Source organism: Duganella kummerowiae, from assembly GCF_053572355.1.
Genome location: NZ_JBKFEH010000004.1, coordinates 113,936 through 227,590, shown reverse-complemented (window position 1 = coordinate 227,590; position 113,655 = coordinate 113,936). Strand labels below are relative to the sequence as shown.

The following is a 113,655-nucleotide window of genomic DNA, read 5'->3' as shown; positions in this document are numbered from 1 at the left end:
TGCCGCCATGGTTCCAGGGGCCTATCGCCAGGTGCACCAGCCCCGCCTTGTCGGCAGGCTTGACCGCCTTGTACACCGCCAGCGGGCCGTAGATATCCTCGGCGTCCCACAGGCTGTGCACCAGCAGGGTGGGCACGGTGACCGGCGCGCGCGCCAGCAGTTTATCGACCGCCTGCTGCTGCCAGAAGCTGTCGTAGGCCGGATGGGCCGACAGCTTGGTCCAGAAGCCGGTCTGCTCCAGGCCGCGCTCGCGGGCCAGGGCGCCGGCGGAACCGGCGCGCAGGTAGACCTCGTAGTCGTCGTAATGGCTGGTGTACCACTTGGCCTCGTTGGCGCGCGTGGCCACCTGCTCCAGCAGGTAGGGCAGGTTGGCCTGTCGGAAGGCGCCGTTGTGGAACCAGTCGTCGCCGCGCCAGCCGTCCACCATGGGGTTGAGCGGCACCACGGCCTTGAGCGCCGGATGCGGGTCCAATAGCGCCATCAGCGGCAGGAAGCCGTCGTAGGAACCGCCGATCAGGCCGACCTTGCCGTTCGACTCCGGCAGGTTGTTCAGCAGCCAGGCTATGGTGTCCCAGGTGTCGGTGGCATGGTCCACCGGGGTCGGGTTGAGCGGGCCGCGCGGCGGGCGTGTCATCACGTAGTCGCCCTCGGAGCCGTACTTGCCGCGCACGTCCTGCAGCACCCGGATGTAGCCGCCTTCCACCACCAGGTCGGCCGGGTTGTCGTAGCCCTGCAGCGTGGTTTCCAGGTCCGAGCTGGCCGACATGGCCGCCATTTCGGCGGCGTTGTAGGGCGTGCGGGTCAGCAGCACCGGCGCGTTGCGGGCGCCCTTGGGCAGCAGGACCACGGTATTGAGCTTGACGCCGTCGCGCATGGGGATGGCCACCGTGCGCCGCTGGTAGCCCAGGCCTGCGGTGGGCGCCTGGAAGCTGGCCGGGGTCTCGCTGGGCAGTTGCGGATACCTGGCGGCGGCTTCCTGAGCGCCTGCACCCGGCGCCTGCAGCAGGGCCGCAGCCAGGACGATGCTGGGGAGGGGCGATAGCATGGTCTCTCCTGTGTGGAAATATTGACCATAGCATAACGCAACGTCAGCCGATGAAGCGCGAATGGATGCGGTGTGCTCAGCGCAGGACGGAATCCTGTCCCTGGCTGCGGCGCGCCGGCTGCATCGCGGCGATGCTGGCCAGCTTGTGCTGGCCGGCGTGGTTGACCGTGTAGCCGTTGCGGCCGGCCGCCTTCACGCTGTACAAGGCGTTGTCGGCCAGGACGATCAGGTCGGCCGGGGTGGTGTCCTGGGCCGCCACGGCGATGCCGATGCTGGCGGTGACGGCCAGCGTGCGGCCGGCAACGCTGAACGGCGCTCCCATGGCGGCCAGGATCTTGCCGCCCAGCGTGTGCACTTCCCCGGCGTCGCCCAAGTGTTCGAACACGATGACGAATTCGTCCCCGGCCAGGCGGGCCACGGTGTCGGTGGTGCGCACCGCCTCGCGCAGGCGGCGGCCGAACTCCACCAGTACGGCGTCGCCGGCGGCGTGGCCGTGGGTGTCGTTGATGGACTTGAACTTGTCGATGTCCAGGTAGGCCAGCGCCAGCCTGTCCCGGGTGCGTCCGGCCCGCGCCAGCGCCAGCGGAAGAAATTCCTCGAACATGCGGCGGTTGTGCAGGCCGGTCAGTACGTCGGTGGTGACTTGCCGCTGCAGGTCGCGCTCGGCCTGCTGGCGGTGCATGGCCAGCTGGAACAAGGCCTGGCTCAGGACCCCGAATTCGTCGCGGTTGCCGGTATCGAAGGCCTCGATGTCGGCCGTGCCGGAATGGATGGCTTCCACGTTGCGCCGCAATTGGCTCAGGGGCGCCAGCAGGGCTTTGACCAGCAGCCAGCCGAACACCCCGGCCAGCGCGGTGAACACGGTGGCCGCCGCCAGGGAGCGCAGGCGTACCGAGGCCATGGGCGCGAACGCGCTTTGCAGCGGATACACCACGCCCACCACCCAGTCCACATGGTGCAGGCGGCGCCAGGCCACCAGGCTGGGCACGCCATTGTCCGCCACGTCGCCGCGCCAGCCTTCGCGTCCGGCCTGCACGGCGCCGAGCACGGCCTCCAGTTCCGGGTCGGGACGGGTCAGCAGCAGTTCCTGGCGCGGGTGCAGCAGCACGTCGCCATCGCCGGTGGCGATGAACATATAGCCTTGCCCGCCTGGGCGCAGCGACGCCATGCGCGCGCCGAAGCCGGGCCGGGTCAGGTCGATGCCGGCCACCAGCATGGCCATGATCTCGCCGCGCGCATCGATCAAGGGCTGGGTGATGGCAATCACCGGTTTGCCGGACAGCGCGCTGCGGAACGGCGCCGAAATCACGCCTTCCCGGGCCGCCAGCGTGTCGCGGTAATAGGCGCGCTGGCTGACATTGATTTTGGCGGCCTGCGGGTTGTTCTGGTTCGCGATCAGGTCGCCCTTGGGATCGTAGGCCGTCACGTTGTAGAAATCGTCGCGCAGGCCGGGGTGGCTTTCCAGCAGGCGCTGCACGTCGTCCGCGCCCAGGCCGCGCTCCAGCGCTTCCTCGGCCAGCGTGCGCAGCACTTGCTGCTTGTTTTGCAGGTCGCCTTCGAGGTAGGCCGCCGCGCCGCCCAGCACGGACAATTCCTGTTGCGCGATCACGCGGCCCATCTCGCGCTCCGTGATCAGGAGCGAAATCCCGCCCACGCCCACTGCGGCGAGCAGGACCATGGCGGAGACGAGCATCGTCACCTTGAACTTGAAACTGGCAAAGGCAGTGAACTGGCGCATGGCATCCTGTGGCCGCGTGGGCGGCAGACTGACGGCGGATGCGGGGCCTGGGGGAAAACCGGAGGGCGCGGGTTGGGGCGCACAGCGGCATTATACCCCTATGTTCCCCGTTTTTCCGTTTGGCGGTAACGCCGGCCATGGCCAGGGTATCCCGCGCAGGGCATCTTGCGTTTTGAAATGGTCGTGCTATAATTTTGCCTCCTGCAAAGCAATGAGCAAGCAGTGAGCAAAGCAGTGAGTAAAATAATGCGGGAGTAGCTCAGTTGGTAGAGCGCAACCTTGCCAAGGTTGAGGTCGAGAGTTCGAGACTCTTCTCCCGCTCCAGGATACGAAAAAAGGGAAGCTGTTCGCAGCTTCCCTTTTTTATGCGCAGCGGATTCAGTCTTTTGGCAATTCCCATCGATAACTCAGCATGACCCAGGGTAGTTGCGGCTGTCCGCGAAACAGCGTGGCATGAAAGGTGCAGCGCCGGAAAGCGTCCAGCGTGGCCTGGTCCAGTTCCTGCAGGCCGCTGGACCTAGTCAGCCTGGCGTCCTGCACTTCGCCGTTTGCGCCAACCAGGAGGGCCAGGCTCACGGTCTTGGCCTTGGTTTGCACCTCATCAGCCGCGGATGCGGCCAGCATAGCATTTTGCCAAACCGAAATCTTCACACATTGTCACCATGCGGGCTGTCACGCCTCCAGCTCGGCCTGGCGCTGGCGGATCACGGCGCCCAGCTGGCCGAGGTCCAGACGAGCCTTGCGGGCCAGCGGGAACAGCAGGCTTTCTTCTTCGTTGACGTGGTGGTCCAGCTGCTCGGCCAGGGCATGCACGGTGGCGTCGTAGCCGGGATCGGAAGGCGACATCTCCAGCAATCGGCTGATCAGCCGGCGCGCCGGCGTGTGCAGCACGTGCACCTGGTCCGGGCCGCCCAGGGTGGACTGGCGGGCGGCGCGCAGGGCAGGGTAGAAGACTTCTTCCTCCACGCTGGCGTGGCTCACCAGCGCCAGGCAGATTGCCTGCGCCAGTTCGCGCTTCTCGTCCAGCGCTTGGGGACCCAGCGTGTCGTAGCGGTCGAACAGGGATTTGACGCGGTTGTGGTCCTGGGTCAGCAGGGTGATGGCGTCGGCATGCATGGTGCACCTCTCATGGTCGGGATAACGTTATGGTTCAGTGTAGAACCTGGCCCGGCACGGTGCTGTAGGCGTACAGCCTGTCTGGCTGTGGGAACACGGCCGGGCATGGTGTCGCCCGGCCGATGACGATGACTGCGTTAGCGCAGGCGGCCGCGGAACAGCAGGTTGACGATCGCCAGCAGCACGATGGCGCCCACCAGCGACACGCCCAGCGAGGCCAGGCTGAAATCGTTGGCGTTGATGGTGCCCGCGCCCACCATGGGGCTGAGCAGCCAGCCGCCCAGGAAGGCGCCGACGATGCCGACGATGACGTTCAGGAACAGTCCCTGCTGCGCGTCGGTGCGCATGATGAGACTGGCAACCCAGCCGATCAGGCCGCCGATAATGATCCATGCGATGAAGCTCATAGTACCTCCCCTGGTTGAGTAAAGCAGCCGGCGTGGCCGCCACCGGTATAGAATCCCATCGAACTAGTTACCCGGTCTGTTATAGGCCTCACATACGCCATGCCACCTGCCACATCCTGCGGTACGCTGATCGTCAACTCGGCCGGGCAGTTGCTGCTGTGCCACGTTACCGGCACCGCCAAATGGGACATCCCGAAAGGCATGCGCGACCCCGGCGAAACCGCCCTGCAGGCCGCCTGCCGCGAGCTGCGCGAGGAAACAGGCTTGATCTTCGACCCGGCGCGCTTCGAAGACCTGGGCGAATTCAGCTACCGTCCCGACAAGCATTTGCACCTGTTCCGCCTGCGCGTGGGCGACAGCCTGCCCAGCCTGGAGCACCTGGTGTGCACCAGCATGTTCGAGCATGAGGTCACCGGCCAGCCCACGCCCGAATGCGACGGCTTCCGCTGGGCCGAACGCGGCGAGATCGCCGCGCTGTGCTGGCCGCGCATGGGGCGCCGCCTGCTGGCGCTGGACTGGTAGACGAGCCGGCCAGGAAGCGTTACGCAAGGGCGGTCAACCGCGCCACCGGGGCCGCCCGCCGGCCGCGGCGCCATGCTGCCCAACTCGGCGGGGCGCGGCCCTGCTGCTGGTCAGGCGCCGCGCACGAAGTGCACGCGCTGCTGCGACGGGCTGGGATGGGCGATGTGCTCCAGCGGCAGCACGGTGGAATGCTTGACCTTCTTCAGCGAGATGCTGGACTTGACGTTGGAGACGCCCGGCAGGCGCAGGATGTGCTTCATCATCAGTTCCGAAAGCGAGGCCAGGTCGTGCGACACGATGCGCGCCACGTAGTCGGCCTCGCCCGTCACCGAGAAGCACTCCAGCACTTCCGGCAGGTCGGCGATGGCCTGTTCGAAGGCGTCGCCGCGCGTGTCGCCGTGGCGGCCCAGGGTGATCTGGACGAAGGCCATCACGCCCAGGCCCACGGCCAGCGGGTCCAGCACCGCCGCGTAATGGGCGATGATGCCGGCCTCCCTGAGGCGCTGCACGCGGCGCCCGACCTGCGACACCGACAGGTGCAGCCGTTCGGCCAGTGCCGCGTTGGTGGCCTCGCCGTCGCGCTGCAGGGCGTCCAGCAGGGCCAGGTCCAGCCGGTCCACGCTGATGGATACGGTCATATGCACTCCTTTTGCGCAAAATGCGCATGATACCTGTGTTTCAACCATCATAATGCGCGAATTGTTCGCCTGTGGTGCGTACCATGTTCATATCGACACCCGAGGAGACATCATGAGCACGCAAATGAGCACGCCATTGTGGGACAACCCCATGGGCACGGACGGCTTTGAATTCATCGAATACGCGGCCCCCGATCCGGCCGCCATGGGCAAGGTATTCGAGTCGCTGGGCTTTACCGCCGTGGCGCGCCACCGCCGCAAGAACGTCACCCTGTACCGCCAGGGCGAGATCAACTTCATCCTGAACGCCGAGCCGGATTCGTTCGCGCAGCGCTTCGCCCAGCTGCACGGCCCCTCCGTGTGCGCGATCGCCTTCCGCGTCAAGGATGCCGCCTATGCCTACCGGCGTGCGCTGGAACTGGGGGCGTGGGGCTTCGAAGGGCAGAGCGGCCCGATGGAGCTGAACCTGCCGGCCATCAAGGGCATCGGCGATTCGCTGATCTACCTGGTGGACCGCTGGCAGGGCAAGGATAGCGCCCAGCCCGGCGCCATCGGCAACATCAGCATCTACGATGTGGACTTCGAGCCCATTCCCGGCGCCGATCCGCAGCCGGTGGGCCACGGCCTGACCTATATCGACCACCTGACCCATAACGTGCACCGTGGCCGCATGGGAGAGTGGGCCGAGTTCTACGAGCGACTGTTCAACTTCCGCGAAGTGCGCTACTTCGACATCGAAGGCCAGGTCACGGGCGTGAAGTCCAAGGCCATGACCAGCCCGTGCGGCAAGCTGCGCATCCCCATCAATGAAGAGGGAACGGACCGCGCCGGCCAGATCCAGGAATACCTGGACGCCTACCGTGGCGAAGGCATACAGCACATCGCCATGGGCAGCGACAACCTGTACGCCAGCGTGGACGCGCTGCGCGGCGCCGGCGTCAAGCTGCTCGACACCATAGCCACCTACTACGAGCTGGTGGACAAGCGCATCCCCGGCCACGGCGAGGCGCTGGCCGAACTGAAGGCGCGCAAGATCCTCATCGACGGCAAGCCGGGCGACTTGCTGCTGCAGATCTTCTCCGAAAACCAGCTGGGGCCCGTGTTCTTCGAATTCATCCAGCGCAAGGGCAACCAGGGCTTCGGCGAGGGCAACTTCAAGGCGCTGTTCGAATCCATCGAGCTCGATCAGATGCGCCGGGGTGTGCTGACGGCCTGACGAGGCGCCATCCGCCGGGGCATTTGTCCACTATCCGGGTGTCATATCCGGGTGTCACATATCCGGGTGTCAGGTCTGCCATTGGTACATGAGCTCGCTTGAAGAAAGCGAACTCATGTACCAATGGCAGACCTGACACCGCAGTGATGGCATGACACCGCAGTGATGGCAGACCTGACACCGCAGTGGACACCGCAGTGGTGGACACCGCAGGGTGTGACATCGCAGTTGCAGTACCGCTGTTGTTAGCTGGTGTAGAGCACGCGCTTGCGGTTCCTGACCGGCTGGGTGACGTGGGCCAGCGGCAGGGCGTGGGTGTGCTTGACGCGGCGTAGCGTGATGGTCGAGCGTACGTTCGCCACCCCGGGTATGCGCAGGATGTGGCCGGTCATGAATTCGGACAGCGTCGCCAGGTCCGCCGCGACGATGCGCAGCAGGTAGTCGGCCTGGCCCGCCAGCGTGTAGCATTCCAGCACCGGCTCCAGCTGCTGCACCTCACGCTCGAAACGCTCGGCGGCCGAGCTGCTGTTGTGGTCCAGCGTGACTTCGGTGAACGCGGTCACGTCCAGCCCCAGCGCGCCCGCGTCCAGCACCACGCAGTAATGGTCGATCAGCCCCGCCTCCTGCATGCGCTGGATGCGGCGGCTGACCTGTGAGCTGGACAGGTGGATTTTCTCGCCCAGGGCGCTGTTGGTGGCCAGGCCGTCGCGCTGCAGCTGCGCCAGCAGTTCCAGGTCGAATTTGTCGATGGTGATGGCGTGGCTGTTCATGTCTCTGTTGATGGAATCATGCAAAAATTGTGCATATCTTACACAGGAAACTGCGGAATCGGGTGCATCGTGCATGGTTTGCCCGTTATGCTGTCACCACGTACAACAATCAGGAGACCAGCATGCAAGCTTACGATCCCGCCACCCTGCAAGCCGAGGCCGCGCGCCTGCCGGCATGGAGCATCGATCCCGCCCGTCCCGCCATCCGCCGCGATTTCATGTTTGCCAACTTTGTCCAGGCCTTTGCCTTCATGACGGAAGTGGCCCTGCAGGCCGAGGCCCGCAACCACCACCCGGAGTGGAGCAATGTGTACAACAAGGTGTCCATCGTGCTGACCACCCACGATGCCGGCGGCGTCACCGCCAGGGACATGGAACTGGCCGCCCTGATCGACCAAGCCGCACAGCGGCACCTGTGACCATGCGCGCCGACTGGACCATAGACCAGCAGTGGGAGCGCTACACTCCCGCACACCACCAGGTCTGGAAAACGCTGTATGAGCGCCAGGGCCGCTTGCTGCCGGGCCGCGCCTGTGATGAATTCCTGGCCGGGATGCGCAGCCTGCCGATCGCCCCCGACCGCATCCCTGACTTCCGCCGCCTGAGCGAGGTGCTGATGAAGCATACCGGCTGGGAAGTGGTGGCCGTGCCCGGGCTGGTGCCGGACGAGGTATTCTTCGACCACCTGGCCCACCGCCGCTTCCCGGCCGGCCAGTTCATCCGCGGCGCGGACCAGCTGGACTACCTGCAGGAGCCGGACATATTCCACGACGTGTTCGGCCACGTGCCGCTGCTGATGAACCCTGTCATCGCGGACTTTATCCAGGCCTATGGCGTGGGCGCCCAGCGGGCGAGGGAAAAGGGGGTGCTGGACCTGCTGGCGCGGGTGTACTGGTACACGGTGGAATTCGGCCTGGTGCAGCAGCGCGACGGCTTGCGCATCTATGGCGCCGGCATCGTCTCGTCGTATGCGGAGTCGGTGTTCGCGCTGGAGTCAGGCTCGCCCAACCGGGTGCGCTTCGACCTGGCGCGCGTGATGCAGACCGCTTACCGCATCGATGACTTCCAGGAGACGTACTTCGTCATCCGCAGCCTGGACCAGTTGCTGGAGTTCGCGCACACCGACTTCGGTCCCGTGTACGAGGCGGTCAAGCCGAAACCGGCCCTGCATCCCGGCGACATCCGCCCCGGCGACGAGCTGCTGCAGCGGGGCAGCGGCAGCCATCACCGCGCCGCCGCCTAGCGCTGGCACTTGCAACCCCCTATACCGCCAGCTCCACCCACACCGGCGCGTGGTCGCTGGGCTTCTCGCGCCCGCGCACCTCGCGGTGCACGCCGGCCGCCTTCAGCTTGCCGTGCAGGGCGGGGCTGAGCAGCACGTGGTCGATGCGGATGCCGGCGTCGCGTCCGTAGGCGTTGCGGAAGTAGTCCCAGAAGGTGTAGATCACTTGGTCCGGATGGGTGTGGCGCAGCGAGTCCAGCCAGCCCTGCGCCATCAGGCGCTCGAAGGCGGCGCGCGTTTCGGGGCGGTACAGGGCGTCGTCCACCCAGCGCTCGGCCTTGTAGGCGTCCAGCGCGTTGGGAATCACGTTGAAGTCGCCCAGCATCACCACCGGCTGGCCGCTGGCTATCAGCTCCTGGCCGCGCAGGATGAGGCGTTCCATCCATTTCAGCTTGTAGTCGAACTTGGGGCCGGGCGCCGGATTGCCGTTGGGGAGGTACAGGGCGGCGATCACGATGCCGTTCACGGCCGCTTCGAGGTAGCGGCTTTGCTCGTCCTCGGGATCGCCGGCCAGTCCGCGCCCGACCTCCACCGGCTGCTGCCCGCGCGCCAGGATGGCCACGCCGTTCCAGCTTTTCTGACCGTGCCAGATGGCGTGGTAGCCGGCTTCCTTGATCGCTTCCTCGGGAAACTTCTCCTGCGGCGTCTTGAGCTCCTGCAGGCAGGCGACGTCCGGCTGCTCTTCCTCCAGCCACTGCAGCAGGGCCGGCAGGCGGGCGTTCATGCCGTTGATGTTGAAGGTGGCGATGCGCATGGTGTCTCCGGAAAGCTGAAAACGCCATTGTGCCGCAAGATCGCTGCCGCCGCCGCGCATAGCGTGCGCCAGCGCACTGTGGCGCCGGCGGCAATATGGGAAGGTGAGGCTGGAACCCGCGCACCGCCGTGCACGGTGAGCCGCGCCTTGGCGTCGCCCCCACGATGCCGGGGCGCCCGTCAGCATCGGCAGCCGCAAAAACAGGCAGGATAACTTTTTTCTTTCAAAACAGCCACTTGGGTGGCAGGGGTAGGCATTGTTAACAAGCTTATCCACAGAAAGTGTTAACAACTCAAGCCCACTTACCGTAACCGACAGGGAGTATCCATGGACAGCATCAACCGCAACCAGCCGGAACACAATCGCCAGGACCTGACCGGTCCCACCGCCGTCAAGCGCATCAAGGACATGGTGGACGACGCCAAGAGCGGTTTCTTCACCACCAGCGGCGGCAATACCCGTCCCATGAGTCCCCTGCAGGTCGACGACGCCGGCAACCTGTGGTTCATGACGGCCAGCGACAGCCACACCATCCAGGAGCTGGTTGCCAGCCCCGCAGTGCGCCTGAACTTCCAGGCATCCGGCCATTCCGGCTTCCTGTACCTGGACGGCAGCGCCACCATCTCGCGCGATCCGACCAAGATCAAGGAGCTGTGGAACTTCACCCTCAAGACCTGGTTCACCGAGGGCGAGGACGACCCGCGCATCACCCTGGTCAAGGTGACCCCGGCCGCCGGCTACTACTGGGACAACAAGCACGGCAATATCGTGGCCGGCGCCAAGATGATGGTGGGCGCCGTGCTGGGCGCTACCCTCGATGATTCCATCGAGGGCGCCCTGCACGTGTGAGGTGCGCGCCCCAGCGTGCTGCGTGCTGCGTGCTGCGTGTCAGGGCGCGGCGCTGCAGCCCTGCGGCGCCGGGCGGGCGTAGCCGGCTTGCGGCTCCAGCAGCCGGCGCAGGGTTGCCACCGGCACCTCGCAGCGCTCGTGGATGCGCAGCAGCAGGTCGGCGTTGACCGGCAGGTGGCCGTTGCGGATCTTGGACAGGCGCGGCGCCGTGATGGACAGTTCGCGCGCCAGCGCGGCGTCGTTCTTCAGGTTCAATTGGGTCATGGCGGCGTCCAGCAGCGCATGTGGACGGCGGGTGGTGGCGGTGGTCATCTTATCTCCTTGGTTTGGTCGCTATCGTCATCCCGCAGCCTGCTGCGGATCTCTTCCAGCGCGGCGGGGTCGCGGAACAGCGCTTCCACGCAGGCCGGGTCGAAGTGCCCGCCGCTTTGCTGTTCGATGGCCTCGCGCGCCTGTTCATGGGTCCACGCCTGCTTGTAGGGCCGCTGGCTGGTCAGGGCGTCATACACGTCCGCCACGGCCACGATGCGGCCGGGCAGGGGGATGGCGGTGCCGGCCAGGCCGTCCGGATAGCCTTGTCCGTCGTAGCGTTCGTGGTGGGTCAGCGCGATCACGGCGCCCAGCTGCAGCAGCGGCGATTCGCTGTCGGCCAGGATGGAGGCGCCCAGGCGCGGGTGGCTGCGCATGGTTTCCATTTCGGCCACGCTGAGGCGGCCCGGCTTGAGCAGGATGGCGTCCGGGATGCCCAGCTTGCCGATGTCGTGCATGGGCGCGGCGTCGTGGATGGCCACGCACTGCTCCTCCGGCAGGCCCAGGTGCAGCGCGATCAGGGCCGAGTAGGCGGCCATGCGCAGCAGGTGGCTGCCGGTGTCGGGATCGCGGAATTCGGCCGCGCGCGACAAGCGGTAGATGGCTTCCCGTTCACGCGCCGCGATGGCTTCGGTGGCCTTGCGCACGGCTTCGGCCAGGGTCTCGGCGCGCTCGGCCAGCTGCAGCTGGGCGCGGCGCAGGGCCAGCAGGTTGCCGACCCGGGCATTGAGTTCGACGAAGTTGAGCGGCTTGGTGAGAAAGTCGTTGGCGCCCCGGCGCAGCGCCTCGTGGCGCACGGCGTGCTGCACGTCGGCGGTCACCATCACCACCGGCACGGCGGCGCGCACCGGCAGTTCGCGGAAGGCGCGCAGGAAATCCAGGCCGTCCATGCCGGGCATCATGTAGTCGACCAGTATCAGGTCGGGCTCGTTGTCGCGGCACCATAGCAGCGCCTCCTGCGCGCTGTGCATGGCATGCGGAGTGACGCCGTCCAGCATTTCCAGCATGTGGCTGAACAGGGCGGTGTTGGAGCGGTCGTCGTCGATGATCAGGATGTGCATGGCGTGTTCCTGTGGGCGTTATGAAGCCAGCGCCAGCCGGGCACCGGTGGCGATGAACTGGGCCTGCCTGGCCCGCGGAGGACCGAGGCGGAAGATGGCGGCGGCCTGCTTGAGGTCGCTGGCTTGCTCGTGCAGGGCGTTGGCGGCTGCCGCCGCCTCTTCCACCAGGGCCGCGTTGTGCTGGGTGATCTGGTCCATGCTGCTGATGGTGTCTGCAATCTGCTCTATGCTGGCGCGCTGCTCCTGGCCAGCCAGCAGGATCTGGTCCACGGCCCCGGCCAGCTGTTCGACCCGTTCCAGGATGGCGTGCATGCCGCCGCCTGCTTCGCGCGCCAGGGCGCCACCGGCGTCCACCTCGGCGGCCGAGAGGCCGATCAGGGAGCGGATTTCCTTTGCCGCCGCCGCCGCGCGCTGCGCCAGCACCCGTACCTCGCTGGCGACTACGCCGAAGCCGCGTCCCTGCTCACCGGCACGGGCTGCTTCCACGGCGGCGTTCAGCGCCAGCAGGTTGGTCTGGAACGCGATACTGTCTATCATGCCGGTGATGTCGCCGATGCGCTGCGATACGCTGCCGATGGCGCCCATGCGTTCGACCAGTCTGTGCATCACCTGCGCGCCGTCGCGGGCCGCGTGATGGGCGGTGCCGGCCAGGCCCTGCGCGGCGGTAGCGTGGCCAGTGTTGTCGCGCACGGTGGCGGTCAGCTCCTCCATGGCGACGGCAGTTTCCTCCAGCGCCGCGGCCTGCTGTTCGGTGCGCCGCGACAGGTCCAGGTTGCCGGCGGCGATCTGGCCCGCCGCGCCCGCGATGCTGATGCTGCCCTCCTGGATGCGGCCCACCATCTGGCGCAGGGTGGCGGACATCTGGTCGAGCGCTACCAGCAGCTGGCGGATTTCCACGCTGCCGCTGCCGTGCGCCCGCGTGCTCAAGTCCCCGGCAGCCACCTGTGTGGCGACATGAACCGCCTGCTCCAGCGGCCTGGTGATGCCCCGCGTGATGTAGCGGGCCGCTGCGGCGCCGGCCAGCAGCGCGGCCAGGGCGCCGGCCTCGATCATCATCATGGTCTGGTCGCCCAGGACGTCGGCCTGTTCGGCGGTTTCATGCATCAACTGGCCTTGCAGCGCGATCATCTGCTGCATCCCGTCGAGGTAGGCCAGCAGGGCGGCGTTCAATGGTCCCAGCAACAGGCGCAAGGCGTCCTGGTCGCGGTCTTCCGACAGCAGCGAGAGATAATGCTGGCGCAGTTCCAGGTAGGAGGCGCGGTGCTGGCGCACCTGCTCCAGCAGGGCGCGCGAGCGCGGCAGATGCAAGCTGCGGTCCAGCTGCTGCAGGCGCTCGACCACCAGCGCCGAATAGTGCTCCAGCCGCTGCCTGGCCTGGGCCTGCTCGGCCGGGTCATGGTGCATGCCCAGGGAGGTGAGCGCGATGGAGCTGTTCTGGACCGCGTCCTTGATTTCATGCATGACAGCGATCTTGGCGGCGCGGTTGTTGACCAGCGTATCGATGCTCTGGTCCAGCGTGCGCACCTGGTGCGAGGCCAGCGCCGCCAGCGCCAGCAGCAGTGCGAGGACGACGCCAAAGCCCAGCGCCAGCTGGTGCGATATCCTCATCTGTCGGATATTCATGATAATTCCTTCACGGTTGGTGATGGCGCTTGGCGGCCAACAGGCTGGGGCGGCATAATAAGGCCAGGCGATCTTGTTTCTTTGGCGCAATTATAGCGCCCATTTGTTTAAATTGGTAAAATCAATTTAATCGTTAATTACGTTGTGGGGGAAAAGTGACAGGCAAGCAAGCGGCGACAGCGCAGGACGAGGTATGCACCACCCAGCGGGCGGCCGAGCTGCTCGGCATCTCGGTGTCGTCAGTTCAGCAGCTGGTGGAGAGCGGCGAACTCCCGGCCTGGAAGACGCGCGGCGGGCACCGCCGCATTCCGCTGCAGGCGGTGCTGGCCTATCGCGCCTCGCCTGCCGCGCCGGCGGCCGCCCATGCGATGCCAGCCCCGCCGCCGGCGCAGGCCCCAGCGCGCGGCGATGAGCTCCCGCGCGTGCTGGTGGTGGAGGATAATCCCCTGCAGCGCGCCGTCCACCAGCGCCAGTTCGCATCCTGGAACCTGCCGCTGCAGCTGGCTTTTTGCGATAACGGCTACCAGGCCCTGATGGAAATCGCGCGCCGCCCGCCCGACCTGCTGCTGGCCGACATCATGATGGAGGGCATAGACGGCTATGAAGTGGTGCGCACCATTTTGGCCGATCCGCAGCTGCGCGCCACCCACGTGGCCATCGTGTCCGGCATGGAGCAGCACGAGCTGGACCAGCGCGGCGGGGTGCCGGACGGGGTGGTGTATTTTTCCAAGCCCGTCAATTTCGATGAATTGCGCGGGTATGTGCGGGCCTGCTGCGCCCAAGTGGTCAGGGCACAACGAACCAAATAAAACAAATCCGTTAAATTTGACTGCTGCCGTAAAGTGATGCAATATGGCGACTTAGCGGCGTCAGGCCATTCCGGCCCAGCAGCAGCCGCCCCCGGGAGGATGCGATGGCCTTACATGGACGGATCGATGTGCGCTGGTTGCTGGGCGGTTTTGCCGTGCTGCTGGTGGTCGGCGTCTGGACCCTGACCCTGGCCCAGCTGGGCGGGGCCGAGCGTTTGCGCCGCGCCGACGCCGAGCGCGACGCCCGTACCCTGGTGCGCCTGTTCAGCGAACATGCCAGCCGCACGCTGGAGGCCTCCGACCAGGCCGTGATCTTCCTGCGCCACCGCTACACCCAGGTCGGCAAGCAGCTACAGATCGTCGACGAGCTGCGCGCCGGACTGGGGCCCAGCGATATCTACAATCTGTTCACCATCGTCGACCAGGATGGCGACGTGGTGCTGTCCACGCAGCCGTTCAAGCCCATCAACCTGAGTGACCGCGAACACGTGCGGGTGCACCGCGAGGGCCGCGCCGAGGGACTTTACATCAGCCAGCCGGTGCTGGGCCGGGTGTCGGGACGCTGGTCGCTGCAGCTCACGCGCCGCATCACGGCGCCCGGCGGCGGCTACGGCGGGGTGGTGGTGGCTTCGCTGGACCCGCAGTATTTCACCCGGCTCTACCATGACATCGACGTCGGCCAGCAGGGCACCATCGCCCTGGTCGGGGCCGACGGCGTGATGCGCGTGCGCCGCCGCGGCAGCGAGGACAGCATGGGGCAGCACATCGAAAGCAGCGCGCTGTTCCAGGCGATGCTCAAGGATGGCGAGGGCCTGATGAGCGAACCCGGTCCGGTTGACGGCCGTCCACGCCTGTATGCCTTCCAGAAGCTGGAAGGCTATCCGCTGTACGCCCTGGTCGGCATCGACCTGGAGGAACGCGCGGCGGCCCAGGACGGCACCCGCCGCACTGCGCTGGCGCTGGCGCTGGGCGCCACCCTCGTGATCCTGCTGTTCAGCACCGGCCTGATCGTCGGGGTGGGCTGGCTGATGCGCAGCCGTGAGCAGGCGGTGACGGCCAACGTGGCCAAGTCGCGCTTCCTGGCCAATATGTCGCACGAACTGCGCACCCCGCTCAACGGCATCCTGGGCTACGCCGAGCTGCTGCAGATGGACGGCAGCGCGCGCGTGCGGGAATTCGCCGGCTCCATCCACGGCAGCGGCTTGCGGCTGCTGCGCCTGGTGGAGGCGGTGCTGGAACTGAGCGCCCTGGAGGCCGGCCGGGAGCGGTTGGAGCCGGCCCCGCTGCCGCTGCGCGACCTGGTCACGCAGGCGCTGGGCGCCTACCGCGCCGAGGCGGCGGCGCGCGGGGTGGTATTGGAGCAGCTGGTCCAGGAAGGGCTGCCGGACCTGGTTGTGGGCGACCAGCGCCGCCTGCAGCGCCTGCTCGACATCCTGCTGCGCAATGCGCTGCAGGCCACCGGCAGTGGCGCCGTGCGCCTGTCGGTGGCGCGCGGCTTCGGCCCCAACCTGCGCTTCCAGGTCAGCGACACAGGCAGCGGCGTGCCCCCTGAGCTGCGGGCGCGCCTGTTCCAGCGCTTCGAGCAGGCCGACGATACCCCAACCCGGGCGCGCGATGGCGCCGGGCTGGGTCTGGCGATCGCCACGCACCTGGTGGCGCTCATGCGTGGCCGTCTGTGGCTGGAGGAGGATGGCCAGCCGGGCGCCAGTTTCGTGGCCGAGCTGCCCTTGCCGGCGGCCGGTCCCACCCCCGATCAATTCCACCAGGAGGCAGCATGAATTATGGCGCCATCGATCCCGCCGTCCTGTGGCAGGCCGCCGCTGCCGACCGCGACGCGTTCCAGATGCTGGCCGTGACCTTTCTAGAAACGGCGCCGCCGCTGATGGAGCGCCTGTGCGCGGGCCTCGAGCGTCGCCGCCTGATGGAGGTGGCGGCCGCCAGCCACTCGCTCAAGGGCATGACGGTGCTGGTCGGCGCGGCCAGCCTGAGCGCGCTGCTGCTGCAGATCGAGCGCGCCGCGCGCGCCGGCCAGCCGCCGGCGCCGGCGCCGGCCCTGCAGCCACTGTTTGCGCAGGTGATGCAGGAAGTGGCGCGCAGCCGCCTGGATTACCACGGGGAGCCTGCGTGAGCCCGGCCTGTCCGTACTGGAGCCGCCTGAACACCCGTCAGGCCCTCGCCATCCTGGGCGGGGCCCTGGTGGTGCTGCTGGCGCTGACCACGGCGGTGGCGGCCTGGGTCCTGCGCCAGCACGAGATCGAGGATTGGCGCCAGGACCTCGGCAACCTGTCGCTGGTGCTGGCCGAGAGCACGGCACAGACCATGGCCTCCAGCGTGCAGGGACTGGACGCCATTGCCGTGGCAGTGGCCGGGGTGGACTCCCCGCGCGAACTGGAGTCGGAAGCCTTCAACCGGGTCCTGCGCGACACCATCAGCGGGCTGCCGCAGATCGAGGTGGCGACCGTGGTGGCGGCCGATGGCCGGGTGCTCAACTTCACGCGGTCCTGGCCGGCGCCGCCCATCAACCTGGCCGAGCGCGATTATTTCCAGTACCACCGCGACCATCCCGGCCGCGCGCCCTACCTGAGCAAGCCCGTGCGCAACAAGGGCAACGGCAAGTGGACCTTCTACCTGAGCCGGCGCCTGGACCATGCGGATGGCGGCTTTGCCGGCGTGCTGCTGGTGGGCGTGTCGTGCGACTTCTTCTCGCGCTTCTTCGAGAGCGTCAGCCTGGGGCAGCACGCCGCCATCTCGCTGTACCGTGACGACTACACCCTGCTGGCGCGCTATCCGGCCGCCGATGCCCTGATGGGTACCCAGGTCACCAATGGCACCACCTTTGCCGTCATCAGCTCCGGCAAGCAGGACGGCGTGCTGATGGCTGACGGCATGCGCGCCGCCGAGGGCAAGCCGGTGGTGCGCATGGGCGCCGTGCGCCGGGTGCGCGACTACCCCCTCATCATCAACGCGACCATCAACGAGCAATTGCTGATGGCCGGCTGGTGGCGCAACCTGGGCCTGCTGGGTTCGGTGGCGGCGGTCAGCCTGTGCGCGCTGCTGCTGGCGTTCTGGGTGGTGCACCGTCTGCTGCTGCGGCGTGAACAGGATGCCGAGCGGGCCCTGGCGCTGCAGCGCCAGGCCGACGCCGCCAATGCGGCCAAGTCGCAGTTCCTGGCCATGATGAGCCACGAGATCCGCACGCCCATGGGCGCCATCGCCGGCATGTCCGAGCTGATGCTGGACACCCCGCTGGACCCGGTGCAGCGCGGCTACGCCCAGAATGTCCAGCGCGGCATCGGCGAGCTGATGATCATCATTAACGATGTGCTGGATTTTTCCAAGATCGAGTCCGGCCACATGGCGCTGGAGTCGGTTGCCTTCGATCCGGCCGAACAGCTGGAGCAGGTTGCCGCGCTGCACCGCGCGGCGGCCGGACGCAAGGGACTGGAACTGGCGCTGGAAGCCCAGGCCGGCCCGGGCGCCGTGCTGGGCGACCCGGCGCGCATCCGCCAGGTGCTGGGCAACCTGCTCAGCAATGCGATCAAGTTCACCGCCAGCGGCAGGGTGGTGCTGCGCTTCCGGGCCAGCGCGGAAGGCAGCCGGGCCGGCGCCTGGCGCCTGCATTACGAAGTGAGCGACAACGGCATCGGCATCGCGCCCGAGGCCCAGCAGCTGCTGTTCGAACCGTTTACCCAGGCCAGTGGCAAGATAGGCATGGAGTACGGCGGCACCGGACTGGGACTGGCGATCTGCCGCCGCCTGCTGCAGCTCATGGGCGGCGAGATCGGCGTGGAGAGCGCGCCCGGCGCCGGTTCGCGCTTCCACTTCTCGCTGCCGGCGCAGCTGGCTCCGGCCATGCCTGTGCCCGCCAGCGACCACGCCAGTGCCGCCACCAGCACCAGCACGGGTGCCAGCGCCAGGGCGGCGCAAATGACGGCGCACGCGCCGGCGGCCGGCGGCCGGCGCGTGCTGCTGGTGGAGGATACCGACATGAACCGCCAGCTGGCGCGCCTGCTGCTGCAGCGCCTGGGCTGCGTGGTGGAGGAGGCCGTCAATGGCGCCGCCGCGCTGGAGGCGCTGCAGCAGGGCGAGTACGACCTGGTGCTGATGGATTGCATGATGCCGGTCATGAACGGCTACGACGCCTGCCGCCGCTGGCGCGAACTGGAGCTCGAACGCGGCCGGGCGCGGGTGCCGGTGATCGCACTGACGGCCAGCGCCATCGAGGGTGACCGCCAGCGCTGCCTGGAGGCCGGCATGGACGACTACCTGAGCAAGCCGTTCACGGCGGCCCAGTTCACGGCCATGGTGCAGCGCTGGTGCTGGCAGCCGGCGCCGCAGGCCTGAGCTTACTTGGGTAACTTATTTGCCCGGATTATTTGCCCGGATCCTTTTGCTCGGCGAACTGGTCGAACTCCACGTTGTAGGGTTCATTGCCGACCTTTTCCACCTTGCGTACATAGACCGTCTGCACGATGTCGCGCGTGGCCGGGTCGATGCTGATCGGGCCGCGCGGGCTGTTCAGCTTCAGGCCCTTGAGCACCGCCATGGCCTGGTCGCCGTCGATCTTGCCATTGAGCTTGCGCGCCACTTCATAGATGGCGGCCATGCCGTCATAGGCGCCCACCGCCATGAAGTTGGGGCGGCCGCCGTTCGGGTTGGCCGCCGCAAAGCTCTTCAGGAAGGCCGCGTTCTCGGGTGACTTGTGCGCCGCCGAATAGTGGAAGGTGGTGATCACGCCCAGGGTGGCGTCGCCCATGGCCGGCAGCACGTGGTCGTCGGTCAGGTCGCCGGTGGCGATCACCTTGATGCCGGCTTCGGCCAGGCCGCGCTCGCGGTAGCCCTTCATGAAGGCGATGCTTTGTTCGCCGGCCGGCACGAAGATGAACACGGCGTCCGGCCTGGCGTCCTTGATGCGCTGGATGAAGGGCGCGAACTCCGGATTGCGCAGCGGGACGCGGATCGCTTCCGTCACCGTGCCGCCGCCCTTGACCAGCTCCGCCTTGAAGGCGTTTTCCGCATCGATGCCCGGGCCGTAGTCGGCCACCAGGGTCACCACTTTCCTGATCTTGTTCTTGACCGCCCAGGTGGCCATGGGCGCCGAAATCTGCGGCAGCGTCATGGAGAAGCGCGCAATGTAGTTGGACTTGGTGGTGATCACCGAGGTGGCCGCGTTCATGATGATCATGGGCTTCTTGGCCTGCTCGGCGATGGGCGCCACCGCCAGCGCTTCCGGCGTCAGGCCGAAGCCGGCCAGGAAGTCGACCTTGTCGCGCACCACCAGTTCCTGCGCCAGGCGCTTGGCGATTTCCGGCGAGGGGCCGGTGGTGTCCTTGATGATGATTTCCACCTTCTTGCCGGCCACGCTGGCGCCGTGCTGCGCCATGTACGCCTTGATGCCCCCCTCCATCTGCTTGCCGTAGTCGGCGAAGGGGCCGGAGAAGGCGGCGATCACGCCGACCTTGATGGTGTCCTGGGCCTGGGCCAGCGGCATGGCGCCCCAGCCGGCGGCGGCCAGTGTGGCAAACGCCACAAATTTTTTCATTTGCATGGTTGTCTCCCGGTTTTATCTGTCGTGAACAAGCGCCTCGGTTGACAAGGCTGCCTGATACTCATAGTATCGAATTTATGTGCGATTAACAACCCATTGTTCGATTATCGCACATACTATAAAACTACTAGGAGACAGCAATGAAGAATACGATCCGCTGCGCGGCTGCGCTGGTGGCTGGCATGGGTGCATCGGCGGCAATGGCGCAGAGCTCGGTGACGGTGTACGGCCTGGTCGACACCGGTGTCGCGTATGTCACCAACGTGAACGCCAACGGCGATTCCGTCACCAAGATGCCTTCCCTGACCAGTTCCTTCCCCTCGCGTGTGGGCTTCCGCGGCGTGGAAGACCTGGGTGGCGGCCTGCAGGCCCTGTTCAACCTGGAAGCTGGCCTGACCCTGGACGGCGGCGGCATGGGGCAGGGCAACCGCCTGTTCGGCCGCCAGGCCACCGTGGGCCTGAAAGGTTCGTTCGGCACCCTGACCCTGGGCCGCCAGGTCAACATGACCTATATCTCGACCCTGAAGTCGGACGTGATGGGCCCGCACCTGTTCGCCATCGGCAGCATCGACGCCTACCTGCCCAACGCGCGCAGCGACAACGCCATCGGCTACCTGGGCAACTTCAATGACGTGGTGGTGGGCGCCACCTACAGCTTCGGCCGCGACACCTCGTCGGCCGGCGGCCCGGCCGCCACCGGCTGCCCGGGCGAGGTGCCCGGCAACTCCAAGGCCTGCCGCCAGTACACCGGTATGCTGGGCTACGAGACCAAGCCCTGGGGCGTGAACGTGGCCTACGATATGATGTACGGGAATACCGGAGCCGCCTTCGGCCTGACCAGCAGCAACAACAGCGACAAGCGCGTGGTGTTCAACGGCTATTTCATGGTCAACGACGTCAAGCTGGCCGGCGGCGTGATCGACCGCACCACCCGCGCTTCCACCGGCCTGACCGAATCGGACCTGTACTTCTTCGGCACCAGCTATCCGATCAATCCCTTCCTGACCCTGGATGCGCAGGTGTCCAAGCGCGACGTGAAGAACAGCGACGCCGACGCCACCCTGGTGGTGGGCCGCCTGACCTACTACCTGTCCAAGCGCACCGCCGTCTATGGCAGCGTGGCGCGCATGAAGAACGCCGGCCTGTCGGCCATCGCCCTCGACGCCGGCGGCACCGTGGGTGTGGGCAAATCGCAGAATGGCATCATGGCCGGCCTGCGCCACACCTTCTAAGCAGACGAGCTGCCCCAGGTGCGGCGCCTAGGGGAGCAAGACTGACAGCTCCTGGGCGCCGCGCAGCAGCACCGGCAGGAATTCCTTTTCCAGCTGTTCCACGCTGACGCGCGCCGCCTGGGCGCCCACGTTCAGCCCGGCCAGCACGGCGCCCGAGGCGCCGCGCACCGGCACCGCGATCGAGCGCAGGCCCAGCTCCAGTTCCTCGTCGTTGACGGCGTAGCCGGCCTGGCGCACCCCGGCCAGGATCTCGCGCAGGCGCTTGGCGGAGGTGACGGTGTGCTCGGTCATGGGACGCAGCCTGGTGCGCTCCAGGTACAGCTCCAGCTGGTCCGGCGGCAAGTGCGCCAGCAGCACCCGGCCCATGGAAGTGCAGTAGGCCGGCAAACGGCTGCCGGTGTTGAGCGCCACCGACATCACGCGCGCGGTCGCCGAGCGCGCCACATACAGGATCTCGCCCTCGTCCAGCACCGCCATCGAGCTCGATTCGTTGAGTTCGCGGCTGATGCTGTTCAGGTAGGGCTGGGCCGACACCGTCAGCGGCGTCGAGGACAGGTAGGAGTAGCCCAGGGTCAGCACCTTGGGCCGCAGCGAGAAGTTGTTCAGCTCCGCGTCCACGTAGCCCAGCATGCGCAGGGTGTGCAGGCAGCGCCGCACGGCCGCGCGCGGGATGCCGGTCTTCTGGCTGATCTGGGCGATGGTCTGCGGCTTGCGCGAATCGCTGAAGGCGCGCACCACGGCCAGGCCGCGCGCCAGCGAGGTCATGAAACTGGGATCGGTCAGCGCATCGATCTGTTCGGCGATGGTCGGTTCGCGTTCTTCGGCCGCTGCGGCCGGCTGCTTGGGGGAGGCGGGATTCTTGGGCATGGCGAGATTTTAATTCAAGGGACTGTTCCGATAGCTGTTTTTTTCTTGACCGCGCCAGCTCTGCGTGGCTACACTGTGTGTGCGGTAATCAATCATTAGTTCGATTATCGCACAGAACAACGACAAGGCACACATCATGATTGATAAAACCATAGAAACCATGGAGCAGGCCGTGGCCGACATCCATGACGGCGCGACCGTCATGATTGGCGGCTTCGGCAACGCGGGCATGCCCTCGGCGCTGATCGACGCGCTGATCGACCACGGCGCGCGCGAGCTCACCATCGTCAACAACAACGCCGGCAATGGGGAGGCCGGACTGGCCGCGCTGCTCAAGGCCAAGCGCGTGCGCAAGATTATCTGCTCCTTTCCGCGCCAGGCCGATTCGCACCACTTCGACGCCCTGTACCGCGCCGGCGAGATCGAGCTGGAACTGACCCCGCAGGGCAACCTGGCCGAGCGCATCCGCGCGGCCGGCGCCGGCATCGGCGGCTTCTTCACCCCCACCGGCTACGGCACCCTGCTGGCCGAGGGCAAGGAGACCCGCCTCATCAACGGCCGCCACTATGTGCTGGAGTCGCCCATCCACGCCGACTTCGCATTGATCAAGGCGCTGCACGGCGACCGCTGGGGCAACCTGGTGTACCGCAAGACCGCGCGCAACTTCGGCCCCGTCATGGCAATGGCGGCCAAGGTCACCATTGCCCAGGTCAACAAGGTGGTGGCGCTGGGCGAGCTCGATCCGGAAGCGATCATCACCCCCGGCATCTTTGTGCAACGCGTGGTGCAGGAGGCAGCATGAGCATGACACGATATACCCGCGACCAGATCGCTGCGCGCGTGGCGCAGGATATCCACGAAGGCGCCTACGTCAATCTCGGCATCGGCCTGCCGACCAAGGTGGCCAACTACCTGCCGGCCGACCGCGAGATATTCCTGCACAGCGAGAACGGCCTGCTGGGCATGGGTCCGGCCCCGGCGCCCGGCGAGGAGGATGACGACCTGATCAACGCCGGCAAGCAGCCGGTCACCCTGCTGGTGGGCGGCGCCTACTTCCACCACGGCGACTCGTTTGCCATGATGCGCGGCGGCCACCTGGACGTGTGCGTGCTGGGCGCCTTCCAGGTGTCGGAAAAGGGCGACCTGGCCAACTGGCACACCGGCGCGCCGGACGCCATCCCCGCCGTGGGCGGCGCCATGGACCTGGCCCTGGGCGCCAAGCAGGTGTACGTGATGATGGACCACCAGACCAAGACAGGAGAAAGCAAGGTGGTGCGCCAGTGCAGCTACCCGCTGACCGGCGTGGCCTGCGTCAACCGCATCTACACCGACCTGGCGGTGCTGGATGTGACCAGGGATGGTTTGGCCGTCCGTGAAATGGCCCCCGGCCTGACCTTCGAAGAGCTGCAGGCCGTGACCGGCGCGCCGCTGCTGCCCTTGAAATGAATACGGAGAACAGCATGAACGAAGCCTTTATCTGCGACGCCATCCGCACCCCCATAGGCCGCTACGGCGGCGCCCTGAAGGATGTGCGCGCCGACGACCTGGGCGCGCTGCCGCTGCGCGAACTGATGCGCCGCAATCCCGGCGTCGACTGGAAGGAAGTGGACGACGTGATCTACGGCTGCGCCAACCAGGCCGGCGAGGATAACCGCAACGTGGCGCGCATGTCGGCGCTGCTGGCCGGCCTGCCGCAGGAAGTGCCCGGCTCCACCGTCAACCGCCTGTGCGGTTCGGGCATGGACGCCGTCGGCACGGCGGCGCGCGCCATCCAGTCCGGTGACGCCAGCCTGATGATCGCCGGCGGCGTGGAATCCATGACCCGCGCGCCTTTCGTGATGGGCAAGGCCGACAGCGCCTTCTCGCGCAGCGCCAACATCTACGACACCACCATAGGCTGGCGTTTCCCGAACAAGGTGATGAAGGAACTGTACGGCACCGACGCCATGCCGGAAACGGCCGAGAACGTGGCGGTCGATTTCAAGGTGAGCCGCGAGGACCAGGACAAGTTCGCCCTGGCCAGCCAGCAGAAGACCGCACGCGCCCAGCGCGACGGCCTGTTTGCCGACGAGATCATGCCGGTATCGATTCCGCAGAAAAAGGGCGAGCCCATCGTGTTTGCCCAGGACGAGCATCCGCGCGAGACCTCGCTGGAAGCGCTGGCCAAGCTGAAAGGCGTGGTGCGTGCCGACGGCAGCGTCACGGCCGGTAACGCTTCCGGCGTGAACGACGGCGCCTGCGCGCTCTTGATCGCCAGCGCCGACGCCGCCGCCAAACACGGCCTGACGCCGCGTGCCCGCATCGTCGGCATGGCCACCGCCGGCGTGGCGCCGCGCGTGATGGGGATAGGTCCGGCGCCGGCCACGCAAAAGCTGCTGCGCCAGCTGGGCATGACGCTGGACCAGATCGACATCATCGAGCTGAACGAAGCCTTCGCCTCGCAGGGCCTGGCCGTGCTGCGCGAACTGGGCCTGCGCGACGACGACCCGCGCGTCAACCAGCTGGGCGGCGCCATCGCCCTGGGCCACCCGCTGGGCATGAGCGGGGCGCGCCTGGTGACCACCGCCATGTACCAGCTGCACCGCACCGGCGGCCGCTATGCGCTGTGCACCATGTGCATAGGCGTCGGGCAGGGTATTGCCATCGTGATCGAACGCGTGTGATGATCTAGTAACACACCAAGAATGGTTGGAGACAGAAACATGTATAACGAGAAGACAGGCGCAGCCCAGCGGGCGCGCCGCACCCCGGGAGACCGCCATGGGTAATTTCGCCGGCGTCCTGTTTGACGGCATCGCCTACGGCAGCCTGCTGTTCCTCATCAGTGTCGGCCTGTCCGTCACCATGGGGATGATGAACTTCATTAACCTGGCCCACGGCGCCTTCGCCATGCTGGGCGGCTATGTCAGCGTGATGGTGCTGTCGCGCTGGGGCGTGCCTTTCCTGGCCTCGCTGCCGCTGGCCTTCCTGGCCTCGGCCGTGGTCGGGCTGGTGCTGGAGCGCACCCTGTACCGCCGCCTGTACAAGGCCAGCCACCTGGACCAGGTCTTGTTTTCCATCGGCCTGACCTTCATGGCAGTGGCCGGCGCCACCTACTTCTTCGGTCCGACCCAGCAGCCGGTGGTGCTGCCGGACTGGCTGCGCGGCCAGGTGCCATTGCTGGGGCTGGAAGTGGGCGCCTACCGTTTGTTCCTGATCGGCGTGGTGGTGCTGATCACCATCGCGCTGGGCCTGTTGATCGAACGCACCCGCTTCGGCGCCATGATACGGGCCTCGGTGGACAACCAGACCGCCGCCGCGGGCCTGGGCATCAACGTCAGCATGGTGTTCAGCCTGACCTTCGCGCTTGGTTCCGGCCTGGCCGGACTGGGCGGCGGCCTCGGTATCGACGTGCTGGGCCTGGACCCCTCGTTCCCGGTCAAGTACATGGTCTACTTCCTGCTGGTGGTGGCCGTGGGCGGCGCCGGCACCATCAAGGGGCCGCTGCTGGCGGCCCTGATCCTGGGCGTGTTCGACGTGGCCGGCAAATATTATGTGCCTGAAATCGGCGCCTTCGTGATCTACGCCCTGATGGTGCTGCTGCTGATACTGTTCCCCGCCGGCCTGATACGGAGGAAAGCATGAACGCCTTCACCGAAGCCGCCGTCAAGGCGCCATCCACCACGATCCAGACCCCCATGAAGACACCCGCACTGCGCCTGCCCAACGACCGCTGGAAGCCGCTGGAAATCGCCTTCTGGCTGCTGCCGGTGGCGTCCTATTTCGCTTTCCCGAACTACCTGGTGCTGATCTCGCAAATCATGATCGTCGGCCTGTTTGCACTGTCGCTGGACCTGATACTCGGCTATGCCGGCATCGTCTCGCTGGGCCACGCCGCCTTCTTCGGCTTGGGCGCCTATACGGCCGGGCTGCTGGCGGCGCACGGCTGGGGCGAGCCCATCACCGGGCTGCTGGCCGGCGCCATGGTGGCCGGCGTGTCCGGCTTCATCGTCAGCTTCCTGGTGGTGCGCGGCCAGGACCTCACGCGCCTGATGGTCACCCTGGGCATAGGCCTGATGCTGTTCGAGGCCGCCAACAAGGCCGCCTTCATCACGGGCGGCGTGGATGGCTTGTCCGGCATGATGGTCGGCAAGCTGTTCGGCGTGTTCGAGTTCGACCTGAATGGCAACGTGGCCTTCTGCTACAGCCTGGGCGTGCTGTTCCTCGTGTTCCTGGTGCTGCGCCGCCTGGTCAATTCGCCGTTCGGCCTGAGCCTGGTCGGCATCCGCGAAGGCGGACGCCGCATGCCCTCCCTGGGCGTGGACGTGAACCGCCGCCTGACCGCCATCTTCACCGTGGGCGCCACCGTGGCCGGCATCGCCGGTGCGCTGCTGGCGCAGACCACCCAGTTCGTCGGCCTGGACGTGCTGAGCTTCCCGCGTTCGGCCGAACTGGTGATCATGCTGGTGCTGGGCGGGACCGGCCGCCTGTACGGCGCGCTGGTGGGCGCCGCCATCTTCATGCTGGCGCAGGACTACATCGCCGGCTTGGATCCCACCTACTGGCAGTTCTACATCGGCCTGCTGCTGGTGCTGATCGTGCTGTTCGCGCGCGGCGGCGTGCTGGGCGGCCTGGAAAAAATCGTGGCCCGTGTCAAACCGGCGCGCAAGGAGTAACGATGAACCAAGACATGACACTGCGTACCGAAGGCCTGTCCAAGCAGTGGGGCAGTTTCAAGGCCAACAGCGACGTCAGCCTGACCTTCGCGCCGGGCGCGCGCCACGCGCTGATCGGGCCCAATGGCGCCGGCAAGACCACCTTCATCAACCTGCTGACCGGCGCCTTCCAGCCCAGCAGCGGCAAGGTCTACCTGGGCGGCGAGGACATCACCCACCTGCAGCAGCACAAGCGGGTGGCGCGCGGCATGACGCGCACCTTCCAGATCAACACCCTGTTCGCCGGCCTGACGGTGCTCGAATCGGTGGCCCTGGCCATCTGCGAGCGGCGCGGCCTGCAGTCGGTGTGGTACAGGACGGTGGCCAATCATACCGACGTGATCGACGAGGCCATGGCCCTGCTCACCACCCTGAAGCTGGCCAACGAAGCCAATTCGGTCACGCGCAGCCTGGCCTACGGCAAGCAGCGCCTGGTGGAGATCGCGCTGGCGCTGGCCACCAGGCCGCGCATCCTGCTGCTCGATGAACCGGCGGCCGGCATTCCGCAGGCCGAGAGCAAGGAGCTGTTCGAAGTCATCGCCCAGCTGCCGCGCGACGTCACGGTGCTGTTCATCGAGCACGACATGGGGCTGGTGTTCCGCTTCGCCGACCGCATCACCGTGCTGGTGGGCGGCAAGGTGCTGACGGAGGGCACGCCGGCTGACATCGCGGCCGATCCGCGTGTGAAAGAAGTGTATCTGGGGGAGGCTGAACATGGCTGAATTGCTGGCATTGGACAAGGTCACGGCCGGCTATGGCGAATCCATCGTGCTGGAGGACGTGTCCTTCACCATGAACGAGGGCGACAGCCTGGCGCTGCTGGGCCGCAACGGCGTCGGCAAGACCAGCCTGCTGGTGACGCTGATGGGATTGACGCGCCTGCACAAGGGCCGGATCCGCTGGGCCGGGGCCGACATCGCGCGCGTGTCCACCTACAGGCGCTCGCGCTCGGGGCTGGGCTGGGTGCCGCAGGAACGCCATATGTTTCCCTCGCTGACGGTGGAGGAGCACCTGACCGTGGTGGCGCGCCCCGGACGCTGGACGCTGGAGAAAATCTACGAGCTGTTCCCGCGCCTGCAGGAGCGCCGCCTCAACATGGGCAACCAGCTGTCCGGCGGCGAGCAGCAGATGGTGGCCATCGCGCGCGCGCTGATGACCAATCCGCGCATCCTGCTGCTCGATGAACCGATGGAGGGCCTGGCGCCCATCATCGTGCAGGACCTGGTGCGCGTGATACGGCGTTTGGTGCAGGAGGAGGGCATGTCGGTGATCGTGGTCGAGCAGCATGCGCGGCTGGCGCTGTCGCTGACCACGCGCGCCATCGTGCTGGACCGCGGCCGCATCGTGCACGATTCCGACAGCGCCAGCCTGCTGGCCGACGGCGACAAACTCGACCGCCTGGTGGCCGTGGCCTGAGGCGGCTTGTCCCCCTGTCACGCTTGTTGTAGATTGGGGGCATGACGACTTCAGACCATGTTCACCAGGGACCCGGCGTCCGATATGACTACGACTACATTGTCATAGGCTCCGGCTTTGGCGGCAGCGTGTCCGCCCTGCGGCTGGCGGAGAAGGGCTACAGTGTCGCCGTCATCGAGCAGGGGCGGCGCTGGACGCCGGCTAACCTGCCCAGGTCGAACTGGTCGCTGGCCAGCTGGCTGTGGCGGCCCGCGCTGGGCATGCGCGGATTTTTCAGCATGCAGTTCTTCCGCCATGTCGTGGTCCTGCACGGGAACGCGGTGGGCGGCGGCTCCATCACGTATGGGAACACGCTGCTGGTTCCGCCGGACCACGTGTGGCAGCAGGGCAGCTGGGCCGGGCTGCAGGACTGGCAGGCCATCATGCCGGCGCATTACGCCACCGCCAAACGCATGCTGGGCGTGACCACCAACCGCATCCTCGGTCCGGCCGACCTGCGGCTCAAGGAAATGGCGCGGCTGGTTGGCGCCGAACACACTTTTTATCCCACCGAGGTCGGCGTCTTCTTCGGCCAGCCGGGCCAGACCTGTGCCGATCCGTATTTCGGTGGCGAGGGGCCGGAGCGCACCGGCTGCGATGGCTGCGGCGGCTGCATGGTCGGCTGCGGCAAGAACGCCAAGAATACGCTGGACAAGAACTACCTCTACTTCGCCGAGAAGAAGGGCGCCGCGCTGCATGCGGAAACCAGGGTGGTGGACGTGCGGCCGCTGGCCGGGCAGGCCGACGGCGGCGCCGGCTACGAGGTCGAGGTGGTGGCTGTCTCCGGGCCGGAGCGGGGACGGCGCCGGCGCTTCCAGTGCCGGGGCGTGGTGTTCGCGGCCTCCTCGCTGGGCACGCAGGAACTGCTGCTACGTCTCAGGGAAAAGGGATCGCTGCCGCATCTCTCCGCTGCGCTGGGCCGCCATGTGCGCACCAATGCCGAATCGCTGATCGGGGTGCGCTTTCCGGGTTCGCAGGTGGACCTGTCGCGCGGGGTCGCCATCGGCTCCGGCATCCATATCGACCAATACACCCATATCGAAGCGGTGCGCTATCCGGCGGGCTCCGACGCCATGGGCCTGATGACCACCGTGATGACGCTGGGCCGCCCCGGCTGGATCCGCATCCTCACCTGGGCCGCGACCCTGGGCAAGCTGCTGCTGACCCGTCCCGTGACGACGTTGCGCTCGCTGCGTCCCAGGAACTTCGCGCGCGAGACCATGATTTTCCTGTGCATGCAGACGGTGGAAGCGCAGCTGACCATGAAGCTCAAGCGGCGCTGGTTCTGGCCCTTCGCAAAGCAGCTGGCCAGCCACGGCGAGCGCATCCCGACCTTCATCCCGGCCGCCAACGACTTCGCCATCAAGGCCGCCCGGGCCAGCGGCGGCGTGGCGCAGACCTCGATGACGGAGATCCTGTTCAACGTGCCCACCACCGCCCACTGCATGGGCGGCGCGGTGATGGGACGCACGCGCGAGGAGGGCGTGTGCGATGGCCAGAACCGCGTGTTCGGCTACCAGAACATGTACATCTGCGACGGCTCGGTGCTGGGGGCGAATCTCGGCGTCAATCCCAGCCTGACCATCACCGCGCTCACCGAGCACGCCATGAGCCACATCCCGCCGCGCGACCCGGCCAGCGGCGCTTAGAGGAGGTTTGCAAAAAGAGCGGTGTCGGGACGATTTCGCCACATTTATTGTTCAACGAACTTCCAATTCAGGGCGCTAGCTGACGAGCATCAAACCGCGGCGGCGATCCAGATCCCGCAATGTTCAGCGGCGCGACTGCGGAGGTAGACTGTTTTCGATACACATTCCGAAAACCTGACAAGGATGTACTATGGAGTCCGGGCCTGTTGGTCCCATCGTGTATCCGGACAATCCCGATACCGCACCTCGGCGGTTCAAGCCGATAAAAGGTGAGTTCGGCAAGCTCTGCGATGATGGCTCGGTATGGGAGCGGCATACCAGCAGCCACGGCGGTGACCAGTGGAAGCGCTGGATGGATAAGCGATCTTATGAGAGCAGGACTAAGCCCCAGAGTATTTGGCCGGATGGTCGTATAAGGAAATCATGATGGACACGGTACTTTCCTTTGAAAGCCTGTATGAACTATCGATACGCCACTGGCCTGCGTCTATCGATACCAGCAAATTGCTGCCGGGCGGCGAAGGGCGCTATGCAATAGCCGGTTTGGGTGTGATTACGAACGGCATCGAGGCGCGCTACCTGGGTCATCCCCTCGAGGTGCTGCTGCGCGAAATGCATATGGCGATTTACGAGCTGCTCCACAAACTCGCGCGTGACCTCACCGAAGTCAGGCCGTCGGCGATACGCGGCACAGCCGTCAAGGCAATTTTTGACAAGAGGCTGCGCGATGCGTTGCAAACGCCTGAGTTGGGCTGGAACCATGTGGACGTCCGCTTGGTAGAAGAATACCTGTCACCGCCAGCCTTCGTTGCCGCAGACGCCGGTTAAGCTTTCACTCCGGCACGCGGTCGATGAACTCCGACACCGGCAGCATATAGCCGGGATAACGCTCGCGCAGGCTGTTCAGCTCGTTCAGCGTGCCGGACAAATGCTTGCGCAGCCATTCCTGTGCGCCGGCCGGGTCGCCCTTGGCGATGGCCTCGGCGATGCCGGTGTGCTCCTCCAGCACGGTCTGCGCCTTGCCGCTGAGCGGCACGTGCAAACGCCGCAGCCGGTCCAGGTTGCCGCTGGCGCCGCGTATCATGTGCCACACCGTCATCAGCTGCGCCGCCTCGTACATGGTGCGGTGGAATTCCTGGTCGAACCGGATGAAGCCGCCGATATCCTCCACCTCCAGGCAGGCGCGCTGCCTGGCCACGGCTGAACGCAGCGCCTTCACGATATCGGGATTGGCCGCCTTGGCCAGGCCGTGCACGATTTCCAGCTCCACCGACAGGCGCAGCACGTGCATCTGGCGCGCCGAATCCAGGTCGATGGCGCGCACCCGGGTCAGGTGCTGGGGAAAAATCTCCACCAGCCCCTCTTTTTCCAGGCGCGACAAGGCGTCGCGCACCGGCATGGGTGACAGGTCCAGCGCTTCCGCCACCTGGGTGCGCGACAGCGCCGTGCCCGGCTTGAGCGCCAGGGTGACGATCTGCTCGCGCAAGTGTTCATAGACCTGCGACGCCGCGCTGCGGCTGCGGTCCAGGCGGAACGTGGCGGACAAATTCTCCATATTCATGTCGTTGGGAAACTGTGGCATAGGCGGGAGCCGATTCTATCACGCTGCCAGAGCGGCCAGAAAAGCGGTGGCGCCAGCCGCAAAGTTCCGCTACACTAACTGGGATCGCAGTAACCTAGGATCCCAGCAACCGGGATCCCCATGCAACCCAACAACAGGCGCGAGACATGAAGCACACCCCAACCATTACAGAGATGCAAGTCATCCCCGTCGCCGGCCGCGACAGCATGCTGCTCAACCTGTGCGGCGCCCACGCGCCGTACTTCACGCGCATCCTGGTACTGCTCAAGGACAGCGCCGGCAACACCGGCATGGGCGAAGTGCCCGGTTCGGCCGGCATCCTGCTGACGCTGGAAAAAGCCATTCCGCTGGTGATGGGCACCGAGATCGCGCGCTACAACCGCACCCTGAACGCCATGCGCGACGCCATCGCCGGCAAGGCCAGCCACCAGGTCAGCAACGCCGCCGAGGAAGCGGTGCTCAAGCAGCCGCACGAAATCAACCTGCGGCTGGAAAACGTGGTCACCGCCGTCGAGGCGGCGCTGCTGGACCTGCTGGGCCAGCACCTGGGCGTGCCGGTGTGCGAACTGCTGGGCGGCGGACAGCAGCGCAGCCACGTGCCCATGCTGGCCTATCTGTTCTACATCGGCGACCGCCAGCGCACCGACTTGCCCTACCAGACCGGCGAGGGCCAAAGCGGCTGGTACCAGCGGCGCCACCAGGAAGCGCTGACGCCCGAGGCCATCGCCGACCTGGCCGCCGCCAGCGTCGACAAATATGGCTTCCGCGACTTCAAGCTCAAGGGCGGCGTGATGCGCCCCGAGGAGGAAATCGAAGCGGTGGCCGCCATCAAGCGCCGCTTCCCCGAATCGCGCGCCACGCTGGACCCGAACGGCGCCTGGACCCTGGAACAGGCCATCGCCGCCTGCCGTGGCCAGGGCCACATCCTGGCCTATGCCGAAGATCCCTGCGGCCCCGAGAACGGCTATTCCGGGCGCGAGATCATGGCCGAATTCAAACGCGCCACCGGCATCCCGACCGCCACCAACATGGTGGCCACCGACTGGCGCCAAATGGCCCATTCGCACTTGCTGGGCGCGGTCGACATCCCGCTGGCCGATCCCCACTTCTGGACCATGCAGGGTTCGGTGCGCCTGGCGCAGCTGTGCCACGACTGGGGCCTGACCTGGGGTTCGCACTCCAACAACCACTTCGACGTGTCGCTGGCCATGTTCACCCACGCCGCCGCCGCCGCCCCGGGCAAGATCACCGCCATCGACACCCACTGGATCTGGCAGGAAGGCGAAGAGCGCCTGACCCGCGAGCCGCTGCAAATCGTTGGCGGCCAGGTGGCGGTGCCCGAGCGTCCGGGGTTGGGCGTGGAACCGGACATGGAGCGCATCCAGCAGGCCCACGCGTTGTACAAGAAGGTGGCCGGCGGCGCGCGCGACGATGCGATGGCGATGCGTTACCTGATTCCCGGCTGGAGCTATGACCCCAAGCAGCCCAGCATGGGCCGCTGAGCACCCCCACATAAAAACTATATCAACACCAGGAGACCCCCTTTGAAAAAGAAAGTACTCACCAAGGCAGCGCTGGCGCTGCTGGCCCACGGCGCCTGGGCGCAATCGAACGTCACCATGTACGGCGTGGTCGACGCCGGCCTGGCGCTGGAAAACGGCAACAAGGACGGCGCGGTGCGCAAGCTCACCGGTGGCATCGCTTCCGGCTCCCGGCTCGGCTTCAAGGGCACGGAAGACCTGGGCAACGGCGGCTATGCCCTGTTCCAGCTGGAAGCAGGGATACAGGCCGACACCGGCGCCTCGGCCCAGGGCGGCGTGCTGCTCGGGCGGCAGGCCTTTGTCGGCGTCGGCAGCCGCGAGCTGGGCGCCATCACGCTGGGACGCCAGTACGCGCCGCACTACCTGGCGGCGGTGTTTGCCGACCCCTTCGTCAGCGGCACCTCGGCCGACGAAAAGAACCTGATCAACGCCGTCTCCAACGGCGGCCGCATGGACAACAGCATCAAGTACGCCAGCCCGGTATCGCTCGGCTTCAGCGGTGAACTGGTGTACGCGGCGGGCGAGGTGGCCGGCAATGCCGCTGCCGGGCGCTCCCTGGGCGGCGTGCTGGCCTATGCGGCCGGTCCGCTGGCGGTGCGCCTGGCCTACCACGACAAGAGCAACGAGACGGCCACGGTGCAGCTGGCCAGCGCGCGCAACACCCTGCTGGCCGCCACCTACGACTGGAGCGTGGCCAAGCTGTACCTGGCGTATGGCGTCAACAAGGGACCGCTCAGCTCCACCCTGCGCAACGCGAACAATCCCTATGGCTACGCGGTGGCGCCGGTGGCCACTTCGGTCACGCGCGACAGCACCGACACCCTGGTGGGCGTCAGCGTGCCGATCGAGCGCCACACCCTGCTGGCCTCGTGGATACACAAGAACGATAAAGAACGGGGCAACCAGGACGCCGACCAGTTCGGCCTGGGCTACCGCTACAACCTGTCGCGCCGCACCGACCTGTACGCGATCTACGCGCGCATGCTGAACAAGAACGGCGCCAGCTACACGCTGGGCAACGCCGCCGATGGCGGCACCGGCAACCGCGCCATCGACCTCGGCATACGGCATACCTTCTGAGACTGGAGACTATCGTGCATCACACCGACGCAACCCAAGGCCAGGCGGAGAACCCGCTGCTGGAGCAAGCGATCAGCAAGGTGAAGTGGCGCATCCTGCCGCTGTTCGTCATCATGTTCATCGCCAATTACATCGACCGCGTGAATATCGGCTTCGTGCGGCCGCACCTGAGCGCGGACCTGGGCATAGACGCCGCCGCCTTCGGCTTCGGCGCCGGCCTGTTCTTCGTCGGCTACGCGCTGTTCGAAGTGCCGTCGAATATCATGATGCAGCGCTTCGGCGCCAAGGCCTGGCTGACCCGCATCATGTTCACCTGGGGCCTGGCCGCCACCGCCATGGCTTTCGTGCAGGGCGCGCACTCGTTCTATGCGCTGCGCTTCCTGCTGGGCGTGGCCGAGGCGGGCTTCTTCCCTGGCGTGGTGTTCTACTTCACCCGCTGGCTGCCGCGCGCGGAACGCGGCAAGGCCATGGCGATCTTCCTGAGCGGCTCGGCTGCGGCGTCCATCCTGTCCGGCCCTGTCAGCGGCGGACTGCTGCAGATCGAGGGTGGCGGACTGCATGGCTGGCAGTGGATGTTCATCATCGAGGGCATGTTCTCGGTGCTGCTGTGCGGCGTGGTGTGGAAGCTGCTGGATTCCGATCCGCAGGACGCGAGGTGGCTGAGCAAGACCGAGCGCGAGGTGCTGATCGCGGAAATCGCGGCCGAACAGAAGGAGCGCGAGGCCGCCAATGTGCAGCCGCACGGCAGCAGCCTGCGCCTGCTGCGCGATCCGCAGATCGCCTTGTTCTGCCTGATCTACTTCCTGATTTCGCTGACCATCTATGGCTCCACCTTCTGGCTGCCGACCATCATCAAGAAGATGGGCCATTACAGCGAATTCCAGGTGGGCTTGTTCAACTCGGTGCCGTGGATCATCTCCATCGTCGCGATGTACATCTTTGCCGCGCTGGCGCAGCGTTACAAGAACCAGCAGGCCTGGGCGGCATCGGCCTTCGCGGTGGCCGGCTGCGGCATGTTCGCCTCGGCGTCCACGGGCGACCCGGTGTACAGCTTCGTGGCGATCTGCTTTGCCGCGATCGGCTTCAAGGCGGCGTCTTCGCTGTTCTGGCCGATTCCGCAATCCTACCTGGACGTGCGCATCGCGGCGGCCGTGATCGCGCTGATCAATTCGCTGGGTAACCTGGGCGGCTTCGTCGCCCCGACCGCCTTCGGCATGCTGGAACAGCGCACCGGTTCCATCCAGGGCGGCCTGTACGGCCTGGCCACCGCCTCGCTGCTGGGCGCGGTGCTGGTGTTCTTCGCCCGCAACCGGCCACGCAAGGATGGACCGGGGCAGCTGGCCCACGCCGCCAGCTGAGGCGTGCCGGAGCCGGGCCAGTTGCTGTACACTGGCTTGGTGATTTCTTGGGAGAGCGTCGTGAACAGGTTGCCATCAAGCCCACGCCCATCGGCGGCCTTGAACTTGATGCGCAGTGCCGTGCGTGAAGTGGCCAGTAAGTTTCCTGTAACGAATTTACGCATCTTTGGATCGGTACTGCACGGGACGGACAAGGTGGGAAGTGATCTCGACCTGTTGGTGGATGCCTTGCCCGGCGCGACCTTGTTTGATCTTGGTGGATTGCAGGATGAGCTGGAGTCCTTGCTTGGGGTTCGCGTGGACGTGCGTACTCCTGGCGACTTGCCGCTCCGGATACGTGCCAGGGTGGTAGGGGAGGCGCAGCCACTATGACCGACCAGCGCCTGTCCGACTATCTCGCGCACATCCGGGGTGCCATAGCCGATGCGTACAGCTTCGTTGACGGGATGAGTCACGAAGATTTCCTGGATGACAAGCGTACCCAGCAGGCAGTTATCATGAGCATACTTATTGTCGGTGAGGCTGCGACCAAACTGATGTCTGTCTATCCCGGCTTTATCGAGCAACATCCGGAAATACCGTGGCGTAGCATGCGTAGTACGCGCAATCGCATTGCACATGGTTATTTCGATGTCGACCTGGATGTGCTCTGGGAAACTGTGCAGAATAGCCTTCCCGAATTGTTGCAAAATCTAGACGCTGTTACTGATGACGACGATGAGTGAGGGCGGCTACCTATCTGTCCGGCGCCATTGCCACCACGATGGCGCCGTTTTTAGTTCAAATGTCTAGCACCATCACTGGCGTACGGGCGCGTGAGACGCACGGCAGGAAGCAGTTGTTGGCGGCGCGCTCCGGGGCGGTAAGCACGCTGTCCTGGTGGTCCGGGACGCCTTGCAGCACCGTGGTGCGGCAGGTGCCGCAGACGCCCACTTCGCATGAGCTGTCGATGGCGATGCCGGCGTCCTGCAGGCAGACCAGGGCGGTGCTGCCGGCCGGCACCGTGATGTCGCGGCCGGAGCGGGCCAGGCGCAGGATGAAGGTTTGCGCGCCGGCGTCCGGTGCCGGAGCGGTGAACGATTCCTGGTGTACCGCGTCCGGTCCCAGTCGGGCCCTGGCCGCCTGCGTGACGGCCTCCATGAACGGCCCGGGACCGCAGACATAGGCATGCGCACCCGTCGGCGCGGCGTTAAGCAGCTGCGCGATGCGGGCTGCCCTGTCGGATGGCGTGTGGCCGCAGTGGATATCCGTGTGCTGCGCCAGGGCGCCGTCGCCGCGCAGTTCATCGGCAAAAGCGATGCTGGCCTCGTCGCGCGTGAAGTAGGCCAGGCGGAAGCGCTCGCCACGGCGCAGCAGGGCATACGCCATGGACAACACCGGCGTGATGCCGATGCCGCCCGCGAACAGCAGATGCATGGGCGCCGCTGGCGCCAGCGCGAAGGCGTTGCGCGGCGTACCGATACCGAGCGTGCCGCCCACACGCGCTGTGTCGTGCAGCCACGCCGAGCCGCCGCGCGACTGCGGTTCGCGCTTGACGGCGATGCGGTAGCTCTCGCCCGACGGCGCCCGGCAGCACAACGAATACTGCCGCACCAGTCCATTGCCCAGCGTGACATCGATATGCGCACCGGCCTCGTACAGAGGCAGCGGCGCGCCATCGGGCGAACGCAGTTCCAGCACGCGGATGCCGCCCGCATCGTGGATGGCAGTGATGACGGCATCCATGGCCTAGTTCTCCACCGTGTGCAGCGTCACGATGCGGCGTGCGCGGTTGGCGCCGGCGTCGACGTGGATATCGACCTGCGGCGCGCCGCCGAACTGGCGCATGTTGCGGTACTGCGCTTCGATGATGACGCGGTCTTCCTCGAAAGTCTGCTCGGTCTGGCGGTACACCAGCTCCAGATTGTCCGGCTGGTCCGGATGCGCGGACGCCGCCATGGTCCAGAAATAATGCGAAGTGCTTTCCGTCTCCGGCGTGATGCCGTGGAAGCCGCGCATGTGGAAGCCGCCCCGTTCCGGATTTTCCAGCGGCTCGGCGCCGGCATCCACCGCGCCGGTGAAAATGTTCAGGTGGGTCAGGTGGAAGTCGATCTCCTGCCAGCGGTCGATCAAGCCCTTGAAGGGCCAGGCCGCCGCATAGGTGGCGGGCGGCTGCGAGGACTTCATCCAGCGCACCACGCGCACATGGTCGCCTTCCGAATTGACCGTGGTGGGCGCCTCCATGTGCACCTTGGCGTTGCCGCCGATGGTCTTGCCGTGCACATAGCCGACGTGGCTCAGGTCCAGCAGGTTATCGTGGATCAGCTGGTAGGGCGCCTGGTAGTGGAAGGCGCCGCCCTTGTAGCGGTAGCGCGGATTCTCGTGCGCGGCCACTTCCGGCGGCGGGCCGGGCGGCGCCGCATCCGGCTCGGCGCCGAACCAGACCCAGATCACCTGGTTGCGTTCCGCTGCGTGGTAGGCCTTGACCCTGGCCTTGCCGGGGATGCGCACCTGGCCGGGAATCTCGACACACTGGCCGGCGCCGTCGTACAGCAGGCCGTGGTAGCCGCAGCGTATGCCGCCGTTTTCCAGCATGCCGCAGGACAGCGGCACGCTGCGGTGGCAGCAGCGGTCCTCCAGCGCGGCGACGCCGCCACCGGGCTTGCGGAACAGGACGATGGGCTGGTTCAGCAGGGTGCGCGCCACGGGCTGGTCCTGCAGCTCCCAGGCGAAACCTGCGACATACCATTGATTGAGCGGGAACATGGTGATCTCCTCCTGTGCTGGTTATTTGGCGGGATCGCGCACGCCGTCGTAGCGGTCGATCTCGGTGGCGGCATATTGGCCGCTGGCTTGCTTGTCGATGCGGCGGATGTAGATGGTCTGGACGATGTCGTTGCGCGCGTCCAGGGCCACTGTGCCGCGCGGGCTGCTGGCGCTGTAGCCCTTGAGCGCCGCCATGAAGCCGGCGCCGCCGGCGTCGCCCCTGGTCTTGTTCAGCGCGGCGGCGATCAGCGCCATGCCGTCGTACGCGGCCACGGCCTGGAAGTTGGGCTGGAAGCGGCCACCTACGGTCTTGGAGAAAGCTTCCAGGAAGGCGGCGTTTTCCGCGCCGGGACGGGAAAAGGCGTAGAAGCCGGCCGTGTAGATGCCGGCCATGGAAGGACCGGCCGCATCCAGCACGTCGCCGTCGGCCCAGCCTTCGCCGCCCAGGAAGCGGATGCCGGCCTTGTCCAGGCCCTTTTCGCGGTAGCCCTTCATGAAGGCCACCATGGGCTGGCCGTTGGGCAGGAACACGTGGATGGCGTCCGGTTTGGCGTCCTTGATGCGCTGCAGGTAGGCGCTGAAATCCACCGTGGACAGCGGTACCTTGACCGATTCCACCCTGGTGCCGCCCAGCGCCGTGAAGCTGGTGCTGAACCAGCTGTCGGCATCCTGGCCCGGCGCGTAGTCCGCCACGATGGAGAACACACGGCGCGAGCCGGTCTTGTAGGCCCATTCCGCCAGCGGCTTGACCGACTGCGCAATGGTGTAGGAAGTGCGCGTCACGTAGGGCGAGCGGCTGGTGATGGCCGAGGCGGCGGCGTTCATGATGACCATGGGCTTGCGGGCGCGGTCGGCAATGCTGGCCGCCGCCATGGCGTTGGGCGTGAACACGAAGCCGGCCAGGATGTCGGCCTTGTCGCGGCTCAGCAGTTCGGTGGCCAGGCGTTTGGCCACTTCCGGCTGCGGGCCGGTGTCGTCCTTGTAGATCACGGCCAGCTTCTTGCCGGCCACAGTGTCGCCATGCATGCGCAGCCAGGTGGCTATGCCGGCCTTCATTTGCTCGCCGCTCTGGGCGGCGGAGCCGCTGAGCGAGGTGATCACGCCGATGCGCACGGTGGCATCGTCGGCGGCGGTGGCGGGCAGGGCCAGCGACAGCAGTGCGCAGCATAGCGCGCGGGCGATATGTTTCATGCTTGGTCTCCGTTATGGTTATGGTGGTCTTTAACTTCAGTTTGAGCGATCATCAGGTATCGCAAACTATTTGAAAATAGAATTTTCCGCATAATGTTTATGCGAAAATCAAATTCGGCATGAACCAGTTCGATCTCAACCTGCTGCCGGTGGCGCTGGCCATCTATGAGGAACGCAGCGTCAGCGGCGCGGCGCGCAAGCTGGGCATGAGCCAGCCTGCCGTCAGCGTGGCGCTCAACAAGCTGCGCACGGCGCTGGCCGACCCCCTGTTCGTGCGCACGGCGCGCGGCATGGAGCCGACTCCGCGCGCCGCCACCCTGATCAGCCCCACCCGCGACATCCTGCAGCGGCTGCAGAACGACGTGCTGGCCAGCGAGCAGTTCAACCCGGCCAGCACCGACCGCCGCTTCACGCTGGCGCTGTCCGATATCGGGGAAATGACGTTTCTACCGCGCCTGCTGGAGCGGCTGCGGCGCGATGCGCCGCATGCGTCCATCTGTTCGGTGTCCATGGACCCGGCCGAATTGCAGCTGGCGCTGGAGCAGGGCGAGGTGGACCTGGCGGTGGGCTATTTTCCGGACCTGAAGAACCGCAATTTCTTCCAGCAGCGGCTGTTCTCGCACTCCTTCGTGTGCCTGCTGGGCGCCAGCCATCCTTACCGGCACAAGCGCATGAGCATGGAGCAGTTTTTGAAGATGGGCCATGCAGTGATACGCGCCGGGGGCCGCAGCCAGGAGCTGTTCGAGCAATTCCTCGTGCGGCAGAGGATAGAGCGCAGGGTGGTGCTGCTGACGCCGCACTTCATGTCCATTCCCTTCCTGATCGCGGGCAGTGATTTGATGGCGACCGTGCCGCGCGCGGTGGGGGAAAGTTTTGCGCAGTTCGCCGATATCAAGCTGGTCGAACCGCCGCTGGAGATACCGCGCTTCGACCTCAAGCAGCACTGGCACCGCAAGTACGCCAAGGATGGCGCCAATGCCTGGCTGCGGTCCGTGATCCTTGAATTATTCAGCGACCCGTGACCTTGTGGCGAGGGGCGCGCGGCTTTGCTCGTTGTTCCCGTCCACCAGCTTGGTGAGCAGTTCCATGAACTGCAGCTGCTCCTCGCCGGACAGGGGCGCCAGCAGCCGCTTGCGCAGGCGCTGCGAGCCTGGGATCAGGCTGTCGAGCAGCTGCTCGCCGGCCGCCGTGATGGTCAGCGCGCGCTGGCGGCGGTTGTGCGGGATCACCTTGCGTTCCAATAGCCCCTTTTCCTCCAGCCGCGCGCACACGGTGGCGCCGGTGGAAGTGTCGATGCCGGTCAGCGCGGACAGGGTGACCTGGTCGGTGCCCGGATGCTGGGTGAGGTTGCGCAGTATCGCGTACTGCACCGGGGTCAGCTCCGTGCCCATTTCATCGATGAAGATGGAGACGGAAATCTGCTGCGCGCGCCGCAGCAGGTGGCCGGGATGTTCGTACAGGTTGATCAATTTGCTTTCGGGTTCGGACATGGAGGTCTCTGTTGTGCGGCGCCGCATCGAATTCAGTTTACAACGCGGTGCGAGTGTCTATACTTTACTATATTCAGTGCGCTGAATATATAAAGAATAATCAGATAAAAGCAAGCAAAGGAGACCTCATGTACCCCAAAAACACCTGGTACGTGGCCTGCACCCCCGACGAGATCGAGGGCAAGCCGCTGGGACGCCAGATCTGCGGCGAGAAAATCGTGTTCTATCGCGGCGCGGGAGGCAAAGTGGCGGCGGTGGAGGACTTCTGTCCGCATCGCGGCGCGCCCCTGTCGCTGGGCTTTGTGCGCGACGGCCAGCTGGTGTGCGGCTACCACGGGCTGGAAATGGGCTGTGACGGCAAGGCCATCAGCATGCCGGGCCAGCGCGTGCGCGGCTTCCCGTGCATCCGCAGCTATGCGGTGGAGGAGCGCTACGGCTTCATCTGGGTCTGGCCGGGCGAAAAAGAGAAGGCCGATCCGGCCCTGATTCATCACCTGGAATGGGCCGACAATCCGGAATGGGCCTACGGCGGCGGCCTGTATCACATCAACTGCGACTACCGCCTGATGGTGGACAACCTGATGGACCTGACCCACGAGACCTACGTCCACGCCTCCAGCATAGGCCAGAAGGAAATCGACGAGGCCCCGGTCACCACAAAGATCGAAGGCGAGCAAGTGGTCACCAGCCGGTTCATGGAAAACATCATGGCGCCGCCGTTCTGGCGCGCGGCCCTGCGCGGCAACGGCCTGGCCGACGACGTGCCGGTCGACCGCTGGCAAATCTGCCGCTTCACCAAGCCCAGTCACGTGCTGATCGAAGTCGGCGTGGCGCATGCGGGAAAAGGCGGCTACCACGCCGACCCGGCGCACAAGGCCTCCAGCATCGTGGTCGACTTCATCACGCCCGAAACCGAGACCTCGCACTGGTATTTCTGGGGCATGGCGCGCAACTTCCGCCCGGACGACAAGGAACTGACCGCCACCATACGCGAAGGACAAGGTAAGATCTTCGGGGAAGACCGGGACATGCTGGAACTGCAGCAGCAGAACATCCTGCGCCATCCCGAACGCAAGCTGCTGATGTTGAACATCGACGCGGGCGGGGTGCAGTCGCGCCGCATGATAGACCAGATGCTCGAGCAGGAGCGGGCCGCATGAATACCATGAAGGTGAGCGTGGCCCGCAAGCAGGAGGAGGCGGAGGGCATCAGCAGCTTCGAACTGGTCAGCCTGGACGGCCAGCCGCTGCCGCCATTCACGGCCGGCGCGCATATCGACGTGCACGTGAAGCCGGGACTGGTGCGCCAGTACTCGCTGTGCAATCCGCCCCATGAGCGCCACCGCTATGTGATCGGCGTGCTGCGCGATCCCTCCTCGCGCGGCGGCTCGCAGGGCATGCACGACGATATCCACGCCGGCGCCCAGCTGGAGATCAGCGAGCCGAAAAACCATTTTCCGCTGGTTCCGCTGGCGGACGGCAAGCGCAGCCTGCTGCTGGCGGGCGGCATAGGCGTGACGCCCATCCTGGCCATGGCGGAGGAACTGGCAGCGCAGGGCGCTGACTTCGAGCTGCACTACTGCACCCGCTCGCCCGAGCGCACCGCCTTCCGCGAGCGCATCGCGCAGGCGCCGTATGCGGCGCGTGTCCATTATCACCACGACAGCGGCCCGGCGGAGCAGAAGTTCGACCTGGCCGCGCTGCTGGCGTCCGCCGATCGCGGCGCCCATCTCTATTTGTGCGGCCCGGGCGGCTTCATCGACCATGTGCTGGCCGTGGCCAAGGAACACGGCTGGCCCAGGGAGCAGGTGCACCTGGAATACTTCGGCGCGGCCGCTACGCCTGCGCAGGGAGGCGACCAGCCCTTTGACGTGAAGATTGCCTCCACCGGCAAGGTATACACGATACCGGCCGACCGCAGCGTGCTGCAGGTGCTGGGCGAGCAGGGCGTGTTCATTCCTGCGTCCTGCGAGCAGGGCGTGTGCGGCACCTGTTTGACCAAGGTCCTGGAAGGCGTGCCCGATCACCGCGACCTGTACCTGACCGAGGAGGAGCAGGCCGCCAACGATATTTTCACCCCCTGCTGCTCGCGCGCGCGCAGCGCCACTTTAGTGCTGGACTTATAAGCTGCAACAACGACCATAAAACAGGAGACAAGCATGCCAGAACAAATCAACAGCCAGCGTCGTCACCTCGTGCTGGGCGCCGCCGCCTTGTCGGCCGGCGTCCTGCCGTCCATCGGCCGGGCGGCCGAGCCGCTCAAGGTCGGGCTGATCGTGCCCATGTCCGGGCCCTTCGCTTCGACCGGACGCCAGATCGAGGCCGCCGTGAAGCTGTACATGCAGCAGAACGGCGCCAGCGTGGCCGGGCGCCCGGTGGAAATCATCCTCAAGGACGACGGCGGCGTGGCGCCGGACGTGACCAAGCGCCTGGCCCAGGAACTGATCTCGCGCGACAAGGTGCAGGTGCTGGCCGGCTTCGGTCTGACCCCGCTGGCCTTTGCCGCCGCCCCGGTGGCCACCCAGGCCAAGGTTCCCATGATCGTGATGGCGGCCGCCACCTCGGTGATACCGCAGCGCTCGCCCTACATCGTGCGCACCGGCTTCACGCTGGCGCAGGTGACGGCCCCCATGGCGCAATGGGCCGCCAGGAACAAGATCCGCAGCGTGGTGACCTTCGTCAGCGACTACGGTCCTGGACTGGATGCGGAGAAGGTGTTCGTCAAGGACTTCGGCGCCAATGGCGGCAAGGTGCTCGACAGCCTGCGCGCGCCGCTGCGCAATCCGGACTACGCGCCCTTCCTGGCCAAGGTCAAGGACTTGAAACCCGATGCGCTGTTCGTGTTCGTGCCGTCCGGCGAGGGCGCTGCGGTGCTCAAGCAGTTCACCGACCGTGGCCTGGCGCAGGCCGGCATCCGCCTGATCTGCACCGGCGACGTGCTGGACGACGACCTCATGCCCAGCATAGGCGCGGCCGCCAACGGCGTGGTGAGCAGCCATCACTATTCGGCGGCCCATCCGTCGCCGGAGAACAAGGCCTACGTGGAAGCCTTCGGCAAGGCCAACAAGGGCATGCGTCCCAACTTCCATTCGGTGGGCGCGTATGATGGCATGCATTTGCTGTACCAGGCGCTCAAGCAGACCAATGGCGATAGCAGCGGGGACAAGCTGCTGGCCGCGATGAAGGGCATGAGCTGGACCAGCGTGCGCGGCCCGGTGAGCATCGATGCCGAGACGCGCGACATCGTGCAGAACGTCTACATCCGCAAGGCGGAAGCCGGCAATGGCGGCTACTTCAACGTGGAGTTCGACAAGATCGAGAAGGTGCGCGATCCTGGTGTCTAAGCCGTTCCCGCTTTGAAGACGGCCGGCGCGTGCGCCGGCCGTTGGCGTTTACAGCCCAGCGATAAAGCCGGTGACGGCCTGCGTGAAGGCTAGCGGCTGCTCGGCGTAGCTGATGTGCGAGGCTTCCTTCAGCACTTCCAGGCGGGCGCCTGGGATGGCGGAGGCCAGCGTCTGCGCCATCTCGACCGGCGTGCCCTGGTCCAGCTCACCGGCGATCACCAGCGTCGGCACGGCGATGCCGCCCAGGCGCGCCGTGGTGTCCACCGTGCCGACCGCGTTGCAGCAGCCCACGTAGCCGACCGCATCGGTGCTGGTCAGGCGGCGGCGGTAGCGCGCCACGGTGGATGCGTGCTGCGCGCGGAAGCCTTCGTGGAAGTAGCGGCCCATGACGGCGTCCGCGATCACGTCGATGCCTTGCGCACGCACGGTGGCTATGCGCTGCTGCCACACGGCGCGCGCCGCCTCGGGATAGCCGGAAGTGGTATTGGCCAGCACCAGCGCCCTTACCAGCGCGGGATGGCGCAGGGCCAGCTCCTGGCCCACCATGCCGCCCATCGACAGGCCTATCCACACCACCGGACCGGTATCGAGTTCGCGCAGCAGGCGCGCGGCGTCGTCGGCCAGGTCGGCCATGGCGTACAGGCCGTCCGGCGAGTCCGAGCCGCCGTGGCCGCGATGGTCGTAGACGATCACACGGTTATCCTCGGCCAGCAGGTTGGCCAGCGCATCCCACATGGCCAGGTCGCAGCCCAGTGCATGGCTCAGCACCACGGTGTGGCGCGGCGCCTTGCCGTTGCGCGGCGCACGCACGCTGTAGTGCAGGGCGGGTGTGCTGGCGGTGCGGCCTTCGCGGCCGGCGCCGGGGTGGCTGGTGGCGGCCGGCGCCAGCGGTTCGACCTCATAGCCGATTTGCGGACCGACTTCGCGCAGGATGGCCAGCGCGTGGGTGAAAGCGGTATTGGCGGCCGGGACGCCGGCGTAGATGGCGGACTGTATCAGCACTTCCTTGAGCTGGTCGGGGGTCAGCTTGCTGGCCTCGTCGCCCAGCAGTGCGGCGCGCACGTGCAGGTCGAATTCCTCCCAGCGCCCCAGGGCGATGGTGATGGACAGGACGATGCAGCGGCGCGTCTTGTGTTCCAGGCCGGGACGGCCCCAGATTTCATGCCAGGCAAAGCGCGTGATGAGGTTCTGGAATTCGGCGTTGAAACTGTTCGCATTGTTCAGCGAACGGTCCACCCAGGCGTCACCCAGGATGCCGCGGCGGTTGGTCAGGCCACGCTCGAAGTCGTGGTCGAAGGGATCGTAGCTCATTTGCTGGCCTTGTGATAGGAATGGGCCGCATTCAGCGCGGCGATCTCGTCCCGCAGCGTGTGCAGCTGGGCGCGCGCCAGGCGCTGCCCCGGCCCGGTGGCGGCCACGGGATCGAACAGGGTGTTCAGATGCTCCAGGTCGACGTGGGCCTGGAGCTGGGCATCGGCTTGCACCGCGTCAGCCAGCACGTCGGCCAGGTTGCGCTGGCTGGACAGGGCCTCGCCCGTCATTTTCTCCAGCAGGCTGTGGGCCTGGGGGCGGCCGATGGCGCCCGCCAGGTAAGCCGATGCGGCTTCGGCGAACACCAAGCCTTGCAGCGCGTCGATGTTGCGGCGCATGCGATCTTTATCCACCGTCAGCCCGGCAAAGGCATCGTTGAGCGCCTGCAGCGAGCCGTGCGCGCTCAGGAACAGCTGCGGCCATTCGGCCAGCTCGGCCTGCCAGTTGCCCAGGCCGCGCTCATGCTGCTGGCCCATGGCCGCCAGCAGGGCGGCAGCATGCTGCGGCGTGCGGGTGGCGGCGGCCAGCGCGATCATGGACGATACCGGATTGCGCTTGTGCGGCATGGCCGAGGAACCGCCACGGCCATTGCCGGACGGTTCCGCCAGTTCGGCGATCTCGCCCTGCGCCATCAGGCTCAAGTCGGTGGCCAGCTTGCCCAGGCTGCCCGTCAGCACGGCCACTTCCAGGCCCAGGCGCACCCACTCGTCGCGCTGGGTGTGCCAGGCAGCGTCGGCGGCCTTCAAGCCCAGGGCGGCGGCCACGCGGCGCGCCACGGCGGGGCCTTGCTCGCCCATCACCGCCAGGGTGCCGACGGCGCCGCCCAGCTGCAGCTGCAGCGCGCGCGCGGCTTGCTCGCGCAGGCGCGCGCGGGCCCGCACCAGCGGCGCCAGCCAGCCGGCGGCCTTGAAGCCGAAGCTGGTCACTTGCGCAGGCTGCATCAGGGTGCGCGCCAGCACCGGGGTCTCCAGGTGCTGTTCCGCCAGCAGCAGCAAACGGCCGGTCAGGTCGTGCAGGCCGTCGTCCAGCAGCTGCAGGGCGTCGCGCGTGGCCAGCACCATGGCCGTGTCCAGCACGTCCTGGCTGGTGCTGCCCCAGTGGACCTTGGTGGAGGCTTCCTGGTCGTACAAGGCCACCGCCTTGGTCAGTTCCTTCACCAGCGGAATGGCCAGTGCGCCGGCACGGCGGCCGGCCGTGATCAGGGCCGGGATGTCGTACAGCTGGGCGTTGCACACGCCGGCGATGGCGCGCGCGGCCTGCTGGGTCAGCAGGCCCTCGTCGGCCTGCGCCTGCGACAGCGCCTGCTCGAAACGGAACATGGCTTGTACGATGGCCGCGTCGTCAAACACGGCGATCATGTCGGTGGTGGTCAGGAAGCTGTCGAATATCGATACGCTCACCGGATCTCCCTGGAATCAAGAATAGTCGAAGAACACCGTTTCGCGCGGGCCCTGCATGTTGATCTCCCATTCATATTGGCCGGGGCCGGTCCTGGTGGCGACCAGGGTGGCGCGTCGCGCTTGCGGCACTTGCGACAGTATCGCCGATTCGGCCAGGCCCGGGTCGTCTTCCAGGAACAGGGCGGTGAACTGGTGCTTGACCAGGCCGCGCGCGAACACGGTGATGTAGGCGACAGGCTCGCCGGGCGCCTGCGCCACCTGCGACAGGCGCAGCAGCACACGGCCGGAGTCGTCGCTGGGCACGCGGCGAAAGCCCGGAATGGCTTGCGCGGCTTCCGCGTCGGCCACGTGCGGCTGCCAGGCTTCGATCTGGGCGTCGTTGATGGCGGCGCCGTCGCCGTCGCGGATGATGGCGTTGACGGTGATGGTGGGCGCGCTGGTTTCCAGGCGCTCGGGCGCGGTCATTTCCACCGCCCAGCCCCAGCCCTCGTGCGAGAACGGGCCTATGGTTTGCGAAGTCGTGATTGGCTTGCTCATGTCTGTTCTCCCTTAGATGCCCATGGGCGTGGCGTCGCGGCCGCGCAGTACGATGTCGAATTCATAGCCCAGCATTTCGTCGCCGACGGTGTGTTCGAGGCTGAAGCGCGAGATGAGGCGCTGGCGTGCGGCCAAGTCGGGGATGCTCTGGAAGATGGGATCGTAGTCGAACAGCGGATCGTTGGGGAAGTACATCTGGGTCACCAGTCGCTGTGCGTACACATTGCCGAACAGCGAGAAGTGGATGTGGGCCGGGCGCCAGGCCTTGTCGTGGTTGGCCCAGGGGTAGGGACCGGGCTTGATGGAGACGAAGCGGTAGCGGCCGTCGTCGTCGGTCATCATCTTGCCCCAGCCATTGAAGTTGGGGTCCAGCGGCGCGTTGTGCTGGTCCTTCTTGTGGCGGTAGCGGCCGGCCGCGTTGCATTGCCAGACTTCGACCAGCGAGTTGCGCACCGGTTTGCCGTCTTCATCGACCACGCGGCCGGTGACGACGATTTTCTCGCCCAAGGGCTGGCCCTCGCCGTACGCGGTCAGGTCGGCGTCGTGCGGCAGCAGGATGCGCGGCGAAGGAGCGATATTCTGCACCACCGGCGTGCGCGCATCGAGGCGCAGCAGCGGCTGGGTGGGGCCACGCTTGACGGTGGACTTATACGGGGGATAGACCAGTTCGGGATAAACGCCTGGCGCGATAGCATCGAATTTCAAAGCAGTCTCCTTTGTTGTTAAAAACGGCTTCCGAAACCGCTGTCCTAAACCCGGAAACCCGGTGTCAGGTCTGCCATTGGTACATGAGCCTGCTTATCAAAGGCGAGCCCATGTACTAATGGCAGATCTGACACCAGCGGGTGACACCAGCGGGTGCTAATGGCAGATCTGACACCAGGGGGTGGACACCAGGTGGAGGCCGGGGCTGGGTGTGAGGGAGATAGTAGGGAATGGGCCGCCGAGTGAAAAGATGGGAATTGCATGCTATATTCGCTATGCGCACAAATCGTGCGATATGCGCACAAATACGGACTTTTCTGCATCATGGATACTGACAACGGAGCGCCATCGCCGCGCGACCTGGTCGCTGGACTGGAAAAAGGCTTGCAAGTGATCGAAGCCTTCGACCAGGAACGCAGCCGCTTGACCATCGCAGAGGTGGCCGAACGCACCGGCCTGACGCGCGCGGCGGCGCGCCGCTATCTGATCACGCTTACCCACCTGGGCTATATGCGGCACGAGAACAAGCTGTTTTCGCTGACGCCCATGGTGCTGCGCCTGGGCCAGTCCTACCTGCACTCGGCGCGGCTGCCGCGCGTGGTGCAGCCCTTGCTGTACCGGCTCGCGTACTCGCTGGGCGAGGCCGCGTCGGCTGGTGTGCTGGACCACGACCAGCTGGTGTGCGTGGCGGCCGTCAGCGCCGGACAGCTGGTGTCGGCCACGCTGCAGCCGGGCACGCGGGTGCCGGCCTATTGCACGGCCAACGGCCGCATGCTGCTGGCCTACCTGCCGCAGGACGAGATTACGCGGTTCCTGGAACGCGCCCAGCCCGAGCAGATCACCGAACACACCATCGTCAACAAGGAACGTCTGGCGCTGGAAATCACGTGCGCCCGCGCCCAGGGCTATGTGCTGGTGGACCAGGAACTGGAACTGGGCCTGCGCACCATCGCCGTCCCGCTCAAGAACTTCCGCGGCGAGGTGGTAGCGGCCATGAACATCAGCGTGCACGCGGGCCGCATGCCGCTGGAGCAGATGGTGGAGCGCTGCCTGCCGGCCCTGATCAAGATACAGGTCGAACTGAGCGCGCTGCTGTAATCATTGTTCGGCGGGATGCTTGCGGAACTCCTTGGGCGTGACGCCCATGTGCTTCTTGAACAGCCGGCTGAAATACGCCGGGTCCTGGAACCCCAGCTCATAGGCGATGCTGGCGATGCTGGCCGGGACGTAGGTCAGCTTGCGGCAGGCTTCCAGCATCAGCCGGTCCTGGGCGATGCCGAAGGCGGATTTGCCGGACAGCTTGAGGCACAGGCGGTTCAGCCGCGTGGGCGTCACCCGCAGCGCCTCGGCGTAGCGGCCCACCAGCCATTGCTCCTTGTAGCGCTGCTCGACCTCGGCGCGGAAGCGGCTGAACAGCTCGAAGTCGCTGCGGCCCGACTGGTCGGCCAGGCGGTGCTGGTCCAGCACCCGCACCAGCAGCAGCAAAGCGCTGCGCGCCAGCCATTCCAGCATCAGCGTGTGGCCATGGTGCGGCCACAGCGATTCCTCGATCAGGTTCTGCAGCAGCGGTTCGATGCGCGCCGCCACCTGCGGCATCGGGGACAGGTCGATGGCCAGCGGCTGCACGAACAGCGGCGCGAACAGGTCGACCGAAAACACCACGTTCTGGTCCACCGTCAGCACATAGCCGTGCGCCTCGGGCGAGAAGGCGAAACCATGCACCACCGAGGGATTGAGGGTGATCACCACCGGACCGCCGTGCTCCCATAGCGCGCCGTCGACCTCGGCCCGGACCTCGCCGCCGAATAAAAAAAGTACCTGAAACAGGCCCGGGTGCGTGTGGCTGTCTATATGCCAGTCGTACAGGCGGCTGCGCGTCTCTATCAGTTCGATATGGACGAATTCCGCGCCGTCCGCCCTTGTCTGCTCGCCGTACAGGGCGAAGCGGGGGATCTCTGCGGTGCTGGTCTTGTCGCGCTGCGGCATGAAGATGGTCCAGGAGTGTAAAACGTCGTCTGTCAAAATAGTACAAGCTTTTTCCGGTTTCATCCATTTTATTCCGGCCGCGCGGCGACTACGATGCAGTCATACGAACAACAACCCGCATACGGAGACCATCATGCGTACCCAAGTCGCCATCATCGGCGCCGGCCCGGCCGGCCTGCTGCTGTCCCACCTGCTGCACCTGCAAGGCATCGAATCCGTGGTCGTCGAGACCCGCTCGCGCGCCGACATCGAAGCCACCATCCGCGCCGGCGTGCTGGAGCAGGGCACCATGGACATTCTCAACGAGACCGGCGTCGGTGAGCGCATGCGGGCCGAAGGTGCACTGCACCACGGCTTCGAACTGGCCTTCGACGGCAAGCGCCACCGCATCGATCTTTCCGGCCTGACCGGCAAGGCCATCACCGTCTACGCCCAGCACGAAGTGATCAAGGACCTGGTGGCGGCGCGCATCGCGGCCCAGGGCCAGCTGCTGTTCGAAGTGAGCGGCACCGCCGTGCACGACGCCGACACCAGCCGCCCGTCCATCACCTTCCTGCATCGCGGCGAGCAATGCAAAATCGAAGCGGACTTCGTGGTGGGCTGCGACGGTTTTCATGGCGTGGCCCGTCCGGCCATGCCCAACCAGGCCGGCCGCACCGACTTCCAGCGCATCTATCCGTTTGGCTGGTTCGGCATCCTGGTGGAGTCGGCCCCCTCGTCCGAGGAATTGATCTACGCCCGCCACGAGCGCGGCTTCGCCCTGGTCAGCACCCGTTCGCCCACCGTGCAGCGGCTGTACTTCCAATGCGATCCGAGCGACCACGTGGACAACTGGTCGGACGACCGCATCTGGGCAGAACTGCACGCGCGCCTGGAGAACAACGACGGCTGGAAGCTCAAGGAAGGCCGTATCTTCCAGAAGGGGATCATCGGCATGCGCAGCTTCGTGTCCACGCCCATGCAGGCGGGACGCCTGTTCCTGGCCGGCGACGCGGCCCATATCGTGCCGCCCACCGGCGCCAAGGGCTTGAACCTGGCGGTCGGCGATGTGAAGGTGCTGGCGCGCGGCCTGGAGCACTACTACCGCCACAACAGCGAGGACAAGCTGCGGGGCTACAGCGAGGAAGCGCTCAAGCGCATCTGGCGCGCCGAGTACTTCTCGTGGTGGATGACGCGCATGCTGCACAGCTTTGCCGACGCCTCGCCGTTCGAGCGCGAGATGCAGCGCGCCGAGCTGCGTAACGTGGTCAGTTCGCGGGCGCTGGCGACCGCCGTGGCCGAGAATTACGTCGGCGCGTTCTGACTCCATGGCACGCCGCGTTGGCGGGCCGTGATACCGGGCCGCCGGCCGCGGTAGCGTTGCTGTACTGCGTGGTTATTCCTCGATCTCGTCACGGCGCCAGGCCGGGAAGGGATCGGGCAGGCTGCGCCAGGCAAGCATGCCTTGCGCCAGTTCGGCCGGCGTCAGCACGCAGTGGCGGAACGCGGCTTCGATGGCGGCGCGGTCCATGCGGCGGCCGATGAAGACGATTTCGTTGATGCGGTCGCCGTAGGGCTCCTGCCATTGTTCCTCGATCTCGCGCCGGTAGGGATCGTCCGGCTGCGGCCAGCGTGCGGCGTCGGCGGCGGCCCACCACTGGCCGACCGGTTCCACCGAGGCGATGCGGCCGGCGCGCGAGTAAGCCACCGCCCATTCGTGGCGGCTGGCGAACCAGAGATAGCCCTTGGCCCGCAGCAGGCCGTCCAGCGGCAGGTCGAGGAAGGCGCTGAAGCGCTGCGCGTGCAGCGGCTGGCGGGTGCGCAGGACGAAACTGGTGATCCCGTATTCCTCGGTTTCCGGCGCGTGCAGCCCGGCCAGCTCGCGCGCCCAGCCGGCCATGGCGCTGGCCCGTTCCAGGTCGAACTTGCCGGTCCCCAGCAGGCGGTGCAGGGGCGCCCGTCCGCGTTCTGCGGCGACGATCTCGGCCTGCGGGTTGAGCGCCTTGACCACGGCCTTGACCTCGGCCAGTTGTGCCGGGCCGGCCAGGTCGGCCTTGCTGATGACCACCACGTCGGCAAATTCGATTTGCTCGGCCAGCAGTGCGGCCAGGGTACGCTCGTCGCCTTCGCCTGCAGACAGGCCGCGCTGGGCCAGAAAGTCGGCGCCGTTATAGTCGGCCAGCAGGTTGGCGGCATCCACCACGGTCACCATGGTGTCGATGCGGGCCACGTCGTTGAGCGACTGGCCTTGCTCGTCGGCGAAGTCGAAGGTGGCGGCCACCGGCATCGGCTCGCCTATGCCGGTCGATTCGATCAGCAGGTAGTCGAAGCGGCCTTCGGTGGCCAGCTTGCGCACCTCCAGCAGCAGGTCTTCGCGCAGGGTGCAGCAGATGCAGCCGTTGCTCATCTCGACCAGGCGCTCCTCGGTGCGCGACAGCGCCGCGCCGGCGTTGCGGGCGCCATCGGACAGCAGGGCGGCGTCGATGTTCACGTCGCTCATGTCGTTGACGATGACGGCCACGCGCAGGCCGTCGCGGTTGGCCAGGATGTGGTTCAGCAGGGTGGTTTTGCCGGCGCCCAGGAATCCGGAAAGGACGGTGACGGGCAGGCGGCGGTCGTGTTCAGCCATGAGATACTCGCAGTCGTTAATGCAACAGAATTGCATTCTATGGCGGCCTGGTCATTAACGCAATAGAGTTGCATTAATAAATCGCTGGACGTACAAATGCCTGCCGCGTTTGGCATGCCTTCATTCCATGCGAAGAATCAGAGGCTGGCCCAAAATGCGCGTAGCTAGGCGCGGCGCCGAAGACAGTGCGCCTGCACGGCGAGGTGCTGCAACGACGCCACGCTCATTTTGAGCCAGCCTCTCAGCGCAGCTTGGCACAGTGGGGGCAAGTGCCCTTGATGAGGAAGTCGACTTCCTCGGACTGGAAGCCGTCCGGCAGTTTCATCTTGCGCGGCAGCGGCACTTCGGTGAAGCAGGTCACTTCCTCGCAGCGGGTGCATTGGAAGTGCGCGTGCTCGTGGCCATGGTGGCCGGCGCCGGCGCGGAAGCGCCACACCTGGTCGGCGGCGGCGATGCGGTGTATCAGCTCGTTTTCTGTCAGCCATTCCAGCACGCGGTACAGGGTCACCGGGTCCAGCGCCTCCTCGGACAGGGCGTCCTGGATGTCGTGGTGGGTCAGCGATTTGTCCTGCTTGAGCAGGAACTCCAGCACCACGGCGCGCGGGCGCGTCAGACGGGCGCCGGTGGCGCGTATCAGCGATTCAGCCTGGTGGGCGATGGAGGTGTGCATGGTCGGTGGCGTGTAGAACGGTTGCGAGCAGCATCTTATCACGCGCGCCGCAAGGGCACAGGCGGCGCCGTAAAAACATAGTTTTACATTTCCGCCCGGCGCTGCACAAAGACAGTGCCGTGGTGCGCCCCCGCACCTTTACGGGGCTGGCAGGCGCCGCAAAACTCTCCAAATCTCTCTCTGTTATAGCGACGTGGGCTGGCACAGGGCTTGCTCATATGCCGGTGTAGTCGGGCCGTCCTTGTAGTAGAACTGCTTTCTTCTTTCAGGTGATCATGTCTAACAATTTCGTACTTCCCGGCGCCTCGCGGCGCGATTTTCTCGCAAAAGCATTGGCCGTTGGCGGCACTGGGTTCCTGCTCGCCAGCATGAAGGCCTGGGGCATGGACATGGCCTCGACCATGGGAGCGCCGCCGCAGCTGCAGGGCAGCGGCAAGGGCAAGACCGTGCTGATACTGGGCGCCGGTGTCGGCGGCCTGGCGGCGGCCTATGAACTGGGCAAGCTAGGCTACACCGTCAAGGTGATCGAGGCCCGCTCCTTTGCCGGCGGCCGCGCGCAGACGGCGCGCAAGGGCAAGGTGCTGGAGGAGCTCGGCGGCGAGAAGCAGCTGTGCACCTTCGACGACAAGCAGTACATCAACTTCGGCCCGTGGCGCATCCCGTTCAACCACTATTCGACCCTGCATTACACCAAGGAATTCAACGTCCCGCTGGAGCTGTTCAACAACGACAACGACGCGGCGTATGTGTATAGCGCCAACGCCAAGGGTCCGCTGGCCAAGAAGCGCCTGCGCATGTTCGAGGTCAAGGCCGACATGCGCGGCTATGTCGACGAACTGCTGGCCAAGTCCATCAAGAGCGGCGCCATGGACCAGCAGGTCAAGGCCGAGGACAAGCAGCTGCTGCTCGACTACCTGGTCAACGAGGGCTACCTGGACAAGAAGGACCTCAGCTACAAGGGCACGGAAGGGCGCGGCTACAAGGTCAACCCCGGCGCCGGCGTGTCGCCCGGGCCCGGTGTGCCGTCTGATCCGCTGGCCTTCTCCGACCTGCTGCAATCCAAGCTGGGCCTGATCTACCATTCGGTACACGAGTTCACCCAGCAGTCCACCATGCTGCAACCGGTGGGCGGGATGGACCAGCTGGCCAAGGCCATCGAGAAGCGCGTGGCGAAGAACATCAGCTACAACACCGAGGTCACCAAACTGGTGAACAGCGACACCAAGGTCCAGGCCTATGTGAAGAATACCCAGACCGGCAAGGAATCGGTGGTGACCGGCGACTTCTGCCTGTGCACCATCCCGCTCTCGGTGCTGCGCCAGATCGACACCAACTTCTCCGACAAGTTCAAGACCGCCATGCAGGGCGCAGCCTATATGCCGGTCGGGAAGATCGGCCTGCAGATGAAGAGCCGCTTCTGGGAGACCGAACACGGCATCTACGGCGGCCATGTGTACACCGACGCCAAGGGCGTCAACCTGATCTCGCTGCCGTCGACCAACTGGCAGGGCGGCAAGGGCACGCTGCTGGGCTACTACAACTTCGGCGCCGACGCCGCCATGGTCAGCGCGCTGGACCTGAAGGGCCGCATCGACCATGCGCTGGCGGCGGGCGAGGCCATCTTCCCCGGCCAGTACCGCGACAACTTCGAGAGCGGCTTCTCGGTGGCCTGGCACCGCGTCAAGTACAACCTGGGCGGCTGGGCCATGTGGAACGACGAATCGCGCTCGCGCGACTATCCGGTGCTGTGGGATGGCGAGGGCCGCACCTTGCTGGCCGGCGAGCACATGAGCTACCTGGGCGGCTGGCAGGCCGGCGCCATCGAATCGGCCTGGCAGCAGATAGCGCGCATCCACCAGCGCCTGGTGCAGGCGTAATACGAAAACCGGCGTGGCGGCATGCGCCGCCGGCACAACAGGAGATTGAATGAAGAAGGTTTTAGCGTTGGCAGTAATGGGCATGATGCCGGCCGTGGCGCTGGCGCAGCCGGAAGGCAAGGACACTTTCGCGCAGAATTGCGCAGCCTGCCACCAGGCCACCGGCGCCGGCATCCCGGGCGCGTTTCCGGCCCTGAAGGCAAACAAGTTCGTGCAGGGCGATGCGGATGCGGTGATCACCACGGTGCTCAAGGGACGCGGCGGCATGCCGACCTTTGCGGAATCGCTGGACGACGCCCAACTGGCGGCGGCCATCAGCTATATCCGCACCTCCTGGGGCAATACGGCAGGCGCCGTGAGCCAGGAGCAGGTCAAGACAGTGCGCGCCAGGAGCAATGCTGGCGACACGGTGGTCAAGGAGCAGCCGACCAACGTGCACTGAGTGTTTTGTTTTGCATCATAGGGACCCGCCTCGGTTCCTGTGATGAGTAGTGGGGTGGTAGTACGTGTTGCTGTTTAGTCTCAGCGGTTTTTGCGGCGTGCCGGTTTCCGGTACGCCGTTTTTTTGTAAATCATAATAATCTATACCAAGGCACCAAATTCGGGGTATCCGTCGCTATGTATTACGTGGCCACCCAAGTCAAAAATGATATAAGGTACTGTATTCTTATTATTGCTTGGTGCCGGGCTTTATCCTCCGCGTAACCGATTCAGGTACATTTTTTGAAAAGTCGACTCATAAGTAATAGATTCCAGAATTTTCTATAGCGATTTCTTTGGTTGGTTCGAGTGGCGGGGTAACTTGAGTGCAAGACTCGTAAAGTTATTTTTTGGATGTAACCCCATCTCTAAATTGAAATTAACTATAATCCATTTTTAATCGATATATTCTGCGGCATGGGCTTGCTTTCCCGTTTCGAATCGGGCATTGCTGTGGTCGATTTTAGTGATTTATACCAAGGCCTGACTGGTTCATATGAATTATCTGCCAACGTAATACTGCTCTGATCCAATAGCTTAGCTGGCTCTTCTTTCCCTACTATTATATTATGAGATGCTATGACTCCAGTACTTTGGTTTGCTAGATATATGTTGTGACGTGTATCGGATTTTCCCTCCACTTCGATCCTGTTTCCTTGAATCAGCGTATTAGTTGCGCGATAAAGCAAAATGGCTGAACGCGGAAAATGAATTACGTCGCTTCTTTGAATTATTTTTTCAACAATCTGTCTTCGCATAAGTCTGGTTGGGAAAAACGGGTCTAACAATAAGATCTTGTTGTTCAGGATTTTTCCGTTTGGCCCGACCATTCCAATTGCGAAATCGCCGCTGCTTTCAATTATGCAGTTCCGAATAATATTTCCATCTCCTTCTAGTTGGATAGCGTTACCATCAGTTTTGATGGTTAAATTTTCCAGAATTATTCTTGTTTTTTTGAACGGAACCAGTTTTTCCTTTGGTTGGCCTTCTATCTTCCAAAATGGCCATGTTTCCGAAACGTCAATGCCATCCCCTATGCCTCTCAAGTCGACAATGCCATTGCGGATTGTAAGATTGACCACAGCTGCACTGGAGGAGGAATCCACTGCAACGATTCCACTGGAATCCCCGTCTGTATGTAACGTATTTCCATTTAGGTCAAGAATAACGTCGTTGGAACGAATTTCTATCAAGCGGCGGTACGGCGCCGGCCCAGTGTGGCCTGCGAAGTCAGAAAGGCGTTGTTGCCAGAAATTCTCCTTGACGCAATGCACGCCGGGCTCCCAAATTACAGCCTCCTTATATGGACCAGTTTCGGGAGTGACAGGAATGCAATTGGTTTCAATGTTTGATTTGGTTTTTGGAATGATATGAGTATTCCTATCTTTAACAAAAAAATAGGAAAGGACAATGATGCCAATCATAATAATTATTTTTTTGTCGATATTGTGAAATTATGTAATTTCATGCTATTTTCCTTTTGGTAGCGGGTCATAACCACTCGGGAGTATGGTTCCGACATAATCTGATGTTTTTAGCATTCCCAGGGATTCCTCTCGGTTGGTTTGCGCCCTTTTTTTGTCGTATTGATTATCGCCTTTCTGGTAATATATTTCGGTGTCATATCCCAGGTATCTAAGTGTGGAGTTAAGTATTTCTATCTTCGGTCCCAAGTTCCCTGCGCTGAAATCCGCATGCATGCCATTAAAAGTCTTAAGGGTATACAAGATGGACTCGATACTTTCACTTTTGCCGTTGGGATTGCTGAATTCTTTGAGTTTCTCGAACACGGCTTTTTCCATTGCCAATGTCCTGTCCTCGTTGGTGTCCCATTGTCCAAACCCTACTGGCGAGAGGACGTTATGGTTGTACGTGAAGTCAGGGTTTTCTCCGCCTGTCAGGTGGCCTGTGCCCAGCCCGAAGGAAAGGGCTGAATAGGGCGCATTGTTTTGGTCGCGATGCGCGAAGGTGTCCTCGAATGCATGAAGGTATTCACCAAATAGCTGGGCGCTGGAGCGGCATGTTGCATTTGCATCGGTCCTGGCGAATTTGGATGCGTTGTACAGGCGTTCCAGCTGAGGATTGCTTGGGTTGAGGACACGACGTTCAACGTAGCTCTGCATGTCTCCGCCAAACGCAAACAGATAGGCGCTTTCCAGTGCAGTGCGGGGTGGGTCGTAGCCATATTGAATGAAGTGATTATCGTTCCAGTGCCGCTTGGTTTACGAGGAGGCTGTCTGGATGCAAGCCATTCGGTAGCATGGGTTCGGTGACCGGATTGTCATCGACGTACTGAGTGGCTAAGGCAATCTGCCGCGCAGTCTCCTTGTCCACACCGGCCGTGATCGCTAGAAAGAAGGTCATGTAGTAGTGCACGTCGATCTGGTATAACCCCAGCGGATCCATGCTGGTCAACGGATTGTTGGACACGTACACATAGGGATTGGTTCCTCCCGCCAGTCCCATGGGATCGGGGGCGAGATAGCGGCCCAGGGTGGGATCGTAGTCGCGCAGGTAGTTATAGTGCAGTCCGGTTTCGGCGTCGTAGACCTGGCCCGGCAGGCGCAGGTTGAGTTCAAAAGGCTGGGCTTTCTTGTTGGCGCCGGAGTGCAGTAGGCGGGTCTCGCCAAAGGGGCCGGTGGCCGCTTGCCAGATGATTTTTTGCTGCGCATTCAGGACCACTTGCGGCGTACCCAGGTGATCTGTGACGATGTCATAAATGCTGGCCAAGCTGTCGCTGGAGTCCACCGTATCGCGGAACGTCACGGTTTTCCATAAGCGGTGCAGGCGGCCAGCGTTTTCCGCCATTTCGATTTTGGCCACCGGCCGGCCAAACAGATAGATGTAGTGTGCGGTAACGCGGCCCTGGCCATCCGTTTCGGCAGCGAGGCGTTGATGCTGGTAGAGAAAGTAGTGGGTGCCGCCTCGGGCTCCGGATGCCGGGTACACCGTCTTGGAGATGCGTTCTCCCTGACTGTTGTAATGGTAGCGCGCCACCAGCAGGTCATGCTCGTACACCGCCACAGGACGCTTGGCGCTGTTGTGCACGATGCGGCGTAGCTGCGCGGGGCGCTGGTCAGGCCATTGTAGTAGTGCGAGCGGCAAGCCGGCCTCGTGATAAAACCAGGCGCTGCGCAAGTAGCGTATGCCTCCGCCTGCGGGCGCTGACTCCGAGCTGGTCAGCAGCCAGTTGCCATTGCGCGCGTAATGATACTGCAGCTGCCCTGATGCTGGCGGCAGCTTCGGCGAAGCCGGGAGGGACGCGTGGATTGTGGCGATACGGTTCCCGCCATTGTCGTAGCGGTATTCCGTATTGCCGCCTTGGCTGGTCCGGATGCTGGTAAGGCGGTCCAACGCATCGTAGCCGAAGGACTCGCGCCATGCCAAAGGCACCGCTTTGCTATCGTAGGAGGAACTGCGGTCGATCTGGTCCAGCCGTCCTGCGCGGTCATAGCGGTTGTGCTGGCGATACAGATCGTAACTTGGTTTGCCTGCTTCGCGATGGACTGTGCGCATCAGCACCATGCGCCGCCTGGCGTCGGGCTGGAGTTGCTGTCGGGCTCCGCTGCTCATGGTATACCCAGTAAGACCGCCCATGATGGACGACTCGATGCTGCTCACTACCGGAGTTTCGTCAAACAGTATGGCCAACAATTGTCCGGTGGCATTGTAGCGGTATTGCAGCGTGTGCCCATCGGGCAGGATATGCCGCACAAGGCGGCCGGCGTGATCGTAGGCATAGCGGTTGAGGAAACGCAGGCCCTTGGTCACGGAGCCAGGCTGGTTGACATCCGCCAGCCAGCGGTCTTCGCTGATCAATTGGCCAAGTGCGTCGTAACGATAGTCCAGCCGCTCCCGGATGTGCACGGGATTGCCATCGCTGGTACTTGCCATCTCTGCCAACAGGCTGCCGCGATAACGGTATCGCAGCAAATCGCGAAACCGGTCCTTGCCGACGGCCAGCAGGCGGCCGGCGTGATCGTAGCGGAATTGCGTGGCCATGCCGGTCGCATCCATGCTGGCCAGCACCCGTCCGGCGGCGTCGTGTCGGAATAGCGAGATCCCACGGTCCGGATCTGCCTCCATCACCTTGCGCCCAAAATCGTCATAACGGCGCGTGGTCCGCGCATTGTTGGGGGCGGTAATCAGTGTTGTGTTTCCAGCTTCGTCCTGGCGGAAGCGCCAGGTGGCGGCCTCGGCGCTTCCTGCGGCATCGACGCGGGCCACGAACCTGCCTTCGCCGTCATACTCGATGCCGCGCACAGTGCCCAGTGCGTTGACGATGGCCGTGACCTGACCCGCGTCATCGTACCGGTAGCGGTACAGCAGCCCCAAGTTATCGCGGACGGCTGCCAGCCTGCCGGGCGAGGCGGTCTCGTCTTCATAGGAAAATCTGGTTTGGGACAGCATGCCGCCAGGCAGGCCTGGCATCGTTGCGTTGCGGCTGAGGCTCTGGATGCGCTGCTCGGTATCCTGCTCGATGGCCAGCCCGCTGCCATCCGGCAGTATTACCCGCGACAGGCGCCCGGCCGGGTTGTATTCCAGTGTGCTGCGCGCGCCGCCTGGCAGGCTAAAGGCGCGCAGGCGTCCGCGTACATCGTACTCGTAGGCCAGCTTGCGCCGTAAATTTCCTGCCGCCAGTTCGATTTCCAAGGGCTGGCCGCGCCAATTACTGCGCACAGTGATATCACGCACCAGGTCGCCATCGTTGCTGCGCAGCCTGACCGGACGCAGTGCCGCATCGCGCTCCATGATTTGCGTGACACGCTCGCCAGGCATGACGATGCGCGTCAGCAGACCGGCGAGCTGCTCTCCTGCCTGATATTCCGGCAGCCTGCCGGGGGCAGGCCGGGACGACGGGCCCTGTGCCGTACGGTTGTCATACTCCAGCACGGTAATGTCGGAGTCGCCGGGATTGCCGGATTTGCCATTCGGTAGTGGACCATCGATGGCGGTCAGCAGGCTGCGGCCATTAATTTGGGCGTAGCGGTAGGAGCGGGTGAGTTCTATTTGCGCAGCGGCCTGTTTGCCATCGTAAGCCGGGATCCACCCGGTCTCGCTTATCGTTAGCGGCTGGCTCGCGCTGTTGTAGGCGATACGGGTCTGGTGTTCCTTGCCTGGTACGACGCTGGGCTGGGCGATGAGGCGCGGCTGGAGGGTGGCCTCGTCATATTCGATACGCAGCAGCTGCCGTCGGCTGGTACGGCTGCCAAACGTAATTTTGTCGACCTGCAGGATGTGGCCCAGCGCGTTGCGCTGGTAGCGGAGGGAGGACAGTGGTCTGCCTGTTGCGTCCAGTTCCGTGCTCTCGAGGAGTTGAGCGGTGTCATTGTAAGCATAGCGTATGTTGCCAGGGCCGCAGGTGGCGCATCCCGGGCCGCGTACTTCCTGCAGGCGGTGCTCGCCGCCGATGATGGCATGCCGGTAGGTGGTTCGCTGGCCCAGGCTGTTGGTCAGCACGGTGATGCCGGGTGACTTGAAATCGAGCGTGACTCGGTCCGCGCCGCCGGCATGTGTGCTCAGGTTGGCCCGGCCGCCGCTGTCGTAGCCGTAGGTCGAGAAGCGCGTCGCCGCTTCCTTGCCGCCGCTGCCTGAAGAGGTAATGCTGATGCCGGTAAGCAGCCAAGGCATGCGTGTATCCTCGTGATGGTACCGGCGGCCGCTTGCCACAAGCGGCATGTTGGCGGCGAGGGCGGTGGGAGGGTAGTCGACCCGCACCAGGCTGGACAGCCAGAAGCGCGTTTCGGCGAGGGCACCGTCTGCAGGCTTTTCGCCCCCGAACTGGTAGGAAAAACGGCCCACGGGACTATCGATATGGCTTACGCCGAGGAAGCGCTGGGGCTGTCCCTGCGATGGTTGGCCCCGGTAAGTGAGGTGCAGGCTCCTGCCGAGTGGATCGATGACTTTCACCAACCCTTGCCCGCTATCGTACTGCAGCACCAGGACCTCACCGCTAGGGGCGGTGATGCTGGTGAGCTTGCCCCAACGATTGAATTGCAGGCGCCTGCCGTTGGGCCAGATCCAGAGATATTCCAATGTGCGGTCCGGCTGCGGCTTGAGCGTGACGCTGCCATTGCCGGGCAGGCGGCTGCTGCACAGGTTGGGATGGCTACGGTCACGGTCGAAGATGATACGTCTGCCGTCGGCTTGCAGTATTTGTATTTTTCCATATTTGTCGAAGAGTGTGGTCTCATACGACAATCGCCATTCCCTGCCCAGCGGGCCATTGGGCGAGTTGGGCCGGACATAAGCGCTGTTGTAATGCCGGACGATTTCCAGTCCTAAGATGCCCGGCAGGGCAGGCATGTCTACCTCGCGCTGATATTTATTCCCGGTCATGACATTGATGGGGTTGCCGGCTGCGGCATCCGGACTAGCGTCGCTGGATAGGCTGGCCGGCGCATCTTCGCATGTGGCAGGAGGTCCTCCGGGTGCAGGGCCGCACTCAGCGGCCTGCGATAACGCCCACACTGTCAGCAGGAACGTGGCGAGCAGATAGCGTAAGCTGGGGTTCATGGCATACCTCCGGTTGGGATACAGCACATCATTGAACAAGGGGCGGGCTGGCAGTTGCTTGGATCGGTAGCCGGATTGCATGGCGGCGTGGCCGGTGGGGCGGGGTAACTGCAACCGTAATTGCCACAGTTCGGTGGCGGGTCGTTGCTCAAAGGGGGATCGCCTGGGTTGGCTGGCGTCCCGCTGTTGCCGGGACCTGGCGATGACATGGGGGCCTCAGACTCGACGGCGTCTGACTGCATGTGCAGCGTCACGCTGGTGACGACGGGAATGCGGCCGTCTGCGACCAATTTGGTGTGGAAGGCGTCGGTGTGCGGGTCCAGCCAGGTGAGATAGGTGGTATACAGGTTTTTGACCAGAGGTATCTTGGGCAGGTATCCATGGGTGATGCGCAGCTTGAGCAGGTTGGCATCCTGTATCGTCTGGCCCGAGGCCGCGCCCACTTTCAGTTCTTTGTAGGCTAGCCCGCTGTTGGGAATGACGCGCCGGTTGCCCGTTTTGAGCAAGGCCTGTAACGCTGGTTCGTTCCAGTCATCGAAGCTTTGCCTGGTCGGATTGAGCAATTCGATCTGCGCATTGCCGCTACCATTTTCGCCGATATCCCCGGCTGCGCGGGTCAATGCGGCAGCCAGCTCCTCCGTGGTTTTGCCACCGCCATACAGCGGTATCAATCCGCGCAGATAAGCGGCGTAGATGTTGTTCAGCTTGGCATTGGCGGTGACGCCTTCACGCGCCGCCAGGAATGACGCGTGGTTGATCTGGCTGCGTGCAAAAAACAGCATTCCATATTGGACCAGGCCCAGGCCGATCAAGGTGATGAGCGGGGCGACCACCGTGAACTCGATCATGGCCGAGCCGCGTTCAGTACGGGTTCGACATGGCCGAGCGCCGGCGCCGATAAGACTGCCATACTGCAGCCTGTCGCCTGCGGCGATCGACCAGGCTTCGATGGCGCCGGCGGCCAGTTCCAGGGTATGCGCGGCGCCGCATGGCCGCTGTCCATTGGCCAGGCTCAGCGACCATGGCGCGAGCCTGGTGCACCGTGTCACAATGCCGTGCCGGTCCAGGTAGATCACATCGATGGGACAGCGAAGGAAGGAGCCGTGCACGCTGGTGCATCGGGGGATGAACAGGCCCTTGCCGGCAGGCAGAGGCGGCGCCAGCATCAGGCCGCGCAGGCGCGTCCAGAAGGTGTTCGCGACGCGCAGAGCCAGCGGGTGAGGACCGGTGGCGGTGTGAAGTATGGCGGAGGCCTGCATGTTTTCTCCTCACAGGCCAGAATGCATGAACTGAATTACGATGGGGAAGAACAGCACGATGAAGGTGCAAGGGAAGATGAATGCGATGAGCGGAAAAAGCAGCTTGACCGGCGCTTCCATCGCCAGCTTCTCTGCACGCAGGAAGCGCTCCACCCTACGCTGGTCGGCCTGCGCCCGCAGCATCGGTCCCAGATTCATCCCCATGCGTTCAGCCTGTATCAGGGAGGTGAGGAAGCTGCTGACTGCCGGCTCCTGCAGCCGCTCGCTCATTGCCCGCAGCGCCTCTGCGCGCGCCTTGCCGCTGCGGATGTCACGCATGACGCGTTTGAATTCCTCGGCCAGCGGTCCCGGCGGGCCCTTGGTCACAGCCTGGCGCAGCGCACCTTGCAAATTCAGGCCGGCTTCCACGCACAAGGTGATCAAGTCGAGGTAAAAGGGCAGGCTCTTCTGTAGCTCCCTGCGCCTCGCTGCGATACGGTCGCGCAGCCACAGGCCGACATAGCTCCAGCCGGCAACGGCGCCGGCCAGGCCGGCTTGCCAGTAGCGGACGGCTGCGGCACCTGGCACGGCCGCGCCTTGTACCAGGGAGTCGAGCACCCAGCAGCAGAAAACGGCAGCAATGACGGCGCAGCATACCCGGCTGGAGACGAACTGTGCCGGACTGATGGCGTAATCCAGTCCCGCCTTGCGTAGCCTGGTTGGCAGGCTGACTCCGGGAGATCGGGCGATGAAAGGCCGCAGCATGTGGCTTATCCAATGGATGGGCCACCATAGGAGCCGGAAGCCCAATGGTGGCCGGTCCTTGAAGCTGCGGTCTTCGGAGGGGATGCCGGACAGCGCATAGGCGACCACACTGGATGCCAGGGCGGCGGCCAGTCCGGCCGCCAGGGCAAGCAGGGTGATGGGTATATCGGTGCCGATGTGGCTCATGGCTTGTCCTCCTAGACGTCGATGGCGACAATGCGCCGGATAACGTAGATGCCCAGCGTTTCCAGGGTAGCGATGATGGCCAGCGCGCCCCAGCCCATCCTTGTGTGCCAGAGCTGGTCCATCGCTTGCGGCTCCATATGGTTCAGAATCAGCATCAGCGCCAGCGGCATGAGGCCGACTATCCACGCTTGCAGCTTGCCTTGGGCTGTCAGGGCGCCGATCTTGCCTTCGATTTGCAGGCGGCTGCGCACCGTGACTGCAGTACGTTCCAGCATGTCGGCGAGACCGCCGCCGGTATCGTTGGCAATGCGCATGGCTGACACCACGAGGACGGTGGTGGGTGTGGGAACGCGTCTGAGCAAGCCGCTGAGGCTGTCGTCCAGCGAAACGCCCATGCGCTGTTCACGCAGCATCAGACCGAATTCCTGCCCGAGCGGGGCCGGTGCTTCCATCACCAGCTGATCAATGGCGGAATGGGCTCCGAGGCCGGCGCGCAGGCCTCCCGCCAGCGTCATCAGGGCGTCTGGTAATTGCTCCTCGAACTGGCGCAGGCGGCGCAGGCGCAGCCGGGCGTAAGCCAGGCGCGGCAGGAAGGCAAGGACAGCCACGGACAGCGCCGCCAGCAGGGCGCTGCCGGAGGCCAGTCCGATCACCGCAGCCCCCAGCGCCATCAGGGCCGCGTGCATCACGAACAGGCGGCCAGGGTCCAGGAAAAGGAAGAATTCGCGGGCCTGGAATGCTGTCCGCCGCGAAAATGCGGTACGGTAGCGCGCCAGTGCCAGCAGACCCATGTCGATGAGAAGCCAGGCCAGGATAGCGGCGGCAGCGGCCGTGATAGCGCTTGCCGTCAGCAGCAGGGCAGACGCGTTCATGCACTTTCCTCCTGCGTGAACAGGCCGAGATTCAGCTCCAGTCCGGCTTGCCTGCGTTCTTCAAAAAAGCGCGGCACCAGCCCGCAGGGGATAAAGTCGCCCTGGATCTTGATACGCTCTCCGCTCTGCCGGTAACCACGCTGCTGGAAGCGGAACAGTTCCTGGATCTGGATACGGCCGCTCTCGATGCCGGCGATTTCGGTGATGCTGGTAATGACACGGGTGCCGCATGCGTAGCGGGTTTGCTGCACGATGATTTGGACTGCGGATGCGATTTGCTCCCGGATGGCCGCCAGCGGCAGCTCCATCCCCGCCATGAGCACCATGGTTTCCAGCCGCGAAAGGGCGTCGCGCGGGCTGTTGGCATGCAAGGTGGTCAGCGATCCGTCATGGCCGGTATTCATGGCCTGCAGCATGTCGAGTGCTTCGCCGCCGCGGCATTCGCCGACCACTATCCGGTCCGGGCGCATACGCAGGCTGTTGCGCACAAGATCGCGGATCGAGACGCTGCCCTTGCCTTCCACATTCGCGGGCCGTCCTTCCAGGCTGATCCAGTGGTCGTGGTGCAGCTGCAGTTCGGCCGCATCCTCCACAGTGATGATCCGCTCGCCATCGGGAATGCAATTGGACAGGATGTTGAGCAGGGTGGTCTTGCCCGAGCCTGTGCCACCCGAGACCACGATATTCTGGCGCGCCGTTACACACACTTCCAGGAACGCCGCCATGGCCGCGTTTAGCGAGCCCAGCATAACAAGGTCTTCCGAGCCCATGCGCCTGCGCGCGAATTTGCGTATGGTCAAAGAGGGTCCCTTGAGCGCCAGTGGCGGGATGATGGCATTGACGCGCGAACCGTCCGGCAGGCGGGCGTCGACCATGGGCGAGGACTCGTCGATGCGGCGTCCCAGCGGCGCCACAATGCGCTCGATCACACCCAGTACCGCCCGGTCGCTGGTGAACGTCATGTCATGGCGCTCCAGGCGGCCGTCCTTTTCCACGTAGATGCGGTCGTATTGGTTGACCATGATTTCGGTGACGCTGGCGTCGCCCAGCAGTTCCTCAAGCGGGCCGAAGCCGACCGCCTCGTCCAATACCTGCCGGGCCAGAATTTCGCGGTCCAGTTCTGGGGGAATCTCAGCATGTTGCTCGCGCATGATGCCCTGCACGTGTTTGCTGGTTTCAGCGCGCAGTTCTTCGTCACTCATGCGCGACACATCGTGGCGGCGCAAATCCATGCTTTCGAGGAGCAGGCTATGCAGGCGCTGGCGCCATTCGAAGGCCAGCCGCTGCACCGCAGCCTGGCTGGAGACCGGATTGCTGGACGCGGCCGAGGCATGCACTGTCGCTGGCGCCAGCGCGAGTATCGGCAGCGTCAGCTTGTAGGGGCCGATGGCGATCACGTCGCCTGGCGCCATCGGGCCGTATTGGCTATTGATGCGGCGTCCATTGACCGAGGTGCCGAAATAGCTGCCCAGGTCCTCCAGTAGTATCCCGGATGGCGTGCGCAACATGCGCGCGTGTTCCTTGCCCACCCGCCAGCTATCCAGCCAAATGTCGGCGGATTGCCGGCTCCCCAGGAGACAGTCGTCGGGCGCGCCCTGAGCGCGGGTGACGCCGTCGGGGGAAACGATATCGACATGGATCATGGCTGCACCTCATTCGTGTCCGGAGCCGGCTGCAGCGGATTGCTCAGGTGCGGCGGCGCACCCAACTGCCGCCGCAGGCGCTCGGAAGTCCGCTCGACCCGTTGCGCCAGGCTGGCAGTGCGGCTGTCCACGATGCTGGGCGTCACGAACACCACCAGCTCGGTTTCCTTGTTCTGATAGCGGCGCGAACGGAACAATGGCCCCAGGACCGGTAGGTCGCCCAGCAGCGGCACCTTGTCCACATCGCTGCTTTGTGTGCGCTGCAGCAAGCCCGCGAGGACGATGGTTTCTCCCTTGCGGACATTGAATTCGGTCTTGGTCCGCCGCGTCAGCAGGGCGGGTCCGTTTGCGGTCGTCAATGACGAGTCGATGGTGCTGACCTCGGAATCGATCACGGCACGGATGATGCCGTTATTACCTACCCTGGGTTCGATGTCCAGCCTGATGCCATAGGGTTTGAACTGTACCGTGACACCGTTGACCGAGGCGACGGAATAGGGGATTTCGCCGCCGGCCAGGAAGGTGGCCTTGTAGCCGCTGCGGGTCGACAGCTGGGGTTCGGCCAGTACGCTGGCGCTGCCCTGCTGCTCCAGCGCCAGCAATTGCGCGTTAAGCCCCAGGTTGAGCGCGCTGAGCAGAGCCAGTCCGGATGGCGGCGCGACGCTGCCAGCCGCCTGCGGCGTGGTCACCGGCGGACGCGCGCTTCCGCCCTCCTGTATGTCGATGCCGTAGGCGCCGGCCGTACCACGGCGCAGGGGAGCCCAGACCCCGCCTATGGCCGCGCCGCCGGTGGCGCTCCATTTTAAGCCAAGTTCTCGCAGCTCGGTTTTCGGGAATTCGACCACCCGCACATCCATCATCACCATCTGCTCCCAGCCGACCGGACTGGTAAAGTTGATGATCTGGGGATAGCGCTTGGCCAGTTCCGCCACCTTGTCACGATCGGCATCGGACAGCTCATCTCCTTCCACCACTACCTTGTCGCCCACCACACTTGCCTTGGCGTTGGGTATGCCGGCGAGGAACGCCGCGATGTCGCGCGCATAGCGGCCTATGTCCAGTTGTAGCACGGAAACCTTGGTGCGCTTCAGGTGGCCGTCGTGGTCCCAGATGAACAAACTGGTGCTGCCACCGCCATGGGCGAAAATGAGCACCTCCTTGTCATCGATCGCGTTGGCCGTGATGACTTGGCCGTTGCCTACTGCGATGCGGGCCAGGCCCGGTGCGGAAATCAGGCGGGACTCTCCCGCGTACAGTTCGATTTCCTGGATGGGATCGGCTTCAGCGGGGACGCCCGCTGGGGCCGTTGCTGTTACGCGTGCACCTGCGAACCCGGCAGACAGCATCAGCATCAGCATGAGCATTAGCGGCAACGCGAGCCAGCGGCCACGTTTACTCTCGGCAGGAAAAATGGATGACGATGTATGGTATGGACGGTTCATGGACGGTGATCCCGACAGTGAGACACGGAAGGGCGCACGAAGCGGCGCGTGAGGAGAACAGGTGGTGCAGCGAACATGCCGCTCAGGGCGGACTTCGTGTGTCCCCCCCAGGCATCGCTGTTGCAAGCGCGGCGGTGGACGGCGAGCTGCCGTACAGCACCAGGATAGGCGGCCGGGCTGGCGCGGCGACGCGGTGGGAGGCACCTGCTTGTGGTTTGCGCTCGTCAAGCTCGGCCACCGTCCGGCTATCGTCGGGATTGCGCAGCAGTGCTGTCAGTCTGCCGGTGTCGCGCGCCAGGATGATGCTCCTGGCTTGGGATGGCGTGGCGTTGAAGGTGACGGTCGCGAATGGCGTGCTGGCACCGGTCTTGGGATCATCGACCGAACGCTGTCCTGTGGCCATCACTTGCAGTCCCTGAAGCAAGGGGATCACCTGCTTTCGGCCGCCCTGGTCTGAGCTGAACATCAGATCCACCAGGTCGCCGGGTTCCAGCATGCCCGAGATGGAATTAATTTCGTCCACCATCACCGTGATGGCGCGCTGGCCGCTGGCCAGCCTGGCGCAGAAAGTGGGGGCGCGCTTGGATGACATCTGGCTCCACAGTATCATTTCTCCGGCTTTGACCTGGTAGGCGATGCTGCGTCCGTCGATGCGATTGAAATCCGCCGGCGCCACCGCCCCCGAGTGCGCATAGGCGGCTGGTATCTTGCGCAGGGCGACATTCTGATTGCTCAGGACGGACTGCGGCTGTAGCTCGGTCTTGGCCACCACCACTTCGACCGTCGCCTGGCGGTTACGCGCCTCCAGCTCCGCGACGCGGGTGTTGAGGTAGCCGCGCGTGGCTGCCGCCGCCAGCAGTCCTATCACGGTGGCGATGCCCAGCACGGTCCAGGTCCGGTTCAGCTTTTTCGGCAAGCGCAAGTGTGCGTCCATGATCAACCCGGTAAGGAGATGGCGTGGCAAAAGTTTTGATATGCGGTCCGGAAAGCCGCCAGTAGTATGGTGAGCGGGCTGCTACCACCACTGGCGGCGACTCCCAGGGCTACTGCAAGCACTGCGCATACCACTGCAAATTCGAGGCTGCTTTGACCTGTAGCCCGCGGCAAGTTCATGTGTCTCATGGCTTGCGCTCCACTTGGCTAGCGATATGTATCACCATGGAGGCGGAACCGTCCGGCATGGGCATGATGATCGCGTTGAGCTCGGTACCCGCGAGCTCGAAAGCCTGTATCGTTGCAGGTGCCGGACCGCTGCCCGGCCGGGTGTTTGCGTTCACCGCATAGCCGTCGGCCAGCATCAGGCTGCGCAACTGGCCGGCGATAAATGCTGGCGTGGAGGACGTCGCCGCCACCAGCATTTCCGTGCGGCGCCCTGCATCGCTGATGCTGGTGTGGCGAAGCTCACGGCAGCCGGCGGGAAGCTTGGACCATATTCGTCGCAGCGCCTGGCCATGCGCACCCCCGGCAGGGCGTGAAATTCCCATGATACCGCGCGTGCCCGTGCCCGCTTGCTCAAGTTGTACGGTCAGATAGGCATTCCCCCAGCTGCGCCCAAGTATCAGGCGCGTGCCTTGCCGGCTCTCGGTCAATGGCCGCCCCAGGCTGGCGCGGAACAATGCCGCGACCTCGGCGGGAGCGCGTGCTGACAGCAGGCCTTGCAGCCGGATGGAAAGCCCGTCGGTGGAAACTTCGCCTCCCGTGTCAAAGCTGGTTACCGCTGCTGGGATGCTGGGCCAATCCGGGGCCGTGCCTGCCGTCGATGGACCAGGTGCGAACGCGATGCCGAGCAGGGCGGTCCGGCTGAACGAGGCACATACCTTTGTCAGGTGCAGTGGCATGAATGGTCTCCTGGAATATGGTTCATTGAAGCCGGTCGGGCGGGAGGACGTCACGCCAGGCATCGAGTTGTCCTATGCGCGGGCCGCTGATATGTCCTCCCTCCGCCGCCGTTACGCCTGGTCCGAGGACTGGTGCGAGCGCGCCCAACACCCTGGATGGAATCAATACCGAGCCACCCAGCCTGTCTTCAAGCTGGGCCGGACCGTTGGCGGCCCAGTGATCGACCAGGATACTGGTGTGGCGCCGCATGAGCAGGTCCATCGTGTCGAAGGGGCGATAAAAGTTGAGCGTGTCCGGCAGATGAGCCAGCCGAACCGCCACGTTCGCGGTGTAGATGCCGTTGCTCTTCAGTCCGAATCCCTGGGCGGGTGCGGTGGTCGTGCTTCCCGCCGGTTTCAGGTTGAAGGGCAAGCCGTCATTCGCCGCGCTGTAGCCATCGGCTTGGGTCGGGCGCTGCGCGGAACCGAAGCTCACCGTTACGTCGCGGCTGAATTTTTCTATCAGGGCGCTGCCGTCAGGGGCGCGCCAAAAAAGATTCTGATGGGCGAGGTAGTCGCCGGCCACATCCCCGGTCTTGATGGGGCATCGGCAGCGCCGGCCAGACGTCGCCTGACTTCGGCCGCAAGCTGTTCCGGTGGTTTCCAGCTGCTTTGTCCGTCATTGCGGGTCATGGCGTCGAATGCCACGTATCTGCTGGCGACCAGCGTTTGATATGCAATGTCTTGATACTTGGCGATCAGCGGCAGGAGCAGGAATAGCGGCAGCAGGGCCACGGCCAGGACCAGGAATTCAGCCAGTGCCTGGCCGCTGGAGGCCGGGCACCCGCCCTTCCCCTGGCGTGCAGAGATCTTCATTTGGGGCCTCCCAAGGCCATGGCTTTCGCGATCTCTTCGGCGGAGGTGGATACCATGTGCACTTCCCAGTACGGGTTGAACAGGCTGGCCAGTTCGGTTTTGCCGTCGCTGCGTGCGCTAGGCCGGTGAAAATAGACTTCGGAAGCCGACACCGCCGCCAGCACGCCGCTGGCGGCGGCGCTGTCTATGATGGCGAGCTTGCCGGACGGTTTAATTCCAGATTGGGCGTCCGAGGTTTTCAACTGGCCGCGCGCGCGGGTGAGCCGGATGGTGAAGCGCGCACGCGGTCCAGGATGAGCTTGTGCCATGACCAGCGCGGAGGGATTCAAATCGTAATAACCGGGCAGGCCGCCGTACTGCCATGCGCCGCCGCTGGCCGCCGCGCTGGCAAGCGGATTGTCGCTGCGTGAATTGCCGTAACTGGCGTCCGTATCATCCACCGCTCCGGTGGCGGCCGCTTGAGTCCCATATCCCAATGGCGTTTCGCTATCGTCGCAGGTGGGGGGGGCGCAAGATCCCGTGGGTATGCCATTCCCAACGGTGCAACGACGCGGTGTCCATGGCTTTCCATTCGTCGTAGTCCACCAGTTCGGTCCCGCCCCGGCGCCGGAACGCGGCCTTGTTTGCGAGTATGCAGGGCACATTGTTGGCCGAGGTCCACGACCGCTGGCGAACAAAATCGTCGCGATGCGCCGCCGTGACCACCGCTGCTTTCAGCCGTGCCCGGTCAGCGCCGCCATATTGCCGGATAAACGGGGATCCATTGAATGAAGAAAATGTGTCCGTAAGGGGGAGCGGGTCCACATGAACCGCCCCGTCGCCGGCATAGTTTGCATCTGCCACCTGCTGCATGAGCATCTGGCGCGCAGGAATTAGCGCGGCAGCCATGCTCGCCTGGGCCCCTTGCAGTATGGTCTTGGCCAATTCGGACGCCGCAACTGTGGCCTTGGCCGCGGCTTTTACGGACTCTTCAAGGCCAGTGGCGCCGGCCTTTGCTGCAGGCAGGCTCAACAGATAGCAGACAGGGATGTATTCGAACAGCAGCAGTGAGGCGGGAACCGAATACCCGCCGTTGCAATTCATGGGTGGCACGTTGTCGGTATGGCGCACCACGTGCGCCGACCAGGAAGCGGCACTTACTGCCTGAGCGATCAGGACTTCGTTGGCCATCAAGGCCCTGTTCGTGTACGCATCAAAATTGAGGGCCCGGGCATGCATCACCGCGGCGCTATAGGCGACAGCGTCGGCGGTGTTTACCAGTTTCGTTTTTTCCTCGGTGATCTGTCCGGTATTGAAGATAAATATGAGGACGGCGAGTCCGGCGACCATCATGAACAGGCCGTAAACAAGGGATTGCCCGCGCTGCCAGTGGCGGCGCATGGCGTTCTCTATCAGGCGCATTGGTTTCATGGCCGCCGCTCAGGATGTTAAGTGCGCCTGTTTACTGAGTGCCACTGGTGGCTTGATCGCCGTAGGTCGACAGCGAGTTTTTCGTCGTGTCTTTCGCCGTCGTCTCGGCTTTGCCTGCGGCTGTGCCGGCCTGCGTGATCGCATTGCTGCCATTCTTACCCGATACTTCCATGGCGATACCTGCGGTCTGGTTGCGGATGGTGGCTCCGAACAACTGGTAAACGGCAATCGCCGCTACTGCGATCAGAGCAACGATGACAATGTATTCCGTCATGCCCTGCCCCCGTTGAATTTGTCCTCTGTCGCTGGTTAAATATTTCATTTCACTCTCCTTTCTTTTGAAAAATATCAATGGCGCAACCGACAACCTTAGATAAAGATCATGGTAAAAGGAGAGAAAGCGGCCGGTTTAATCCAGATCAAATGCTGAGTGAATTCATCAGCAGATGCGGATCAATAGGAGCGGAAACGCAGGCCGATGGTGATGCGCCGCCCCGCGTAATAGTACTTCTGCAAACTGGGCGTGCCGTCCGCATAGGCCGAGGAACCCAGGCTGGCGGTCTGGGTCTGGTTGGTCAGGTTGCGGCCTTCGAGGAAGAAGTCCAGGTTCTTGTTGATGCGCCAGGCGATCTTGCCGTCCACGTAGCTGGTGCGGTCGGTGAAGTTGGGCGGCCCCGGGTTGTAGGCCGGATTCTTCCACCCCAGGCTGGCGTTGGGATAGGCGTTCAGGCTGTAGCCGCTCAGTGTATCGCCGCACGGGGCGATGCAGTTGAATTTGGTGCCCACGGTTTGCACCGCCACCCGCGCGCTGAAGTCGCCATCGTCATACCACAGCGCCCAGTTGAACGAATATTTGGGTTCACCCACGGCCGGCAGCGCCTCCCCGCTCAGCAAATCCCACGCGACCCGCGCCTGGTTGGAGTGCTGGCGCGTGACGTTGGCGTCGAAGCCGGTATGGCGCAGCTTCCACGGCAGGAAGGTGAACGCGGTCTTGGCGCTGAACTCCACCCCGGTGCGGGTGGCCGGCGGTCCGTTCAGGTAGGTCTTGAGGTCGAACGGGATGTCGGCCAGGGTGCGCCCTGTGGCCGGATCGACCACCTCGGTGCCGGCAAACACCTTGCGGCCAAAGATGCTGTCCACGATGGCCGGGCCTATCCTGCCTATCTGCTTGTAGGCCGAGGCCGAGAACATGCTGTCGCGGTTGGGATACCACTCCACGCTCAGGTTCTGGTTGGTGTTGCTTTGCGCCCGCAGCGCCGGATTGCCCATGGTGGAGCAAGCCATGTCGCCGACCGGGTTGCCGTTGGTGTCCACCAGGGTTTCATCGTAGGTGCAGGAGCCGGATGGCACCAGCCTGGACGCGCCCGGCCGCGCCACTGTCCTGGCGTGGCTGTAGCGCAGCACCAGCTGGTCCGGCGCCAGCCATAGCGCCAGATTGTAGATCGGCAGGAAGTCGTGCGTGGTGGCCCTGATGGTGGTGTTCTGCGTTACCTGCGACAGGGTGTAGCCGGCCGCGGCGCCCGGATTGGCGGCATCGAAGGCGGCCGTCTTGAGCTTGGAAATGAAGGTCATGTTGCCGCTCCCTTCGACCCGGGTGCGCACGTAGCGGTAGCCCAGGTTGCCTTCCAGTTCCCAGCCGAAGGGCAGGGCGCGGTTGGTAAGCGGGATGTGGTCCAGGCCGAATTCCGCCATCAGGTAGGCGGCGTCGGTGCGCTCGCGTATGCTGGTCCTGGGCTGCTGGTACAGCTTGCCGTCACTGCCCATGCACACCTTCATGCAATCGAAGTTGAGATTCGGCGCACCGATGCCGGCGAACAGCTGGTCGACGTCGATCTGGGTCCAGTTGCCGATCAGCGCATCGGGACGGCCGGAGGCGCCGTCGAACAGCCGGGTGGCGGTGGCCGGCCGGCTCATGGCCGCCATCACGGCGTTGAGGAACTGCTGCGGCGTGAGCACGATCTGGTAGTTGCGCGAGTTGGCGGTAGGGATCAGGCCATACGTGCAGGGCGTGCCGCCCGGCGCCAGCGAGCCCGCCGTATCCTGGCAGCCGACGAAGCTGCTGCGCACATTGTTGCCTGGGACGGTGACGGCCGGCACATAGCCGGCCGTGCCGGCCGTGCCCACGGCCGGGCTGACGGTGTAGCCGCCGTTGCCCCAGGCGTCGCTGCTGCTGTCGCGCAGGTTGTAGCCACCCTTGACGCGCCGGAACCAGGGCACGGTATCGGGCAGGGCGTACGCCAGGTCCAGCCTGGAGCTGCGTTCGCCCGTTTCGCGCAGCTGCGGCGTGTACGTGATCTGCGGCGAGGACGCAGTGTATTGCGGCGCCGTGGTGCTGGTGGGCGACTGCAGCGCGGCCACCTTGCCCCAGTCCTCCAGGTTGACGCCGGATGGCAGCGCATAGGCCCAGATGCCGTTCGGCTGCAGCGACACGGTGGCGCTGCCGTAGGCATAGCCCCAGGAAGTGCGCATGTCGCCGCGCCAGAAGCGGGAGTGGCTGTCGCCGGCCATGAACTCGGCGCTGAACGGCCCGTCGTGGTAGGCGCCGCCCAGCTGCAGGTAACGGGTGGCGGTGCCCATGCGGTTGCGGATCTGGTCGTTGAACACGCCAGCGTTGGACAGGGTGTACTGGGTGACGCGGTGGTTGGCGTCCACCAGCGCCGAGCCGGGCACGATGTTGGCCACGCCATTGGTGACCGCCACGTTGCCCAGCGAATAGGTGAGGAAGTTGTCGTCCACCTCGCGCCTGCTGTAGCTGCCCTTGGCGTACATGGTCAGATGGTCGTCGACCTTGAAGTCGGTACGCAGGTCGATGTTCTTGCGATCATCGACCTGGCGCTTGACGAAGTAGCGCAGCAGGGCGGGGTTGGTGTCGTTCCACTGGTTCAGGCAGCTGGCCAGCTCCTGGTTGCGGGCCGCGATGGCGTAGGCCTTGTTGGTCGCACTCAGGCCTTTGAGTTCGGCCGAGCCGGTGGCCAGGACCGGAAAGGCGGCGGCACAATCGTCCTTGGACTGGGCCGCCGCCGATTTGGTGACGATGTCCAGCGGGGTGGCGGCGTCCCAGCCGCCGTAGCTGGCCCAGGGCCTGGTCGAAGCGGCGTCGCCCAGGTCCACCGTCTCCGGGTGGTAGCTGAAGGTTTTCTGCGGGGAGTTGTCGAAGTCGATGGCGCGCATGTAGCCATCCTGGCCGTTGCTGGACACCTGGAACTGGTGCGACTCGTTGGTCAGGCGCAGCGCCGAGGCGTTCACCAGCACGCCCAGGCGGCCGTCCAGGAACTTGCGCGTCATGATCAGGTTGAGGTCCGGGTCCCACCGCTTGTTCAGGCTGTTCTGGGTGCCGGCCGTGCGCAGCGACACGTAGGGCTGGTCGAAATCCAGCGAGCTGCGGGTCTTGATGATGATGCTGCCGCCCAGCGAACCCTCGGTCATGTCGGCGGTGGAACCCTTGACCACGTCGACGCTCTTGATCAGGTCGGCGGACAGCTGGCGGAATTCGGTGGCGCGGCCGTCGCCGCCGCCATTCATGTCGGCGCCCCCGGCCGAGCGCACGGCCTGGCCGTCCAGCTCGACGCGGGTCAGTTCCGGGCCGTTGCCGCGTATGCTGACGCTGCTGCCCTCGTCGAAGTCGCCGCGGTTGACGGCCACGCCGGCCACGCGCGAGATGGCCTCGCCCACGTTGCGGTCGGGCAGGGCGCCGACATCGTCGGCCACGATGGAATCCATGGCGGTGGCGGCGTGCTTCTTGCGCCCTATGGCCGAGCGCTGCGAACGGCGCATGCTGACCACCACCTTGGGCAGATCGCTGATCAGCTCCTCCAGTTCCTCCTCGCTGTGGTCCAGTTCGAACAGGGTGCCGGGCTTGAAGCGCAGCACGCTGCCTTCGCCATGGTCTAGCGCCCGCCCTGCCTCGGCCTCGCTGTCGGGCGGCGCCAGCGTGAACAGCACCGTGCCGTTGTCGCGGATGCGCGAACGCAAGCGGGTGCCGGCCAGCAGCCGCGCCAGCGCCTCGGCCGGTGCGTAGCTGCCGCGCACTTCATTGGTGGCGATGCCGGCCAGGTCCTCGGTGGTGGCCAGCACCGTCAGCCCGGCCTGCCGCGCGAATTCCGGTATCGTTTTCACTGCGGGACCCGCCGCCACGTGGAAGCTCGCAGGAGCTTCCTGGGCCCTGGCTGCCGGCGTGCAGACAGCCAGGATGCTGATGCCGGCCGCGATCAGAGCCGGGCTGATGCCTGGGTACTTCGCCATCCACTGCTTCCTGGTTATATGCCGGGGGCGGCACGGCCGGATCTCTAGCGTATCCGTTGGCCTATCTCTATGGTATTCGCGCCCACCACGACCGGTACCCCCAGCAGCGAGTGCATGTCGTCGGCGAAGCGCTCGGGCTGGTCGATGCGGTACTGGCCCACGAATTTCCTGTCGCGCAGGCGCGGGTCGTTGATCACGATGGCGCGCGCGTTGTAGCGGTTGAATTCCGCAGCCGCGTCGGCCAGGGCCTGGTCGCGGAACACCAGCATGCCTTCGCGCCAGGCCAGCTTGCGCTCGATTTCCTCGGGTTCGCGGCTGACCGCGATGCTGGCCGCCAGGTCCGGCACGTAGGCATGTTCGCCGGCCGTCATGCGGCGCTTTTGCGCCGTGCCCTGGGCGGTCCAGACTTCAACCGTGCCCTCGGTCACCACCACGTCGGCGCCATCGCCGTAACGGCGCACGGCAAAGGCGGTGCCGACCGCGCGCACCATGACGCCGCCGGCCTGCACCACGAAGGGCTTGCTCTTGTCCTTGGCCACCTCGAACCAGGCTTCCCCCCGGGTCAGGGCGATGCGGCGCTCCTCGCGCGTCAGGCGCACCTCGACCCGGCTGGCGCCGTTGATGCTGACGGTGGAATTGTCGGCCAGCGGCACCTTGCGGAATTCTCCCTTGGCGGTGTTGAGCACGGTCGGGCCTGCGAATCTGGGCAGGAGCGCGGAACTGGCCACGGCCGCCACCCCGGCGGCCGCCGCGCCCGCCACGATGAAGCGGCGCCGCCCGTGCTGGCGCAGGGCGTGCGCGCCGTCCTGCACCGCTGCCGGGCTGGGGCGCTGGTTTTCCTCCAGGGTGATCTTGTCCAGGGAGCGCTCGATGGCCCGCGCGCGCAGGTAGGCGCCCGCGTGCGAGGGATGGGCGTCGAACCAGGCCTCGAATGCAGCCTCGTCCTGTGGGGTCATGGCGCCATGCGACTGGCGCACCACCCATTCCAGCGCTTCCGTTTCTGTTTTAGACATGTCGTTTTCTAACCGTGGGCTTGCCTGCGCGCGATTTTACCGCGTCGCCGCCCCATTGCATGCCGGTCCTGGCAATACTCTCGGAAATGAGCGCCATGCCGCGCATGGTTTCCTTTTCGACCACGTTTTCGCTCAGGCCCAGCGACTTGGCGGTGGCGTCCTGCGACATGCCGTAGATGCGGCGCGCGCGGAACACCTGCTGGCAGCGGTCCGGCAGGTTGGAAATCAGGCCCAGCACCCATTTCAGCTCGGCCCGTCCGGCCGCCACCCGTTCCGGCGAGGGCGACGGGTCCTCGACATTGAATTCATCGAGGTTGGCCACCGCCTCGATTTCCACCACGGTGTTGTGGCGGAACTGGTCGATCACGATGTTCCTGGCCATGCGCAGCACGTATTCGCGCGGTTCGCGGATTTGCTCCACTGATTCCAGCTTGAGGATGCGGCAGTACACCTCCTGCATCACGTCGTCGATCTCGGCGGCGTCCTTGCAGACACCGGCCAGCTTCATGCGCAGCTCGGCCTCGTAGGGCAGCAAATGCGTGCTCACCCAATCCACGATGGCGGGGGCCAGGAATTGTCTCATCGTCTCCTCCGTGTTGTATCGCCCGGTAGCCGGGCTGGCGCTTGTCTCTGCGGACAGCGTTTTTATGTTTTTTCCAATTATTACATGGCAAGTCCAAGCGGCGGCCGTAGCGTCGGATCACAACGTTGATCAAGCATGATGCGTGGTTTTTTTGCAACGGTGAGGGTGCTGCGGGTTTGCCACACCGGCGGCGCGGCTGGCGGCGCCGTTGCCGGCCTGCCCATTAATAAAGACGGACGGGTGAAAAATTTCCGCCGCCATGCGCTCAAATATTGTTGGCGGAAATTTTTTCCTGGTCCGTCAGTCGCGCCGTTTTTGGCTTTCCGCCGCCTTGCGCTAAAAAAATCAACTATCGGAGTCCTTTGATCGGATCGCTAACTTTGCGCGATTTTGCGGGCATCATCGCTTCGTCCACCAAAGGATCAACCCCCGGCAGCGCCCGCAGTGGCGTGATTACTTCCTATAAGAATTGGAGATGCAACAATGCGTTCTTTCCGTGCGGCCCCTTTGCGGCCGAACCGTTTGAGTTATGCCGTGTCCCTGGCCCTGGTCTCGCTGATGGCGGGCCAGGCCGCCGGCGCCCAGGAAACCCCGGCCGCCACGCCGGCCGCCCAGGCCGGGAGCGAAGCCCAGGGCGACATGGCCAAGGTGGTGGTCAGCACCCGCCGCTCCCAGCAGTCCTCCATCGAGCGCAAGAAAAACTCGGCCACGGCCCAGGATTCCATCGTGGCCGAGGATGTCGGCTCGCTGCCCGACCGTAACATCGGCGAAGCCATTTCGCGCATTGCCGGCGTGGCCATCGACCGCGGCGACTTCGGCGAGGGCGTCAACGTCAGCATCCGCGGCAACGGCCCGGAACTGACCCGCGTCGAGCTGGACGGGCAGGGCGTGCGCTCGGCCGGCGGCTCCGACATGAATGGCGGCGGCGACGGCCGCGCCACCGAATTCCGCCAGCTGTCCGCCGACCTGATCAAGAGTGTCGACATCGTCAAGGGCTCCACCGCCGACATGACCGAGGGCTCGCTGGGCGGCGGCATCATCATCAAGACCCGCACCTCGCTGGAGTTCGACAAGCCCTTCGTGTCGTTGCGCCTGGCCGGCAGCAAGAACAGCCTGAACAAGGAATGGGACCCGGACGCCAACCTGATCATGAGCAAGAAGTTCCTGGACAACCGCCTGGGCGTGCTGATGAACGCCTCGCTCCAGAAGCTGACCAATGAATCGCACCAGTTCCAGGTCTCGGCCAACGGCCGCGACGGCTACATGCGCCAGGCCGACTTCGACCAGTCGCCGGAAAAAACCTTCAGCTATCACCCGGAAACAGTGAACCGAGCCGACGTGGCCTCGACCACGCCATGGGCCACTTACGGCACCTGGAACGCCGCCACACCGCTGGAAATCGTCACCAAGTCGGCCGCCGCCCAGTCGCAGGCGGATTGCCGTACTTCGTTCCCGGCGCTGACCACCAGTTCGGCCGAACTGAACGGCCTGAGCTCCACCAACAAGACCAATGCCATCAACGCCCGTAACTACGAGCTGCTGAGCTGCCTGAACCAGTGGAACGACACCAATCCAGCCCTGCTGCGCTACTTCGTCAAGCGCCAGATCGACGAGCGCAAGAACCTGGACCTGCGCACCGACTTCAAGGTCAACAACAAGCTGTCGGTGTACGCCAAGGGCAGCTACAACAAGCGCGAGGTGGATGACAACTTCCTCACTTATTCTCTGGGCAACGTCGCCATGAACACGGCCGGCACCTTTGTCGATGCCGCCGGCAAGCGCAGCGCCGTGGCCGGTACTGGCTACGCCGTGTTCCCCGGCTACAGCTTCCTGTCCGGCCAGCCGCTGCAGCAGGGCGTGACGGCCAACATCGTGCCCGGCTCGGTGGTGGTGGACGCCAACCACCACGTGACCTCCTACACGCTGACCAACGCCGGCGTGTCGGTGGACCAGATCCGCAACAAGATGGGCACCACCACCAAGTCGCTGCAGCTGGGCGGCACCTATCGCGACGGCGGCCTGACCACGGAATTCTTCGTGGCCGACAACGAGTCCGACTTCTGGCGCGGCGACAAGCGCACCTCGTGGGGCTATACCTATGGCAACGCCACGGTGGCGCTGCAGCCCAACGGCATCTGGTCGTACAGCACCCCGCCCGGCGTCAGCCTGACCGACTTCACCAAGGTCGGCGCCCTGGCGCCTGCCACCAGCGCCACCGTGCCGCAATACACCGTCTCCTCGCCCCAGGTCACTTATAGCCCGCAGCTGCGCGAGACCGGCGAAAAAGCGGCCAAGGTCGACGTCAGCTGGGCGGTGCCGGACACCGTGCCCTTCTTCAAGCGCCTGAAGACCGGCTACAACTACCGCGACACCACCAGCGACGCCTGGGGCAACGGCGGCTACACGGTCAGCCCGGCCGTGGGCACCGCCGGCACCGCCGGCTACGTGGCGGCTGTCACCGTGCCCGGCAATAATGTGCGCGGTTCCTTCGTCGGTTGCCAGGATACGGCCACCGCCAAGTGCACCTATGGCATCATCCCCACCGCCGGCAGCCGCAGCTATCAGGTGGTGCTGACTCCGCAGGCCTTCCTGGACGCCGTCACCAGCTCCATGTACCAGAACGCCACCGCGACCCAGCTGTTCAACGGCGCCAAGGACCGTCCGGACGCCCTGATCAACAACTGGACCCAGATCGACGTGGAGAAGGTGTTCGCCCAGATCGGCGCGCCCAACCTGAACTTCGACTGCATGAAGACCTGCGTCGGCAGCAATGGCAAGACCTACGAGCAGCCGATGACCAGCATCAAGGAGCGCACCGACGCCGGCTACCTGATGGCCGACTTCGGCATCGACCATGTCCCCTTCACCAACAAGGCGCTGCCCTTCGGCTGGGAACTGGAAGGCAACATGGGCTACCGCTACGTGCGCACCAAGGTCGAAGGCCGGGGCAACATGACCTTCGTCTCCAAGCTCAAGACGGCGGCCTACGATCCGGCCAACCCCGGCAACGCTGCCGGCTTCACCACCTCGCAGATCACGCAGAACACCACGCTGACCGCCAACAGCACCGACTTCCTGCCGATCTACAATCTGGCGCTGTGGGTGGTGCCGGACCAGGTGGTGGTGCGCTACAACCATGCCAAGACGGTGGCCCGCCCGCCGGCCTCGCGCCTGGTGGCGGCCGGCTCCTGCACCTATGACCAGACCCTGGTCAACGCCAATGGCGACGCCGACACCGACATGACCTGCACCACCCTGGGCAATCCGGCCCTGAAGGCGCAGACCAACATCAACCAGAACCTGAGCGTCGAGTGGTACCCCAACCGCGACACCATGTTCACCGCTTCGGCCTACAAGCAGGAAGGCCGCATCGGCGCCGCCATCGTGGACAGCGTCAACGGCAAGAAAGTGTTCGAAGGCTCGAGCGCGGTCGATCCGGCCACCGGCATCTCGCTGGCCGACATCCCGTTCGATTTCCGCACCTACCTGAACGGCGCCCCGGCCACCCGTACCGGTGTGGAATTCAGCACCAAGACCGCCTTCACCTTCCTGCCCTGGAAGCTGCGCTACACCGGTTTCGACGCCAACGTCACCCGCCAGCACTCGAACTCGTCGGCCCTGGCCTACGACCTGCTGACCGGCGGCGTGCTGAGCCCGGTCGGGATACCGAAGTACTCGTTCAACTGGGCCCTGTGGTATGACGATGGCGCCCTCAGCGCCCGCGTCGCCGTGCAAACCGTGGGCACCCGCTTCGCCTGCATCGCACCTTGCGGCGACTCGATCAGCGGCTATGGCCTGAACGCCTATCCCAACGTGGCCCTGGCATGGAAAAACCCTGCCTACAATCCGGGTCCCAGCAACTGGACCGACCGCACCAGCTATGTGGACGGCCGCATCGCCTACCGCGTCAACAAGAGCCTGGAGTTCTACGTGGAAGGCAAGAACCTGACCAACCAGACCCAGACCACCAGCCTGGGCGGCACCGGCTACGCGAATGGCGCGCCCAACCTGCAGAACTACTACTACGCAGGCCGCCGCATCAGCCTGGGCCTGACCTGGAAGAACCTGTAATTCTGCCTGGGTGTGAAGTATTCACCTTTTGGGGACAGCTCTGCTGTCCCTTTTTTTTAAAACCACAAAGAGAAAGAGGAGAACCATGCAACACTTGACGACGAAAGCGGCCAGGCTGGGCGCGGCCGGACTGGCTGCGGCCGCCATCCTGGCCGGATGCGGCGGCGCCGCGCAGGATGGCGGCGCCAGCCAGGCCACGCTGCTCAAGGCGGGCGCCACTACCCAGGCCACCTCCACCTTCGGCTTGACCGCCGACAGCAATTTCTACACCATCGACACCGGCGCCGACCTGGTGTTCAAGATACGCCGGGTGGACGCCAGCTCCACCACCTCGCCGGGCGACATCGCCTCCCTGGTGTACAAAGGCGTGCAGTACCAGGACCAGCAGCGCGGCAGCCAGGTCAACTCCGGCTTCGACTGGCTGTACAACAATATCTCGGCGGTGACCGTCAACGCCGAGCAGATCGGCAGCGACTATATCAAGGTCACCGTAGTGGGCGGCAGCCTGACCCACTACTATATCGCCAAGCGCGGCGAGAACCGGATCTACATGGGAACGTACTTCACCAAGGAGCCCGAGGTGCAGGCGCTGGCGCGCTACATCGTGCGCGTGCCCAAGGCGGTGCTGCCCAACGGTCCCACACCATCCGACCTGACCGGCACCACCACCACGGTGGAGTCAGGCGACGTGTTCGGCCTGCCCAACGGCGAAACCCGTTCCAAGCACTATTCCAACATGCGCCTGAAGGATTGGCAGTACATAGGCGCCACCGGCAACAACGTCGGCCTGTGGATAGTGCGCGACAATAACGAGGGCAATTCCGGCGGCCCCTTCTACCGCAGCCTGCTGAACCAGGGCGGCTCCGACCAGGAACTGACCTACATCATCAACTATGGCGAATCGCAGACCGAGGCTTTCCGCCTCGGCATCCTGAACAGCTACACCCTGGTGTTCACGGACGGCGGCGCGCCGGGCGCGGTCGACACCTCCTTCTTCAGCGGCATGGGCATGGTGGGCTATGTGGGGCCGTCCGGACGCGGCCAGGTGTCGGGCGCCAGCATCACCGGGCGCGACAGCCGCTTCGAGTACACGGTGGGCTTTGCCAACGCCACCGCCCAGTATTGGGCCCCGGTCGATCCGGTGGACGGCCACTTCGACAGCAAGGGCATGCTGCCCGGCACCTACACCATGAAGGTGTACAAGAACGAGCTGGAGGTCGATACCCGCACCGTCACGGTCACGGCCGGCGGCGTGACCTCGGTGGCGCCGATTGCCATCACGGGCGACCCATCGGCGGTGACGCCGATCTGGCGCATCGGCGACTGGGATGGCAGCCCGGCCGAATTCCTCAACGGCGACAAGGTCACCACCATGCACCCGTCCGACGTGCGCATGGGCAGCTGGAAGCCGGGCGACTACACGGTGGGCGTCTCGACCGCCGCCACCGGCTTCCCGGCCTACCAGTGGAAAGACAGCGCGGTGAGCGGCGCGCGCGTGATCAAGTTCAACCTGAAACGCAGCCAGCTGGCGCCGCTGACCCTGCGGGTGGGCCTGACCATCGCCTACGCCGGCGGGCGGCCGACGGTGCAGGTCAATGGCTGGTCCTCGGCCCTGCCGGCGGCCCCGAACGCACCCAAGACCCGCAGCCTGACGGTAGGCACCTACCGCGGCAACAACACCATGTACACCTTCAACATCCCGGCCAGCCAGCTGGTGGTGGGCACCAACGTGCTGACCCTGACCCCGATCAGCGGCTCGGCAGGTTCCGGCTTCCTCAGCCCCGGCTTTGCGTGGGACGCGGTCGACCTGATCCCCACGCCTTGAGGCGGCTCGGCCTGCAGTAACAACACCGGGGTCAGGTCGGGCAATGTGCCAACAACACCGGGGTCAGGTCGGGCAATGTGCCAACAACACCGGGGTCAGGTCGGGCAATGTGCCAAAGTTTCCTCCTTAAATGATGCGCTGGGAAATTCTGTCCACTTGCCCGACCTGACCCCGACCCCGCTTAGAAGCTGTAGGTCAACCGGCCGTAGTAGTAGGCGCCGTTGATGCCCAGGGGCGAGAACGAGGGGTACTGGTTGGCGGCCGCGCTGTTGCCGGCCGCCACCTGGGCTGCGATCAGGTCGGCGCTGTTCTTGTTCGGATAGGTGTTGAACAGGTTGTTCGCACCCACCGAGAAGGTCAGCTGCTTGCTGAAGGCCTTGCTGATCTCCAGGTCGGTGGTGGCCTTGGTCTTGATCTCGGTGCGGAAATACTTGGCGCCATCCACCGTGGTGTAGCCGGCCGAGGGACCGTAGATGGATTCGCGCAGGTTGACCGTCCAGCTGCCACGCTTCCACAGCGCGCCCAGGTTCACGCGCGTCTTGGGCGACGATTCCTCCAGGGTGGCGATGGCGCCCAGGTTGAGCAGCACCTGCGGCAGCAGCTGCGACGGCGCCTGGTTGATGCGGCGTACTTCCACCTTGTTGTAGTTGGCGGCGGCCGACCAGTCGACCCGGCCCATGTCGCCGAAGTTGCTGCCGTAGTTCATCACCACTTCCAGGCCGGTGTTGCGGGTGTTGGCGGCGTTGGTGAAGATGTTGATGCCGGTCTGGGTCACGGTCGGGTCCAGGATGTTGCCGTTGGCCTTGATGGCGGCCACCACGGCGGCCGAGTTGACGGCCGCGCCGGAACCGTACAGCGAGCTGGAGCCGACGATGCGGTCGCGGATGTTGATCACGTAGGCGTCCGCCGTGATCTGCATCTTCGGCATGGGCTTCAATACCATGCCGACGCTGAAGTTGGTCGATTTCTCCGGCTTCAGGCCGTTGATGCCGACCAGCGCCGCGCCGGGCGAATTGGGCGCCAGCTGCACGAAGGCCGACGTCGGCGACACGTTGGTGGCCGAGTAGTACTGCTCGGCCATGGTCGGTGCGCGGAAGCCGTTGCTGATGGTGCCGCGCAGCGCCACGGTCGGGCTGAAGTCGTAGCGGTTGGTGATCTTGCCCACGCGGGTGCTGCCGAAGTCGCTGTAGTTCTCGTAGCGCGCGGCCAGGTCGACCTTCCAGTTGGCGATGGGCGAACCGGCCACGTCGATGTAGGCCGACTTGTCGTTGCGGCTGTGGCTGCTGGCGTCGGTCAGGCTGAAGCCGGGATAGGATTGCGAACCTTCCTTGTAGCGCGAGGCGGCCTCGCCGGCGCCGATGGCGTAGGTGTCGCGCCGGTATTCGGCGCCCAGCGCCAGGCTCAGCGGGCTGGCCCAGCCGACCGCGAATTCGCGCGTCAAGTCCAGGTTGGTGGTCCACTGGCTGGCCTCGAACGAGCCGGCGTAGAAGTCGTAGGGCGTGGCGCCGGTGTCGTTGTACAGCGAGATATTGGCCGAGTTGGTCACGCCCATCTTGACCTTGTCGCGGCCGTAGGTGGTGCTGACATCCCAGTTCCAGTCGCCGGCCGTGCCTTTCACGCCGGTCGAGACGCCGAAGTCGGTCTCGTCCAGGGTCTCGCGCGGGCTGAAGCCGTAGGGGTAGACCTTGGGCAGGCGGTTGGGCAGGCGGTAGTTCTCGAACGCGTCGGCCATCTTCTGGCCGTAGGTGACGTTGGCGTAGAACTCGGTGCCGCCGCCGAAGTCGATGCCGCCGTTCAGGCTCAGCAGCGAGATATGGTAGGCGGCGTCGCCGGCGATGTGGTTCAGGTAGGGGTAGCCTGGCGCCAGCGCCAGGTTGGGCATGCTGGCCATGTTGGCGGCCGACACCACGCGCGGGTCGATCGAGCTGCGGTCGCTGTGGCCGTGGTACTTGTGCTCGGCGGTCAGGTTCAGGTAGCTGTTGTCGCTGGGCGCCATGCCCAGGTTGAAAGAGCCGTCGGCGGTCTTGCCGCCCTGGTCGTAATAGCGGCCGCCGTTGACGTTCAGGGTGCCGCCCTCGCTATCCTTTTTCAGGATGATGTTGATGACGCCGGCAATGGCGTCGGTGCCGTACTGGGCGGCGGCGCCGTCCTGCAGGATCTCGACGTGGTCGATGGCCGACACCGGGATGAAGTTGAGGTCGGTCGCGGCGCCGCCCTGGTAGGGGCCGCCCAGCACGGCCAGGTTGGAGGTGGTGTGGCGGCGCTTGCCGTTGATCAGCACCAGGGTGTTGTTCGGGCTCAGGCCGCGCAAGCGGGCCGACAGGGTCAGGTTGGCGGCGTCGCTGCCGAAGGCCTGGGCGGTGAAGGAGGGCATGTTCTGCGCCAGCGCCTGGATCAGGTCGGGCTGGCCGGTGCGTTCCAGCGAACCGGAATCGAGCACCTGGATGGGCGAAGCGCTGTCGCTGGCTTTCAGGCCGCTGCGGCGGGTACCGGTCACGATCACGGCCTCGATGGGCGCGGCCGGTGCGGCGGCGTCGGCAGCCACGTCAGCGGCCGCATCGGCGGCCGGCTCGGGCGCGGCCAGGGCGGCGCCGTGCAGGCCGGCGCACAGGGCGGCGATGGTCAGCGCCATGGCGGTCGGTTTCGGCAGGACAGGGGACGGCGACTTCGGATTGCAGATTGCAGAACACATAAAAACAACTCCTTCAAGGGCAAAAAATTTTGGACGAGCGAGGCCTGCACCGGCGGCAAGCCGGCGTTTTGCTTGTAATACGGGAGCAGCGTGGGGCGCGCCTGCGTGGGGCGCGCCGCGTCAGGGCGTGTTCAGGCCCTGCCTATTTTTTCTTGGCCTTGGGGGCCGGCGCTTCCGGCGCCTTGGCGGCGGTCATTTCGATTTCCACCAGGCCGCCGGCCATGGGCAGGGCCGCCACCTGCAGCGCGGTGCGCACCGGCTTGTTGGGCTGGGCGGCGGAGCCGAAGTATTCGCCGTAGGCGGCGTTCAGGCCGGCGAAGTCCATCTTGCCGTCCAGCTTGGGATCGCCCAGCAGGAAGACGTTGACCTTGACCACGTCGGCGAAGGTCAGGCCCTGGGCCGCCAGCAGCTTCTCGAACTTCTTCATGATCGAGTGCACCTGGGTGTTGGTATTGCCATAGGCTTCAGGCGTGCCCTTGGGGGCGTCCGGGTTGGCCACATCGGCCAGGTTGCCGCTGAAGAAGACGAGACGGCTGCCAGCCGGCACGCTGACGGTGGTGGAGATGGGGAAGTTCGAGCCCGGCACGCTGGCGCGGGTGATTTCCTCGGCATGGGACAGGGAGAACGGCAACAGGGCCAGGCCCAACACGGCGGCCAGACGGGTGAACATTGCAGGAGCGTGCATCGTGTCTATCCTTATTTTCATTGATCAAAACTGCGTGTTACACAACGTTACGCAATATGTATGCCATCGATATGAAAACGGGTAAGACTGCAACCGATTTCATAGGAGAAAGCGGTATCGGCGCGGCCTGGCGACCTGATACGGCTGGCGCGCACCGCACCAACATATCAACATGCAATGCACTAATTTAGGCCGCGGGCGACGCCATCCATGCGCGCAAATCGGGCGCTGACAAGCAAGGGCAGGATCGCGCTGGTTGCCGGGCGCGGTGCACGGGCGGGGCGGTGCTAGAATCGGCCTTCCGCCACCGTGCAAGGAGCAAGTCCATGGAATACCGGCGTCTCGGCAACTCGGGCCTGCGCGTGCCCGCCCTCGGTTTCGGCACCGCCACCTTTGGCGGCGGCAACGATTTCTTCAAGGCCTGGGGCAGCACCGACGCGGCCGGCGCGGCGCGCCTGGTGGATCTGTGCCTGGACCATGGCGTGTCCCTGTTCGACAGCGCCGACGTGTATTCGGACGGCCTGGCCGAGCAAATCCTCGGGCAGGCCATCAAGGGCAGGCGCAACCGGGTGCTGCTCTCGACCAAGGCGACGTTCCCCACCGGCGACGGCCCCAACGCCTACGGGTCTTCGCGCCAGCACCTGCTCGAGGCGGTGGACGCCTCGCTGCGGCGGCTGGGCGTGGACCATATCGACCTGCTGCAGCTGCACGGCCAGGACCACAACACCCCGGTGGAGGAAACCCTGTCCACCCTGGACCAGCTGGTCCGTTCGGGCAAGGTGCGCTATGTGGGCGGCTCGAATTTCTCGGGCTGGCACCTGATGAAATCGCTGACGGCGGCCGACCGCCTCGGCTATCCGCGCCATGTGGCGCACCAGGTGTATTACTCGCTGCTCAACCGCGACTATGAGTGGGAACTGATGCCGCTGGGCCTGGACCAGGGCGTGGGCGCGGTGGTATGGAGTCCGCTGGGCTGGGGCAAGCTGACCGGACGCATCCGGCGCGGGCAGGAAGCCAGGCCGGGCACGCGGGCGCACGACATTGCCGGCACCGGGCCGCACTACGAGGAGGAGCGCCTGTACCGCATCGTCGACACCCTGGACGCTGTGGCCGCCGCGACCGGGCGCAGCATCCCGCAGATCGCCCTCAACTGGCTGCTGCGGCGCGACACCGTGTCCACGGTGCTGATCGGCGCCCGCGACGAGGCCCAGCTGGTGGAAAACATCGGCGCGGTGGGCTGGGCCCTGGAGCCGGAGCATGTGGCGGCGCTGGACGCGGCCAGCGAGGTGCCGCCGGCCTATCCGGTCTGGCACCAGCGCGGCTTCCCCATGCTGCAGCGTGGCGGATGAGGCCCAGGTGTTTCAAGGGACGCGATGCTGTCTTAAGTGAGGCAGCTCACGTAGGACTGGGATGACAATTGACAATGTTCCGTGCCTACATAACGTCTGACAGCGCTCCTATACGTTGAATTTGGTCTAATGGATATAGTGTTACTTAACAAAGCAATACATCCAACACAGCCGCAGACCAACAAAACGATAGAGGAACGCCATGTACAACACTACTGCTACCCCCACCCGCACCATCAACGTCGGCAAGGCTGCACAAGTCATCAGCATTACGGGCGCCCAACAAAACGATCTGCTGCGGGCTCTGTCCCGTGAAGAACTGACCAGCCTGTTCGCCCATCTGGAATTGGTGCAATTACCTGCTGGCAAGCAACTGTTCGGCTGCGGCGGCCAGATGGAATATGCCTACTTCCCGACCAACGCCATCATCTCGCTGCAATACGTGATGGAAGACGGCGCCACCACCGAGATCGCCGTGGTGGGCCGTGAAGGCGTGGTGGGGGTGGCCATGTATCCGACCGAGCGCGCCAACTGCACCGCTGTGGTCCAGACCGCCGGTTATGGCTACCGCCTGAAAGCCGAGGCGCTGCGCGAGGCCTTCTACGCCGGCGGCGCCCTGGCCCAGCAGCTGATGCGCCATACCAGCGCCCTGTTTGCGCAACTGGCGCAGACCGTGGCCGGCAACCGTCACAGCAATATCGAACAAAAACTGTGCCGCTGGCTGCTGGAGCGCCTGGACCGTTCGCTCAGCAACGAGCTGAAAGTAACCCAGGAACTGATCGCCAACATGCTGGGTGTGCGGCGCGAAAGCATCACCGGCGCGGCCGGCAAGCTGCAGGAAGAGGGCATGATCGAATACCGCCGCGGCAAGGTGATCGTGCTGGACCGCCCGGCCCTGGAACGCCGCGCCGGCCAGTGCTACAACTCCGGCCGCAGCCAGGCCAAGGCCCAAGGCTACGCCCTCGGCGCATAAAGCTGGAGCCCCGGCGATCAACCACGTTGTCCAAACCGCGGTGTCAGGTCTGCCATTGGTACATGAGGCTGCCAGAAAAAGCGGACTCATGTACCATTGGCAGATCTGACACCGGTGTGGACATGACACCGGTGTGGACACCGGCGTTCCATTCAAGCGGGCCTGGCCCGCTTTTTTTATTTCAGGGTCTCGGTCAACACCCGGCCTTCGGCGCCGGACGGCGGGCGCACGTGCAGCAGGTGCGACAGGGTGGGGGCGATGTCCTGCACCTCGGCGTACTGGCCGTAGGCGCCCGGCTTGATCCAGCGCTGGCCCATGATCAGCAGCGGCACGTTGGTGTCGTAGGCGTAGGGCGAGCCGTGCGAGGTGCCGCTGTTGCCGCTGCCGAAGTACCAATAGGGCTTGAGCACCACCATCAGGTCGCCCGAGGCGATACGGTTCCAGGCCCGCTTCATCAGCACCGCGGTGCGGTTGCCGCTCACGCCGCCCTGCTCGAACTGGGTGCGGGTGTAGACCTCGGTCACGCCATTCTGCTGCAGCAGGAAGCGCGCCGCCGCATTTTCCAGCTCCTCGCGCTTGATGCCTTTCTGTTCGGCCAGCGCATAGTCGAGGTGGATATTGGGCACCGACCATACGGTCACCAGCTTGTCGGCCGAGAACTTGGCGGCCAGGTGCTGGTTCAGGGCCGCCATCAGTTTGTCGCCATCGAGGCGCTGGGCGTCGATGTGCTGCTGCTGCGAGAATTCCGGCACGTTGGGGAAGCCATGGTCGGCCGTCAGCAGCACCAGCACGTTGTCCATGCCGATCTTTTTATCCAGGTAGCCGAAGAAATTGGCCAGCATGCGGTCCAGGCGCTGCAGGTGGTCGTGCGACATCCTGCTTTCCGGCCCGTAGGCGTGGTTGATGTAGTCGTGGGCCGACAGGCTGACCCCCAGCAGGTCGGGCACGCCGGCCGGATTCCTGCCCAGCTGTTCGCCCTCGACGGCGGCGCGGGCAAACTCCAGGGTCAGCTCGTCCAGATAGGGCGTGGCTTTCAGGCGGTTGTAGTAGTCGGCGTCCAGGCCGCCGCTTTCGCTGTACATGGAAAACGGGAAGCGGTTGTGCGCGCCCGGCTTGGCCGGGGTCAGGTCCTCGCTGGCGTCGCCGGCGTAGGCCGCCTCCGGCAGCAGCGGGGTCCAGCTCTTGCCGTAGTAGCGGTCCTGCGGCTTGGCGGCCTGGACGGCCTGCACCCATTGCGGATGCTTTTGCATGTAGAAGGTGCTGCTGGCGAAGTTGCCGGTTTTGTCCATGTACATATAGGCGGTGCCGGTCTTGCCCGCCAGTAGGATGGCGCCCCGGTCCTTGCCGGACACGGTCACCACCTTGCTGCGGTTGCCGCTGGCGTAGCGCATCTGGTCGCCCAGGGTGTCCACGCGCAGCCTGGTGGGCGCGGTGCCGTCCGAGGGTTTGGTCTCTTCGCCGATGTAGGTGTAGCTGGTGTCCTCGGTGCAGTACACGGATTTCTTGGTCACCGGATCGATCCAGTTGTTGCCGATGATGCCGTGCTGGTAGGGGTAGGCGCCGGTCAGCACGGCGCTGTGGCCGACCGCCGTCACGGTCACGCCATGGGCCTGGTGGGCGTTGCTGAAAGACGCGCCCTGGTCCAGCAGGCGGCGCAGGCCGCCTTGGCCGAACTGGTCGCGGTAGCGCAGGACTTGCTCGTTGGGCAGGCCATCCACCACCAGCACCACCACCAGCTTGGGCTGGGCGGCTGCGGGGGCGGGGGCTGCGGCATGGGCGCCACCGGCGGCGACGCAGGAGGCCAGGATCAGGGTCCGTAACGCGGACAGGGCGGGCTGCTTGGTGTGGGTCATATCGGTCCGGGGTTGAAGGCGGCGTAGCCGCCGGGCGGCGACTATGCTACCCCAGATGTATGACAGCGGTGTTACCTCGGCCGCAGCGCGGGATGTCCAGCATGGGCTGCCGCGTGCGCGGCAGCGACGTTAGCGGCCCCGCAGCAGCCCGCGCCAGCGCGCCGTGGCCCTGCCGACGGTCGCCGGCAGCACCGCCATGACCGCTGTGCTGCCGGCGGCAATGCCGGGCGGCAGGCCTCGCCTAGGGCTGCGGATTCCAGCCGGCGCCGTTGTTGAAGGCCGACAGGATCTGGGCCCGGTTGGCGTAGCCGGCCGCCACGTCGGACGCGCTCAGCAGGAAGCCGCCGGCGCGCGCACCGAGGTTGAGCGGATTGCCCGCCAGGTCCGTGCTGCCATATTCGCGCCAGCCGGAGGCCGCCGTGGCCACGGCCGGATTCGGCGCCGGCTGGCTGTTCACGCCGGCGCCGGCCCAGCCCACGGCCGCGACATGGGTGTCCATTTTCGTGTTCACGAACACCACGTTGTCGAAGTAGCTGCTGCTGCCCGAGCTGCGCGCCAGGTAGGTGAGGCCAGTGGGGACGTCGCCGTGCAGCGGTCCGGGACCGGCGCCGTGCGTCAGGCGCGAGTTCAGGAACACATAGCCCTTGTCGCCGGCCGCCAGTGCGCGCGCCTGCAGGATGTAGCCGCCGCTGCCGGCATTGGCGGTGTCGCCCACCGAGCGGATTTCGCATTCCTCGAACAGGGCGGCGCGCGCGCTGCCCCAGATGAAGTCCACATTGCCTGCCACCAGGCTGCGGTAGAACCAGGAATAGCCGTTCAGGTTGAGCGTGTCCTGCTCGCTGTAGAAGCTGGCGTTGGTGGCCACCAGGCGTCCGCTGGGGCTGTTGAAGTAAATGGTCTCGGCCTGGGCCGAGATGCTGGACGAGCGCAGCGTGGTGTTGCGCAGGGTGAGGGTATCCAGCACCAGCAGATCGTCGCTCTCGGCCAGGAACACGGCGCGGCCGCCGGCCGGGGTGCTGCTGTCGGACGCCTGGCTGGCGCCGGAGCCGGTGTTGAGCGTGTCGTAGTTGCTATACTGGATGACGGCGCCGTCGCGGCTCTCGCCCTTGAGCGTCACATTGTCCTTGTTGCGCAGGTAGAGCAGCTCGTTGTAGGTGCCGTTGCGTACGTTGATGGTCAGCGGATCGCTCTTGCCCAGTTGCTGCATGGCGTAGTTGAGGGCGCCCTGCACGGTGTCGAAATCGGTGTCCGCCGCCACGCCCACGGTGAGGCTGGAGGCGCCGGACGCCGGGCCGTAGGCGCGGGTGGTGAAGGACCAGTCGCCCAGCTTGCCAATGCCGACAAAGGGCACGCCGCCCAGGGTGGCGCCGGTCACCACGCCATTGGCGATGGCCACGTAGTACTCGGTGTCGTATTGCAGCTTGTTCAGGTGCGGCTTGATGACGAGCGTGTTGCCGGAGATGGTGACCGGGGTGGTGTAAACCTTCCTGACCTGGGCTTGGCCCGGGTAGCCCAGGGTGTCGGACTCGCCGGACAGCTTGATCACGTCCACCTGGGCGTTGTCGCTCTTGCGGAAGATGCGGATGGTGCCGCCCGTGCCCAGGGTGGGCGCGTTATCGAAGGTCAGCCTGAGCGAGGCGTCGATGTTGACGTTGGCCGCTTGCGCGGCCGGCAGGGCCACGCCGGCCAGGCCGTAGCTCTGGGTGGGCTGCACGAACTGCGGGCTGATGGTGGCGGCGATGCTGCGCTTCAGGGTGGGATCGGAATCGCTGGCCAGCGTGATGGTGGCGCTGCCTGCGCCCACCGGCGTGACGGTCAGCGTGCCGCCGTTAATGCCGACCACCGCCACCGCCGGATTGCTGGAGCTGGCGCTGTAGGTATCGGCCGCGCCATTGGGCTGCAGCGCCGTCACGGCCAGGGTCAGCGGGGCGTCGCCCACTTCCGCGTTGTAGCTGGTGGTGGCCGGGCTGACGCTCAGCTGCGAGGGCTTGAGGGCCGGGTCGCCGATACGCACGTCATCGATCTGGAACGATTTGTTGGCCGTGTACAGGCCGATGGTGCCGCGCTGGCTGAAGGCCGCATCCGTGATCGAGCCCAGCGACTCGCCGTCCAGGTACACCGTCAGGGTGCTGCCCTTCAGTTCGAAGCGCACGGTGTAGAACTGGGCGTCCATGTTGATGGGCTTCTTGGTCTGCTTTGGCCGGGTCAGGGAGCCGGCCGCCATCTTGGCGATTTCGACCTGGGTGCTGGCGCTGCTGTTCTGTACGTTCAGGCCGGCGCCGTACCAGTTGTTGCTGTCGGTGTAGCGCGCCAGCAGGTACAGGTATTTGTTGCCGGTTGTGCCATTGGTGAGCGGCTTGATGCGCGCCTCCACATAGTAGTCGCCGGAGGCCGGTACGGCGGCCATGGCCGTGCTCTTGAGCGTGGCCAGCACGCCGCCGGTGGTGGCGGCCGTGTACTGCAGCACCTTGTTGCTGCCGCCCACAGTCTCCGCCTTCACGCTGAAGCTGCCGTTGGGACCGCTGACCGGCAGCAGATTCCAGTTGCCCGCGCTGCCGTTCTGGAAGTCGTCGCAGAAGTACAGGCCGGTGGCCGGGCAGGTGAGGGTGAGGCCGGGATCGGCCGTGACATTGCCGCTGCCGCTAATGGCGGTGCTGATCTTGCCATTGCCTGCCTGCGCCAGCGCATTGGCCTTGACCAGCGCGACCGGACGCGGCGCATATGCATATGGCACGGTCCAGCCCACGCTGCTGGGCGCCGAGCAGCCGGCCAGCGCGGCGCCGTTCAGCACCGAGCCGCTGTCCTTGAAGGCGCCGGGCACGGTGCCGCCGATGGGCTCGACCACGTCATCGCAGCGGCTCACGCCGGCAATCTCGAACACATTGTTCTGCGACAGGATGGCCGCGCTCTGGCCCACGCCTATGCTGTAGTCGTAGGGATAGGCAGGATGCGACTTGCTGCCCACGTAGTAATTGTTGAACACGTGGACCTGGCCGTAGCGCACCCGTGGCGCGCGGCTGACCACGTCGCGGAACACGTTGTTGCTGAAGGTGATGCGCAGCTTGCCGGCGTCGCCGGTGGCGCTGTCGCTGGAGCCGACCAGGTTGTTCTTGCGGTGCTGGCCGAACACGTTGTACGACACGGTCACGTAGTCGGAGGCGTTGGTGATGTCCAGCGCGCCGTCGTGGCATTGCTTGACCTGGCCGTTTTCGATGGGCAGCAGGTCGTCCGTCATGGCGCCGTCGGTGAAGGTGTTATGGTCGATCCAGATGTGGTCCGAAGCGGAGACGCCGATGCCGTCGTAGGCCGCGTTCCAGTTGCCCAGGGCGCCGTCGGTGGGGTCCCAGATCGGCCCGACGTCGCAGGGATTGACGATCTTCAGGTTGCGGATGATGACCTGCGAGACGCCGGACAGTACGATGTGGCCATTGATGATGCCGGCGTTGGCGCCGTCGCCGATCAGGGTGGTATTACTCTTGAGCTTGATGGCGCCGCGGATGGCCTGGTCACCCGTATTGGCGTAGGGCACACCCTCGCTCATGTCGATGGTGCCGGTCACCTTGATGATCTTGGCGTTGCTGCCGCCGTTGCTGATGGCCGTCAGCAGCTGCGAGCGGTTGCTGACGGTGTAGATGTTGGAGGATAGCGCTTGCGCGCCGCCCACCGTGCCGCCGCCCTGGGCAGCCCAGCCGTCGGCGGGGGCGGCTTGCAGCGCGCTGTCGGTGCTGGCGGCCGCAGCGTGCGCCAGGTGTGTGGAATAGCCGCCGGCGCCAGCCAGCAGCAGGGCAAGGCCGAGCGCGGCCCTGAAACCTGTGAGTCTCATCTTGTTCTCCCGGTAGGGGTATATATGTAGGGCGGCCAGGCCGCCCGCTGTCAGTTCGCTGCCGTACCTTTGCGCCGGCGCCGCAGCGCCACCAGGCCCAGTCCCGCCATCATCATGCCGGCGCTGAAGGGCTCGGGCACGGGGGAGGCCAGGGTGATGGTGGAGTCGAAGGAAGCGTAGGTGCTGTTCCAACTGACGGCGCTGAGGTCGATCTCGATGGTGTGGCCATCGATCACCCGGTATACCGGCGTGCCGCTGGTGTCGCCGGCGCTGGACAGGGCGAAGCCGGTGATGGCGGCCGGCAGCGAACTGCCAAAGTCGAAGCGCGCCACATGGGTGCCCGCCACGATGACCGGATCGGCGGCGTAGACCGTCAGCAGGCCGCTGGCGGCAAAGTCGAAGCCGAACTGGAAGTCGGCCGTGTAGAACTCGACGCCGACATTGGTCGGGTCCAGGTGGCTGCTATTGCTGTTGGACAGGCCGGCCGTGAAGCCGCTGTCCAGGCTGAGTATCGCAGCGCTGTCGCCGTTGTAGCTGGCGCTGATCAGGGCGTTTGCCAAGGGGGTTGCCGCCGCATGCGCGGCGCCGGTGGGCAGGGCCAGGCAAGCCGCCGCTACCAGTGTCTCCATGATTGCTTTTTTCATTTTTTGTAGTCCCAAGTAAGAGAAAGACGCCTGGACGGCGCCGGTCGGAACACCTCGCGTGTTCCGTGCCATCGAGACGAGGGCCGGCAGGCCGAGGTCGCGCGTGGTCGAAAACTCTGTGCGGCCGTGGCCGCTTTGGGGATGCCGCATTGCCGGGCAATGCACATCAATTGGTCAGACCATTCTAAGGCGGCCTGACCAATTTTACAAGGCGAACTGACCAATTACAGGTGCGGCGCGTGGCATTGTTGTCATTGCATGAATGTTGGCAAGATTAAATGCTTAAAGGAAACCGTGGTTTTGTTGATTCGGGGCTGAAAAAAGGATGGATTTTGTCAAAACGCTGATAGAATGTGGCGTAGGAAAATAATTTCAGACGGCCATACCGGGCTGTCCTCTAGGGAGTCGGCTATGATCCATCACATCGTTGGTCCATCGATCTCTGCCACGTTGGCGGCGGAGCAGCAGGGCGACCAGAATAAGATTGCCAACAATGCAATCGATACGAGTAATTTTGATCTGAGCGCCAGCCTGGCTGCCTATATGTCGTTGCCCGGTTACAACAACGTCCAGGGCGCCCAGCAAGCCAGCGGCGCCGACAACAGCACCGACAACACCGCCCAGTCCGTCACTGCCGCCACCGCCGAGGACGAAAGCCTGAAGCTGGCCCTGCAGCAGTTTGACGAGGGCTTGAAAAAACTGGTGGACCGCCCGGAAACCCAGGCCTTCCAGGCCAAGTTCGGCGCCAGCCAGGAAGACGGCAAGCCAGCCCAGTTCCCGACTTCCGAGCCGGTCGAGGGCGACCAGCCCAATCCGCTCGATGACAGCGACCTGGTCAAGGCTGCCGATACCAACCACGACGGCAAGGTAAGCGAGGAAGAACTGGGCCGCTACCAGGAACCGCTGACCTACCGCGCCCACTCCGAGGACGCCGCCACCAAGCTGGCCGACAGCTCCACCGCCTTCTCGCTGAATGAAGTCAACCGTGCCTATGGCGGGGTCTCCACCGCCGCACTGGCCGCCGCCTGACCTGTATCAGCCTCCACCAGCGCCCCATGACAGCGATGCTGCATGGGGCGTTTTGCATTGGAGCGCGCATTTCCCTGCTGTCCGTATGGTAATCATACAAAAACAACACCAACTGCATAAAAAATGCGAATATGTCGATCTGACCTTCCAGTCATTTAATTTTTGATCGAGCTCGGAGCTGTCAATTGAAAAAACTGAACTTCCAGCATCTCGCCATGGCAGCGGCGGTGGCGGGCGCCTTTGCCCTGACCGGCTGTGCCGTCGGCCCCGACTTCAAGACGCCCGCGCTGCCGGCGGCGGCCCAGGGCCAGGCCTACACTCCGGACCCGCTGCCGGCGCAGACCGCCTCGGCCCAGGGCGCGGGCGGCGCGGCGCAGCAGTTCAAGCTGGGCCAGGAACTCCAGGCCCAGTGGTGGACCATGTTCCAGTCGCCCGCCCTGGACCAGCTGGTGCGCGAAGCCCTCGCCAACAGTCCGTCCATGGCGGCCGCCGAGGCCACCCTGCGCCAGGCCCAGGAAAACTACCGGGCCCAGGCCGGCGACCTGTATCCCACCGTGGGGGCCACGGCCGGCGCCCAGCGCGCGCGCTCCTCGGCCGCCACCACCGGCACCCCGAACGGCGGCGTGACCAATCTGTATAACGCCTCCGTCAGCGTGTCCTACACCATTGACGTGTTCGGCGCCACCCGGCGCGCGCTGGAGGCGGCCCAGGCCCAGGTGGACTACCAGCGCTACCAGGTGGAAGCGGCCTATCTGGCGCTGACGGCCAACGTGGTTACCACCGCCATCCGGGAAGCATCGCTGCGGGCCCAGCTCCAGGCCACGCGCGAGACGCTGGACGCCCTCAACAAGCAGCTGGGCCTGATCGAGAAGCAGTTCGAGTTCGGCGCCATCCCGCGCGCCACCCTGCTGACCCAGCGCAACCTGGTGGCGCAAACCGCTGCCACCCTGCCGCCGCTGGAAAAGGCGCTGGCCCAGGCGCGCCACCAACTGTCGGTGCTGACCGGCCGCCTGCCCGGCGAGGCCGGGTTGCCGCAGTTCGAATTGTCGGCGCTGGCCTTGCCGCAGGAACTGCCGGTGTCGCTGCCGTCGGCCCTGGTGCGCCAGCGGCCCGACATCCGCGCCAGCGAGGAATTGCTGCACCAGGCCAGCGCCCTGGTGGGCGTGGCCACGGCGGCCCAGTATCCGCAATTCACGCTGAGCGGCGCCTATGGTTCCTCGGCCCTGACCGGCGGCGCCCTGTTCGACTCGAAAAACATCGCCTGGAACCTGGGCGCCGGCCTGACCGCGCCGCTGTTCAACGGCGGCGCCCTGACCGCCCAGCGCCGCGCCCAGGAAGCGGCCTATGACGCGGCCGCGGCCCAGTACCGTTCGACCTTGCTGAGCGCCTTCCAGAACGTGGCCGACAGCCTGCGCGCGCTGGAATCGGACGCCGCCGCGCTCAAGGCCCAGGCCGAGGCCGACGCCATGGCGGCCGAATCGCTGGCGCTGGCCGAGCAGCAGTACAAGCTGGGCGCCATCAGCTTCCTGGTGCTGCTGGACGCGCAGCGCACTTACCAGCAGTCGCACATCAGCCTGGTGCAGGCCCAGGCCGCCCGCTACGCCGACACGGCCGCGCTGTTCCAGGCCCTGGGCGGCGGCTGGTGGAACCGCGCCAACGGCGTGCCGGCCGCGACGCCGGTGTCGGCCGCACCCGTGTATGGCAGCAGCGGCAGCAGTGGCGGCAGCAGCGGCGTGCAATAACAATAAACCGGATTACGACCTTACTCTGCAGGAGAATGATAGATGACCAAGCGTATGCTCATCATGATAGGACTGGTGCTGGTGCTGGTGGCCGCCCTGGCCTTTGGCAAGTATCTGCAAATCCAGAAGCTGATCGCCAGCCAGCCCAAGCCCGGCGCGCAGGTGGTCACCGCCGTCAAGGTGGAGGCGCTGGAATGGCAGCCGCAGCTGACCTCGGTCGGCACCCTGGTGCCGGTGCGCGGCGTGGACGTGACGGCGGAAATCGCCGGCCTGGTGCGCAAGGTGAACTTCAAGTCCGGCGATGAGGTCAAGGCCGGCCAGGTGCTGTTCGAGATGAACGCGGATGCCGACATCGCCCAGCTGCGCGCGCTGCAGGCCGCCGCCGACCTGTCGGCCACCGTGCTCAAGCGTGACAAGCTGCAATTCCAGGCGCAGGCCATCAGCCAGGCCCAGCTGGACAGCGACGAGGCCGACCTGAAGAACCGCCAGGCCCTGGTGGCGCAGCAAAAGGCCACGGTGGACAAGAAAACCATACGCGCGCCATTCTCGGGCAAGCTGGGCATCACGGCCGTCAATCCGGGCCAGTACCTGAACCCGGGCGACAAGCTGGTGACCCTGCAAACCATCGATACCGTATATGTTGATTTCTCGGTGCCGCAAAAGCAGCTGGCCGGCCTGTCCATCGGCCAGAAGCTGGCGCTGACCAACGACGCCTTCCCGGGCGTATCGTATGCCGGCAAGGTGACCGCCATCAGCCCGAAAATCGATGCCGCCACCCGCAACGTGCAGGTGGAAGCGACGGTGCCCAATCCCAAGCGCCAGCTGCTGCCCGGCATGTTCGCCAATGTCTCGCTGGACCTGGGCGAGAAGAAGAAATACCTGACCCTGCCGCAGACCGCCATCACCTACAATCCGTACGGCTCTACCGTGTTCGTGCTGGCGCCGGGCACCGGCAAGGATGCGCCCAAGGATGACAAGGGCAATGCCCAGCTGGTGGCGCAGCAGGTGTTCGTCACCACCGGTCCCACCCGTGGCGACCAGGTGGCGGTGCTGACCGGCTTGAAGGAAGGCCAGACCGTGGTCACCAGCGGCCAGCTCAAGCTGAAGAACGGCACCCCGGCCGTGATCGACAACAAGGTCCAGCCGGCCAACAGCCCGAATCCGACCCCGCAGGAACACTAAGGACGGCGCCTCATGAACTTTACCGATATCTTCATCAAGCGGCCGGTGCTGGCCAGCGTGGTGAGCCTGCTGATCGTGGTGCTCGGCTTGCGCTCGCTGTTCAGCCTCCCGGTCAACCAGTATCCGCACACCGAGAACGCGGTGGTGACGGTGTCCACCACCTACTACGGCGCCGACGCGCAGACGGTGGCGGGCTTCATCACCCAGCCGCTGGAATCGGCCATCGCCCAGGCGCAGGGCATCGATTACCTGTCCTCGACCAGCAACAGCGGGGTTTCCACCATCACCGCCACGCTGCGCCTGAATTACGATTCCAACCGCGCCCTGACCGAGATCACCACCCAGGTCAACTCGGTCAAGAACGCGCTGCCGGCAGCGGCCCAGCAACCGGTGATCTCGGTGCAGATGGGCCAGACCACGGACGCCATGTACATGGGCTTCTACAGCGACACGCTGCCGACCAATAACGTGACCGACTTCCTGGTGCGCGTGGTCAAGCCCAAGCTGGACTCGATCCAGGGCGTGCAGACCGCCGAGCTGCTGGGCGCGCGCCAGTTCGCCCTGCGCGCCTGGCTGGACAAGGACAAGATGGCGGCGCACGGCGTCACCGCGGCCGATGTCAGCAACGCGCTGGCCGCCAACAATCACCTGACCGGCCTCGGTTCCACCAAGGGCCAGATGGTGAGCGTGCCGCTGACCGCCAATACCGATCTGCACTCGGTAGACGAGTTCAAGAAGCTCTCCATCAAGCAGGAGAACGGCGCCATCGTGCGGCTGGAGGACGTGGCCACCGTCACCCTGGGGTCGGAGAACTATGACTTCAACGTCGCCTTCAGCGGCGTGCGCTCGGTATTCATCGGTATCAAGGTGGCGCCCGGCGCCAACATCCTGGACGTGGCCGAGCGCGTGCGCACCGCCTTCCCGGACATCCGCTCACAGCTGCCCAACGGCCTGACCGGCGAGATCGTGTACGACTCCACGGAGTTCATCAACACCTCGATCAAGGAAGTGATACACACCCTGGTGGAAGCGCTGATCATCGTGACCATCGTGATCTTCCTGTTCCTGGGCAGCTTCCGCGCCGTGATCGTGCCGGTGATCGCCATGCCGCTGTCGCTGGTCGGCACCTTCTTCATGATGCTGATGCTGGGCTACTCGATCAACCTGCTGACACTGCTTGCCATCGTGCTGGCCATCGGCCTGGTGGTGGACGACGCCATCATCGTGGTGGAAAACGTGGACCGCCACATGAAGGAGGGCATGAAGCCCTTCGACGCCGCCATCGTCGCCGCGCGCGAACTGGGCAGTCCCATCCTGGCCATGACCGTGGTGCTGATAGCCGTGTATGTGCCGATCGGCTTCCAGGGCGGCCTGACCGGCGCCCTGTTCACCGAATTCGCCTTCACCCTGGCCGGTTCGGTGGCGGTGTCCGGCGTGGTGGCGCTGACCCTGTCGCCCATGATGTGCGCCCGCTTCTTCAAGCCGGAGCAGGACCAGGGCCGCTTCGTGCAGGCCATCGACCGCATCTTCGAGAAGGTCCACAACGGCTACCTGCGCGTGCTGCATGGCTTGCTGGGCACCTGGCCGGTGCTGATCGTCATGGGCTTGATCCTCAGCCTGTGCCTGGGGCTGATGTTCAAGCTGTCGCAGTCCGAGCTGGCGCCCGAGGAAGACCAGGGCATCGTGCTGTCGCAGATCGTCGGCGCCCCGACCGCCACCTCGGACCAGATGCAGGCCTACGCCGAACAGGCCTTCAAGATCGGCAAGTCGATGCCGGAATACGCGCAGATGTTCCAGATCACCGGCGTGCCGACCACCAATGCCGGCATCGGCGGCGTGCTGTTCAAGCCATGGGAGCAGCGCAGCCGCTCGGCGCATGAGATCCAGCAGGACCTGCAGGCCAAGTGGAACACCATCGCCGGCGTGCGCGTGGCGGCCTTCCAGTTCCCGGCGCTGCCGGGCAGCTCGGGCCTGCCGGTGCAGTTCGTGATCACCACCACGGAGCCCTTCGAGAACCTGAACCAGATCGCCCAGCAGGTGGTGGACAAGGCCAATGCCGACCACAAGTTCTACTTCTCCGACGTCGACCTGAAGATCGATGCGCCGCAGGCCACGGTGGACGTGGACCGCGACAAGCTGGCCACCCTGGGCCTGACGCAGCAGGACTTCGGCAATGCGCTGGGCGCGGCGCTGGGCGGCGGCTACGTCAACTACTTCTCGATCTCGGGCCGCTCGTACAAGGTGATTCCGCAGGTGCAGCAGGTCGACCGCCTGAATCCGGACGAGGTGCTGGACTTCTACCTCAAGACCCCGGACGGCCAGATGATCCCGGCCAGCACCGTGGCCAGCATCCGCCACACCGTGGTGCCGGAATCGATCACCCGCTTCCAGCAGCTGAACTCCGTCACCATCTCCGGCGTGACCGGCGAATCGCAGGGCGCCATCCTGGAGTACCTGCGCAATACCGTGAAAGAGATCGCGCCCAGCGGCTACACGGTGGACTACGCCGGCCAGTCGCGCCAGTACATGCAGGAGTCCGGCGGCTTCGGCCTGACCATGGGCTTTGCCGTGATTATCGTGTTCCTGGCCCTGGCCGCGCAGTTCGAATCGTTCCGCGATCCGGTGGTGATCCTGATGTCGGTGCCGCTAGCGCTGTTCGGCGCCATGATCTTCATCTTCCTCGGCTTTGCCTCGGTCAACATCTACACCGAGGTCGGGCTGGTGACGCTGATGGGGCTGATCGCCAAGCACGGTATCCTGATCGTCGAGGTGGCCAACCACAATCGCGAGCATGGCATGTCCAAGCGCGAGGCCATCGAGGCGGCGGCCGGCACCCGTTTGCGCCCCATCCTGATGACCACGGCCGCCATGGTGTTCGGCGTGGTGCCGCTGGTGATCGCCTCCGGCGCCGGTGCGGCGGGCCGCCACGCCATGGGCCTGGTGATCTTCACCGGCCTGTCGATCGGCACCCTGTTCACCCTGTTCGTGGTGCCGGCCTTCTACATGTGGCTGGCGGGTGAGCACAAGGTGAAGGCCAAGGCTGATGCCGAAGTGTCCCACCCGGCGCCACCGGCGCCTGAAGTGGCACACTAAAACGGCATACCAACCCCAACGGCGCGGACTGACCTCCGCGCCGTTTTTCATTGTGGAGCAGTCAGGGAATATGGGAGTTACTGCTGATACGCGCTGTTCATGGTGGCCGGCGCTTGCTACGTGTCGGGCCGAAACAAACGATGTTATGATGAAAATTCAATAACAAGCTGGAGGTGGCGATGAGCGGCAAAAAAAACTGCACCGAATGCGGCAGCGACGAGCACTATGCCAGGGAGATTAGCCCCGGCGCCACCGGCGAATTGCTGCCGGTCGGCAGCCTGCACGGTGCAAAGTACAAAGTGGTCGTCTGCGGAAACTGCGGCTATACACGCTGGTTCGTGCCCGAGCGTTTCCTGGGACTGGTAAGGGAGAAATTCGAGCCGGTTTGATGGAAAGAAGGTGAGCTGATGGTGCCCCGCAGAGTGGTGTATGAAGAAATCGCCGGAATAGGCAACTACTTCCCGGCCTTCCTCAAACCCCGCCGCATGGCGGAAAAGGCCCTCACCGCCGTGATCCAGGAGGCTTGTATCCAGGGCATCTCCACCCGCTCGGTCGACGAGCTGGTCAAGGCCATGGGCATGAGCGGTCGTTGGTGGCGTGATAGTGCGAAGCTGCTAAACAGTGTTTTCACCATCGCGTACTTCGACCGTCTTGGCGTACCCCGCCTGTCCTGACCTCAACTACTCGAACCGCCCGGAGCGGACCCGCGTGCCGGGTGGTGTGGCAGGGGGGCGGCTAGCACGCTGGCCGACCCTGTGCCAGTTATGATGAAAAATCAAATGACACACGCAGCGTGTCAATCACCATGGGGTGGCGCCCTCGGGTTCCACAAAACGGCCGGATACCGCGTCCTCGCCAAGCAAGGCATACCTGACCGGGAGGGCAGCACCTTCCTCTGCAGTCATAAAACCGGTGTGTCCAGTCAGGTCTGTTCTGACATACCCGGGACTCACCGAATTCACCACTATGGCGGTATCGCGCAGTTCTGCCGCGAGCTGTACAGTCAGCATGTTGAGCGCCGCCTTGGATGCGTTGTAGCCCATCAGCCGGGCCGCGTAGTAAGGTGAGCCGGGATCGCCGTTCAGCGTCAGCGATCCCAGAGAGCTCGACAAATTGACGATCCGCGCCGCCGGCGATGAGCGCAGCAGTGGCAGCATGGCTTGCGTTACCGCCAGGGTTCCGATGAAATTAGTTTCCATGATCCGGCGAACAGCTTCCACCGAAGAAGTTGTTGGCGGGCCGTCTGCAGCGTCCACGATGCCTGCGTTGTTGACCAGAATATCCAGTCTGCCATGTTCAGTGCGGATCGCTTCGGCGGCCGAGGCGATGGTGGCTGGGGCGTTGAGATCGAGCTCGACTGATTGCGCGGCCAGGCCTTGTGAAGCCAGGCTCGCCAATGCAGCCTTGGCGCGCTCGGCGTCACGGGCGCCAATAATAACGGTAACCCCGGCTTGCGCGAGTTGGCGCGCGATCTCCAGTCCGATGCCTTTGTTTGCGCCAGTAACGAGCGCGACGCGGCCAGTGGCTTGCATAAATCCTCCTTTCGGTATCCAACGATGAAAGTAGTATATGAAGTATCATTCAGTTTGAATATTCGCTTATGACAGTGCCGCCTACCACTACGCTCAACGCCCGTAAGAAGCCGCGCCAGGCGCGTGCCAAGGCCACCTTGGACGCAATTTTTGAGGCAACTATTCAGGTTTTGCTGACTGATGGCCAGCAACGCCTGACCACCACCCGCGTATCGGAGCGCGCCGGTGTTTCGGTCGGCACCATGTATCAGTATTTTCCTCACAAAAGCGCGCTGATCTACGCCTTGAATGGACGCTATCTGGAAGTGCTGGCCGAGAAGGTAGAGCAGGTTTGCTTCGCCCAGCGCGGCGCTTCCGTCGAGCGGATGGTCGCAGCGCTCGTATCAACTTACTGGAGCGTCAAAATGGAACGGCCCGAGGTCACGCGGGTGCTCTACCAGACTGTCGTTGAAATGGATAACCGGCCGTTGATCGCGGAGTTTGCCCGCCGCGTGGACGCTGCCACTGCTGCCATGCTCGCGAGCGCATCCGATGCTGTGTTCGTCGATTTGCCTACTGTAACGCTCACGTTGTTGACCACGGTGTTTGGAACGGTCCGCAATGTATTCGAGCGAGAGCTGTCTCCTTCCGATGCCAACGCAGTGCTTGGTCAGCTGGTGGTGATGTGCCTGGCGTACCTGACATGCGTGAGCCGCGCCCGCGGCAGGCAGCCCTAAGAACCCGTTTCAAAATGAGCAGGGCTAGGCACGGGCCAAGGCCGGGACGACGAAGACAGTGCGCCTGCACGGCTCGGAGCCGTAACGACGCCATGGTCATTTGAAACGTCCTTCAAGCCTGAGATCACTCCCTGTTCGGCGACAAAATCATCATGTTGAGCGTGAGGGGCGATGGATCTCATCGCATAATTCAAAAGACTTCAAAAACTTACCTGGACTGGACAGCGTGCCGTTGATGGGAGCATGACAGTGTTACGACAATTCGCCGCCCTGGGGGCGCTGCTGGCCACTTTCACCGGCGCGCAAGCGGCCTACGTCTATCCGAGCGCCGATGCGGCTTACTCGCTGTCGCTGAATGGCTCCTGGTCCTTCAAGTACATCCCCTCGCTGGCGCCCGGCGCCGACGCCGGCTTCACGGCGCCGCCGTTCGACGTCTCCGGCTGGAAGACCATCCCGGTGCCCGCCAACTGGGAACTGCAGGGCTTTGCCGAACCTTCCTACGCCGATGAGCTGAAGGATGGACTGGGCCTGTACCGCCGCACTTTCAAGGTGCCGGCCGGATGGCAGGGACGGCAGACCTTTTTGCGCTTCGAGGGCGTGGGCTTCGGCTACGAGGTCTGGGTCAATGGTAAAAAGGCTGGCGAGTCCTCCGCCAGCGCCTTCAACCGCCACACCTTCGACGTGACGCCGCTGCTGCAGGAGGGCGACAACGTGCTGGCGGTGCGCGTCACCACCAAGCCGCACGGCTATGAGTTCGACCTGAACGACGACTGGTCGCTGTCCGGCATCTACCGCGACGTGACGCTGATCTCGGTGCCGGCCACCCATATGCAGGACCTCGGTACGAAGACGACGCTGGCCGCCGATGGATCAGCCGAACTGGCGCTGGACGTGCTGCTGAGCCGCGACGACGGCGACGTGCGCGCCAGGCTGCTCGATCCCGCCGGGCGCGTGGTGGCCGAACAGGTGCTGGCGCGCAGTGGCGATTCACGCCGCGCAGTGACGTTCCGCGTCGCCAGGCCGCGCCTGTGGACCGCCGAAACGCCATCGCTGTACAGCCTGCAGCTGACCGTGTCGGCGGGTGGCAAGCCGATACAGAGCGTGAACCAGCGCATCGGCCTGCGCGAAGTGCGCATAGACGGCAGCGTGCTGCTGCTCAACGGCCAGCCGATCAAGATGCGCGGCGTGAATCACCACGACCTCGATCCCAGGCTGGGCCGCGCGGTGGACGAGGCCGGGATCCGGCGCGACCTGGAGTTGCTGAAGAAAGCCAACGTCAACTACCTGCGCACCTCCCACTATCCGCCACACCCGCGCCTGCTGGACCTGTGCGATGAAATGGGCATTTACGTGATGGACGAGGTGGCGATAGGCCACGGCGAACAGAACCTGGAAAAACCCGAGTACCTGGACAATATCCTGGCCCGCGTCGAACCCACCATTGCGCGCGACAAGAACCACGCCTCGGTGCTGGTCTGGAGCATAGGGAACGAGAACCCGATCACTGACGCGGAACTGAAAACCGGCCAGCTGGCCAAGCAGCTCGATCCGACCCGGCCCATCACCTATCCGAAAATCGGCAGCTATTTCGCCAAGAACTATGAACGCATACCCGCCTTCGTGGATATCTACGCGCCTCACTATCCGAGCAATGCCACGCTGAAGAACTATGCAAGCACGCTCAAGCGCCCAACCATCCTGACCGAGTATGCCCACGCACTGGGCCTGGCCACGGACCGCATGCAGGAGCAGTGGGAGATTTTGCAGAACAACCCGGTGTTCGCGGGCGGCTCGATCTGGCACTTCCACGACCAGGGCTTGCTACGCACCAGCGGCCAGGCCGTCGATCCCAACAAGCCCACGCAGCTGGTGTGGACCGATCCCTATCACTACTACGATACCCACGGCCTGGATGGCACCGATGGCCTGGTGTATTCGGACCGCACGCCGCAGGTCGACTACTGGCAGATGCGCAAGGTGTATGCGCCGGTGCAGTTTGCCGATCGCGGCGCCAGCGTGCGCGCCGGGGCGCAGGAAATCGCGGTCTCGCTTGAGAACCGCTACGACTTCCGTTCGCTGGACGGCGTAAAGCTGTACTGGAGCCTGCAGCGCAATGGGAACAGCGTGCAGCAGGGCCAGGCTGCGCTGCACGCCAAGGCGCATGGCCGCGAAACTGTCAAGCTCAAGGTCAAGGTGCCGTCCGCCACGGCGCCGGTGCCCGACGTGCTTACCTTGAACCTGCGCGCCGTCGATGAACAAGGCTTGGAGATCAACGAGCGTACGATGGTGCTGGAGCAGCAGGGGGCGCAGCGCCCGGGCTGGACCGCGTCGCTCAAGGAGCAGGGCGCGCCGCTGCTGGTCCAGAAGCCCGGCGAGATCACCATCACCACCGCGCAATGGGTGCTGGCCGTGCAGCGCGCCTCGGGCAAGGTGACGATACGCGACCGCGCCGGCAAGCTGCTGGTCGATGGGATCTATCCGCACACCGGGCGCAAGCCGACCATGGCGGAAGCGCTGGGTGCCAAGAAATCGGGACTGTGGCTGTCGTCCATTGCCACCGCGCTGGAGTCGCCGGTGGTGGAGGCGCAGGAGCATGACGGCGGCGTGCAGCTGTCCATCTCCGGCGCCTACCAGCTGCCCGCCGTGCAGGACACGGCCCAGGCCAACGCGGCACCAGCGGCGCCGGACGACCTGATACCGGATGCGGGCAAGGCGGATAAAGCCGCACCCGGCCGGGAACGCAGCGTGAGCGGCAAGATACAGCTGTTCATCGGCCGCAACGGCGCGATCCAGGTCGGCTACGACTTCACGCCGTCGCCGGGCGAGGGCCATCTGTCCGAGGCCGGCCTGTCGCTGGTGGCGCCGGCTGGCATGGGCGAATTCCGCTGGATAGGGCAGGGACCGTATGCGGGCTATCCGGGCAAGGACAAGCTCAATGAATTCGGCCTGTACCACCTGAACCGCGCCGACTTGCGCTTCCAGGGCAACCGCCGCGGCACCGAGCTGGCGCTGCTGACCGATGGCCGGGGCGCGGGCTTCGCCTTGTCAGTGGCGGCGTCGGACGTGGCCGTGGAACGCGCCGGCGACACTACCCTGCTGAGCCACAACGCCCAGATCGGCGGCCTGGGCAACAAGGGCACCGGGCCCGAAACCAGCCTGGCGGTGGAGAAGGTCGGCCATATCGCCGGCGCCTTCACCCTGGTCCCGCTCACGGGCACCTGGCCCGGCGCGCTGGTGCGCTGGTTCGGCCAGCCGGCACCGGCGAAGGACGTGTTCAAGCCCTTCTATCACAGCTACGACCAATGACACGGACGGCGGCCGGCACCCGCCGTTTGCTCCCTATTTTGCAACAGCGGCGAGTGCATGCCAGTCGCGTTCATCCTTCATTCCCCATCCTTTGATCAAGATTCGAAGGGTCGGTACCAGCGACCATGGCCGCATTTTCGTGCTGCCGTTCCACTCAACCTGCCCGCATTGAAAGCAAATTTGCATGGTGCTGGTCTGCTGGTTCGCACGGAAGAAGCTAATTGTATGGTGAAGAGCACTGCCATCAATGCTAGTATTTTCTTTGTCATGGACCAGGTGCCGTCAGATCCCGCCTTGGCAGGCATGTCATTTCTCTGTCGCGATGGAATATTTGCTGAAGAACGTTTTGAGTACCGAGTCAAGCAAGCTGGAAATTTCTTCATCAGATGCCTCATCCATATGGGCGACACTGAGATGCTTGAGGAACCCTTCCTCGCGCAGCATGGCTGACAGCTGATCCGGCACGGCTTCCTTCTTCTGGATCAAGCCTAGCGCCAGGGCAGCGGTTTGTATATTGGAGACGTGTGCAATCGCGATCGAAACGCCGTCCGGATTCTTCCTGTCATTCACGTCGCGCTGGAGATACAAATATAGTTTTGCAGCCGGATATTTATCCGAGATATCCTTTTTTGCCAGGGTAAAGCGCGTCCGTATGCCCGCATCGATTTTTGCGGCCAGCTGCGCATCCTCGCAAACGACAGCATATGAGAAGCGCTGCGCCTCGGCGGCACGGCCCGCTGCTAACATCCCTGCCGAAAGGACGAAAGACATCACAACCTTGCAAACAATTTTCATCCTTATTCGTCCCGGGATAGCCTTGGTTGCAAGAATAGCATCTTTTCAAATAAAAATATAAATTTTTATCAGCGATACGCCTGCTCGATGCGCGCCAGCAGGCGGCGGCCGGTTGCGATCACCTCGGGATCGCGCTGCATCTGGGCCCGGACTATCATGCCTTCCACGCACAGCATGGTTTCCTGCGCAGCGGCTTCCGGCGTGTGCAATCCCAGCCAGATGGCCAGCGTGGTGATATAGGCTTCCAGCTCCTGTTTGTGGGCGATCGCCTGCTTCAAGTGGCGCGGGTCGTCGCCGGAGCCGGTTTCGGCGGCGGTGTTGATGAAGGCGCAGCCGCGATAGTCTTCCTGCTCGAACCATTCGCCCAGCGCATCGGCCAGCACGGCCAGGGTAGGGCTCCGGTCCATGCGGCGCTCGACCGTGCCGGCGAACCATTCCATCCAGTAGCCGTGGCGCCATTCGAGGAAGGCGGCGATCAGGTCGTCCTTGGAGGCGAAGTGCCGGTACAGCGACATCTTGGCCACGCCCGATTCGGCAATGATCTTGTCGATGCCGGTGGCGCGCAAGCCGTCGCGGTAGAACAGGCGTTTGGCGGTGTCGAGGATGCGTTCGCGGGCGGAGGCTTGCTGTGCCATGGCGTGGTCTGGATGGATAAAAGCCGAGTATAGCATACAGACCTGTCTCTTTTTTGCTTGACGATACAGACCTGTCTACATCATACTGTGTCACCCCAACAGCAGATCGCCATGCCGGACCAGCCGGTCCATCATGGGCGCTCTCACCTTTTACAGGAGATCGTCATGTCACTATCCGAAGTTCGCCCGCCGCTGCCGCCCTTCACCCTGGAAACCGCCGCCCAGAAAGTGCGCGCGGCCGAAGATGGCTGGAACAGCCGCGACCCCCAGCGCGTGGCGCTGGCCTACACCCCGGACAGCGAGTGGCGCAACCGCGCGGAATTCGTCAACGGCCGCCCGCAGATCGTGGAATTCCTGACCCGCAAATGGAACCGGGAGCTGGAGTACCGCCTGATCAAGGAGCTGTGGGCGCACGACGGCAACCGCATCGCCGTGCGTTTCGCCTACGAGTGGCGTGACGACGCCGACAACTGGTTCCGCTCCTTCGGCAACGAGAACTGGGAATTCGACCAGAACGGCCTGATGCAGCGCCGCTACGCCTGCATCAACGACTTGCCGATCAAGGAAAGCGAGCGCAAATTCCACTGGCCGCTGGGACGGCGCCCGGATGATCATCCGGGCCTGTCCGCCTTCGGTTTCTAGGGCTGGAGCTTGGCGTCCTCGCGCTTGGCTTCTTCCATCGCGTCCGGCTCCAGTTCCTCGGCGGCGCGGTTCAGGCGCACGAACACGCCCCACGCCGCCAGCAGCACGCCGCAACTGGCCACCAGCGCCGCCACGTACAGCAACTGGTGCGCTTCCTCGTGCACGGCGCGGAAGGTGGCGACCAGGCCTTCGATGGCCAGCGCCACCACCACCACCACGAAAAAGCGCGACAGGAAGCGCCGCACGCGGGTAGGTGCGCTGATGTCGGCGTCGCGCACCACTTCTTCCTCGATGATGGTCTCGGCAATCTGCAGCGCCACCACGGCGGCGGCCAGGATGCCGATCGCCTCGATGACTTCCTGTGCCATGGCCAGCCCCGGTTCGGCGCCGGCCGCATGCCAGCCCATTTGCGCGGCAATGAAGATCAGGAACAGCGCGCCGCCTGCAAACAGCAGGGAGATCAGCGCGTGCACCAGGCCGAAGGCAAGCATTATCTGTTTCATGGCGGGGTCCTTGAAAATGTATCGGCCCCATTGTATGGCTGGTGCGCTGTCCGGTTGGTGCGCCAGGGTACATATGGCGACCGGCTGAGCTCAGCGGCAGCGGCCGGCGAGATGGACCGCGCCGGCGCCGCCCGCAAGCCGCAAGGCATGCCCGCCCAAGATATCGGCATCGTCCAGCTCCACGTGCAATTCGGCGCCGTCCAGCGGTACCGGGCGCAGGAAGCGCACGTCGATCTCATGCCGCAGGCCGGGCGGCAGCAGTTCGTAGCTGCGCGCCAGGCTGCCGAAGCCGTGCAGCACCAATCCTTTGAACACCGAACGGCGCGCCAGCGGGCCGCACCAGTGGATGGGGTTGAAGTCGCCCGTCAGCAGGGCGAAACGCAAGCCGTCGCCATCGTGCGCGCGCCAGCTGCCGACGGTGCGCCAGACCGCTTCCTGGCGCAGGCTGGCGGCGGGCTTGGGAGCGCGCGGCCCGGGCAGCATGAAGCTCATGCGCAGCGTGGTTTCCACCAGCAGCGGCTGCTGTGCGGTGCCGGTGATGATCAGGACGTCGATCTTCACGCGGCCCGGCACTTTCTCCACCGATTGCAGCACGGCGCGCACCTGCAGCGGCACTGCGCGCGGCAAGGCGCCGTGGACGCGCAGCAGCACGCCCTGGTTGACCACGCTGATTGGACGGAACGGCAGCTGCAGCAGCAGCGCGCTCACCAGCGGCACGCCCCATTGCGCGACCATGTGCGGCGGCAGGCTGTCCGGATAGCGGCCTTCAGCGCCGCACCAGGCCAGGTAATGCGCCACCAGTTCATCTGCCGGTGCGGCGATGGTGCGCTCGATGGCAAGGCGGCCCGCCTGCGGAACCGGCGCGGAACGGCGCGGCAGCACGCTGCGCCACAGCAGGCGCAGGGTGGCGGGCAGCATGGCGCCCTGATGGCGGATCAGGCGCAGCGGGACGTTGGTCGGGGCCAAGGATATTCTTTTCGGAACAGGAGCCCCATGACGCCACAGGCCGCGCCCAGCACGTGGGCCTGCCAGGCGACGGCGACACCGGGCGGTAGGCCGGCCAGCGGCGCCGGGATCTGCAGGGTTTCCAGCAGGGTTTTCGCGGCCAGTGCGGCAGCCAGCAGGACCAGAAGGCAGCGGCGCGCGGTGCTGGCGCCAGCCCACAGCGCGGCGCCGGCCAGCACGGCCAGCATCACGCACAGGCCGGAGGCGCCGCGATAGTGGGTCATGCCTGGTGCGGCCAGCAGCAGGCCTAGCGAGATGGCGGGGGCGCCCAGCAGCAGCGCGCCAGCCAGCGCGCGATTGCCAGCGTGGCGCCGGTAGACCGCCGCGGCCACCGCCAGCGCCAGGGAGTCCGTCAGCGCATGAGGCGCCGACCAGTGCACGGCGTGCCCGGTCCATAGCCGCCAGTACTGGCCGGCCAGGATCGCACCGCGATCGTATTCGAGCGCCGCCAGCAGCCATGGCGAGGCCGATGCCAGCGCGATGAGCAGGGCGGCGCATGCCACGATCACAGCCGCCCCCAATGCAGGCTGGCGCAGTCCGGGCAGGCCGTGGGCCGCCGGTTCCGACGCATGTGCCGTGAGGGGCGGGGCGGCACGGTGGCCATCATGGCGCATCCTGCCGGTGCCGGTTCCTGTACCAGGGCCAGGGCCGATGATGGTGGCGGTTAGCGGCGCGGGCTGCAGCGCGGCGGCCGGCGCCTCAGGCTTTACGGGGACGCTTGCCATGGAAGGCAGCCAGCAGGCCGAGGGCGGCGGCGATCAGCGCGCCCAGCCAGCCGGCCGCGCCGCCGCCGTTGTAGCCTGCCTTGTTCTCGACGCGCACGCTGGCGTCGGTCTTGATGCGTTCGCGGTAGCGGTCCAGCTCCGCCTGCAGGTTAGGGATGAGCTGGTCGATGGCCTGGTTGTAGCCATCCGTCTGCGCCTGGCGCGAGCGTTCGCTGAAGCCCGCCATCGAGGCGCTGCCCTTGACCTGGCTGGTGCCCGGCGCGCGGAACAGCAGCTTGCGGCTGGCCACGTCGAACACGGAGGCATCGACCATGGTCTGGATGTCGTACTGGTCGCCGTGGATCACGTAGGCGCCGATGATGGTCCAGTACAGCACCGCCAGCGAGTTGGTGTCGCTGAACTGCACCTGGTCATACGAGAGCAGCGCCACCACCTCGACGTCGAACATGCGCGCCACCTGCTCCAGGTTGGTGAAGCCGCCTTTGGCCTGCATGTACTGCGAGGGGATGATCTCGATCTTGCCGATGTAGGGATGCTTGGAGAAGGACGCGCTGACGCGCTCCAGCAGCCGGGTCTTGGCGGTCTCCGACAGCCCGCTGCCCCAGCCACCGCCGGGAACGAAGGCGATGCCGACCTTGACTGGCGGGCGCAGCGCCGTCACCGTGGGCTGCAGCGTGGGTGCCGTCTTGGCTTCCGGGTACAGGTAGTCCACCACGCTGGCGGTCTGCTTGGTGCTGCGCTGGT

General features: G+C 65.0%; 100 protein-coding genes, 1 tRNA gene and 1 pseudogene (2 of these 102 only partly in view). 47 read left to right on the top strand and 55 right to left on the bottom strand.

Annotated features, from left to right (window positions below):
* A protein-coding gene (locus ACLB1G_RS04395) for a CocE/NonD family hydrolase (RefSeq protein ID WP_491625968.1) crosses the window boundary here: on the bottom strand, nt 1-1,045 show its 5' portion. 893 nt of this gene lie to the left of the window's left edge; 1,045 of the gene's 1,938 nt are visible here — the first part of the coding sequence; the start codon lies at nt 1,043-1,045; its stop codon lies off the left edge, out of view.
* A 76-nt stretch (nt 1,046-1,121) separates the two neighbouring features.
* Nucleotides 1,122-2,783 carry a sensor domain-containing diguanylate cyclase gene (locus ACLB1G_RS04390; protein WP_491625967.1) on the bottom strand — a complete coding sequence of 554 codons (1,662 nt, stop codon included), beginning with the start codon at nt 2,781-2,783 and terminating at the stop codon, nt 1,122-1,124.
* Between the two features lie 248 nt (nt 2,784-3,031).
* Here ACLB1G_RS04390 and ACLB1G_RS04385 point away from each other — a divergent pair.
* Nucleotides 3,032-3,107 (top strand) — tRNA-Gly (locus ACLB1G_RS04385).
* Between the two features lie 54 nt (nt 3,108-3,161).
* On the opposite strand, the gene ACLB1G_RS04380 is transcribed toward ACLB1G_RS04385, so the two are convergent.
* From ACLB1G_RS04380 to ACLB1G_RS04370, 3 genes are all read right to left on the bottom strand, one after another.
* The gene (locus ACLB1G_RS04380) at nt 3,162-3,407 is read right to left on the bottom strand and encodes an energy transducer TonB (protein ID WP_491625966.1); all 246 of its coding nucleotides are present in this window, start codon (nt 3,405-3,407) and stop codon (nt 3,162-3,164) included.
* Nucleotides 3,408-3,455: 48 nt separating this feature from the next.
* Nucleotides 3,456-3,899, bottom strand: a complete 444-nt coding sequence (locus tag ACLB1G_RS04375; protein ID WP_491625965.1) for a hemerythrin domain-containing protein — start codon at nt 3,897-3,899, stop codon at nt 3,456-3,458.
* A 137-nt stretch (nt 3,900-4,036) separates the two neighbouring features.
* The gene (locus ACLB1G_RS04370) at nt 4,037-4,306 is read right to left on the bottom strand and encodes a GlsB/YeaQ/YmgE family stress response membrane protein (protein ID WP_491625964.1); all 270 of its coding nucleotides are present in this window, start codon (nt 4,304-4,306) and stop codon (nt 4,037-4,039) included.
* A 99-nt stretch (nt 4,307-4,405) separates the two neighbouring features.
* Between ACLB1G_RS04370 and ACLB1G_RS04365 the strand changes: the two genes are divergently transcribed.
* Nucleotides 4,406-4,828: an NUDIX hydrolase gene (locus ACLB1G_RS04365; protein ID WP_491625963.1), complete on the top strand. Its 423-nt coding sequence runs from the start codon at nt 4,406-4,408 to the stop codon at nt 4,826-4,828.
* Between the two features lie 110 nt (nt 4,829-4,938).
* On the opposite strand, the gene ACLB1G_RS04360 is transcribed toward ACLB1G_RS04365, so the two are convergent.
* Nucleotides 4,939-5,466 carry an Lrp/AsnC family transcriptional regulator gene (locus tag ACLB1G_RS04360; RefSeq protein WP_491625962.1) on the bottom strand — a complete coding sequence of 176 codons (528 nt, stop codon included), beginning with the start codon at nt 5,464-5,466 and terminating at the stop codon, nt 4,939-4,941.
* A 124-nt stretch (nt 5,467-5,590) separates the two neighbouring features.
* Here ACLB1G_RS04360 and hppD point away from each other — a divergent pair, with 124 nt between their 5' ends.
* Entirely contained in the window at nt 5,591-6,682 is a 1,092-nt protein-coding gene (gene hppD, locus ACLB1G_RS04355; protein WP_491626029.1) for a 4-hydroxyphenylpyruvate dioxygenase, read from the top strand.
* Nucleotides 6,683-6,927: 245 nt separating this feature from the next.
* Here the strand turns inward: hppD and ACLB1G_RS04350 are convergent, their stop codons facing one another.
* Nucleotides 6,928-7,452, bottom strand: a complete 525-nt coding sequence (locus ACLB1G_RS04350) for an Lrp/AsnC family transcriptional regulator (protein ID WP_491625961.1) — start codon at nt 7,450-7,452, stop codon at nt 6,928-6,930.
* Between the two features lie 122 nt (nt 7,453-7,574).
* On the opposite strand from ACLB1G_RS04350, the gene ACLB1G_RS04345 reads away from it, so the two are divergent.
* Both ACLB1G_RS04345 and phhA read left to right on the top strand, forming a co-directional pair.
* Complete coding sequence (locus ACLB1G_RS04345; RefSeq protein ID WP_491625960.1) at nt 7,575-7,871, top strand: 4a-hydroxytetrahydrobiopterin dehydratase; 297 nt, start codon at nt 7,575-7,577, stop codon at nt 7,869-7,871.
* A gap of 2 nt (nt 7,872-7,873) precedes the next feature.
* Nucleotides 7,874-8,695 carry a phenylalanine 4-monooxygenase gene (gene phhA / locus ACLB1G_RS04340; RefSeq protein WP_491625959.1) on the top strand — a complete coding sequence of 274 codons (822 nt, stop codon included), beginning with the start codon at nt 7,874-7,876 and terminating at the stop codon, nt 8,693-8,695.
* 19 nt (nt 8,696-8,714) lie between these two features.
* Here phhA and xth read toward each other — a convergent pair whose 3' ends face one another.
* A complete protein-coding gene (xth, locus tag ACLB1G_RS04335; protein WP_491625958.1) occupies nt 8,715-9,488 on the bottom strand; it encodes an exodeoxyribonuclease III in 774 nt (257 codons plus the stop codon).
* Between the two features lie 327 nt (nt 9,489-9,815).
* Here xth and ACLB1G_RS04330 point away from each other — a divergent pair, with 327 nt between their 5' ends.
* Nucleotides 9,816-10,337: a pyridoxamine 5'-phosphate oxidase family protein gene (locus ACLB1G_RS04330; RefSeq protein WP_491625957.1), complete on the top strand. Its 522-nt coding sequence runs from the start codon at nt 9,816-9,818 to the stop codon at nt 10,335-10,337.
* Nucleotides 10,338-10,376: 39 nt separating this feature from the next.
* Here the strand turns inward: ACLB1G_RS04330 and ACLB1G_RS04325 are convergent, their stop codons facing one another.
* Genes ACLB1G_RS04325 through ACLB1G_RS04315 form a run of 3 tightly spaced genes read right to left on the bottom strand, consistent with a single transcriptional unit; the run spans nt 10,377 to nt 13,330 of the window.
* Nucleotides 10,377-10,649 carry a helix-turn-helix domain-containing protein gene (locus tag ACLB1G_RS04325; RefSeq protein ID WP_491625956.1) on the bottom strand — a complete coding sequence of 91 codons (273 nt, stop codon included), beginning with the start codon at nt 10,647-10,649 and terminating at the stop codon, nt 10,377-10,379.
* Nucleotides 10,646-11,707, bottom strand: a complete 1,062-nt coding sequence (locus ACLB1G_RS04320) for an HD-GYP domain-containing protein (RefSeq protein WP_491625955.1) — start codon at nt 11,705-11,707, stop codon at nt 10,646-10,648. The genes ACLB1G_RS04325 and ACLB1G_RS04320 overlap by 4 nt, the downstream gene beginning before the upstream one ends.
* Before the next feature lie 18 nt (nt 11,708-11,725).
* Complete coding sequence (locus tag ACLB1G_RS04315; protein WP_491625954.1) at nt 11,726-13,330, bottom strand: methyl-accepting chemotaxis protein; 1,605 nt, start codon at nt 13,328-13,330, stop codon at nt 11,726-11,728.
* Between the two features lie 155 nt (nt 13,331-13,485).
* On the opposite strand from ACLB1G_RS04315, the gene ACLB1G_RS04310 reads away from it, so the two are divergent.
* The 4 genes from ACLB1G_RS04310 to ACLB1G_RS04295 all read left to right on the top strand — a co-directional run bounded on the left by ACLB1G_RS04310 (nt 13,486) and on the right by ACLB1G_RS04295 (nt 18,483).
* Nucleotides 13,486-14,139 (top strand): response regulator, encoded by a 654-nt coding sequence (locus tag ACLB1G_RS04310; protein WP_491625953.1) that lies wholly within the window; start codon nt 13,486-13,488, stop codon nt 14,137-14,139.
* Nucleotides 14,140-14,243: 104 nt separating this feature from the next.
* Nucleotides 14,244-15,917 (top strand): sensor histidine kinase, encoded by a 1,674-nt coding sequence (locus tag ACLB1G_RS04305; protein WP_491625952.1) that lies wholly within the window; start codon nt 14,244-14,246, stop codon nt 15,915-15,917.
* A complete protein-coding gene (locus tag ACLB1G_RS04300) occupies nt 15,914-16,267 on the top strand; it encodes an Hpt domain-containing protein (RefSeq protein WP_491625951.1) in 354 nt (117 codons plus the stop codon). Before ACLB1G_RS04305 ends, ACLB1G_RS04300 begins: the two co-directional genes overlap by 4 nt.
* On the top strand, nt 16,264-18,483 hold the full coding sequence (locus ACLB1G_RS04295) for a hybrid sensor histidine kinase/response regulator (RefSeq protein ID WP_491625950.1): 2,220 nt from the start codon (nt 16,264-16,266) through the stop codon (nt 18,481-18,483). The genes ACLB1G_RS04300 and ACLB1G_RS04295 overlap by 4 nt, the downstream gene beginning before the upstream one ends.
* A 28-nt stretch (nt 18,484-18,511) precedes the next feature.
* On the opposite strand, the gene ACLB1G_RS04290 is transcribed toward ACLB1G_RS04295, so the two are convergent.
* Nucleotides 18,512-19,687, bottom strand: a complete 1,176-nt coding sequence (locus tag ACLB1G_RS04290) for an ABC transporter substrate-binding protein (RefSeq protein WP_491625949.1) — start codon at nt 19,685-19,687, stop codon at nt 18,512-18,514.
* Between the two features lie 140 nt (nt 19,688-19,827).
* On the opposite strand from ACLB1G_RS04290, the gene ACLB1G_RS04285 reads away from it, so the two are divergent.
* Nucleotides 19,828-20,919 (top strand): porin, encoded by a 1,092-nt coding sequence (locus ACLB1G_RS04285; protein WP_491625948.1) that lies wholly within the window; start codon nt 19,828-19,830, stop codon nt 20,917-20,919.
* A gap of 27 nt (nt 20,920-20,946) precedes the next feature.
* On the opposite strand, the gene ACLB1G_RS04280 is transcribed toward ACLB1G_RS04285, so the two are convergent.
* On the bottom strand, nt 20,947-21,786 hold the full coding sequence (locus tag ACLB1G_RS04280; RefSeq protein ID WP_491625947.1) for an IclR family transcriptional regulator domain-containing protein: 840 nt from the start codon (nt 21,784-21,786) through the stop codon (nt 20,947-20,949).
* 136 nt (nt 21,787-21,922) lie between these two features.
* Here ACLB1G_RS04280 and ACLB1G_RS04275 point away from each other — a divergent pair, with 136 nt between their 5' ends.
* The 9 genes from ACLB1G_RS04275 to ACLB1G_RS04235 all read left to right on the top strand — a co-directional run bounded on the left by ACLB1G_RS04275 (nt 21,923) and on the right by ACLB1G_RS04235 (nt 30,412).
* Nucleotides 21,923-22,588, top strand: coding sequence for a 3-oxoacid CoA-transferase subunit A (locus tag ACLB1G_RS04275; RefSeq protein ID WP_491625946.1), 666 nt, complete (start codon nt 21,923-21,925; stop codon nt 22,586-22,588).
* Between the two features lie 2 nt (nt 22,589-22,590).
* A complete protein-coding gene (locus tag ACLB1G_RS04270; RefSeq protein ID WP_491626028.1) occupies nt 22,591-23,232 on the top strand; it encodes a CoA transferase subunit B in 642 nt (213 codons plus the stop codon).
* A gap of 14 nt (nt 23,233-23,246) precedes the next feature.
* A complete protein-coding gene (gene pcaF / locus ACLB1G_RS04265) occupies nt 23,247-24,449 on the top strand; it encodes a 3-oxoadipyl-CoA thiolase (protein WP_491625945.1) in 1,203 nt (400 codons plus the stop codon).
* A gap of 97 nt (nt 24,450-24,546) precedes the next feature.
* Nucleotides 24,547-25,410, top strand: coding sequence for a branched-chain amino acid ABC transporter permease (locus tag ACLB1G_RS04260; protein WP_491625944.1), 864 nt, complete (start codon nt 24,547-24,549; stop codon nt 25,408-25,410).
* Between the two features lie 53 nt (nt 25,411-25,463).
* A complete protein-coding gene (locus tag ACLB1G_RS04255) occupies nt 25,464-26,441 on the top strand; it encodes a branched-chain amino acid ABC transporter permease (protein ID WP_491626027.1) in 978 nt (325 codons plus the stop codon).
* Between the two features lie 2 nt (nt 26,442-26,443).
* Nucleotides 26,444-27,202, top strand: a complete 759-nt coding sequence (locus ACLB1G_RS04250; protein ID WP_491625943.1) for an ABC transporter ATP-binding protein — start codon at nt 26,444-26,446, stop codon at nt 27,200-27,202.
* Entirely contained in the window at nt 27,195-27,896 is a 702-nt protein-coding gene (locus ACLB1G_RS04245) for an ABC transporter ATP-binding protein (RefSeq protein WP_491625942.1), read from the top strand. Before ACLB1G_RS04250 ends, ACLB1G_RS04245 begins: the two co-directional genes overlap by 8 nt.
* Before the next feature lie 41 nt (nt 27,897-27,937).
* A complete protein-coding gene (locus ACLB1G_RS04240; protein WP_491625941.1) occupies nt 27,938-29,584 on the top strand; it encodes a GMC family oxidoreductase in 1,647 nt (548 codons plus the stop codon).
* 423 nt (nt 29,585-30,007) lie between these two features.
* Entirely contained in the window at nt 30,008-30,412 is a 405-nt protein-coding gene (locus ACLB1G_RS04235) for a hypothetical protein (protein WP_491625940.1), read from the top strand.
* 4 nt (nt 30,413-30,416) lie between these two features.
* Here ACLB1G_RS04235 and ACLB1G_RS04230 read toward each other — a convergent pair whose 3' ends face one another.
* The gene (locus ACLB1G_RS04230; protein WP_491625939.1) at nt 30,417-31,166 is read right to left on the bottom strand and encodes a GntR family transcriptional regulator; all 750 of its coding nucleotides are present in this window, start codon (nt 31,164-31,166) and stop codon (nt 30,417-30,419) included.
* A gap of 146 nt (nt 31,167-31,312) precedes the next feature.
* On the opposite strand from ACLB1G_RS04230, the gene ACLB1G_RS04225 reads away from it, so the two are divergent.
* The 5 genes from ACLB1G_RS04225 (at nt 31,313) to ACLB1G_RS04205 (ending at nt 35,870) form a co-directional block, all read left to right on the top strand.
* Nucleotides 31,313-32,668 carry an enolase C-terminal domain-like protein gene (locus ACLB1G_RS04225; RefSeq protein ID WP_491625938.1) on the top strand — a complete coding sequence of 452 codons (1,356 nt, stop codon included), beginning with the start codon at nt 31,313-31,315 and terminating at the stop codon, nt 32,666-32,668.
* A 42-nt stretch (nt 32,669-32,710) separates the two neighbouring features.
* Nucleotides 32,711-33,787 carry a porin gene (locus ACLB1G_RS04220; protein WP_491625937.1) on the top strand — a complete coding sequence of 359 codons (1,077 nt, stop codon included), beginning with the start codon at nt 32,711-32,713 and terminating at the stop codon, nt 33,785-33,787.
* Between the two features lie 14 nt (nt 33,788-33,801).
* A complete protein-coding gene (locus tag ACLB1G_RS04215) occupies nt 33,802-35,145 on the top strand; it encodes an MFS transporter (RefSeq protein ID WP_491625936.1) in 1,344 nt (447 codons plus the stop codon).
* Nucleotides 35,146-35,253: 108 nt separating this feature from the next.
* The gene (locus ACLB1G_RS04210) at nt 35,254-35,517 is read left to right on the top strand and encodes a nucleotidyltransferase family protein (RefSeq protein WP_491625935.1); all 264 of its coding nucleotides are present in this window, start codon (nt 35,254-35,256) and stop codon (nt 35,515-35,517) included.
* Complete coding sequence (locus tag ACLB1G_RS04205) at nt 35,514-35,870, top strand: HepT-like ribonuclease domain-containing protein (protein WP_491625934.1); 357 nt, start codon at nt 35,514-35,516, stop codon at nt 35,868-35,870. The genes ACLB1G_RS04210 and ACLB1G_RS04205 overlap by 4 nt, the downstream gene beginning before the upstream one ends.
* 55 nt (nt 35,871-35,925) lie before the next feature.
* Here the strand turns inward: ACLB1G_RS04205 and ACLB1G_RS04200 are convergent, their stop codons facing one another.
* Genes ACLB1G_RS04200 through ACLB1G_RS04190 form a run of 3 tightly spaced genes read right to left on the bottom strand, consistent with a single transcriptional unit; the run spans nt 35,926 to nt 39,081 of the window.
* The gene (locus tag ACLB1G_RS04200) at nt 35,926-36,870 is read right to left on the bottom strand and encodes a PDR/VanB family oxidoreductase (protein ID WP_491625933.1); all 945 of its coding nucleotides are present in this window, start codon (nt 36,868-36,870) and stop codon (nt 35,926-35,928) included.
* A gap of 3 nt (nt 36,871-36,873) precedes the next feature.
* Nucleotides 36,874-37,890, bottom strand: coding sequence for a Rieske 2Fe-2S domain-containing protein (locus tag ACLB1G_RS04195; protein WP_491625932.1), 1,017 nt, complete (start codon nt 37,888-37,890; stop codon nt 36,874-36,876).
* A 21-nt stretch (nt 37,891-37,911) separates the two neighbouring features.
* The gene (locus ACLB1G_RS04190; protein ID WP_491625931.1) at nt 37,912-39,081 is read right to left on the bottom strand and encodes an ABC transporter substrate-binding protein; all 1,170 of its coding nucleotides are present in this window, start codon (nt 39,079-39,081) and stop codon (nt 37,912-37,914) included.
* Nucleotides 39,082-39,200: 119 nt separating this feature from the next.
* Here ACLB1G_RS04190 and ACLB1G_RS04185 point away from each other — a divergent pair, with 119 nt between their 5' ends.
* Entirely contained in the window at nt 39,201-40,103 is a 903-nt protein-coding gene (locus ACLB1G_RS04185; protein ID WP_491625930.1) for a LysR family transcriptional regulator, read from the top strand.
* Here the strand turns inward: ACLB1G_RS04185 and ACLB1G_RS04180 are convergent.
* On the bottom strand, nt 40,086-40,571 hold the full coding sequence (locus ACLB1G_RS04180; RefSeq protein ID WP_491625929.1) for a MarR family winged helix-turn-helix transcriptional regulator: 486 nt from the start codon (nt 40,569-40,571) through the stop codon (nt 40,086-40,088). The two genes, ACLB1G_RS04185 and ACLB1G_RS04180, sit on opposite strands and share 18 nt — an antisense overlap.
* A 128-nt stretch (nt 40,572-40,699) precedes the next feature.
* On the opposite strand from ACLB1G_RS04180, the gene ACLB1G_RS04175 reads away from it, so the two are divergent.
* The 3 genes from ACLB1G_RS04175 to ACLB1G_RS04165 are packed head-to-tail and all read left to right on the top strand — an operon-like array spanning nt 40,700 to nt 43,914.
* The gene (locus ACLB1G_RS04175; protein WP_491625928.1) at nt 40,700-41,731 is read left to right on the top strand and encodes an aromatic ring-hydroxylating dioxygenase subunit alpha; all 1,032 of its coding nucleotides are present in this window, start codon (nt 40,700-40,702) and stop codon (nt 41,729-41,731) included.
* Nucleotides 41,728-42,696, top strand: coding sequence for a PDR/VanB family oxidoreductase (locus ACLB1G_RS04170; RefSeq protein WP_491625927.1), 969 nt, complete (start codon nt 41,728-41,730; stop codon nt 42,694-42,696). Before ACLB1G_RS04175 ends, ACLB1G_RS04170 begins: the two co-directional genes overlap by 4 nt.
* 33 nt (nt 42,697-42,729) lie before the next feature.
* On the top strand, nt 42,730-43,914 hold the full coding sequence (locus ACLB1G_RS04165; RefSeq protein WP_491625926.1) for an ABC transporter substrate-binding protein: 1,185 nt from the start codon (nt 42,730-42,732) through the stop codon (nt 43,912-43,914).
* Between the two features lie 48 nt (nt 43,915-43,962).
* On the opposite strand, the gene pcaCD is transcribed toward ACLB1G_RS04165, so the two are convergent.
* The 4 genes from pcaCD to pcaH are packed head-to-tail and all read right to left on the bottom strand — an operon-like array spanning nt 43,963 to nt 47,867.
* Complete coding sequence (gene pcaCD / locus ACLB1G_RS04160) at nt 43,963-45,225, bottom strand: bifunctional 4-carboxymuconolactone decarboxylase/3-oxoadipate enol-lactonase PcaCD (RefSeq protein ID WP_491625925.1); 1,263 nt, start codon at nt 45,223-45,225, stop codon at nt 43,963-43,965.
* The gene (locus ACLB1G_RS04155) at nt 45,222-46,625 is read right to left on the bottom strand and encodes a lyase family protein (protein ID WP_491625924.1); all 1,404 of its coding nucleotides are present in this window, start codon (nt 46,623-46,625) and stop codon (nt 45,222-45,224) included. The genes pcaCD and ACLB1G_RS04155 overlap by 4 nt, the downstream gene beginning before the upstream one ends.
* 15 nt (nt 46,626-46,640) lie before the next feature.
* The gene (locus ACLB1G_RS04150; protein ID WP_491625923.1) at nt 46,641-47,162 is read right to left on the bottom strand and encodes a peptidase associated/transthyretin-like domain-containing protein; all 522 of its coding nucleotides are present in this window, start codon (nt 47,160-47,162) and stop codon (nt 46,641-46,643) included.
* Nucleotides 47,163-47,174: 12 nt separating this feature from the next.
* Nucleotides 47,175-47,867, bottom strand: a complete 693-nt coding sequence (pcaH, locus tag ACLB1G_RS04145; protein WP_491625922.1) for a protocatechuate 3,4-dioxygenase subunit beta — start codon at nt 47,865-47,867, stop codon at nt 47,175-47,177.
* A gap of 324 nt (nt 47,868-48,191) precedes the next feature.
* Between pcaH and ACLB1G_RS04140 the strand changes: the two genes are divergently transcribed.
* Nucleotides 48,192-48,965, top strand: a complete 774-nt coding sequence (locus ACLB1G_RS04140; protein WP_491625921.1) for an IclR family transcriptional regulator domain-containing protein — start codon at nt 48,192-48,194, stop codon at nt 48,963-48,965.
* On the opposite strand, the gene ACLB1G_RS04135 is transcribed toward ACLB1G_RS04140, so the two are convergent.
* Complete coding sequence (locus ACLB1G_RS04135) at nt 48,966-49,853, bottom strand: helix-turn-helix domain-containing protein (RefSeq protein ID WP_491626026.1); 888 nt, start codon at nt 49,851-49,853, stop codon at nt 48,966-48,968.
* A gap of 133 nt (nt 49,854-49,986) precedes the next feature.
* On the opposite strand from ACLB1G_RS04135, the gene ACLB1G_RS04130 reads away from it, so the two are divergent.
* Nucleotides 49,987-51,156, top strand: a complete 1,170-nt coding sequence (locus tag ACLB1G_RS04130; RefSeq protein WP_491625920.1) for a 4-hydroxybenzoate 3-monooxygenase — start codon at nt 49,987-49,989, stop codon at nt 51,154-51,156.
* Between the two features lie 72 nt (nt 51,157-51,228).
* On the opposite strand, the gene ACLB1G_RS04125 is transcribed toward ACLB1G_RS04130, so the two are convergent.
* Nucleotides 51,229-52,461: a GTP-binding protein gene (locus tag ACLB1G_RS04125; RefSeq protein WP_491625919.1), complete on the bottom strand. Its 1,233-nt coding sequence runs from the start codon at nt 52,459-52,461 to the stop codon at nt 51,229-51,231.
* A gap of 241 nt (nt 52,462-52,702) precedes the next feature.
* A complete protein-coding gene (locus ACLB1G_RS04120; protein ID WP_491625918.1) occupies nt 52,703-53,131 on the bottom strand; it encodes a Fur family transcriptional regulator in 429 nt (142 codons plus the stop codon).
* Nucleotides 53,132-53,406: 275 nt separating this feature from the next.
* On the opposite strand from ACLB1G_RS04120, the gene ACLB1G_RS04115 reads away from it, so the two are divergent.
* The gene (locus tag ACLB1G_RS04115; RefSeq protein WP_491625917.1) at nt 53,407-55,008 is read left to right on the top strand and encodes a flavin monoamine oxidase family protein; all 1,602 of its coding nucleotides are present in this window, start codon (nt 53,407-53,409) and stop codon (nt 55,006-55,008) included.
* 49 nt (nt 55,009-55,057) lie between these two features.
* A complete protein-coding gene (locus ACLB1G_RS04110; protein WP_491625916.1) occupies nt 55,058-55,450 on the top strand; it encodes a c-type cytochrome in 393 nt (130 codons plus the stop codon).
* A 421-nt stretch (nt 55,451-55,871) separates the two neighbouring features.
* On the opposite strand, the gene ACLB1G_RS04105 is transcribed toward ACLB1G_RS04110, so the two are convergent.
* The 18 genes from ACLB1G_RS04105 to ACLB1G_RS04020 form a co-directional block, all read right to left on the bottom strand.
* Nucleotides 55,872-56,912, bottom strand: coding sequence for a right-handed parallel beta-helix repeat-containing protein (locus ACLB1G_RS04105; protein ID WP_491625915.1), 1,041 nt, complete (start codon nt 56,910-56,912; stop codon nt 55,872-55,874).
* 45 nt (nt 56,913-56,957) lie between these two features.
* Nucleotides 56,958-57,611, bottom strand: a complete 654-nt coding sequence (locus tag ACLB1G_RS04100) for a hypothetical protein (protein WP_491625914.1) — start codon at nt 57,609-57,611, stop codon at nt 56,958-56,960.
* Nucleotides 57,612-57,687: 76 nt separating this feature from the next.
* Complete coding sequence (locus ACLB1G_RS04095; RefSeq protein ID WP_491625913.1) at nt 57,688-62,004, bottom strand: DUF6765 family protein; 4,317 nt, start codon at nt 62,002-62,004, stop codon at nt 57,688-57,690.
* Complete coding sequence (locus ACLB1G_RS04090) at nt 62,001-63,263, bottom strand: DUF192 domain-containing protein (protein WP_491625912.1); 1,263 nt, start codon at nt 63,261-63,263, stop codon at nt 62,001-62,003. The genes ACLB1G_RS04095 and ACLB1G_RS04090 overlap by 4 nt, the downstream gene beginning before the upstream one ends.
* Nucleotides 63,264-63,272: 9 nt before the next feature.
* The gene (locus ACLB1G_RS04085; RefSeq protein WP_491625911.1) at nt 63,273-64,193 is read right to left on the bottom strand and encodes a type II secretion system F family protein; all 921 of its coding nucleotides are present in this window, start codon (nt 64,191-64,193) and stop codon (nt 63,273-63,275) included.
* 11 nt (nt 64,194-64,204) lie between these two features.
* Nucleotides 64,205-65,065 carry a type II secretion system F family protein gene (locus ACLB1G_RS04080; protein WP_491625910.1) on the bottom strand — a complete coding sequence of 287 codons (861 nt, stop codon included), beginning with the start codon at nt 65,063-65,065 and terminating at the stop codon, nt 64,205-64,207.
* Entirely contained in the window at nt 65,062-66,708 is a 1,647-nt protein-coding gene (locus ACLB1G_RS04075) for a TadA family conjugal transfer-associated ATPase (RefSeq protein WP_491625909.1), read from the bottom strand. The genes ACLB1G_RS04080 and ACLB1G_RS04075 overlap by 4 nt, the downstream gene beginning before the upstream one ends.
* Complete coding sequence (locus ACLB1G_RS04070) at nt 66,705-68,066, bottom strand: type II and III secretion system protein family protein (RefSeq protein ID WP_491625908.1); 1,362 nt, start codon at nt 68,064-68,066, stop codon at nt 66,705-66,707. The genes ACLB1G_RS04075 and ACLB1G_RS04070 overlap by 4 nt, the downstream gene beginning before the upstream one ends.
* Nucleotides 68,067-68,232: 166 nt before the next feature.
* Complete coding sequence (gene cpaB, locus ACLB1G_RS04065) at nt 68,233-69,084, bottom strand: Flp pilus assembly protein CpaB (protein WP_491625907.1); 852 nt, start codon at nt 69,082-69,084, stop codon at nt 68,233-68,235.
* 184 nt (nt 69,085-69,268) lie between these two features.
* Complete coding sequence (locus tag ACLB1G_RS04060) at nt 69,269-69,988, bottom strand: hypothetical protein (protein ID WP_491625906.1); 720 nt, start codon at nt 69,986-69,988, stop codon at nt 69,269-69,271.
* 22 nt (nt 69,989-70,010) lie between these two features.
* Nucleotides 70,011-70,553 (bottom strand): hypothetical protein, encoded by a 543-nt coding sequence (locus ACLB1G_RS04055; RefSeq protein WP_491625905.1) that lies wholly within the window; start codon nt 70,551-70,553, stop codon nt 70,011-70,013.
* On the bottom strand, nt 70,490-70,843 hold the full coding sequence (locus tag ACLB1G_RS04050) for a hypothetical protein (protein WP_491625904.1): 354 nt from the start codon (nt 70,841-70,843) through the stop codon (nt 70,490-70,492). Before ACLB1G_RS04050 ends, ACLB1G_RS04055 begins: the two co-directional genes overlap by 64 nt.
* Nucleotides 70,840-71,283, bottom strand: a complete 444-nt coding sequence (locus ACLB1G_RS04045) for a hypothetical protein (protein WP_491625903.1) — start codon at nt 71,281-71,283, stop codon at nt 70,840-70,842. Before ACLB1G_RS04045 ends, ACLB1G_RS04050 begins: the two co-directional genes overlap by 4 nt.
* Nucleotides 71,284-71,329: 46 nt before the next feature.
* Nucleotides 71,330-72,253, bottom strand: coding sequence for a pilus assembly protein TadG-related protein (locus ACLB1G_RS04040; RefSeq protein ID WP_491625902.1), 924 nt, complete (start codon nt 72,251-72,253; stop codon nt 71,330-71,332).
* Nucleotides 72,254-72,284: 31 nt separating this feature from the next.
* A complete protein-coding gene (locus ACLB1G_RS04035; RefSeq protein WP_491625901.1) occupies nt 72,285-72,575 on the bottom strand; it encodes a pilus assembly protein in 291 nt (96 codons plus the stop codon).
* Nucleotides 72,576-72,706: 131 nt separating this feature from the next.
* A complete protein-coding gene (locus ACLB1G_RS04030; protein WP_491625900.1) occupies nt 72,707-76,495 on the bottom strand; it encodes a TonB-dependent receptor in 3,789 nt (1,262 codons plus the stop codon).
* Nucleotides 76,496-76,539: 44 nt separating this feature from the next.
* Nucleotides 76,540-77,508, bottom strand: a complete 969-nt coding sequence (locus tag ACLB1G_RS04025; RefSeq protein ID WP_491625899.1) for a FecR family protein — start codon at nt 77,506-77,508, stop codon at nt 76,540-76,542.
* Entirely contained in the window at nt 77,501-78,091 is a 591-nt protein-coding gene (locus ACLB1G_RS04020) for an RNA polymerase sigma factor (protein WP_491625898.1), read from the bottom strand. The genes ACLB1G_RS04025 and ACLB1G_RS04020 overlap by 8 nt, the downstream gene beginning before the upstream one ends.
* Before the next feature lie 135 nt (nt 78,092-78,226).
* Here ACLB1G_RS04020 and ACLB1G_RS04015 point away from each other — a divergent pair, with 135 nt between their 5' ends.
* The 3 genes from ACLB1G_RS04015 (at nt 78,227) to ACLB1G_RS04005 (ending at nt 83,987) form a co-directional block, all read left to right on the top strand.
* A complete protein-coding gene (locus tag ACLB1G_RS04015) occupies nt 78,227-78,457 on the top strand; it encodes a hypothetical protein (RefSeq protein ID WP_491625897.1) in 231 nt (76 codons plus the stop codon).
* 168 nt (nt 78,458-78,625) lie between these two features.
* A complete protein-coding gene (locus ACLB1G_RS04010; RefSeq protein ID WP_491625896.1) occupies nt 78,626-82,162 on the top strand; it encodes a TonB-dependent receptor in 3,537 nt (1,178 codons plus the stop codon).
* A gap of 85 nt (nt 82,163-82,247) precedes the next feature.
* Nucleotides 82,248-83,987, top strand: coding sequence for a rhamnogalacturonan lyase B N-terminal domain-containing protein (locus tag ACLB1G_RS04005; protein WP_491625895.1), 1,740 nt, complete (start codon nt 82,248-82,250; stop codon nt 83,985-83,987).
* A 181-nt stretch (nt 83,988-84,168) separates the two neighbouring features.
* Here ACLB1G_RS04005 and ACLB1G_RS04000 read toward each other — a convergent pair whose 3' ends face one another.
* Both ACLB1G_RS04000 and ACLB1G_RS03995 read right to left on the bottom strand, forming a co-directional pair.
* Entirely contained in the window at nt 84,169-86,679 is a 2,511-nt protein-coding gene (locus ACLB1G_RS04000; RefSeq protein ID WP_491625894.1) for a TonB-dependent receptor plug domain-containing protein, read from the bottom strand.
* Nucleotides 86,680-86,821: 142 nt separating this feature from the next.
* On the bottom strand, nt 86,822-87,364 hold the full coding sequence (locus ACLB1G_RS03995) for a RidA family protein (RefSeq protein WP_491625893.1): 543 nt from the start codon (nt 87,362-87,364) through the stop codon (nt 86,822-86,824).
* Nucleotides 87,365-87,690: 326 nt separating this feature from the next.
* Here ACLB1G_RS03995 and ACLB1G_RS03990 point away from each other — a divergent pair, with 326 nt between their 5' ends.
* Complete coding sequence (locus tag ACLB1G_RS03990) at nt 87,691-88,713, top strand: aldo/keto reductase (RefSeq protein WP_491625892.1); 1,023 nt, start codon at nt 87,691-87,693, stop codon at nt 88,711-88,713.
* A gap of 202 nt (nt 88,714-88,915) precedes the next feature.
* Nucleotides 88,916-89,686, top strand: a complete 771-nt coding sequence (locus ACLB1G_RS03985; protein WP_491625891.1) for a Crp/Fnr family transcriptional regulator — start codon at nt 88,916-88,918, stop codon at nt 89,684-89,686.
* A 176-nt stretch (nt 89,687-89,862) separates the two neighbouring features.
* Here ACLB1G_RS03985 and ACLB1G_RS03980 read toward each other — a convergent pair whose 3' ends face one another.
* From ACLB1G_RS03980 to ACLB1G_RS03970, 3 genes are all read right to left on the bottom strand, one after another.
* Entirely contained in the window at nt 89,863-91,539 is a 1,677-nt protein-coding gene (locus tag ACLB1G_RS03980; protein WP_491625890.1) for an alkaline phosphatase family protein, read from the bottom strand.
* Between the two features lie 241 nt (nt 91,540-91,780).
* A complete protein-coding gene (locus ACLB1G_RS03975; protein ID WP_491625889.1) occupies nt 91,781-95,362 on the bottom strand; it encodes a pectinesterase family protein in 3,582 nt (1,193 codons plus the stop codon).
* A 50-nt stretch (nt 95,363-95,412) separates the two neighbouring features.
* Complete coding sequence (locus tag ACLB1G_RS03970) at nt 95,413-95,991, bottom strand: PEP-CTERM sorting domain-containing protein (protein WP_491625888.1); 579 nt, start codon at nt 95,989-95,991, stop codon at nt 95,413-95,415.
* A gap of 426 nt (nt 95,992-96,417) precedes the next feature.
* On the opposite strand from ACLB1G_RS03970, the gene ACLB1G_RS03965 reads away from it, so the two are divergent.
* From ACLB1G_RS03965 to ACLB1G_RS03940, 6 genes and pseudogenes are all read left to right on the top strand, one after another.
* Nucleotides 96,418-97,035 carry an EF-hand domain-containing protein gene (locus ACLB1G_RS03965; RefSeq protein WP_491625887.1) on the top strand — a complete coding sequence of 206 codons (618 nt, stop codon included), beginning with the start codon at nt 96,418-96,420 and terminating at the stop codon, nt 97,033-97,035.
* Nucleotides 97,036-97,220: 185 nt separating this feature from the next.
* The gene (locus ACLB1G_RS03960) at nt 97,221-98,777 is read left to right on the top strand and encodes an efflux transporter outer membrane subunit (protein ID WP_491625886.1); all 1,557 of its coding nucleotides are present in this window, start codon (nt 97,221-97,223) and stop codon (nt 98,775-98,777) included.
* Nucleotides 98,778-98,819: 42 nt separating this feature from the next.
* Nucleotides 98,820-99,959, top strand: a complete 1,140-nt coding sequence (locus tag ACLB1G_RS03955) for an efflux RND transporter periplasmic adaptor subunit (RefSeq protein ID WP_491625885.1) — start codon at nt 98,820-98,822, stop codon at nt 99,957-99,959.
* 12 nt (nt 99,960-99,971) lie between these two features.
* Complete coding sequence (locus ACLB1G_RS03950; RefSeq protein ID WP_491625884.1) at nt 99,972-103,052, top strand: efflux RND transporter permease subunit; 3,081 nt, start codon at nt 99,972-99,974, stop codon at nt 103,050-103,052.
* Between the two features lie 179 nt (nt 103,053-103,231).
* Nucleotides 103,232-103,441 carry a zinc ribbon domain-containing protein gene (locus ACLB1G_RS03945; RefSeq protein WP_491625883.1) on the top strand — a complete coding sequence of 70 codons (210 nt, stop codon included), beginning with the start codon at nt 103,232-103,234 and terminating at the stop codon, nt 103,439-103,441.
* A gap of 60 nt (nt 103,442-103,501) precedes the next feature.
* A pseudogene (locus ACLB1G_RS03940) lies at nt 103,502-103,639 on the top strand (transposase); the annotation flags it as partial.
* Between the two features lie 213 nt (nt 103,640-103,852).
* Here the strand turns inward: ACLB1G_RS03940 and ACLB1G_RS03935 are convergent.
* Nucleotides 103,853-104,584, bottom strand: a complete 732-nt coding sequence (locus tag ACLB1G_RS03935) for an SDR family oxidoreductase (protein WP_491625882.1) — start codon at nt 104,582-104,584, stop codon at nt 103,853-103,855.
* A gap of 68 nt (nt 104,585-104,652) precedes the next feature.
* Between ACLB1G_RS03935 and ACLB1G_RS03930 the strand changes: the two genes are divergently transcribed.
* Together ACLB1G_RS03930 and ACLB1G_RS03925 are read left to right on the top strand one after the other, a co-directional pair.
* The gene (locus ACLB1G_RS03930; protein ID WP_491625881.1) at nt 104,653-105,300 is read left to right on the top strand and encodes a TetR/AcrR family transcriptional regulator; all 648 of its coding nucleotides are present in this window, start codon (nt 104,653-104,655) and stop codon (nt 105,298-105,300) included.
* Between the two features lie 243 nt (nt 105,301-105,543).
* The gene (locus ACLB1G_RS03925) at nt 105,544-108,606 is read left to right on the top strand and encodes a glycoside hydrolase family 2 TIM barrel-domain containing protein (RefSeq protein WP_491625880.1); all 3,063 of its coding nucleotides are present in this window, start codon (nt 105,544-105,546) and stop codon (nt 108,604-108,606) included.
* Nucleotides 108,607-108,912: 306 nt separating this feature from the next.
* Here the strand turns inward: ACLB1G_RS03925 and ACLB1G_RS03920 are convergent, their stop codons facing one another.
* Both ACLB1G_RS03920 and ACLB1G_RS03915 read right to left on the bottom strand, forming a co-directional pair.
* Nucleotides 108,913-109,401, bottom strand: a complete 489-nt coding sequence (locus ACLB1G_RS03920) for a hypothetical protein (protein WP_491625879.1) — start codon at nt 109,399-109,401, stop codon at nt 108,913-108,915.
* Between the two features lie 68 nt (nt 109,402-109,469).
* Complete coding sequence (locus ACLB1G_RS03915) at nt 109,470-110,036, bottom strand: TetR/AcrR family transcriptional regulator (RefSeq protein WP_491625878.1); 567 nt, start codon at nt 110,034-110,036, stop codon at nt 109,470-109,472.
* Between the two features lie 165 nt (nt 110,037-110,201).
* On the opposite strand from ACLB1G_RS03915, the gene ACLB1G_RS03910 reads away from it, so the two are divergent.
* Nucleotides 110,202-110,678 (top strand): nuclear transport factor 2 family protein, encoded by a 477-nt coding sequence (locus ACLB1G_RS03910; protein ID WP_491625877.1) that lies wholly within the window; start codon nt 110,202-110,204, stop codon nt 110,676-110,678.
* Here ACLB1G_RS03910 and ACLB1G_RS03905 read toward each other — a convergent pair.
* The 4 genes from ACLB1G_RS03905 to rhlP form a co-directional block, all read right to left on the bottom strand.
* Nucleotides 110,675-111,181: a hypothetical protein gene (locus tag ACLB1G_RS03905; protein ID WP_491625876.1), complete on the bottom strand. Its 507-nt coding sequence runs from the start codon at nt 111,179-111,181 to the stop codon at nt 110,675-110,677. The two genes, ACLB1G_RS03910 and ACLB1G_RS03905, sit on opposite strands and share 4 nt — an antisense overlap.
* 90 nt (nt 111,182-111,271) lie before the next feature.
* Complete coding sequence (locus ACLB1G_RS03900) at nt 111,272-112,147, bottom strand: MaoC family dehydratase (protein WP_491625875.1); 876 nt, start codon at nt 112,145-112,147, stop codon at nt 111,272-111,274.
* Complete coding sequence (rrtA, locus tag ACLB1G_RS03895; RefSeq protein WP_491625874.1) at nt 112,117-112,911, bottom strand: rhombosortase; 795 nt, start codon at nt 112,909-112,911, stop codon at nt 112,117-112,119. The genes ACLB1G_RS03900 and rrtA overlap by 31 nt, the downstream gene beginning before the upstream one ends.
* Nucleotides 112,886-113,655, bottom strand: partial view of a rhombotarget lipoprotein gene (gene rhlP / locus ACLB1G_RS03890; protein WP_491625873.1) — the 3' portion only. Its footprint extends 67 nt past the window's final position; only the last 770 of its 837 coding nucleotides appear in the window; its start codon lies off the right edge, out of view; its stop codon occupies nt 112,886-112,888. The genes rrtA and rhlP overlap by 26 nt, the downstream gene beginning before the upstream one ends.

Coding starts and splice junctions, on each gene's coding strand:
- ACLB1G_RS04390 (WP_491625967.1), bottom strand. CDS start 2,783: ATGCGCCAGTTCACTGCCTTTGCCAGTTTCAAGTTCAAGGTGACGATG.
- ACLB1G_RS04380 (WP_491625966.1), bottom strand. CDS start 3,407: ATGCTGGCCGCATCCGCGGCTGATGAGGTGCAAACCAAGGCCAAGACC.
- ACLB1G_RS04375 (WP_491625965.1), bottom strand. CDS start 3,899: ATGCATGCCGACGCCATCACCCTGCTGACCCAGGACCACAACCGCGTC.
- ACLB1G_RS04370 (WP_491625964.1), bottom strand. CDS start 4,306: ATGAGCTTCATCGCATGGATCATTATCGGCGGCCTGATCGGCTGGGTT.
- ACLB1G_RS04365 (WP_491625963.1), top strand. CDS start 4,406: ATGCCACCTGCCACATCCTGCGGTACGCTGATCGTCAACTCGGCCGGG.
- ACLB1G_RS04360 (WP_491625962.1), bottom strand. CDS start 5,466: ATGACCGTATCCATCAGCGTGGACCGGCTGGACCTGGCCCTGCTGGAC.
- hppD (WP_491626029.1), top strand. CDS start 5,591: ATGAGCACGCCATTGTGGGACAACCCCATGGGCACGGACGGCTTTGAA.
- ACLB1G_RS04350 (WP_491625961.1), bottom strand. CDS start 7,452: ATGAACAGCCACGCCATCACCATCGACAAATTCGACCTGGAACTGCTG.
- ACLB1G_RS04345 (WP_491625960.1), top strand. CDS start 7,575: ATGCAAGCTTACGATCCCGCCACCCTGCAAGCCGAGGCCGCGCGCCTG.
- phhA (WP_491625959.1), top strand. CDS start 7,874: ATGCGCGCCGACTGGACCATAGACCAGCAGTGGGAGCGCTACACTCCC.
- xth (WP_491625958.1), bottom strand. CDS start 9,488: ATGCGCATCGCCACCTTCAACATCAACGGCATGAACGCCCGCCTGCCG.
- ACLB1G_RS04330 (WP_491625957.1), top strand. CDS start 9,816: ATGGACAGCATCAACCGCAACCAGCCGGAACACAATCGCCAGGACCTG.
- ACLB1G_RS04325 (WP_491625956.1), bottom strand. CDS start 10,649: ATGACCACCGCCACCACCCGCCGTCCACATGCGCTGCTGGACGCCGCC.
- ACLB1G_RS04320 (WP_491625955.1), bottom strand. CDS start 11,707: ATGCACATCCTGATCATCGACGACGACCGCTCCAACACCGCCCTGTTC.
- ACLB1G_RS04315 (WP_491625954.1), bottom strand. CDS start 13,330: ATGAATATCCGACAGATGAGGATATCGCACCAGCTGGCGCTGGGCTTT.
- ACLB1G_RS04305 (WP_491625952.1), top strand. CDS start 14,244: ATGGCCTTACATGGACGGATCGATGTGCGCTGGTTGCTGGGCGGTTTT.
- ACLB1G_RS04300 (WP_491625951.1), top strand. CDS start 15,914: ATGAATTATGGCGCCATCGATCCCGCCGTCCTGTGGCAGGCCGCCGCT.
- ACLB1G_RS04290 (WP_491625949.1), bottom strand. CDS start 19,687: ATGCAAATGAAAAAATTTGTGGCGTTTGCCACACTGGCCGCCGCCGGC.
- ACLB1G_RS04285 (WP_491625948.1), top strand. CDS start 19,828: ATGAAGAATACGATCCGCTGCGCGGCTGCGCTGGTGGCTGGCATGGGT.
- ACLB1G_RS04280 (WP_491625947.1), bottom strand. CDS start 21,786: ATGCCCAAGAATCCCGCCTCCCCCAAGCAGCCGGCCGCAGCGGCCGAA.
- ACLB1G_RS04275 (WP_491625946.1), top strand. CDS start 21,923: ATGATTGATAAAACCATAGAAACCATGGAGCAGGCCGTGGCCGACATC.
- ACLB1G_RS04270 (WP_491626028.1), top strand. CDS start 22,591: ATGACACGATATACCCGCGACCAGATCGCTGCGCGCGTGGCGCAGGAT.
- pcaF (WP_491625945.1), top strand. CDS start 23,247: ATGAACGAAGCCTTTATCTGCGACGCCATCCGCACCCCCATAGGCCGC.
- ACLB1G_RS04260 (WP_491625944.1), top strand. CDS start 24,547: ATGGGTAATTTCGCCGGCGTCCTGTTTGACGGCATCGCCTACGGCAGC.
- ACLB1G_RS04255 (WP_491626027.1), top strand. CDS start 25,464: ATGAAGACACCCGCACTGCGCCTGCCCAACGACCGCTGGAAGCCGCTG.
- ACLB1G_RS04250 (WP_491625943.1), top strand. CDS start 26,444: ATGAACCAAGACATGACACTGCGTACCGAAGGCCTGTCCAAGCAGTGG.
- ACLB1G_RS04245 (WP_491625942.1), top strand. CDS start 27,195: ATGGCTGAATTGCTGGCATTGGACAAGGTCACGGCCGGCTATGGCGAA.
- ACLB1G_RS04240 (WP_491625941.1), top strand. CDS start 27,938: ATGACGACTTCAGACCATGTTCACCAGGGACCCGGCGTCCGATATGAC.
- ACLB1G_RS04235 (WP_491625940.1), top strand. CDS start 30,008: ATGATGGACACGGTACTTTCCTTTGAAAGCCTGTATGAACTATCGATA.
- ACLB1G_RS04230 (WP_491625939.1), bottom strand. CDS start 31,166: ATGCCACAGTTTCCCAACGACATGAATATGGAGAATTTGTCCGCCACG.
- ACLB1G_RS04225 (WP_491625938.1), top strand. CDS start 31,313: ATGAAGCACACCCCAACCATTACAGAGATGCAAGTCATCCCCGTCGCC.
- ACLB1G_RS04210 (WP_491625935.1), top strand. CDS start 35,254: ATGCGCAGTGCCGTGCGTGAAGTGGCCAGTAAGTTTCCTGTAACGAAT.
- ACLB1G_RS04205 (WP_491625934.1), top strand. CDS start 35,514: ATGACCGACCAGCGCCTGTCCGACTATCTCGCGCACATCCGGGGTGCC.
- ACLB1G_RS04200 (WP_491625933.1), bottom strand. CDS start 36,870: ATGGATGCCGTCATCACTGCCATCCACGATGCGGGCGGCATCCGCGTG.
- ACLB1G_RS04195 (WP_491625932.1), bottom strand. CDS start 37,890: ATGTTCCCGCTCAATCAATGGTATGTCGCAGGTTTCGCCTGGGAGCTG.
- ACLB1G_RS04190 (WP_491625931.1), bottom strand. CDS start 39,081: ATGAAACATATCGCCCGCGCGCTATGCTGCGCACTGCTGTCGCTGGCC.
- ACLB1G_RS04185 (WP_491625930.1), top strand. CDS start 39,201: ATGAACCAGTTCGATCTCAACCTGCTGCCGGTGGCGCTGGCCATCTAT.
- ACLB1G_RS04180 (WP_491625929.1), bottom strand. CDS start 40,571: ATGTCCGAACCCGAAAGCAAATTGATCAACCTGTACGAACATCCCGGC.
- ACLB1G_RS04175 (WP_491625928.1), top strand. CDS start 40,700: ATGTACCCCAAAAACACCTGGTACGTGGCCTGCACCCCCGACGAGATC.
- ACLB1G_RS04170 (WP_491625927.1), top strand. CDS start 41,728: ATGAATACCATGAAGGTGAGCGTGGCCCGCAAGCAGGAGGAGGCGGAG.
- ACLB1G_RS04165 (WP_491625926.1), top strand. CDS start 42,730: ATGCCAGAACAAATCAACAGCCAGCGTCGTCACCTCGTGCTGGGCGCC.
- pcaCD (WP_491625925.1), bottom strand. CDS start 45,225: ATGAGCTACGATCCCTTCGACCACGACTTCGAGCGTGGCCTGACCAAC.
- ACLB1G_RS04150 (WP_491625923.1), bottom strand. CDS start 47,162: ATGAGCAAGCCAATCACGACTTCGCAAACCATAGGCCCGTTCTCGCAC.
- ACLB1G_RS04140 (WP_491625921.1), top strand. CDS start 48,192: ATGGATACTGACAACGGAGCGCCATCGCCGCGCGACCTGGTCGCTGGA.
- ACLB1G_RS04135 (WP_491626026.1), bottom strand. CDS start 49,853: ATGCCGCAGCGCGACAAGACCAGCACCGCAGAGATCCCCCGCTTCGCC.
- ACLB1G_RS04130 (WP_491625920.1), top strand. CDS start 49,987: ATGCGTACCCAAGTCGCCATCATCGGCGCCGGCCCGGCCGGCCTGCTG.
- ACLB1G_RS04125 (WP_491625919.1), bottom strand. CDS start 52,461: ATGGCTGAACACGACCGCCGCCTGCCCGTCACCGTCCTTTCCGGATTC.
- ACLB1G_RS04120 (WP_491625918.1), bottom strand. CDS start 53,131: ATGCACACCTCCATCGCCCACCAGGCTGAATCGCTGATACGCGCCACC.
- ACLB1G_RS04115 (WP_491625917.1), top strand. CDS start 53,407: ATGTCTAACAATTTCGTACTTCCCGGCGCCTCGCGGCGCGATTTTCTC.
- ACLB1G_RS04110 (WP_491625916.1), top strand. CDS start 55,058: ATGAAGAAGGTTTTAGCGTTGGCAGTAATGGGCATGATGCCGGCCGTG.
- ACLB1G_RS04105 (WP_491625915.1), bottom strand. CDS start 56,912: ATGATTGGCATCATTGTCCTTTCCTATTTTTTTGTTAAAGATAGGAAT.
- ACLB1G_RS04100 (WP_491625914.1), bottom strand. CDS start 57,611: ATGCAGAGCTACGTTGAACGTCGTGTCCTCAACCCAAGCAATCCTCAG.
- ACLB1G_RS04095 (WP_491625913.1), bottom strand. CDS start 62,004: ATGAACCCCAGCTTACGCTATCTGCTCGCCACGTTCCTGCTGACAGTG.
- ACLB1G_RS04090 (WP_491625912.1), bottom strand. CDS start 63,263: ATGCAGGCCTCCGCCATACTTCACACCGCCACCGGTCCTCACCCGCTG.
- ACLB1G_RS04085 (WP_491625911.1), bottom strand. CDS start 64,193: ATGAGCCACATCGGCACCGATATACCCATCACCCTGCTTGCCCTGGCG.
- ACLB1G_RS04080 (WP_491625910.1), bottom strand. CDS start 65,065: ATGAACGCGTCTGCCCTGCTGCTGACGGCAAGCGCTATCACGGCCGCT.
- ACLB1G_RS04075 (WP_491625909.1), bottom strand. CDS start 66,708: ATGATCCATGTCGATATCGTTTCCCCCGACGGCGTCACCCGCGCTCAG.
- ACLB1G_RS04070 (WP_491625908.1), bottom strand. CDS start 68,066: ATGCTGATGCTGATGCTGTCTGCCGGGTTCGCAGGTGCACGCGTAACA.
- cpaB (WP_491625907.1), bottom strand. CDS start 69,084: ATGGACGCACACTTGCGCTTGCCGAAAAAGCTGAACCGGACCTGGACC.
- ACLB1G_RS04060 (WP_491625906.1), bottom strand. CDS start 69,988: ATGCCACTGCACCTGACAAAGGTATGTGCCTCGTTCAGCCGGACCGCC.
- ACLB1G_RS04050 (WP_491625904.1), bottom strand. CDS start 70,843: ATGAAGATCTCTGCACGCCAGGGGAAGGGCGGGTGCCCGGCCTCCAGC.
- ACLB1G_RS04040 (WP_491625902.1), bottom strand. CDS start 72,253: ATGAAACCAATGCGCCTGATAGAGAACGCCATGCGCCGCCACTGGCAG.
- ACLB1G_RS04035 (WP_491625901.1), bottom strand. CDS start 72,575: ATGAAATATTTAACCAGCGACAGAGGACAAATTCAACGGGGGCAGGGC.
- ACLB1G_RS04030 (WP_491625900.1), bottom strand. CDS start 76,495: ATGGCGAAGTACCCAGGCATCAGCCCGGCTCTGATCGCGGCCGGCATC.
- ACLB1G_RS04025 (WP_491625899.1), bottom strand. CDS start 77,508: ATGTCTAAAACAGAAACGGAAGCGCTGGAATGGGTGGTGCGCCAGTCG.
- ACLB1G_RS04020 (WP_491625898.1), bottom strand. CDS start 78,091: ATGAGACAATTCCTGGCCCCCGCCATCGTGGATTGGGTGAGCACGCAT.
- ACLB1G_RS04015 (WP_491625897.1), top strand. CDS start 78,227: ATGATGCGTGGTTTTTTTGCAACGGTGAGGGTGCTGCGGGTTTGCCAC.
- ACLB1G_RS04005 (WP_491625895.1), top strand. CDS start 82,248: ATGCAACACTTGACGACGAAAGCGGCCAGGCTGGGCGCGGCCGGACTG.
- ACLB1G_RS04000 (WP_491625894.1), bottom strand. CDS start 86,679: ATGTGTTCTGCAATCTGCAATCCGAAGTCGCCGTCCCCTGTCCTGCCG.
- ACLB1G_RS03995 (WP_491625893.1), bottom strand. CDS start 87,364: ATGCACGCTCCTGCAATGTTCACCCGTCTGGCCGCCGTGTTGGGCCTG.
- ACLB1G_RS03990 (WP_491625892.1), top strand. CDS start 87,691: ATGGAATACCGGCGTCTCGGCAACTCGGGCCTGCGCGTGCCCGCCCTC.
- ACLB1G_RS03985 (WP_491625891.1), top strand. CDS start 88,916: ATGTACAACACTACTGCTACCCCCACCCGCACCATCAACGTCGGCAAG.
- ACLB1G_RS03980 (WP_491625890.1), bottom strand. CDS start 91,539: ATGACCCACACCAAGCAGCCCGCCCTGTCCGCGTTACGGACCCTGATC.
- ACLB1G_RS03975 (WP_491625889.1), bottom strand. CDS start 95,362: ATGAGACTCACAGGTTTCAGGGCCGCGCTCGGCCTTGCCCTGCTGCTG.
- ACLB1G_RS03970 (WP_491625888.1), bottom strand. CDS start 95,991: ATGGAGACACTGGTAGCGGCGGCTTGCCTGGCCCTGCCCACCGGCGCC.
- ACLB1G_RS03965 (WP_491625887.1), top strand. CDS start 96,418: ATGATCCATCACATCGTTGGTCCATCGATCTCTGCCACGTTGGCGGCG.
- ACLB1G_RS03955 (WP_491625885.1), top strand. CDS start 98,820: ATGACCAAGCGTATGCTCATCATGATAGGACTGGTGCTGGTGCTGGTG.
- ACLB1G_RS03950 (WP_491625884.1), top strand. CDS start 99,972: ATGAACTTTACCGATATCTTCATCAAGCGGCCGGTGCTGGCCAGCGTG.
- ACLB1G_RS03945 (WP_491625883.1), top strand. CDS start 103,232: ATGAGCGGCAAAAAAAACTGCACCGAATGCGGCAGCGACGAGCACTAT.
- ACLB1G_RS03935 (WP_491625882.1), bottom strand. CDS start 104,584: ATGCAAGCCACTGGCCGCGTCGCGCTCGTTACTGGCGCAAACAAAGGC.
- ACLB1G_RS03930 (WP_491625881.1), top strand. CDS start 104,653: ATGACAGTGCCGCCTACCACTACGCTCAACGCCCGTAAGAAGCCGCGC.
- ACLB1G_RS03925 (WP_491625880.1), top strand. CDS start 105,544: ATGACAGTGTTACGACAATTCGCCGCCCTGGGGGCGCTGCTGGCCACT.
- ACLB1G_RS03920 (WP_491625879.1), bottom strand. CDS start 109,401: ATGAAAATTGTTTGCAAGGTTGTGATGTCTTTCGTCCTTTCGGCAGGG.
- ACLB1G_RS03915 (WP_491625878.1), bottom strand. CDS start 110,036: ATGGCACAGCAAGCCTCCGCCCGCGAACGCATCCTCGACACCGCCAAA.
- ACLB1G_RS03910 (WP_491625877.1), top strand. CDS start 110,202: ATGTCACTATCCGAAGTTCGCCCGCCGCTGCCGCCCTTCACCCTGGAA.
- ACLB1G_RS03905 (WP_491625876.1), bottom strand. CDS start 111,181: ATGAAACAGATAATGCTTGCCTTCGGCCTGGTGCACGCGCTGATCTCC.
- rrtA (WP_491625874.1), bottom strand. CDS start 112,911: ATGGCAAGCGTCCCCGTAAAGCCTGAGGCGCCGGCCGCCGCGCTGCAG.